The organism is Flavobacterium piscis, assembly GCF_001686925.1.
In the GTDB taxonomy this organism is placed as follows: domain Bacteria; phylum Bacteroidota; class Bacteroidia; order Flavobacteriales; family Flavobacteriaceae; genus Flavobacterium; species Flavobacterium piscis.
On the sequence record NZ_LVEN01000005.1, the window covers coordinates 1 to 115343 of the forward strand.

Below are 115343 nucleotides of genomic sequence, written 5' to 3' on the forward strand. Positions count from 1 at the left end.
TAGAATATAGAAAATAGAATAAAGAGAATAGAATAAAGAGAATAGAGGATAGAAAGTAGAGGATAGAATCTAAAATCTGAATTCTAAAATCTAAAATTATAATAATAAGGTTGAATTAATTCAAAATAAAAAGCACTCTGGGTAAAGAACTTAGAGTGCTTTTTTTATGCTGTAAGTCCACAATTGGAAATTTACATTCTTTGACTAAGATCTAAAATCTATTCTCTATCTTCTATTCTCTTTATTCTATTTTCTATCCTCTATAATCTAAAATCTAACAAAAGCAAAAAGCACTCTAAGTGAGACTCAGAGTGCTTTTTTAATTTTGGTTTAGTTTGGTTTTGGTTTGTTTTTTATAAAAATTCTCCGTGTTGAGAGATATCTAATCCTAATTCCTCTTTTTCTTCAGTAACTCTTAGTGGTGTAATTTTATTTACAACAAAGAATAAGATATAAGAACCTACAAAAGCGAAGATCGAAACGATTACTAAGGCAGTTAATTGGTTGATGAATAAAGTTGGAGTTCCGAAAATCAAACCTTGATTGTCTCCAACAGCAGGGTTAATTGCTTTAGAAGCAAAAACTCCTGTTAACAGCATTCCTACCATACCACCAACACCGTGACAAGCAAAAACGTCTAATGCATCATCAATTTTACCTTTAGGGAATTTGCTTACTACAAGGTTACTAACAATTGCAGAGAAAGCTCCGATGAAAATAGCATGAGGAATACTAACGAAACCTGCGGCAGGTGTAATAGCAACAAGGCCTACCACAGCTCCGATACATGCACCAAGTGCAGATAATTTGTGTCCTATGATTTTGTCAAGGAAAACCCAGGCCATAGCAGCTGCAGCAGCTGCAACAGTTGTAGTTCCTAAAGCCTGAACAGCTAAACCGTTTGCTCCAAGTGCAGAACCTGCGTTGAAACCAAACCATCCGAACCAAAGTAAACCTGTACCTAATAATACATAAGTAATTCTGGCAGGATTTACTTTTTGAATTTTTCTTTTTCCTAAGAAGATTGCTCCGGCCAATGCAGCCCAACCAGCACTCATATGCACAACTGTTCCTCCGGCGAAGTCTAATACTCCCATTTTAAAGAAAACTCCATCAGGATGCCACGTCATGTGTGCTAAAGGAGCATATATAAGTAATATAAATAAGACCATGAATAATAAGTATGCCCAGAAACGTACACGCTCAGCAAATGCACCAGTGATTAGTGCAGGTGTAATGATGGCAAATTTTGCCTGAAACAATGCGAATAACATAAACGGAATAGTTGGGGCAAGACTCCATGCAGTGTTAGTACCAACACCCTCAAAGAATAAATTAGTAGATGGATTTCCGATGATTCCTCCAATAGTAGGACCAAAAGCCAATCCAAAAGCAACAACAACCCATAAAATAGTAACAATTACCATTGCCATGAAACTTTGAAGCATTGTACTGATAACGTTTTTCTTACCTACCATTCCTCCGTAGAAAAATCCTAGTCCTGGTGTCATAAGCAATACAAATGCAGTTGCTACGATCATCCAAGCTGTATCTCCTGTGTCAAACTTTACAGCCTCTGCCGGAATAGGATTATCAGACAGGATAAAGTTGGATATAAAGGTTAGTACCAAAATAGTGATAAGGATCACACTTAAAATAATTTTTCGCATAGTTATTTAGTTTTAAATTTTTTATAAAAGTATAAAATCAATCGACACCCCTATGAAAAATAGAGTCAGATGTTTAATTTTTGTTAATTTTAGAATTTAACCCCCTGTATTTTGCGTGTATTTGTTAAAATCAACTTAAAATTTATAATTTATTAATGAGAAACATCAAAATTTCCCTCTGAGAAGCATTTGTTAACAGAAAAATGAAAGAATAATTTTAATTTTAAGAGTAATTATGTTCAACTATTTAAAGATTTAATCATAACGATGATAATTTTAAATAAAAAAGGCATCAAATGAATTGCTCATATGATGCCTTTTTTAATAGAAAAGAATTTACTTATTTCTGGTTGTACTTTGCTTTGAATTTATCATTTAATTTGGTTTGAAAAGTTTCTAAATTAATTGATCTTCCCTGAATAAAAGCTGTTGTTAATTTGTTGGTTCTCATATCAAGTGCATCACCTTCAGAGATAAATAACGTTGCGTCTTTGCCGTTTTCTAATGTACCGCAAGTCGCATCGATACCTAATAATTTTGCTGTATTTAAAGTAATAAGCTGTAATGCTGTTTCTTTGTCAAGACCAAAAGCAGCGCAGGTTCCTGCAAGGAAGGGAAGGTTTCTTGCGTTCATACGTTCGTTATCGCCGCTGTTTTCAAGGCCCACTACAATACCTTTATCAGTAAGTATTTTAGCCATTTTGTACGGAAGATTTACATCTTGATCAACACTTGTTGGCATACCGTGAACTCGTCTCAGGAAAACACCCACATTGTATTTTTGCAATACATCAGCTGATTTGTACGCTTCGAATCCTCCAACAATAACAATTTTTTTGATCTTATTGTCAACTGCTAATTGTATGGCATCTACGATTTGTTTTTCTTCGTCGGCATTGATATAAAGCGTTTGAGTTCCGTCAAAAAGCCCTTTTGTAGCTTCAAGAACTACATTTCTTTCTTTCGAAGGCGCTTGGTTGTATGCTCTTGAGTTAATTAAAAATGCAGCGATTTCTTCAACCTGTTTAGGGTAATCTTTGTTGGCCTCTATTATTCCCGGTTCAAACCACGATCCTGATTTTTTAAAGTTGGACGGAAAATTAAGATGAATTCCGTCATTCTCTTTTAAAATAGCATCTTGCCAGCTCCAGGCATCTAATTGTACTACAGAAGAAGTCCCGGAAATCCTGCCTCCACGAGGTGTAATCTGAGCCATTAAAATACCATTTGGACGCACAGTTTCTACTACTTTCGATTCTGAGTTATAAGCAATAATACTTCTCACATTCGGATTAAAACTACCAATTTCTTCCTGATCGTCTGATGATTTTACAGCATCAATTTCTACTAAACCCAGTGTTGCATTCGGAACAATAAACCCAGGGTAAACGTGTTTTCCTGCGGCATCAATAGTTGTATCATAAGCATTCGCAGCAAGTCTTATGGTTGTAGCATCGGCTACTAAGGTAATTTTACCGTCTTTAAAACCAATCGCACTATTTTGAATAACGGTTCCGTTACCTAAATGTGCAGTGGCATTTAAAATTAAAACCGATTTAGTTTGCTTTGGTGCCGGTATTTGTTGTGCTTTTATTTGTACCGAAGCACAAACTGCGAGCAGCATTATATATAAGTTTTTATGTATCATATTGTCTTTTATTAATCTTTTCGAATTTTCTAACACCTTAATTATTGTTCTAAAGTATCACAGTGATATTCTGTTTTTTCTTTCTTTGTAGGTTGCTGTGTGCTCATTCCTTTGTTTTTTTCTTGCAGCATTTGCCCAATCAACAAGCTTCTTTCTTTGGTAATGGCCAATTGTTTTTCGGCATCTTTTTCAATGTCAAAATAAACAATACCTTCAATAATTGTTTTTTCGGCTTTAGCATAAATCGATAAAGGATTGTCGCTCCACAATACAATATCGGCATCTTTACCTACTTTAAGGCTTCCCACTTTATCATCAATATGTAATAATTTGGCAGGATTCAGCGTTACAAATTTCCAGGCATCTTCCTCAGAAATGTTTCCGTATTTTACTGCTTTTGCAGCTTCCTGATTCAATCTTCTGGACATTTCGGCATCATCAGAGTTATAGGCGACAACCAATCCTTCGTTGTGCATAATAGGTCCGTTGAAAGGAATTGCATCATTTACTTCAAATTTATAGGCCCACCAGTCAGAGAAAGTCGAAGCACCAACGCCATGTTCTTTCATTTTATCTGCTACTTTATAACCTTCAAGAATATGCGTGAAAGTGTTTACCCTGAAATTGAATTTCTCTGTAACATTCATCAACATTAAAATCTCAGATTCTACATAAGAGTGACAGGTAATAAAACGTTCTTTATTGATAATTTCCGCAATAGTCTGTAATTCTAAATCAACTCTTGGCGCTTTTCCTTTTTTCGAACCAGCGTAGAATTTTTTCCAGCTTTCATCATATTCTTTTGCACGCTGAAAATAATCGGTAAAAACTTGTTCAACACCCATTCTGGTTTGCGGAAAACGAGTAGGATTATCAATACCCCAATTGGCTTGTTTCACGTTTTCTCCCAAAGCAAATTTGATAAACTTAGGTTGGTTTTTGTATAACATATCATCTGGTGCAGCTCCCCATTTCCATTTTACAATTGCAGAACGCCCGCCAATAGGATTTGCAGATCCGTGTAATAACTGAGAGATGGTGACACCTCCGGCAAGATCTCTGTAAATATTAATGTCTTCAGAATTCACAACATCCTGAATCGTAACTTCGGCAGTAGAGTTGTGCCCCATTTCGTTTACACCTTTAGAAATCGCGATATGGGAGTGTTCATCGATAATTCCGCTGGTGATATGTTTGCCTTTAGCATCAATAACAGTAGCAGCTGCATCTGAAAGATTTTTACCAACAGCAGCAATTTTTCCGTTTTTAATTAAAACATCAGCTTCTGTTAGAATACCTTCTTTTTCATTTGTCCAAACCGTAGCATTTTTAAATAATAAAGTTTGAGCCGTTAGTTTTTTAGTATCACCAAAAGCCACGTTAGGATAAGTTGTAGGTAGAACAGGATTTGGTTTTTCTGCTTTTACAGTATCTTGTACAGCAACAAATGCACTTGTTTTTAAAGCCGTCCAAACCAATTCATCTCCGTTTGCAAAAACCGCTTTTCCGGATAAACTTTCCGGTTTTTCTATAAATCCTGTTAAGCGCGTAAAGTTAGATTTGATCGTATCTGCAGATTTTATTAAAAGGGAAATCCAATTTTTAGAAACCGCAAAAGTGCTGTTTACTTTTTTATCATCAGTTGTTGTTATTTCAGATTTTGGGGCATTAGGAGTTCCTTCAATTTTCCATTTGTAGGTATCTTTTCCAACCGTTAGATTGTAGTTTCCGCGAATGTCTTTTGAGTTAATATCGTTTACGACATATTTAGTTCCCTGAACCCAATTTTCATATAAAACTGTTTTTTCGTCGAATATTTCACCTGAAGTAATCACAAAATTGGCATAACTTCCGGTTTTTAAACTTCCAATTTCGTTGCTTTTTCCAAGAATTGCAGCTGGAATTGTCGTCAGTGCTTCTAAAGCTTTTGTTTTATCAAAACCATATTTAATGGCTTTTAATAAATTAGGTTTAAAGTCTTCGGTCTTTTTTAATTTGTCTGTCGTCAGGGCAAAAACAACACCATTATCAGATAATACTTTTAAGTTTGATGGTGCCTGATTCCAGAAACGCATATCGGTCAATTCGATTTGGTTTGACAAATACGGATTTGAAACATCATAGGCTTCCGGAAAACTTACCGGGATGATAAATCTAGCATTCGTATTTTTGATTTCGTCGATGCGTTCAAACTCATTTCCGCTTCCTTTTAGAATATAGTTTAAACCAAACTCCTTAGCAATTTTAGCCGCTCTCAAACTGTTTAATTTATCTTCTGTCGTAAAAATCTGAACTAGTTTTTCATTATTTGCCAAAGCTTCTAATGATAAATCTTTAGTATCAGAATTTCCTTTTTTGTACCAATCAAGATCCAAATACATCTGGCGCAACAAAGCCATCATACCCATTAATGAACTTGGATAAGCCTGATTTGTTAGAGCGCTTCTCGAAAAAGCAAGGTGATTGGTAATCTTATTAGCAATAATTTGTTTACTGTTTTCAGTATTATTCAGGGCAACCAAAATTCCGGTTCCCTGAGCAATTCCGTCAGGAATATGAGTTCCAACGACTCCAAAACCAGCTTTTAATAATTCTTCTGCTTTAGGCTGATCATATTTAAAAGTTTCATAAGTGTTTATTTCTGGTCTAACGCTTTCGTTCCAGTAATAACCCACTCTCTTTGTATCGTACATAGGATCGCGGTAACGGCCTAAATTGCTTTTTGGTTTTTCAATTCCAAAACTCGTGTAGATATCAATAAACGAAGGGTAAATTGTTTTTCCTTCAAGATCAATCGTAATACTGTTTTTAGGAATGGTAACACTATTGCCAACTGCAACAACTTTACCATCCTGAACAAGTAAAGTTCCTTTTTCGATTTTTTGAGTTGGAGTAACATAAATAGTGGCATTTTTAAAAACAGTGTAATTTTTGTTTTTGTTTTGCACACTTTCATTAATAGGGAAATAATCCTGAGCATATGTTTTTGTTAAAAATACGCTCAAAAAGAGTAGGAGTAGGGCTTTTTTCATAGGTAATTTGCAAATTTGTTGCTAAAAATATGAAATATATGTTATGTAAAATTTATTTTTATAAATGTTTTTTCTTTATTTAGATGATAATTTAATTAAACCATTGATAAGTAGCGCTTATAGAATAATATGAAAAATGACAATAAAATAAAGTGGGGAATCATTGGCTTAGGTAATATTGCAAATCAGTTCGCGGTCGATTTATTATTATTGCCAGATGCAGAATTATTTGCAGTGGCTTCCAGAGACCATAATAAAGCAGTGGAGTTTGCCAAAAAGTACAATTGCTCAAAAACATACGATTCTTACGACGCTCTTTTTCAGGACGATGAGGTTGATATTATTTACATTGCGACCCCACATGATTCTCATGCCGAATTATCTATAAAAGCATTAGAAAATGGTAAACATGTTTTATGCGAAAAACCACTTGCGCTGTCTTATAAAGATGCCGAACGAATGATCGAAGCATCAAAAAAGCATAATAAATTTTTTATGGAAGCTTTCTGGACGCGTTTTATACCATCTGTCAAAGAAATTCTCGAAAAAGTAAATCAGGGGATAATTGGTGACATAAAATATGTAAAAGCCGATTTTGCTTTTTATGCCAATGATGCTGAAGGAGGACGATTGTTTGATAAAAAACTGGGAGGAGGTGCGTTATTCGACATTGGCGTATATCCCTTATTTCTTTCTTATATAGTTCTTGGAATTCCAAAAGAAATAATAGCAAAATCTATTTATCATAAAAACGGAATCGATTTACAAACTTCAATGATTTTGCAGTATGAAAACGCTCAGTCAGTTTTGAATGCTTCAATAATTTCAGAATCTGATATGAAAGCAACGATAAGTGGAACTCAGGGACATATTCAGCTCAATTCTCCATGGTATATTGCTGATGGATATTCTGTTTTTAAAGAACAAAAAGAAACCGTTTTTAGTTTGCCAAATTTAGGAATAGGCTATACGCATGAAGCAATCGAATGTCATAATTGTATTAGAAACAACCAAATCGAAAGTAAGCTTTGGTCGCATCAGAATAGTTTGGATTTGAGTAAGATTGTGCAGGATATTAAAAATCAAATTGGGTTGAATTTTTCTTAATCCGCTTGTATTCAAAAAAGAATGAATTTCTCCAGAATAATAAACAATACATTTACAAGTAAACTTTAAATAGAAATAAATGGGTGTTACAATTCTAAAAATTGCTGATTTAAGTATTGCTGATTTAAAAGCTGCTTATGATTTTAATGAGATGAAAATAAAAAGTTTCAAGAAATCACGTAAAGCGAATGGTACAGCCGATTATAAAAAAGCAAAGGTTATCACGACTTATTAGTATATAAAGAAAATCTTTATAAAGAATTATAAGAGAGAGTTAACAGTATTGAAGTAATATGGTAATTATTTTTTAGTGTAAAATCTTAATTTATTAAAATATTAAGTAATAAATTATTTACAAATAAGTTATTTTTTCTACTTAATTAAATACTTTTACATTTTGATAAAGATTAATTATGTTAGTAAAAGTTTACGGAAGCGCTGTTTTTGGAGTAGAAGCCACAACCATTACGATGGAAGTGCATATGGATAAAGGTATTGGTTATCATTTAGTTGGATTGCCGGACAGTGCCATAAAAGAAAGCAGTTTTCGAATTGCGGCTGCCTTAAAAAACAACGGATTAAGCTTGCCGGGAAAAAGAATTACCATCAATATGGCGCCCGCCGATCTTCGAAAAGAAGGTTCTGCATACGATTTACCGCTTGCAATGGGAATTTTAGTGGGTTCAGATCAAATAAAAGCACCCGGAATCGAAGAATATATTATCATGGGCGAACTTTCACTAGATGGGAGTTTACAACCCATTCGCGGCGCTTTGCCCATTGCCATAAAAGCAAAAGAAGAAGGGTATAAAGGCTTTTTTCTTCCCATTCAAAATGTAAAAGAAGCCGCAATTGTTGCCGGACTTGATGTCTACGGAGTTTCGAATTTGCAGGAAGTACTTGACTTCTTTGCAGGAAAAGGCACGCTTCAGCCAACAGTAATCGATACAAGAGCCGAGTTTTATAAGACTTTAGATTTTCCTGAACATGATTTCTCAGACGTCCGTGGGCAGGAAAGTATAAAACGCTGTATGGAAATCGCTGCAGCCGGAGGACATAATATTATTTTAATAGGTCCGCCCGGAGCAGGAAAGACAATGCTTGCCAAGCGCGTTCCCAGTATTTTACCGCCAATGACTTTGCGCGAAGCTCTGGAAACTACTAAAATTCATAGCGTTGCCGGAAAATTAAAAGAAGTAGGATTAATGAACCAACGGCCGTTTCGCAGTCCGCATCACACCATTTCAAATGTAGCACTTGTTGGCGGCGGAAGCTACCCACAACCGGGCGAAATCTCGATGGCACATAATGGCGTTTTGTTTCTTGACGAATTGCCGGAATTCAAGCGGGATGTTTTAGAAGTAATGCGCCAGCCGCTTGAAGATCGCGAAGTCACCATTTCACGTGCCAAATTTACGGTGACCTATCCGTCATCTTTTATGTTAGTGGCGAGTATGAACCCAAGTCCGAGTGGCTTTTTTAATGATCCTAGCCAGCCCAATACCTCATCGCCACACGAAATGCAGCGATATCTAAGCAAGATTTCCGGGCCTTTATTAGATCGAATCGACATTCACATAGAAGTTACTCCCGTTCCTTTCGAGAAATTAGCCGATGATCGAAAAGCCGAAAGCAGCGTCGAAATTAGAAAAAGAGTAACAGCCGCGCGCGAAATTCAAACCAAGCGATTTGAAGCATTGGAAAACATACATTATAATGCACAAATGAGCAGTAAACTAATTCGCGAACATTGCGCACTCGACGACCAGTCAAAAGAATTACTCAAAACCGCTATGGAACGTTTGAATCTTTCTGCGCGAGCATACGACAGAATCCTAAAAGTGGCCCGCACCATAGCCGACTTAGATAACGCACCAACTGTAGTTTCGCAGCACATCTCCGAAGCTATTCAATATAGAAGCCTGGATAGAGAAGGGTGGCTTGGTTAGTTTTAGATTTTTGGATTTGGAACTTCAAAAATTTTGGAATTTAATTTTTCAGGAGCAAAAAAATCAATTTTCATAAGAACCTCCAGTCCCGCTGTCCACTTTATCTTTTATGGCAAACCCTGCCATAAAAGGATATCGCTTCCATCGGGGCTAGGCCAGAGGTTTATCATTTATAAGAGAACCAGTCAAACCTTTATGTAAATAAAAAGTACAATAATGTATTCTTCCATAGCTTGGTGAGCTTCGTGTTTGCATGTATAATCTATTATAAAAAACTTGCGCACTTTTTGGTAAAAATATCACTCAAATTTTAAATTCGCATTTCTCGACATCAAATACGAAGTTAACTTCTTAATTTTTCCTTTTTCCATTTCAAAAACATCACAAAAAACAGCGTCCAATATATTTCCGTTTTTCATATTACCCTGTACGGCACCTTCTGCAATAACAATATCATTTTCCTCTATCACTTTTATAATCTGAATAGTGGGACTTCTAACAAAATTATCATTCTCAATTTCCTTATCAAACGCTTCTTTACCAATGTGTTGGTAGATGCCAGGCATTTCCCAAATAACATCTTCAGTAAGACATGCAAGTATTCTTTCATGATCACTTACTCTAAAAGCGGCCATATATTCGTTTACGGTTTGTTTATTAGCTGTCATTCTCTAAAAAATTGTGATTATGTATTCTATTTCAGTTCCTATAAATTTAAAAATATTTCTAATTATAAAATAGTAAAGAAAATCCTTTTAGATTTTTTTGCGAAAAAATTAACACCTTCATTCTTCTTTTAATTTATTCACTGTAATGATTTTATATTTCTTAATATCATGTGTTTAAGTGTTTAGGTGTGAATTTGACAATCTCAATACTAAAAAACAAATTGATGCACAATAACAGACAATTCATTTTGTGTTTTTTTTAACACAAACCTCATTATCTGATAAATGTCATTTCATTGTAGGAATTACACCTGTAATTTTGATTGTAAAATTAAGGAAAAATATTATGATAAAGATTTTAAATTATTTATTGCCTCCACGTAAATGGGTACCCTTTGTTATAGTGGCAGTTGGAATAGGAACGGGATTATTTGCTTATTTATTATATGTATCCAATGCAGTTTCTTATCTGTCAGACGATCCTAAAACATGTGTCAACTGCCATGTAATGACTCCCTTTTATGCTACCTGGCAGCATAGCTCGCATGGACGTGTAACTACTTGTAATGATTGTCACGTGCCCCATAACAATGTTTTTAATAAATATTTTTTTAAAGCAAAAGACGGTATTTATCACGCAACCGTATTTACCTGGCGTGCAGAGCCTCAGGTAATTCATATTAAGGAAGCAGGAACAGACGTGGTTCAAAAAAACTGTCAGCGCTGTCACGGAGATCTTAATGCAAATGTAAAAACAACAGGAGTTACGCTTGAGAGTAAAAGTCATGGCGAAGGAAAACTATGCTGGGATTGTCATCGCGAAGTCCCACACGGCAAAGTAAATAGCCTGTCATCTGTACCTAATGCACGAGTTCCTTTACTAGAATCTCCAATTCCGGAATGGCTGCAAAAACAAACTGATAGTACAGCAACTCAAAAAAAGAAAGAAACAAAACAAACTAAATAAAAAAACTAAAAATTAATTAAATACAGATATAATTATGGCACCACTAAAAGAAACTATAAAACGCAAACCGTGGTTAGGATGGGTAATGTTTGGCGTTACAATGCTAGTTGTATTTATGCTGGGATTACTGGTAAATAGTGTAATGGAACGCCGCACAGAAGCTTTATTTGTAAATAGAGTGTTAGCTCCTGTTGGTCAGTTCGAATCTAAAAATGAAGTTTGGGGAGCAAATTATCCTCGAGAGTTTCAAACCTATTATGAAACGGCAGATACTACTTTTTCAAGTAAATACGGAGGCGGAAAAATGAAAGACATGTTACATGAGGATCCTCGTATGGTGGTACTTTGGGCAGGATATGCTTTTTCTAAAGATTATAATCAGGGAAGAGGACATTTTTATGCACTGGAAGACATTTACAATACTTTAAGAACAGGAGCTCCAAAAGGACCTCAGGACGGGCCACAACCTGCCAGCTGTTGGGTATGTAAGTCACCAGATGTGCCACGTATGATGGATAAATTGGGTATCGATGAGTTCTACAAACAAACATGGGCTGCTTTAGGGCCAGAAATTGTAAACCCTATTGGATGTGCAGATTGCCATGATTCTAAAACAATGAATTTAAAAATTACACGCCCGGCATTAATCGAAGCTTTTAAAGAGCAGGGAAAAGATATTGCAAAAGCGACTCATAACGAAATGCGTTCATTAGTTTGTGCACAATGTCATGTTGAGTATTACTTTGATAAAAAATCTGTAGAAGGTGCTGCAAAAGTAAAATTCCCTTGGAAAAATGGTATGACGGTAGAGGATATGGAAAAATACTATGATGGTATTGAGTTTTCAGATTTTACACATGCATTGAGTAAAGCACCAATCCTTAAAGCGCAGCACCCTGATTACGAAATTCATCAAATGGGTATTCACGGACAAAGAGGTGTTTCTTGTGCAGATTGTCATATGCCCTATAAAAGTGAAGGCGGGCAGAAATTTACAGATCATAAAATACAATCGCCTCTTAATAACGTAGCAAATTCTTGTCAGGTTTGTCACCGTGAAGAAGAAAAAACATTGATAGCAAACGTAAACGAACGTCAGGATAAAATTTATCAAATACGTATTGAGCTTGAAGATCAATTGGTAAAAGCACATATAGAAGCAAAATTAGCATGGGATAAAGGAGCAACAGAAGCTCAGATGAAAAATATTCTGCAGTTAATTCGTCAGTCACAATGGCGTTGGGATTTTACTGCAGCATCGCACGGAGGATCATTCCATGCTCCATTAGAAACTGCCAGAGTAATTACAAATGGTTTGAATAAAGCAGCTGAGGCAAGAATTGCTTTAGGTAAAGTATTAGCTTCTTTAGGACAAACAGGACCAGTACAATATCCGGACATTTCAACCAAAGCAAAAGCACAGCAGTTTATTGGTCTGGATATGGCTAAAGAAAGAGCGAATAAAGCCGAATTCAAAAAAACTCTTTTACCGCAATGGCTGGAACAGGCAAAGAAAAAATAATTGCTATAGTCAGCTAATAAATATAAAAACACTTTGGAGAGGGTTCGTACAAATTTTGATAATTTGTATGAAACCCTTTTCAGGTTAAATGTTTCAAATTCAAAATAAGAATGAGAATAGTTAATTTAGAAAATCAGAAAATTGCTAAAAAGAAACTTTGGCAATTTCCGTGGGATTATAAAGAATCTTTTATAATTGCCGCTGGATTGCTGATAACCGGATACCTTTTACAAATTACTACAAGAACAAGTATAAAAGCTGTAAGTGCTCCTGTAAATTATATAATTGGAGCCTTGTTTATAGCAATGCTGCTCTTGCTGCATTTTACGAGTAGAACGCATCCGTGGGTAAAATGGCTAAGATCTGTTCCTGCATCTGTAAGTGCTATTGTTTTAGTTTTGATACAGGCAATTATTATGGGAACGCTTCCTCAACAAAATTTTGTTGAGGGCGTAAAACCAGATGTATTTGGTTTTTCTTTTGTACTAACAAGCTGGCCGTTTATTATAGCCCAATTGTATTTTCTTACTACGCTGGGTCTTGCAACTCTTAATAGAATGACACCATGGCAATGGAAAAATTGGGGTTTTATACTAAATCACTTAGGACTTTTTATAGCAATGACTGCCGGTATTCTGGGAAGTGGCGATTTACAGCGGTACACGATGAAATTGTACGAAAATCAATTGGTGTGGGGAGCCGAAAATGAAGAAGGTGTAATGGTACCAATGCCAATTGCTTTTGAACTTACCAGTTTTGATATGGAAACCTTTACTCCAAAATTGGCTTTAGCTGATATTACAAACAACAGTATTGAGACAAAAGGAGTCAATGCGCTACGAATGATTAGCAAAGGAGATAGCTACGATTACAAAGGTTATAAAATTAAGATTGTTAATTATATTGAAGACAGCAAGTTTACAGGAAACGGTTATTTTCCCGTTAATGAAGAAGGTGCAACGCCGGCAGCTCTGGTCGAAGTAAAATCTGCAACGATAGACACTACTGCATGGATCAGTTGCGGTAGTTTTGCAACCGAATATTCTTATTTGCAATTGAATGATAAAGAGGCCATTGTAATGTTGCAGCCAGAGGCCAAAAAATACAGTTCGCATGTAAATGTATATGTAAAAGATGGTAAAAACGACAAAACTGTAATCGAAGTCAACAAACCTTATAAAGTTGGAGGATGGAAAGTATACCAGTTAAGTTATGACGAAAAGTTTGGAAAATGGTCTAGATTAAGTGTCGTAGAATTGGTACGTGATCCTTGGTTGCCCGTTGTCTATTCCGGTATTTTTATGATGATTATTGGGGCGGCTTATTTGATATTTAAAGGAAGAGGAACTGTGATTTAGCTCGATTATGAGTATGAATTGATGTTTGAATTATATATAAATAAAGATTTTTTAAATGAATTACTGGATCTATTTTTCTCATTATGCTTTTATCGCCATTATTTGCTGGCTAATTTGCATGCTGCTTCAGGTTATAAAACTGAAGCGCAATAAAATGTTACTTATTCTACTTTTCGCAGTATTGGGAGGTTTGTCTATGGTGGTGTTTACGTATAACCTATGGCAAAATTTAGGACGTCCGCCCATGCGTACTCTGGGCGAAACAAGACTTTGGTATGCTGTCTTTTTACCTGTTATTGGAATAATAACTTATATCAGGTGGCAATATAAATGGCTGCTCAATTATAGCTTAGTAATGGCAACCGTATTTCTAACCATCAATTACTTTAATCCGGATACGTATAACAAAGCCTTAATGCCGGCTTTGCAAAGTGTTTGGTTTGTGCCTCATGTTTTAGTGTACATATTTTCGTATGCCTTACTCGCGGCATCATCAATTGTGGCGTGTTACGGATTATTCGAATTTTATAGGGGCAAGTATAAAAGCAATATTCTTCATTTGGCCAATAATTTAGTTTATGTAGGTTTTGGTTTTCTTTCGTTAGGTTTATTGTTTGGAGCTTTATGGGCAAAAGAAGCCTGGGGACATTACTGGACCTGGGACCCAAAAGAAACATGGGCAATGCTTACCTGGTTAGGCTATTTAATTTACATACACATGCATTACCGTTATCCGGATAGTGTTAAACCAGTTTTGATAACCTTGGCGCTGGCGTTTGTGGTATTGTTGCTTTGCTGGTTTGGGGTGAATTATATGCCATCTTCGGCACAAAGTGTTCACACTTACACAAATGGGTAAAATAAAAAAAGGAGCAGAAAATTTATTGTAGAAATTTCTGCTCCTTTTTATTAATTCTATCTCTCTATTGATTTTTAGAGATATTCCAAAAACTCATTTTCCTTCTTGTTACAAAACCTAACTTTTCATATAGCCCAATTGCTCCAATATTACTTTCGACTACGTGTAAATACGGAATTTTATTTTCGCTGAAAATGTTATTCACGCAATGAGCAATTAATTGTTTTGCGTAGCCTTTTCCAATATGGTCAGGATGGGTAATAATAGCGCTGACTTCTGTAAAATCATTCATTTTCATTCGCTCGCCTGTAATAGCAACCAATTGATCTTCCTTAAAAATTCCGTAATAATTACCTAATGAAGCTGTTTTGTTTTTAAAATATCCCGGTTGCACTAAGTTCACCAAATGCACCAATTTGTCATTATGTTCTTCGGTAAGTTTTACAATGTCTTCAGTTATTGATACTTCTATTTTATTGTAAATAATCATTTGCAGGCAAACTAATTCTTTTACAATTTTTAATGATTTCGATATTTCAGGTTTTTCTCCAACAATAAAGAAATTTTCTGCTAATGTCGAATATTGATCTGATGCATCTAAAGTACTTTCGGGATTTATAAAACCTCCAAAAGGACAATAATCAGGATTGTAAAATTTGGTGTTTCCGTAATCCAAAACAGAACCTCCATGAGTTTCTGAAAGTGAATTCCAAACTGGATTGTCTAGTTTGTTTTCTTGTATAATTTTCATTCTTATAAATTTTATCTTTTGATAAATCTTAAAAATACTTTTTACTCTTTGTCTTTTATTGGATAAAAGAATTTGAAAGAATTTGAAACTGCGGGATGCAAAATAGTGCCATGATTTTCGAGAGGGAAATAATCAAAATAAACTTTTATATTTTTACTTTTTGATGCCTTAATTTTTTCACTTATTAAGTTAGCATCTACTTCCATCACTCGTGGAATTTCGGTAGGGGTAAGGCCCTCTTTGCCTACCGCGATATAAATTTCAGTGTTTTGATTGAAATTTTCCTGAAAAATAACACTATCCTGATTCAAAATAGACCCATTATTCCACCAAATACTTGGGCTAACAATAACGTACTTATTAAAAAGTGTCGGCTTCTTTAATAAAATTTCGGTTTCCAATAATCCCCCTAAAGATTGTCCTATGATAGTTTTAGAATCGTTTGTTTTGTATTTTTTATCTATAAAAGGCTGTAATTCTTTTTCGATAAAAGCAATGAACTTATCAGAATGTCCGGAAGTTGCAAAACGTTTTTGATCTTTTTCTATAGCGGTTGGAAAGGTGAAATCTCTCCTTCTGTCAACCGTTGCAATTCCCACCACAATTGATTTCGGAACCTGATTGACCCATTCGAAACTATTAAATTGTACCAAACCAGCAATATGAATAAAATCTTCATCGGCCGAGCCATCTAATAAATAAATTACAGGATATTTAGTTGAATCATCAGCTTTATAACCTTCAGGAAGATAAATGTTCAGGATTCTTTTTTCTCCAAGTTCTTTCGATTCTATCTCATCTATAACACCTAATACAAAAGGCTTACTGGTATCTGTTGCTTTAGATTTATTGGTTTGACTAAATGATATTGTTGAGGAAAAAAGGAGAAAAGTAATGGCAATAATTTTATTCATTTTATGGTGTTTTACAGCTAACATGATTTCTCATAATAGACTTAAAATATTGTTTAAGCAGTGGTGACAGCTCCTATTTCTTTATTTATTGATTGTCTAATTTTAGTTATGAGAGCTAACGCAGTATTCTAAATAATCGACAATTTTTTCCTGAAGTCTTTTTTCTAAAAAATCGTTACTGCCTTTTAAAGCATCACCTATCTGAATCGCTTCTTTTTGATATTCACTAATTTTTTCTATGCTCCAAAGTTGTGGTGGAGTTTGTAGATTTGTTATTCTGTCCGCCAGTTTTACAGCCCAAACTTCTTTTGTTAGTTGTTTGATACGATGTAGACTATCGCTCATTCTGTCTTCTTTTGGAATTGTGGTATTCTTTGTCAATGCTAAAACAGCCTGAGCAATTTCTGGACTAAATTCTTGAGAAAGTTCATCAAATGTGACATTGGTATCTTCTAAAATATCATGAAGTAATGCCACCTGAACAGCAAATTCAGTATTAAACTCTTTTGTGTTTTGTGAAGCAATCAAAATTTCCATAGCTACATTGCTTAAATGAACAACATATGGTAAGTTAGTTCCCGGAATTAATTGATTGATATCTGCGTGTCTTTTTGCTGCAAATTTTATTGCTTTTTGATAAAGCGTTTGTATGTTGATCATATTATTTTTTCAAAGGGTAAATATTTTGCAGTTTGCGAGCCTCGCAGTTTGATAGAATATTTCTGTTACACGAAAATACAAATTAAATTTAGGATTATCTAAAATGATTGATTTTACTGAGTTTTAATCAGAATACAACTTTAATAGCCTGAATAAAAAATCCCGTTTCAATCGAAAAGGGATTTCATAAATACAAAATAAAGATTAAGCTTTCGAAGCAAAAATTTTGTCCAAACCTTCCATGGCAATAGTGAAGCCTTCTTTGAACCCCATTTCGATAATCTTCTCTAAATCGGATAAGTTTTCGTGTTGAATAGCGATGTCTACAATTGTTGAATTGCCTTGTTCTGAAAAATTTACATCCCAGGCAGAGCGTGGAAAATCTGTATTTAAATTTCCTTCATTGTCACTAAAAGCATCCAAATATTTAAAATTTGTTTTTGGAGTTATCGAAGTAAAATCAGCCAAAGCCCAATGTTCTTCGCCTTTAGGGCCAATCATTGCGTAAAGCCTTTGTCCGCCTTCTTTAAATTCCATTCTTTTTGTTTTTGATTTCCATGGAGCAGGAGCCCACCATTGATCTAAAATTTCAGGTTCTGTCCAAGCCGACCAAACGTTGGCAAGTGATGCATTGAACTCACGTTTTACATTTACCGTACTGGTTTCTTTGTTTACAGTAAAATTCATTAATAAGTTAGATTTCATTTTCTTAAGATTTTAAATTCATTACTATTTTACCTGGCTTATTGCACTGTTTACTTTTGTGCTTCAAGGATTTTATCCAAAGTTTCCAAAGTGCTTGTAAAGCCTTCTTTAAAGCCCATTTCGATTATTTTTTCTAAATCAGATAAGCTATCTCGTTTGATTTCAATATCAACAATTACGGAATCTCCTTGCTCAGAGAAATTGACACTCCAATAAGAACTTCCAAAAATTGAATCCGGATTGCCTTCAGCATCACAAAAGGTAGAAGCGTATTTAAAATTGGTTTTTGGAGAAATCGAAGTATAATCTAGAATACCCCATCGTTCCTGATTTTCTGGCCCAACCATGGCGTACAATCTATGTCCGCCTTCTGTAAAATCCATACGTTTTGTTTTAGATGTAAATGGGGCAGGAGCCCACCATTGATCTAAAATTTCAGCTTCTGTCCATGCCGACCAAACATTGGCAAGCGATGCATTGAACTCCCGTTTTATATTTACCGTGATAGTCTCTTTATTCACGGAAAAATTCATTAAAAGATTAGATTTCATTTTCTTTAGATTTTAAATTCATTAATACCTGATCGAGCTGACTGAAACGATTTTCCCAAATTGCTTTAAACTGTTCGAGCCATTTGTCAACTTCTTTCATTTTGTCAATTTTGAGTTGATAATATATCTCACGGCCTATTTTTTTCTCGGCTAATAAGTCGCATTCATTAAGGATTTTGATGTGTTTAGAAACGGCCTGTCTTGTGGTATTAAATTGCTCTGCAATCGCGTTGGGTGTTAGTGCATTTGTAGCCACCAATACTAAAATAGCCCTGCGGGTTGGGTCAGCAATAGCCTGAAAAATATCTCGTTTCATTTTTTGATGTGTTTTAATTAGCAACCAATCAGTTGCAAATATACATAATATATTGATTTTGAGTGATATTTTTTTGTTTTTTTTGAAATAGATTGGTCGAAACAAAAAAAAGACGCAATGCTGCGTCTTTAATAGTATTTGAAATTTTAAAATAATCGAATGAAAAAGCGAGTAGCGATTCGGATTTTGTGTGTCAGGACTTACCCAATATATTTTAGTTATCCCATTTTTCCATGAGATTTTCTTTCCACAAATTTTGAGCATATTCTTTGAATACTTTCGGGCCATTTTTAAAGTTGACATCCAATTTATATTCACCGCCAATAAAGGATGACTTATCGTGTACATCACTACCAACCTGAACTTTGTTTTCTCCGCGCATGGCATATTTATTATTTCCTTCGTACATGATTATTTTCATGTTAGACGGACTCACATCACCATGGCAAACGGTTTTATACATGAGCCATACTTCAGCAATGCCGTTTTTATTTAAGTCCGTGATTTTAAAAGTATTTTTAACAAAAGAAGCAGTAATGTCAACCGGACAATCGGCAATAAAATCCTTCACTCTCCAAGTTTGCGTTGCTTTATCATTTGATAGTATAAAATGATAGGCATATAATTCAGCATCACTGCTATCTTCAAATTCATGTTTCAGTTTTTCATTTCTGTAGATTCCGGTTTCGGTTGTAATTACAATATTATCACCGGATTTATCTTTCCATCTAACAGCATTTTTAATAAAACCTTCGTATTTTATAGAAGCCGGAAACTGAGTAGAATCAATTTTGTTGACTACTAAAGAATAATCTTTAACTTCTTCTTTTAATGATGAGGTTTCAGCTTCTTTTAAAGGCTCTTTTTGATCTGATTTACAGCTGGAAAAAGAAATAAGTAAGAGGCATAAAAAGACAATATTTTTCATAGAAAAGTTTTTTAAAAATGATTTATTCCTGCTGAATCCATTCGTATTTCCCGTCTTTCATATAAATCACGCCGCCTCCGCAGCTTTCTTCGGCATGAATAAATATTCCGTCATTCGGGAGTTTTATTTTATCTTCTTCCTTGATTTCTTCGTCGCCCATTATTTCGCCATCGTCACTTACGTTATTCCAATAAACCTCAATTTTAGGCGCTTTTTCGAATATTCCTGCCCAGTCAATTTCATCAAAACCCTGTTGCAGAACATTATTTCCTAATCCTAAATAATCGGTTTTTTTACTGTTACCAAATGTTATTCTTAAACCGCTTTTTCTGCTATTTGTACTTCGTACAATTTCGACAGTTTCATTGATATTATCTCCGTCAAGATCACAGGTAATTTTATTTACTTTATGCTTTGTCGAAATAACAATGGTGTCAGTATTATTTACACTTTCAGCGGGCTTTTTTATACTATCCGTTTTTACAGTTTTTATTGCTGTTTGTTGTTTCTCTTCTTTTTTGCAGGAAATGAAAAGAACCGCAATAAAGATCAAAATTCTAAATTTCATGATTTGTTTCTTTTTTGAATGGAATAGTATTTTTAAAGAAGGGAATCTAAAGAAAAACTTATTTCAGCAGTCTAACAATCTCTGTAAATTTCATTTTTGTTGCAATTTGAATTGGTTTTTCTCCGTACGAAATGTCATCTCCGGCATCAAAAGTTTCAGGTTTGTTTTTATCTGCACCTTTTTTCAAAAGGTATTTCAACATTTCCAGATTATTCTTTTTTACAGCAATTATCATTGCCGTTTCTCCGTCGTAATTATGATAATCTATATCGCCTTTATTGAATTTTAAAGCATTCAAAACCTCATAATCAGACCTTCTTACAGCTTCTTCAAATACATGAAATTTTCCTCGAATACCTCCTTTTTCCTGATTGGCACCTTTTAATAAAAGCAGTTTTGCACAGTCGTAAAAATTACCAAAACCGGCCGTGTTAAAAGCATCAGAGTTGCTTAGATTTCCTCCTTTTTGTATTAGGTATTTCAAGATTTCCAAAGTTCCTTTATCAGCCGCAGTTTCAACATACGATTCGTCGCTTTTAGGTTTGTTAATAACCGCTCCGCCTTCTACAAGAGCCTTAACCACCGCGAGATTATTTTGCCAGATGGCTGCCTGAAGAGGTGCTATTTTATTCTTTGGTTCATAGTTGGCAGGGAATTTTGCACCAATCATTTTTAGTGCTTTTTGAGTATTATTTGCAAAAACAGCATCATAAAATTCATCCACAACTTCTGGTGAAGGAACAACTTGTTTTGGTTTTGATTCTGAAAAACAACTACTCAAAGAAAAGACCAGGAGGGATAGCGCAATCAGTTTTATTTTTTTCATAACTAAGCTTATATTTTTATTTTTTAGCATGCCGAAAATATTCTAAAATTCATATCGAAATTTCGGATAATGATTTTATCCCCTAAATTTATTACTGACAATAATATTTTTAAGTCTCGCTTTTAAATCTTCTCCCGTATCAAAAACCATTTGCTCATTGTTTGGGAATGGCACCGCGCGTTTATTAAAATATGACATATAATTCTCCTCGCAAGCACTTCTGTCTCCTTTGTAAGTCGAATAAATATTCTCAAAAATAAATTCGCTCGTCACCGGAAAAGATTCTAGTAACTGATTTGTTTTCACATCTATATAGTCTACTTGTGCCATTATCTGACAAGATTTAAATTGTCTAAACTCATACACATTCGCACGAAGCATTCTGTAGTTATCTACTTTTATTTCTTTGCCCAAACTATCTTTTACAGGTCTTCCTCTGCTGTCTAATAGTGTTTTTACCCCATCTTTTACCTGTCTTTCTTTTATGAATTCCTTTTCCTTAATTTGTTCCGGCGAAATATTAATTTGTCTGAAATTGATCACAAGGCTATAATCATACGTAACGTTTTTTTGTCTTAAGTTGTGGTAAACCGTCCATTTATCATTTAATCCGTAGGTTTTAAAATCCAGTAAATCATCCTGAAGCACTTTCGGAATCACCATATTGGTCTCGTTTTTGGCGTAAACATCCACAAAATCAGTTCCTTTAAACTGTGCATCCTCCATCAATTTTCTGGTGTTTTTATAATTTGGACTCAGGCTTTCCAAATACAAAAAATCATCATATGCTTTTCTAAAATCCAGTTTGTTTTTTGATTTTAAAAGCGCCGAAGCACTTTCGTACAAATATTTCGTAAGCGCAATTTTGCTGCTCACAATCTTATCTGAATAATTATCAAATACAAACGAAGCACTTTTTCCCTGTTTTAGTAAAGGCAAAGGTAGTAACGGTCTAATTTTTTCCTGACGATTATTCAATTGCAAATAAGTATTGTAAACTCGTTCTGCGTTAGCTGGAGTAGCTTCTTTTATCATCAAATCAAGATTGCGCAAATCCCGGTCCTTTGCTTTTGCAAAAGCTTCTTCGAGCAAAAACACATAATCTTGTTTTCCTTTCGAGTCCTTTTTGGTTTTTAGGGCATCAACTGCGCGATCTATTGCAGCATCATAATTTCCGTCGCTTAATAAGGACTGAGTAGTTTTTACACCACATGACGAAAGTGCTAAAAATAATATAGAAAGCAGTAAAGTAATTTTTTGCATAGTATTTTTTTGAAGGTGTAAATATATCTTTTTTAACATTCAACAACTATGCCTTTTTTTGATTAATTTTCAGGAGCATAATTTTCAGTTTTCATAAAAACCACCCGTCCCGCTTTCGCCTTTATCTCTTATCCCGATAGCCATCGGGATGCGAGGATACCGGCTCTATCGGGGCTAGATTAAACGTTTAGTTTTCATTAGTCGAAAACCTTTTCAGAAAAAACCAATGATAAATTTTTTTCTATCTCATTATAAAAGCTATCGAATTCCATATTATGCGTACGTAAATAATAGATACCTAAACAGAGGAAAAATAAACCAATAAAAAAGAATAAAAATTTCACTAAAAAATCTTTTTTAGGCAAATAATATTCAGTTTCAGGTTTTGTTGGATTGTAGTAAATCGGCGTTGTTTCGCACATCGTGCAAATAGAGTTGCTTTTTCCTTTTATATTTATCTGTTTATTTGAGCTATCATAAAATATAAAAAGTGGTATTTTGAGAGATGTTTCATTTTCTGATAAAGACTTTTCAGTGCTAAAACCGATAACTGTTGCTGTTGTTTTTATGCCGTTTTTTATAATTTTATCTTCTTTTAGTAAAGTTCTAAAAGCGATAAATAATAATACTAATCCTATAATAATGAGTAAAATATCCCAAGTTGATTTCCATAGCAATGATGCAGTTTCCATTATTTATATACGATCAGCAATTGATAAATTTCCGTTTGTACTTAAAATAATCACTTTTTTACTTTCAGTATTGATGATAATAGTGGCCTCATCTTCATATAAAAACGAAATCCAGTATTTGCAAATTAAGCGCCATTTAGTTTCTATTCCCGAAGATTTATTCCAAAAGAAGATAATTGAATCATCTTCTTTCCAGTCCATAAGATTTTTTACGTTTTTGTCGAATGCGTCAATATGAGATTCATTCCAATCGTTTTGCCAATTGTATTCTTTTTTAACCTCATTTTTTATTTTCCATTCTTCCGGATGATTGATAAGCATCAAATGTTTTTTATTTTCCGAAACATATTCAGTCCAAAGCGTAGCACAATAATCATCACTCAAAGCCTTTATCTCAGGTTTGTCAATAGGGGTTAATTGAGGTTCGCAATATTCATTTTTAAAATAATGGAATTTTTCCAGAGCCTCATATTTATTTATATTCTTTTCCATTAAAAATTAATTTTGATGTCTCCTTCTTAGTGGTTTCCTTAGAGACACAATCATCAATTGTAGGAGTGCTTATACTTTTTACAATGGTAGTTTTTACCACAATAGTATTATAATTATGGATTTGCGCTTTGCTTATATCAAAAACCGAATTGCGATCTTCAAATTCTCCTGCGCAATTGGTATCCCATTCTCCGCCAGATCGCGAAATAGAATAATTTTTAAGTACCGGTTTCAAAGAATTTTTGTCTATAATGTATAATGATAAGTGAGTTTCACTAAAAGGATTAGGCCTGCTGCTGCCGTTATAAGATACTCTAATACCAAACGCTCTGGTAGTTGTATTAAGATGATATAATCCGGTATCTATCGAAATACTGCTTAACACTAATGCATCAGATGTCCATGCATTGGGTTCAATAAATTGAGAGATTATTTTTCCTGTCGCATTATCGATCACAATGATATAAGCATCCAACACAAAATAATCATGACCTTCATTATCCTGCTCGTTTATATTATACTTAGGAATCACTAAGACGCTTTTGCTTTTATCATACGGCAAGATTTTTTGAGTAAAAAGTTCCTGATGCATTTCGCTTTTTTTAATTTTAAGCTGTTTCAAAACAGTATTTAAGTGATCTGTACTTTGTGAAAACGAAAATTGAGAACAAAGTATAAAGGCAAATAGATATTTTTTCATGGATACATATTCTGTTTTTATTTAAAGAAGGCTTTGTGATTTACTGTGGCCAATACAAAACATTAAATTTATGCCCATCCGGATCAGCAAAACCAAAGAAATATCCTTTTTCAAAACTTTGAGGTTCAGCAAATATTCTTCCACCGGCATTTTTAACAGCCAACAGCCATTGATGTACTTCGTCTACACTTTCGGCCGAGAGAGAAAATATAATTTCACTTCCTAGTTTCAAATCGGCTACCTCATCATTGACCGCCCATTTAAATCGCTCTTTGATAAAAAAATGAATGATAAAATCATCCTCGCCAAACATAAAACTGGTTAGTTCTGTATTTGTTCCGTTGGGTTTAAAACCTAATTCGCTATAAAATTTTGTTGTTCGTTGCAGATCTTCTACGCCTAAATTGGCCCATATTTTATTAGTTTTCATAAGATTCATTTTAGAGTAAAACTATATAAATTTATGAAATTTAAAATTAAGAGAGGCTCGGGGATGTGCTGTAGTACATTTTTATAGATTGAAATTGACAATGTAATGATAAATTATACGCCAATTTTAATCGTAGACACACACAGCAGTGCGTCTAACATTTGGTATGTCTTATGATTTTCTACTTTTTACCTGATAAACAATTTCCCAAAATAATATTGATAAAACAGCATTGGTAAATATTGCTGTCTTTACCAAATACGGATCGTATTTTGCCAGCAAATGTAAATTGGCAAATTGTACCGCTAAAAATAAAGATGCTGCTGCAATTGCGATAGAACAAATGATATTCAATAAATGTGTCCACTTGAGAGCGAAGAAAGTGTAAATGAGATTTAAAACGGCAAAACCACAGCCTAAAGTAATGTAGGGATCTGTTTTTAATAATTCTCCTAGCGAAAGTAAAGGTGAAGTTGTAGAAAGGTATAAAAAAAATAGGATCGAATAAATTAGAATTCTTATTTGTGGTTTCATTTGAAATTTATTTTGCTTTGGCGAAATTACGAATTAAAAATGAAGCTGTAATTAAGGTAGATTTAAAAAACGTTTTTTGTGTATTGTGTTGCTGCGAAGTTTAAATAAAGCGCTTATAAAATTGCTGACTATCTGTTGAATCGATTACAATTGTTTTTGCCCACAAATCTCCAAGTCTTTGATTATATTTTGTGTTTTTTATCAATAATATTCCCAGTAGTCCAAAAAACCAGATGTCTAATAAATCTACCAAATGTCTTTTAAAGGATTGTCCAACAGTTAAACTTGAAGTACTGTTATCCCGTATCGAAACAACTTGTAAATCAAACACAAGATTACCAAGAGTACCTCCAAATTTTAATTCAAATCCAATCATATAAAAACACCAAATTAGTGACGTTGTTAATGCCGGAAATCCCTCTAGTTTGTATCCCGTTGAAGTTTCTTCTCCAAAATAGATAAACATAACCACAGACATTCCAAACATTAAAGAATAGTCAATTAATCCTGCAAATATTCTTTTTCTAAGATTTGGTTTTGTAGCAATTTTTTCTTGTTCCATTTGCTGTGTCATATTTGCTTACTTTAAAATTCCTTCTATCTTAGTTTCAGATTTTTCCTTTAAAGTGCTGTCTGGACGAAAACTCCAAATAATTAAAAACTTCCCTTTTGCTAAATATTCTTCCGGATGTTCATCTGTTGGCTGACCCTCTTTTCCCCAAAGTAATCCTTGCAGAAATCTATCGCCTTTGAAAGTGTGTTCGAATTCAAAGTACATGATAGATCCACGATCTGTTTTATTTTTAAAACTTTGAATCGATTTACTTTTTAAGGTTCCAACAAGGTTGCTGTAAGTTTCGATATCATTATAGAAAGTGCAGGCTTGAGGTGTAATACAAATATTACCATCATTTAAGGTATAACCTTTGGGAATTTCTTTTTGTTTTAGTTTTAAATCAGCAATAGTTTGGCTGAATATATTGGTAGTAAGTAAAAGGAATAATAGCGATAGGGGAATCGTAATTTTCATTGGTTTTTGAGGTTAGGTTTGTCGAGCTAAAATAGTTTTTTTATTTGAGTTTGGATTTTTTGTTGAGAAAAAAATATTAGCATGCTACCGCGAGCGTCTCGCTATAAGTGCTCAAACCTTGTTGCTCTGAAAGAGCCTTAGCAATAGCATGGTGCGAAGCACTATGAGGGAAAAACGATTATAATTTTAAGCCCTGTAAGGGCGAAAGCATAATTTCAAAAAGCACGTTTACCATATTTTGCATGATATTCTCTAAAAAAAAACTCTTTTTCTTTAAATCTTTATTCTAACTTTCTTTTGCCCTTTCAGGGCAATTCCCACTTTTAATTTAATTCATAGTGCGCTGCACTACGCTATTGCTTTTTAGGGCTTTCAGCCCATTTTTAAAAGTTTCGCACACTCATGCGTCTAGCCTATAACTGCAAGTTGTTTAATTTTATTATTTGACAGGATTATGTTCACGAGCGACGTTTTCGTTCATAAAAAATGCACAAAGTTGAAAACTTGTACTTTTGTAAAATTTATATTTCAAGTCTCAGTATCCATAATTTTGTTGTTTTATGAGAAAGTCTGTGGTTACTTTGGGTGAATTCTTATTAAACCAATTTTGCATCAGGGATAGAGGCGGTATCCTTTTGTGAAGTGAAACGGAACAAAAGATATAGCCGAAAGCCCGGCCCGAAGGGAGATGCCCAAAAAATGAAATTCCAAAGTCCAGTCTTTGTGGAGTTACTTGTGGAGATTCTTCGTTCCTCAGAATGACAAACAGTAAGGCTATTTTGCGTGGGCTTCGACTTCGCTCAGACAACAGGGTTCAAAATCTAAAATCTGCAATCTAAAATCTACAATAAAAAAATCCCGCCTCAATTAAGAAACGGGATTCAATAGATATTCTCTTTTTTTTTATTTTAAACTGTTGCTGCAATTTCTTGTGGCAACGGAATTTGATTTTTAAGCAAATCTTCGAAAGTTTCGTGTTGACGAATTAAGATTCCTTTTCCGTCTTTCCATAAAACTTCTGCTGGTTTGTATCTTGAATTGTAGTTTGAAGACATGGAGAAACAGTAAGCTCCGGCGTTTCTGAAAGCTAAAATATCACCTTCAGTAATTTCCGAAATTCTGCGGTTATTAGCAAAAGTATCGGTTTCGCAAATGTATCCTACCACAGAGTAAAAACGCTCTTTTCCTTTAGGGTTTGAGATGTTTTCGATATGGTGTGAAGATCCGTACAACATTGGACGAATTAAGTGGTTGAAACCACTGTCAACTCCGGCAAAAACTGTTGAAGTTGTTTGTTTTACTACGTTTACTTTTACTAAGAAATGACCTGCTTCGCTCACCAAAAATTTTCCTGGTTCGAAAATCAAAGTTAAATCTCTGCCATATTCTGCACAGAAAGCATTGAATCTTTTTGATAATTTTTTACCTAATTCTTCAATATCAGTTTCGATATCGTCTTTTTTGTAAGGCACTTTAAATCCGCTTCCGAAATCTAAAAATTCAAGATCTTTGAAGTGTTTTGCCGTATCAAACAAGATTTCGGCAGCATACAAGAATACTTCGATATCTAAAATATCAGATCCTGTGTGCATGTGAATTCCCACGATGCTCATTTTTGTATTTTCTACAATTCGCAAAATGTGCGGTATTTGATGTACCGAGATTCCGAATTTACTATCGATATGTCCTACCGAAATATTAGCATTTCCTCCCGCCATTACGTGCGGATTGATACGAATACATACCGGAATTTGTGGATATTTTGTTCCGAATTGCTCCAGAATAGATAAGTTGTCAATATTGATTTGTACACCCATTGCGGCAACCTCTTCGATTTCTTCAAGAGAAACTCCGTTTGGTGTAAAGAAAATTTTGTCAGGATCATAGCCAGCATGAAGTCCTAATAAAACTTCCTGAATAGATACAGTATCTAAGCCAGACCCCATGTTCTTTAATAACTGAAGAATCGCAACGTTTGACAATGCCTTCATGGCGTAATTAACTCTCAAGTTTTCTACCTTAGAGAAAGCTTTAGTTAACCTGTTGTACTGTGATTGGATTTTTTCGGCATCATAAACATATAATGGACTTCCAAATTGGTCTGCTAACTGCAGTAAATCTTTTGCTTGCATTTTTATAAACTATTTTGGGCAAAGTTATTACACTTTTGAGTAACGACAAATTTTTTGCAGAAAAATAACAAATTGTAACAAATTGTTTGTTTTTGAACAAAAAGTGCTTTATTTCGAATTTTTATAAATTCTTTTAAGGTTCTAAGGAGCTAAGATTCTAAGGTAGTAAGTTTTTGCCACAGATTAAAGGATTAGCGCAGATTTTTTTATTTTTTCTTGCACGAATTTGCTTCGCCTGTCGCTATCGCTCAAGTCACGAATTTTCACGAATTTTTATTTTGGATTTCCGCTAAATGCATAAAACATAGCCCGTGGTTTCAATCACGGGGAGACGTTGTGATTAGACGTAACCATATATTTTGTTTCCGTGGTTGAAACCTCGCTATGTCTGAAAATTGGATTTTTTAATTTTGGATTTTTAGCAAAAGGCTCAAAACATAGCAGGTGATTTCAATTACGGCAAACGTTGGTAATTGCGTAATCATCTATTGTGTCTCCGTGATTGAAACCACGGGCTATGTTTAATTTTAGAAACGAGCAAAAAAAGAAATTAGTGGAAATTAGTGTATTTAGCGGCAAACAAAAAATCCTTTTAATCTGTGAAATCTGTGGCAAAAAAAAGCCTCTGAATTATTCAGAGGCTTTTGTTAGTTGTGTGTTATAAGGTTTAAAGACTTGGTAAATCTCCGTTTCCTTTGGTTGGCAAGTTGGTAGAGCCCATTAAGAACAAATCTACTTCTCTTGCTGCTTCGCGACCTTCTGAAATAGCCCATACAATTAACGACTGTCCTCTGCGCATATCACCAGCAGTGAAAATGTGCGGTACATTCGTTTGATAATTTTTTGCTTTATAGTTACTTCTCATATCCACTTCAAGACCTAATTGCTCGCTTAAAGTTTTCTCAGGACCTGTAAATCCTAAAGCCAATAAAGCCAAATCGCAAGGCCAGATTTTCTCTGAACCTTCTTTTTCGATCAATTCAGGACGCTGACCCGGAGTCATTTTCCATTGTACTTCAACTGTTTTTAATCCGGTTAATTCTCCGTTGCTATTAGAAATAAATTCTTTAGTATTAATCAGCCAGTTTCTGTCGCAACCTTCTTCGTGAGAAGATGACGTTTTCAACTGCAACGGCCAGAAAGGCCAAGGCGTTGATTCGCTTCTTCCAACCGGAGGTTTTGGTAAAATCTCAAAGTTAGTTACTGATTTTGCACCGTGTCTGTTTGATGTTCCAACGCAGTCAGAACCTGTATCACCACCACCAATTACGATTACATCTTTTCCTGTAGCTTTCACCTGATCCGGAATTGACTCTCCGTATAAAACTTTAGTTTGCTGAGTCAAGAAATCCATTGCCTGAACAACGCCTTTGCTTTCTATTCCTTTCGTTGGCAAACTTCTTCTTTCCGTTGCTCCTCCGCATAATACGATAGAATCAAAAGCATTTAGTTCTTCAACGCTAAAGTTCACTCCAACATTTACGTTCGTTTTGAAAGTGATTCCTTCCGCTTCAAGGATTAATACACGTCTGTCGATAATTCCTTTTTCTAATTTGAAATTCGGAATTCCGTAACGTAATAAACCTCCAATAGCATTGTCTCTTTCAAAAACAGTAACAGTATGACCTGCTCTGTTTAATTGTTGAGCCGCTGCTAAACCTGCAGGACCTGAACCGATAACGGCAACCGTTTTTCCTGTTCTTGTTTTTGGTGGCTGTGGTTTGATCCATCCTTCATCAAAACCTCTTTCGATGATATTTTTCTCGATGTTTTCGATCGCAACCGGTTCTTTGATGATTCCTAATACACATGATTTCTCACATGGAGCAGGACATAAGCGGCCTGTAAATTCCGGAAAGTTATTAGTAGATTGTAAAATCTCCAATGCACCTTGCCATTCTTCCTGATGCACCATGTCGTTGAAGTCAGGAATTAAATTTCCTAACGGACAAGCACTGTGGCAAAAAGGAATACCACAATCCATACATCTTGAACCTTGTTCTTTTTTCTTTTCTTCAGATAACGGAATAGTAAATTCGTTGTAGTTCGAAACACGTTCTGCAACTGCTAAATTACTTTCGTCGGCTCTGTTATATTCTTTAAATCCGCCTATTTTACCCATGATATTTTAATTAAAATTCCAATTTCTTTAAATTCCAAATTCCAATTGTTATTGACGTTGTATTTTGTCATTGCCATTGAAATTTGATTTTTGAAATTGATTTTTATTAAGCTATTAATTCTTCTATTTTTTTCTCTTCTGCAATTCGTTGTAATGCTTTTTTGTAATCAGTTGGCATTACTTTTACGAAATTGTTTTGTTCATTTTCCCAGTCTGCTAAAATTCTTTTTGCTAATGGACTGTTGGTGTACAAAGAGTGATTTTTGATTAGTTTTCTCAATTTCGTCACATCTTCTTGTTCGATAGGATCAAAAGCAACCATTTCCATGTTGCATAATGTTGCATCAAATTGTTGTTTAGGATCATAAACATAAGCAACACCACCGCTCATACCAGCTGCAAAGTTTCTTCCTGTTTTTCCTAAAACAATTACAGTACCACCGGTCATGTACTCGCATCCGTGATCTCCAATTCCTTCAACAACCGCAGTTGCTCCAGAGTTTCTCACACAAAAACGCTCTCCGGCCATTCCATTAATATAAGCCTCTCCGGTAATAGCTCCGTAAAGGGCAACGTTTCCAATAATGATATTGTCTTCAGGTTTGAAAGTTGCAGTAGGAGGTACTTTTACAATTAGTTTTCCTCCAGAAAGACCTTTTCCTAAGTAATCATTACAGTTTCCGTGAATTTTAAACGACAATCCGTTTGTTGCAAAAGCACCAAAACTTTGTCCGGCAGAACCTTCAAAATCAACTAAAATAGTGTCTTCAGGTAAACCTTGTGCGCCATAGATTTTTGAGATTTCATTACTCAAAATAGCACCTACAGAACGGTCTGTATTTTTAATTTTAAATGTAACTCTAGTTTTTTCTTTTCTATAAATAGACGGAATCGCTTCTTTAATGATATCAAAATCCAATACATTTTCAAGTTGGTGATCCTGCGTAGTTGTATTGTGATTTGGTTCTGTTTTCGCTTTTTCCGGTTTGTATAGAATTGATGACAAGTCTAATCCATTTGCTTTATAATGTTTGATCGCTTTGTTCACATTTAATTTTTGTGACTGACCTACCATTTCTTTCAAGGTTCTAAAACCTAATTGCGCCATGATTTCTCTTAATTCTTCAGCAATAAAATACATGAAGTTGATGACATGCTCTGGAGTTCCTTTGAAATTTTTTCTCAATTCAGGATCCTGAGTGGCAATACCAACCGGACAAGTATTCAAGTGACAAGCTCTCATCATAATACATCCGGAAGCCACAAGCGGAGCAGTAGCGAAACCAAATTCTTCAGCTCCTAACAATGCAGCGATTGCTACGTCACGACCTGTTTTCAATTGTCCGTCACATTCTAAAACGACACGGCTTCTTAAATCATTTAAGATCAAAGTTTGTTGAGCTTCAGCTAAACCAAGTTCCCACGGAATTCCAGTGTGTTGTAATGAAGTTAATGGTGCAGCACCAGTTCCTCCGTCATAACCTGAAATAAGGATAACGTCCGCTTTTGCTTTGGCAACACCTGCAGCAATAGTTCCAACTCCCACTTCAGAAACTAATTTTACGTTTACACGTGCTTCACGATTCGCGTTTTTTAAGTCGAAAATCAACTGAGATAAATCCTCAATAGAGTAAATATCGTGGTGAGGCGGAGGCGAAATCAAACCTACGTAAGGTGTAGAGTTTCTTGTTTCAGCGATCCAAGGCACTACTTTTTCTCCTGGTAATTGTCCACCTTCTCCAGGTTTTGCACCCTGAGCCATTTTAATCTGAATCTCTTTAGCATTTGTCAAATAGTTGATCGAAACACCAAAACGTCCCGAAGCAACTTGTTTGATCGCACTGTTTCTTGAATCTCCGTTAATTTCTTTCTGGAAGCGTTTTGGATCTTCTCCACCTTCTCCAGAATTACTTTTTCCGCCAATTCTGTTCATGGCAATCGCTAAATTCTCATGCGCTTCTCTACTGATAGATCCGTAAGACATCGCACCCGTTTTGAATTTCTTTACAATTTCTGTCCATGGCTCTACTTCATCAATAGAAATAGGATCTAAATTGTTGAATTCGAATAAACCTCTAATAGTCATTAAGTTTGAGCTTTGCTCATTGACCATATTAGAGTATTCTTTATAGCTTTCAGGACTATTTAAACGAACAGCCTGTTGTAATTTTGCAATAGTAGTTGGATTAAACATGTGTTTTTCTCCACCGCGTCTCCATCTGTAAATACCTCCAATTTCTAAAGATAATAAACTTGCAATTTTAGAATTTGGAAATGCTTTTTGAAAACGTTTCTTCACTTCTTTTTCTACTTCCATCAAACCAATTCCTTCGATTCTTGAAGGTGTGAATGGGAAATATTTATTAGTGAAAGTTTTGTTTAAACCTAAAATCTCGAAAATTTGAGCCGCTCTGTAAGAATGCAAAGTAGAGATTCCAATTTTGTTCATGATTTTAAGGATACCTTTTGCAATCGCTTTGTTGTAATTTACAATAGCATAATCAGCTTTTACTCCTGTAATGAATCCCTGGTTTACCTGATCGTGGATGATCTCGTTTACCATGTAAGGGTTGATGGCACTTGCACCATATCCAAATAATAAAGCAAAATGATGCGGTTCACGAGGTTCAGCAGATTCAATTATGATTCCGAATTTAGAACGAACCTGTAAAATGTTCAATGAGTGGTGAATGTAAGAACAAGCCAATAACATTGGTATTGGAGCCAATTCTTCGCTTACGCCTCTGTCTGATAAAATGATGATATTGCATCCTTCAGAAACCGCTTTAAAAGTAGCCTGAACACATTTTTCTAATGCTCTTTCTAAACCGTTAACTCCTTTTTCTATTTTATATAAAGTAGAAATAGTAGCCGATTTGAAATCTGCGTGATCAATGTTTCTTATTTTATCCAAATCCTCATTAGAAATAACAGGATTCTGGATTTTTAATTTTTTACATTGTTTAGATTCAATTTCGAAAATATTAAAATCGCCACCAATTGCTAAACTAATATCGGTAATGATTTCTTCACGAATACCATCCAAAGGCGGGTTGGTAACCTGAGCAAATAATTGTTTGAAATAGTTGTACAACAATTGTGGTTGCTCTGATAATACAGCCAATGGTGTATCGTTACCCATAGAGCTAATGGCTTCAGCGCCCTGAGCTCCCATAGGGTTAATGATTGTTTTTAAATCTTCGATAGTGTAACCAAATAATTTTTGTCTTGTTAAAAAATCAAGTTTTTCAACAGGAGTAGGATTATTGGTATAAGGTATTTGGGATAATTGTAACAAGTTAGCATCGATCCATTCCTGATAAGGACGTTTGGTTACAATTGCTTTTTTAATTTCATCATCTTCAATAATACGACCTTCGTTCATATCAACAAGGAACATTTTTCCTGGTTCTAAACGACCGTGTTGTACTACATCTTCCGGCTCAACATCAAGTACACCAATTTCTGATGACATGATTACGAAACCGCTTTTGGTTAAAGTATAACGGGAAGGACGTAATCCGTTACGGTCTAGTAAGGCACCAATTACGTTACCATCTGTAAACGGAATAGAAGCAGGACCATCCCAAGGCTCCATGATACAAGAGTTGAATTCGTAGAATGCTCTTTTTTCAGGAGACATTGTCTGGTGTTTTTCCCAAGCTTCAGGAACCACCATCATCATCGCTTCCGGCAATGAACGACCTGTCATTAATAAAAGTTCAACCACCATATCCATAGAAGCAGAATCTGATTTTCCTTCTAAAATAATAGGGAATAATTTTTTGATATCATTACCAAAAACTTTGCTTTCCATCAATTCTTCACGAGCACGCATACGGCTTACGTTTCCACGTAATGTATTGATTTCACCATTATGACACATGTATCTAAATGGCTGCGCTAACTCCCATGAAGGGAAAGTATTAGTAGAGAAACGCTGGTGCACTAACGCCAAACGAGTCACTAAATCTGGATCTTTTAAGTCAACATAATAACGGCTGATGTCTTCCGGCATCAATAGACCTTTATATATTATGGTAGTTGTCGATAAACTAGAGAAATAAAACATATGGCTTTCAGAGGTTTTAGATCCTCTTACGGCATGTTCTGCAATTTTTCTAGCTGCAAAAAGTTTTGCATTAAATTCGTTTTCAGTTAAATCCTGACCGTTTTTGCTAACAAAAACCTGTTTAACTGTTGGTTCTTTTTCTGCGGCAATCTGCCCTAAATTTTCTACTTCAACAGGTACATCTCTCCAACCCAGGATCTTTAAGTTTTGATCCTTAATAGTCGATTCGAAAGCGTTGATACAAAAAGAAACCTGGTTTTTGCTTTTTGGTAAAAAAACCATTCCTACTGCATACTCACGTGTTTCAGGGATTTCAAAGTCACATACTTTTTTAAAAAAATCATGCGGGATATCGAATAAAATTCCAGCCCCGTCTCCAGTTCTTCCATCAGAACTAACGGCACCACGATGTTCCAATTTTATTAAGATATCCAATGCTTTGTGAATAATATCGTTTGATTTAATACCATTCAAATTACAAATAAATCCTGCACCACAATTGTCGTGTTCAAATTCAGGCAAATAAAGCCCTTGTTCTTTAACTTTCATTCTTGATATTTTTTCTACAAAAATAAAGATTTCGTTAAATATAATGTATCGGAATTGTAATTTGGCTTACATTTTTATTGTAATATTAGAAAAACGCTTCTTAATTGATAATAATATTATATTAGCCATTGCGAATTGATAAAATGATAACGGCTCTTAAAATATATTAAGAAAAATCACCTTAAGGCTAGTAAATACAGTGAAGTTTTTGTTAAATATCAAACGTTTTAGTGGTTTTGAGTTAATATTAACAAATTGTTTAGTTAACTATTTCTTTGCATTGAAAAATAATAAACGTTTTATAAATATCTCACACATTTTTTAATTGAAAAAGATTTTACTATTCAGTTGAATTTTGCTACTTTTGTCGCACTTTTATTCTGAAATAAATTCAGAACCAGACAAATTCTATATTATGAACATACACGAATATCAAGGAAAAGAAATTTTAGCAAGTTACGGAGTACGCATTCAACGCGGAATTGTGGCTAACAATGCAGTCGAAGCTGTGGCTGCTGCAAAACAATTAACTGCCGAGACTGGTACAGGATGGCACGTAATAAAAGCACAAATTCACGCAGGTGGTCGTGGAAAAGGTGGTGGAGTTAAGTTGGCAAAAAACTTGCAACAAGTGGAAGAAATTGCTGGACAAATCATCGGAATGCAATTGATTACACCTCAAACTTCTGCAGAAGGTAAAAAAGTAAACAAAATATTAGTTGCAGAAGATGTTTACTATCCTGGTGAAAGTGAAACTTCTGAATTTTATGTTTCTGTTTTATTGAATAGAGCTACTGGTCGTAACATGATTATGTATTCTACTGAAGGTGGAATGGATATTGAAGAAGTTGCTGAGCACACTCCTCATTTAATTTTTACTGAAGAAGTTGATCCTTCTGTTGGATTACAAGGTTTTCAAGCAAGAAGAATTGCTTTTAACTTAGGTCTTTCTGGAAATGCTTTCAAAGAAATGGTGAAATTCATCGATTCTTTATACAATGCTTACATTGGTTCTGATGCTTCTATGTTTGAAATCAACCCGGTTTTGAAAACTTCAGATAATAAAATTATGGCTGTTGATGCTAAAGTAAATATCGATGATAATGCTTTATACAGACAGCCAAAATATGCTGAGATGAGAGATATCCGTGAGGAGAATCCAATAGAAGTTGAAGCTAAAGAAGTAGGTTTGAACTATGTAGATCTTGACGGTACTGTAGGATGTATGGTAAACGGAGCAGGTCTTGCAATGGCAACTATGGATTTAATTAAATACGCTGGTTTTGAGCCTGCTAACTTCTTAGATGTTGGTGGAACTGCTGATGCAAAACGTGTTGAAACTGCTTTTAGAATTATCTTAAAAGATCCTAACGTAAAAGCTATTTTAATTAATATTTTTGGTGGAATCGTTCGTTGTGACCGTGTGGCGCAAGGAGTTGTTGACGCTTACAAAAATATGGGTGATGCTATCAATGTGCCAATTATCGTTCGTTTGCAAGGAACAAATGCTGAAATTGCAAAAGAATTAATTGACAATTCAGGTATGCCAATCTTATCAGCTACTCAGTTTCAAGAAGCTGCTGACCAAGTTAAAGCTGCACTTTCTTAATCAAATAAGAAATCAATTATATAGAAAATCCTTCCGGTTATCGGAAGGATTTTTTTTTGGAGTGTATTTAACCGCAAAGAGCGCAAGATTTTATTTTTGTAGTATGTTTACAAACGTAAAAGTTCGCAAAGCTTTATCAATAAAACTTTGCGAACTTTGCGTAAATCTTAGCGTTCTCCTATGTTTGCAAAGTTAATTTAGAAGTTTTTACTTTTTTAAATTTGCATTATTAAAGTGAAAAAGAATGAGAGTGCATTCGCGTCTAAATAGTTCGTAGAAACATATTCTCGCAAAGAAATTACCTCATTCTTTTTTATCTTTTAGAGTCTGAACAGAATGTAAGGAATTAAGCAGTGCTTAATATCCAGAATATCCAATCAGGAGAAAAGACGAAGGAAGATTCATCACTTTATATATTAAATTTAAGACAAGTAAATGATGGGTAAAATTGTAAAACAAGTAGCAGGAATTGATGTAGCTCAAAAAGAATTGGTAGTGACTTTAGGACATCTTTTAGATGATTTTTCGATAGAATTATTTGCCTATAAAGTTTTCAAAAACAGTGATTCTGGTTTTAAATCATTGGTTGAATGGGCAAATAAATTAACAGACAATCAAGTTGATGTTCTGTATGTTATGGAAGCTACGGGTGTATATCATCAAAAGTTTGCTTATTTCTTAACTGACAATAATTATAAGTTAAGCATTGTACTGCCTAATAAAATCAGTAATTACATGCGAACTTTGGAATTAAAAACCATTACAGACAAAAGCTGTTCTCAGGCAATTGCCCAATTTGGTTTAGAGCGAAAATTGGATAAGTGGTCCAAACCAAAACCTACTTATAAGGAATTGCAGCAGTTAACCAGAGAAAGAGATCAGATTGTTCAGGAAAGAAGCATTATTAAAAATCAAATACATGCTGAAATCACAGAAGCTGAACCAAATCAGAGAAGCATGGAGAGAATGCAGGCAAGAATACGTTTTTTGAATTCACAGGAGAAAGAAATTAAAGAGGATATTGAGTGGATCGTAAAAGAAAATCCGGATATAAGACAAATTATAGACAGGATAACAACCATACCGGGAGTTGGGGAACTGACAGCTGTAATTGTTCTGGCAGAAACAAATGGTTTTGAGCTAATCAGGAATAAATCTCAATTATCCAGTTATGCAGGAATGGATGTAAAAGAAAAGCAGTCGGGCACATCAGTAAAAGGAAAGCCCAGAATATCTAAAAAAGGAAATAGAGCCTTAAGAAAATCAATGCATCTGCCAGCTCTTACTGCGGTAAAATGGGATGACAATTTTAGGGAGACATATGCAAGATTGGTATCTAAACACGGAATTAAAATGAAAGCCTTGGTGGCTATTCAAAGAAAAATATTGCAATTGATATATGTCTTATTCAAAAATGAAACAATTTATGACAAAGATTATTCGATAAAAAAAATAGCGTGAAAACACATAAGGTTTAACACGCTATAGAGACTAGCTCAATGACTGTCTTGAAAAACAAAATTAAGAAAAATTAAGATTTAAAATTGGAAATCAACACAGAATCTTTGCGGTTAAATTCGTCGCGGTTAGAAAATTACTTAAGCACAGTACCCAATTCAACAATTTCAAATTCAGGATTATGCTCAACGAATTCTCTAATCATTGCCGTATGGCCGGCGCCTAATAAAACCATTATTTTGTCATCTTTACTTTCGGTTAGTTTTTGAAGTAAAGCATACATATAAAGATTTCTTCTGTACCATTCTGAAACTAAAAAAGCACCCACAAAATTATCAGTTTTGCCACCTTTGATGGCAGTTTGAAGATACCACTGGAGATTGTCACCATTTGATGTTTTTGTATTAATGTCTAAAAGAAGTTCTGTTAAAGAATACTTTGTAATTTTTGTATTGAAATCTGTTTCATACTGCTTCATAGTCTCTTCATTCCTTTTGATTAAATCAAGCTGACCAGCTTCCTTCATTCCTTTTACCAAACTATCATATGGAAAATCAGCACCATTATAATCAATTCCGTATAGCTTTTTATGGCCTAATTTTTTAGCAGATCTTAAAGCTATTTGTACTATTTCATCTGAATCGCTCTTAAGTAAACTATCAGTGTTCTTAGCGTAAAATTTATCTAATTTGGCTTGCTTTTGATAATTCCATTCAATGAAGATTTTATCGGGACCAAACTTTTTAATTTTATCGGTGATGTTTTCAAGCTCTTTCTGGCTTTTGTCTGACATGACATTAAACGTATTTACTTTAGCAACGTCAAGTCCCGGATTCTCAAAATGGAAACTTCCGAATAATAATATTTGTTTCTTTTTTGTTTGAGCAGAACCTGCATTAAATGCCATTGTAAAAACGAGTAATAAAGCGATTTTTTTCATGATGATTTGTTTTTAAATTCAAGGCAAATGTATCGTAGCTTTTCCCATGATATTTTAGTTTTTGATGAACATCAGATTTCAAATTACAAACACTAAAAATAAGCTGTCAAAAAATTTCGTGTATCCTTTTTGATAGTTCGTCACAGAAAATAGCTATTTTATATAAACATAGTATTCATGTAGTTGCATAGTTGTATTTTTGAAATAACAACAACATTATTATGAAGCTGAAAATTCCTTTTTATTACCATATTCTTCTTTTCTTAGGATTATTTATAACCTTTTATCTTTGGGATATTGGCGTGAGTAATCGAAAATTGGAGTCTGTTTTCAGTATTATGTATTTCTTTTTTAATTCAGGTTTTTTACTTTCTATTTTCATTGTTTATCTTCTTAATTTTTATACATTTTGCGACTGGTTTTTAAATAAAAAAAGGATGTTATGGTACTTTTTAAGTATTCCGGTTTCATTATTAATTTTTGCAGGAGTCCGTTATTTTTTGCAGGAAGTAGTTGTGTTCGAAATTACCGGAATTCACAATTACGGAGAGGAAACACGTAAAATAGGATATTATATTCGGGATAATTTTTTCTTCGGATTACCGTCTGTAATTTTAAGTGCTCTGAATTATTTGTTTTGGCAATTTCAGGATGCCAACAAGCAAAACCAGGAATTGTTATTAGAAAATAAAAAAGCGCAGCTTCAAATGCTTAAATCGCAGGTTAGTCCGCATTTTTTGTTTAATACGCTTAATTCGTTTTATAGTCAGTTGATTTTGAAAGATGATAAAATGGCATCAGATATTTTAGTCTTATCAGATTTGTTGCGCTACGTGATTACAGAAACAGAGAAAGATGAGGTGTTACTTTCTAATGAAATTCAGTTTGTGCAAAACTACATTCATTTGCAGCAAAAACGATTTGAGGATCAGCTTTGTCTGGACTTTGAAATTGAAGGAAATTATGCAACCGAAAAAATCCTTTCATCGGCTTTAATTCATTTTATAGAAAATGTTTTTAAACACGCCAAACTCAATAATCCGGATGAAAAAGCAATTATTTCGATCAAAATAAAAGGAGACTTTTTAGAGCTATCAACCTTTAATTATAATGTAGGAGGAGAGAATTATTCCTCGACCGGAATTGGTTTCGAAAATCTGACAAAACGTTTAGAGTACACGTATAAAGATCAATTTGTGCTTGAAAAAATCGCAGAAAATAATACCTTTAAAACCTATTTAAAAATACCACTAAAAAAATAATTCCATGAATTTTAAATGTATCATTGTTGATGATGAACCGCCAGCAACGCGCATACTCGAAAATTATATCGAAAAAGTATCTTTTCTCGAAAAAGTAGGCGTTTTTAATGATTCATTAAAAGCATTAGAATTTCTGAATACACAAAGTGTCGATGTTATTTTTTTGGATATCCAGATGCCGCAACTCACAGGTTTGCAGATCTCCAGGATAATTTCAAAAGATATAAAAGTCATTTTTACAACAGCATATCCTGATTTTGCATTAGAAGGATTTGAACTTAATGCGATTGATTATCTATTGAAACCAATTGCTTTTGAACGTTTTTATCAGGCCGTTTCTAAACTAAATGCGGAGACAAAAGCAGAAGTTGTAACAAATATTTCATCTGACTTTATTTTTGTGAAAACAGATGGTAAAAATAAATTCCAGAAATTGTTTTTAGAGGAAATTTTATATGTCGAAAGTCTTCAGAATTATGTTTGCATTCACACTCAAAAACAGCAGTTAATTACGCATTCTTCTTTAAAAAACGTCCTTGAATCATTACCTGAAAAAGATTTTATCCAAATACATAAATCCTTTGTAATTGCATTAAAACAAATAGAATCTACAGATAGTTTTTCGGTTTTTATTCATAGCAAAGAATTGCCAATAGGAGCAACTTATAAAGATGCTTTTTTTGAACGAATTGATCAGAATAAAATCTAGGTTTGGTGGTGATTTAACCGCAAAGCGCGCAAAGATTTTTACTAAATCTGTGACATTATAAACGCAAAGTTCGCAAAGCTTTATCTATACAGCTTTGCGAACTTTTCGGGTTTAAAATAATAGCCACGAATTCACGAATTTTTATTTTCAAAGATTATGAAAAATAATTCGTGAATTCGTGGCTAAAAAAACTTTGCGAACTCTGCGTAAATCTTAGCGTCCTTTGGGTTAAAAAGCTTATTTCTTATTCTTCCCGTTTTTGTATACTACTTTTTCTACAACCTGTACTTTAGGAGCAGTTTTAGTATTATTTTTCTTGAAAGGCTTTTTAGCAGCAGGTCCTGATTTAGATGGAGCTTTATCGCCTCTTCCTTTTTCAGCATCTTTTGCACTGGCTTTAAATTCAGGTCTTTCTTTGGTGCTGTCTTTTTTAGGAATTTCAGCTTTATGTTTCGCTAAAACGTCATTCGGGTTTTTAGGATTTTCTTTTGTACCTCTTAAATGAATTACCAATCCGTTTAAGAAATTACGCAAAACCTGATCACCACATTCCATATAGTTTTCGTGATCTTCGGCTCTGAAAAAAGCTCCCAATTCTGATTTTGTAATTCTAAAATCTACTAACTCTAAAATTTCAACTATTTGGTCGTCACGGAGCATCAAAGCCACGCGAAGTTTTTTTAAGATATCGTTGTTTGTCATCGTTTAATTTTTTACAAAGGTACGTTTTAAAAGTAATTTGATTACAATTTTAGTTTAAGAACTAGAAGTGCTTTTACTGTTTTTTCGCCACGAATTCACGAATTTTTACTAATAGTATCAATTTTAAAATTTAATTCGTGAATTCGTTGCTAACTTTTTTATCTTAATTTAGAGAATTGTAATCGTTTAAGATATTTACTAATTTATCTAAATCTTCACGAAGATGATTAGCTGTAATTACAATTCGATTGAGATTACTGGCATTTTCCTGATATTTAAAATTGGCAATAATGATCTTATTTGCTTTTAATACGTCGATCAGATTTTCGTTTTCTAAATAAATAAGAGGATAAGTTTTGTCAAATTTGATGTGTTGATTTTTGATTAACTTTCGATCAATATAGTCCAGATTATCTAATAACTTGTGATGCTGAATTTTATACAGATTTGCTGCATCCGCCAAAGTCTGAACAAATGCAGGATTCATTCCCGCAGCAGAAATAAAAATATCCAGATTTTTTATCTGATGGATGAAAGAAGCATCACTTGCAATAACACCACCGTTTAAACCAAATGCTTTTCCTAAAGACGAAATCATGATTTTTCGTTTGACCGGAAGATCAATTTCAGAATAAATTCCACAGCCACCTTCGCCTAAAATTCCTAACGAATGCGATTCATCAATAACCAAAGTAATCTCTTTATGATCCGGAATTGCTGCCAAAACAGATAAATCAATTGACTTGGTCTGAAATCCGGAAACGCTATCGGTTAAAATCGTGATTTTTTCTGGTTTGGAATCCAGTAAACGTGAATTTAGTTCTCCATTTAAGAAGATGGGCAAACTGTCCTTAAAATGAATCGCAGGATGATGGTTGGTAAAATGAAAAAAAGAATCTGTTTGTTTTTGCAACAAATCGAGGACTAATTTTCCCGCCAGCATTCCGGAAGAAACCGTAACAGCACTGTCTGCTTTGATATGATGGGCTAAAAAATTTTCCCCATTTTCGTACGCCGTAAGTTGTATGTTGGCACTTCTGGAACTTCCGTAAGTTGTTCCCCAATTCCGGATATTATTAATCACCAATTCCTGAAACTCTTTATTGGTGGCTAATCCCAAATAAGCCGTTCCTCCAAAATACAAATACTGTTCCTGGTCGATCTCGATAATTCTATCCGGAAATTGATTGACATTCATAGCTTTTATAGTAAAGTAACTCCGGTTCCGTTAAGATCAGAATAGTGAATTACGCCATTTTTTATCGTTACTCCGGTTGCAATGTCTTGTGCCAAAAGTAATGCTCCGTCCATATCTACATAATCCAATTGAGGCAATAAATGTGCAATTGCCGAAATTCCCACAGTAGATTCGGTCATACAGCCTACCATAGTTTTTAAACCCAGTTTTTTTGCTTCTTCGATCATGCGTTTTCCAGGGGTTAATCCACCGCATTTTACCAATTTTACATTTACACCATGAAAATGGTTGAAACATTTGGCAACATCTTCTTCTATAATACAGCTTTCATCGGCAATTACAGGCAGAACAGAATGTTTAAAAACTTCTTTATGCGCTTCCCAATTATCAGCTTTCATAGGCTGCTCCAGAAATTCTACGCCTATTTTTTTGAGCTCAACAGCATTGTTTATCGTTTCGTCAACGCCCCAACCGCAATTGGCATCAATTCTAAAAATGGCATTCGTATGTTTTCTGAGTTCCTTTACAATTGCAATATCCTCTTTGGTACCTAATTTTATTTTATAAATTGGCCACGGAAGTTCCTGCATCTTTGAAACCATTTTTTCTATCGAAGCAATTCCAATGGTATAATCTGTAAGCGGATTTTTTTCGATTGAATAATTCCACAGTTCATACAATTTCTTTCCTTTCTTGCGTGCGTACAAGTCGTTATACGCCAAGTCTAAAGCGCACAAAGCAAACATATCACCTTTTAAATACGGATAGATTTTTGCCCAAAATACTTCAGGAGTTTCATTTTCAGTTGTTTCAATAATACCTCTGATTTTTTCTAAATCCTGCATCATTATCGGAACCGTAGTTTTGTAGTACGGATTTGAAGTAGCTTCTCCAAAACCCGAGAAACCATCACTTTTGAGTTCGACAATTAACGACGGCTGAAAATCAATTGATTCTCTTGATATGGTGAAAGTATGTTTTAGTTTTAGATTGTATTCTCTTAAAATTAATTCCATAATATTTTTTGATTGTTTTTTATTAATAACCTAGCCACAGCACTGCTTTTACGAATCCATCCCGCCAGAGTTTCTCGTTATGTTCGCCGCCTTTTACAATTTTAGACTTAGTAAGATGTAAGCAATAGCAACGTTTTGTATCTAACAAACGTTCCATTTTGGTCATATCTTTTACCATATCATCGCTTTCTTTATCTCCACACAAAAAATAAATTTTAGTTTTGATTTTGGGAGCTTTTTCTGTTAAAGTATAAATGTCATTCGAAAACCAAAAGGAAGGTGAGAAAACACCTGCTTTGCCAAATGTTTCAGGATATTTTAGAATGGCATAATAAGAAACCAATCCACCAAGAGAACTTCCCATAATAATAGTGTTTTTGGCTTTTGGTTTGGTTCTGTAATTTTTGTCGATATATGGTTTTAATGTTTTCACAATAAAATCAAGATAATTATCGGCATTTCCGCCACCATATTTTTCATTTTTAAATGGTGTTAATTCATCGATGCGTTTATCATTTCCGTGTTCGATTCCTATCACAATTACGGGAGCTTTCAGACTATCCAGTTTTTCATCGACATTCCATTCTCCGGAATAAGCGGTTTTAGAATTGAATAGATTTTGGGCATCGTGCATATAAATCACGCTGTATTTTTTGGCTGTAGCCGAATAATCTTCAGGAAGGTAAATCCAGATTTTTTTAGTGGTTTTCAGTTGAGGCGCTTCGATCGTAAAAGTAGATACGTTTTTTGAAGCAGAACTTTCTTGCGCGCTTGTGACAGAGGTTATCCAAAGCATTATAAAAAAGAAAAATCCTCTAATCATGAGTTCTTTGCATTTTAGATTTAAAAACAATATTTTAGCTAAAAATAATAAATTGATGAATACCGAAACAGAAAAGAGAAGTTTACTTTTAGAAATGATTGCTTTTTCTACTGTTGATGGGCATTTGCACAAAAGAGAGTATGATTTTTTGTGGCTTGTTGCTCAGGAATTAAGCATTGATTTAGCTGTTTTTCATGACTTATTTCATCAGGAAAATAACAGTTCGATTATAAAATCAGAATTTCAGCGCATTCAGCAATTCTACAGACTGGCTTTGATTATGTACTGCGATGGTATTTTACACGAAAAAGAAGCCAAAGCCATTCAGCAAATTGCAATCGAAATGGGTTTGAACCCCAATGCCACCAAACGTGTTTTGGATTTGATGAAAAACGCGCCAAATGCTATTATTGATCCTAATGTATTATTGAAAGTTTTTCAGGAACAACACAATTAAGCCAATTGTTCCTGTAGTTTTTTGATATCATCACGCAACTTCGCTGCTTGCAAAAAGTCTAATTCTTTGGCTGCTTTCTCCATAGATTTACGTTTCTCACGGATCATTTTTTCTAATTCTGTTTTCGATAAATACGCCGTCTCAGGTTCTGCAGCAGCAGATAATGTATGACCCAATTCGTATTCTACCAAAGGATTTTTGGTAAAAGCACTTTCGATTTTTTTATTTAAAGCCTGTGGCGTAATGCCGTGTTCTGTATTATAATTAATCTGTTTGGTTCTGCGATATTCTGTTTCATCGATTGTTCGCTGCATACTTGCCGTAATTTTATCGGCATACAAAATTGCCTTTCCGTTCAGGTTTCTTGCCGCACGACCAATAGTTTGCGTTAAAGATCTGTGATTACGAAGAAAACCTTCCTTATCAGCATCTAAAATCGCAACTAACGAAACCTCTGGTAAATCAAGACCTTCACGAAGTAAGTTTACTCCAATCAAAACATCAAAGATACCTTTTCGTAAATCCTGCATAATTTCGATACGCTCCAACGTATCCACTTCAGAATGTATATAACGACAGCGAATATTTACTTTGGTTAAGTATTTTGCCAGTTCTTCGGCCATTCTTTTTGTCAGCGTGGTTACTAAAACTCTTTCGTCTAATTCGCAGCGCACCTGAATTTCTTCGATCAGATCATCAATTTGATTCAAACTCGGCCTTACTTCGATAACTGGATCTAATAATCCCGTTGGGCGAATAATTTGTTCTACATAAACACCATCTGTTTTTTGTAATTCGTAATCCGCTGGTGTTGCAGATACATAAATTACCTGATTTTGTATGGCTTCAAACTCTTCAAATTTCAAAGGTCTGTTGTCCATTGCGGCAGGTAAACGAAAACCGTATTCCACCAGATTTTCTTTACGGCTTCTGTCGCCTCCATACATGGCGTGAACCTGAGAAACGGTTACGTGACTTTCATCTACAATCATCAGATAATCACTCGGGAAATAATCCAATAAACAGAACGGTCTTGTTCCGGCTTGTCTTCCGTCAAGGTATCTTGAATAATTTTCGATTCCCGAACAATAACCTAATTCCCGAATCATTTCTAAGTCAAAATTGGTACGTTCTTCCAAACGTTTGGCTTCGAGATGTTTTCCTATTTCTTTAAAATAATCGACTTGTTTTACCAAATCCTGCTGAATTTCCCAAATGGCACCTTGCAGTACATCCGGAGAAGTCACAAACATATTAGCGGGATAAATAGTAAGTCTTTTAAATTTTTCTATCACTTGTGAAGTCTTCACATCAAAGGATTCTATTTCTTCGATTTCGTCACCAAAAAAGTGAATTCTAAATGCGTCATCGGCATAACTTGGATATACTTCGACCGTATCGCCTTTAATTCTAAAAGTTCCCGGATTAAAATCGGCTTCAGTTCTGGCATATAAACTCTGAACCAGGCTATGAAGTAATTTAGTTCTCGAAATAACCTGATCTCTGGTTATTTCAATTACATTTTTTTTAAATTCAACCGGATTCCCAATACCATATAAACACGAAACAGAAGCGACAACCAAAACATCCCGACGCCCTGAAAGGAGCGAGGAAGTGGTGCTTAAACGCATCTTTTCAAGCTCTTCGTTGATAGATAAATCTTTTTCGATAAAAACCCCTGTTACCGGCATAAAAGCTTCGGGTTGGTAATAATCGTAGTAAGAAACGAAATATTCTACCGCATTATTAGGGAAGAATTGTTTGAATTCAGAATATAATTGCGCTGCCAACGTTTTATTGTGGGCCAAAACCAAAGTAGGTCTTTGCACTTCCTGAATAACATTCGCCACTGTAAATGTTTTTCCGGATCCTGTAACGCCTAATAATGTCTGGTACTTTTCGCCATCGATTACACCTTGCGAAAGTTTTTCGATCGCTTGTGGCTGATCACCTTTTGGACTATACTCTGAGGATACTTGAAAATTCATTTTTGAAGGATGAAAAAATTAGTTTTGTAAAGATACAAAGTTTGAATTCTATATAAAAGGGTTGCCACGAATTACACGAATTGTCCGAATTTTTGCTCTAAAAAGTAGAATACGAACAAGTTTGTTACGACAGAATTTTCAAAATTAACTTTCAAATAATTCGTGGGAATTCGTGTAATTTGTGGCAAAAAAACTATTCTAAAAAATCAATCATCGCATCATTTACAATTTTTGACTGATCGATGGATAAAAAATGTCCTGCGTCTTTTATGATTTGTGTTTTGGCTTTTATTAAATATTTATTGGCTCTTTCCAGACTTTCTTCGGAATTAATGACATCATGATCGCCAATTAAAACCAAAACCGGATTGGTAATCGACTTTAATTCATCATCAGAAAAAGGATGCATTTTGAGCATACTCGAATTTGATTTTGCATATTTATTGGCCAGATAAAATTGTCGTTTATAAACAGGGCTAATTTTTTCAGGATGAGTAGAAAACGTATTTAAGGTTTTGCCGAATTTTTTCTCGCTAGGAAAAAGTTTTAGCATTAATGCCGAAGTTGTTTTGCCCACCTTATCGATAAATTTAAAGGTTTGTGCCGGACTTAACAAGACTATTTTATCAATCTTATTTCCTTTTTGAGTAGCTAATAAAGTAGCAATCCAGCCACCTCGCGAAGCGCCCACAATATCGAATTTCTTTAATTTATAATGATCGAAAATTTCGTTGTACAAAATCATGATTTCTTCTGAAGAAAGTGGTTTTGAATTTAATGTAGATTTTCCGGGTTCCATCATAAAATCGATAGCGTATATGCGATGATTTTTGGTTAAAGATTTAATATTTGGATACCACATTGTAGAACTGGCGTCCATTCCGTGAAGTAAAACCAGATCTTTTCCGTTTTTAGGACCCGCCATTATAACGTGGGCAGTTCCGTAAGTGGTTTTGATATTTTCTTCAGAATAAGGAATATTCCAAAGTTTTAAAGCTTTGTCGTAAGAACTGATATAAGCTTGTTTTTCGCTTTTGGTTTTGAAAATATAATCGTCAAATTTTGCTTTTTTAGTCGAAGAACAACCGGTAATTAGAACTAATAACAGTATTCTAAAGTATATTTTTGGCATAGTAATAAAATTCAATTTACTACTAAAGGTAAGGAAATTGCGTATCGAAAAAGTATCAGAATTTTATTTTAAAGTATTATAATTATAATGTTTAGTTTTTTCTGGTAAGATGATATACTTGTACTAATGCTAAAATGGCATTTGGAATAATAACAGGTAAAAGCCATTGATTAAGATCTTTATAATCTTTAAAAAAGATACCGTAAACTACGAAACAAATACATCCAAACATATTAATGAATCGGATTGTTTTGAGGTCTTTGAGTAAAAAACCTCCAACAATAAAAAATGATGCGAGATAGCCAATATATTCTGCCATGATTTTGTGTGAATTGCTTTACGGTAAATTTACCAAAAAACAAATAATAAAATCATTACTTTATATTGAAAGTCCGTATTTTAAAATTTCCACGCTTTTTGCTGGCTTTCACTTAAAAAAGTCCAGGCTACAATACGGCTTGTTTTTTGGCCTTGAGCCATATCAATAGTTTTGATTGAAGAGGCATTTACTTTATTTAGTGTTTTGTAAATGCTCGAAAGATTTTCTCTTTTCGAAACCAAAGTTGTGAACCACAAAGTTTGCATCGCAAATTTTGCACTTTCATAAATCATTTGCGTTACAAAACCAATTTCTCCGCCATCGCACCATAATTCGGCATTGTGGCCTCCGAAGTTTAAAACCGGATTTGTTTTTTTTCTTTCTTTGGTTAAATTCGAAACTTTACGAACGGTACTTTGATTTGCATCTTCGGCAGAAGAATGAAAAGGCGGATTGCACATCGTGAAGGTAAAACGATCTTCGGGTGTGATGATATTTTTGAAAATAAAACGGGATTCGGTTTGTTGCTGTAAACTTATAGCGTCAATCAATTTAGGATTTGCCTCGATGATTTTGCTGCAATTTTCGATTGCTTTTTCGTCGATATCAGTTCCTACAAAACTCCAGTCGTAAATAGCATTTCCTAAAATAGGGTAGATGCAATTGGCTCCGGTTCCTATATCTAAACCTAAAACTGAAGATCCTTGCGGAATGATTCCGTTATTGGTTTCGGCCAGTAAATCAGCTAAATAATGAATGTAGTCGGTTCTTCCCGGAATGGGTGGGCAAAGATAATTTTTAGGAATATCCCAGTTTTGTATGTCGTAATAAGTTTGGAGTAATGCTTTGTTAAGCGCTTTTACAGCCAATGGATTACTGAAATCGATTGTTTCAATTCCGTGGATGTTGACCGCAACGTATGCTTTTAGTTCAGGACAATTCGCGATAAGAAGTTCGAAATCATAACGGGAACGATGAAGATTTCGAGGATGTAAATTGTTTTTTTCGGAATTGTCTATTTCTTTCATTTTTCTGAATTTCCGTGCAAAGATAGTCATTCCTTTCTTAGTGTCTGTGTGTTTAAAATTCCAATTTTTGAAATTCCAAATTCCAATTAACAAAGCCCAAATTCCAAATTGAATTTAAACACATAGAAACATAGATTTTCTGTTGTTATTTTTTAGGATACAAAAAAAGCTCGCTTTCTCTCATAGCTTGCTATTGTGAATTAAAGTTAGAGTGAAACGACTTTTTTATAGATTTTAAACTATGTTTCTATGTGTTTAAATGAAATTTTTGAGGCTTTTATTCGAATGAAATAATTAATCCATACACTCCATTAACAACAAATCACCATCGGTATGGGTGATGCTGATCAAACCATCGTGAAGAACAGAATTGCTGCTGCCGGTTCGATAACCAATTGTTAAGGTATCGTTTTTTAGAGGATATAATAAATTGGTCGAATTAATTCCGTTTACAACTCCAATTGGGATCAATGAAATAGGCGTTTTTGCCGTATACCATTTCTCGAATTTACTAGGCAATAAGAATATTTTTGAATGATCGTCGAGTATCACAATTTTAAGCAAATTGCGGTAACGAACAATATTGGTAAGGTTTGTAATGGTGTGATCGGCACGTTTTCCGGTAGCCCAAACTACGTTTACAGCAGGAATTTTTCTGGCGATCAGGTAATCAAATGCTTTTTCTAAATCGGTTTTATCCTGATCCGGAGTATGCACAATTTCGATAGGATATTGTGATGTTTTATAGATTTCGGGATCAAAACCATGATCGAAATCACCCAAAAGCACATCGACTTTTATGCCTAAATCAATCACTCTTTCTATGGCAGAATCGAGCACGATAACCAGTGGCGACCATTCGAGCAATTGCCCTAATAATTCAGGATTGCATGCTGCTCCGTTGGCAATAATTAAGGCAGGTTCCTGGTCGTCGCGTACGATATGGTGTGAAGACATTTAGTTTTTGATTTGAAATGTGGTGCAAATGTACGAAAGGAAAGGATTTTAGAGGTTAGATTTTAGATTTTAGATTTTTTTATCGTTGTTATGTTTTGTTTTACCATTAAGATATTAAGAAAGTTAAGTTGGCGGGCTGAATATTTTAATGGTTAATTTTTTTTGCCACAGATTATTAAGATTAAAAAGATTTAGATGTTTTTTACCATTAAGATATTAAGAAAGTTAAGTTTTACCTTCTTAATCTAACTTAATGCCTTAATGGTTAATTTTTTTTGCATTTAAGGTATTTTAGCTTAATTGTCTTAATATCTTAATGGTGAAAAAAAATTACTTTGCCTTAAAAGCGATAGCATCAACTTCGATTAGCATCCCGTCTATAGCTAGTTTGGGAACGGGAATTAGGGTACTTGCCGGAAAGGGCTTGTTTTTCCAGACTTTTCTAATCTCTTCGTTCCATATTTTTAATTTTTCGGGTGAATGATCTACGATTAGAATGGTAATTTTCATGATGTTCTCCGGTTTTAGATTATAGCTGTCTAGAACGGATACTATATTCTTTAAGGCAACCTGAGTTTGCTCTCTAAAATCCTTGCTTAAGGTGTGTTCTTTTCCTAAACCTCCGCTTTGCCCGGAAATATAAACAAATTCTCCAGGTGTTGAAACGGATGATGCGTGACTGAAGCCATAAGGAGTTGGGTCGAATAACGGTTCAGGATTTTTGAAAGTTTGTGCTTTTGTGGTAATTGCACCAAGAAAAAATAGTGTAAACAGTAAATGTTTCATGTTTTTGAAATTTTGAATTAATTATTTGCAAATTTTGCTTAATTCTAATTTCTAAACCTTTACATATGTTGAGGGGTTTTTAGTTTTCAGTCTCAGTCTCAGTATTCAGTTACAGTTTACAGTCTCAAACTGCGACTGAATACTGTAAACTAAAGCAACCTTCTGTGATAATTAATTTGTCCTAAATGATAAGCCAAGTGTGTAGAGAGATGAACCAAAAAGAAACCTGTTGTCATTTCTTTCTCGAATACAATTTGCGGATAAATGGCTTCGAGATCTTCTTCGGTCAAAGTATTGAAAGCATTATTTACTACTATAATAGTATCTTCTATTTTGGTTATAAGTTCTGATTTAGGAATGTTTTTTAAAGAAAACTCGAGAGGACGATTTCTGACATAAGCTGTTTTGCCAATTTCAGCTCCGATATAAGTATTGATGTTTCCGATAAGATGTAAACAGAGATTTCCTGCTGAATTGGAAATGTTTTTGTCAATTGCCCAAATCTGATTTTCGTTTTGATAGGATTCAATTTCAACTTTTAATTTGTTGAGATCACGATTGAAAAGGGATTTTAGGGTTTCAATTAACATGACTTTGAATTTTAGATGTTATCGGAATCCAGATTTCTTCTTCAGAATCCGGATCTTCTTTTTTGTATTGGTCGCCCATTACGGCAAAATGAGGCCTTTCGTCTACTGTATATTCTGAATTTGGAAGCCACTCTACAAAAATAGAGTGATAGGTTTTATGTCCTTCGCTTTGCGGGCCTTTATGTACAAAAACAGCGTACAATCCGGATGGAATTATTAAGGTTTCCATTTCTGAAGGAATTGTCTCAAAATCCGAAACTTCAACTGCTGCCCATTTCTGAAAGCTATTATTAGGATCGAAATTATCAAAATGACCATTAGGAAAAACTTCAAGCGAATATAAATTGGAATCAATTGAGTTCTTGATTTCTTTTCGTTTTGGCATGAAGGAACTCCATAATTGAAACGTTTTATTTTCGATAAACGACATGTCAATGTGTTTACCAATTAGTTTTTTCTCGGATAAAATTTCAATTCTGGCTTCCATTTTATTAATTATTGAATTTTATATTTTTTTATGTCGATTTCGCTAAGCGAAAAATAGCCCAACGGATAATTGGCTTTATCCGTACTATTGATGATGTTTCCTTTTACGGTTGCGGGTGGTGTCTGAAAAGGTCCGCCAACATTACTTCCGGCAATGCTTACCAAAATACTCATATAGTTATAATATTGTTTTGAAATTCCGTAATGAGTCATTTCGATTTCATCTCCTGCTTTTAAATCTTCGTCATCTGATGAACTGAAAAATTCATTTCCCTGAAAAAACTTGTCCTCACTAACATAATAAGTCGATGTAACTTTGTTCGAATATACATATTTAAACAAATAAAAATTATCTGCATCGGCGGGATCATTAAAGAAAGCTTTGGTTTCGATATCTTTTCCTGTAAAACCACCTTCATTATTTTGTTCTATTCTGGTAATGGGCGCAACTGATTTCATTGTTTCGGTCGCTGTATAAGTCGTGCCGTTACTGATTACGGTTAAAGTATAATTCTCGTTGATTACCGGAATAAAGTTTGTGCACACATATCTGCCTGTTTTATTGACTTCATAAAAGTTGAACAGGTCGTTTTTGCTATTCTTGATAAAAATTGTTGCTCCGGAAACTGTTGGAATTACGTTTTCGAAATAGCCGGTTGTGGTTGATAATTTTACCGTTTGCTGTCTTCCTGTTGTTCCTTTTTGCCAGTTGATGGCCGCTTCGATTACTAATTTTGGAGGGGCAGTATCGAGATCAACATCAACAACTTCCTCGCAACTTGCGAAGAAAATCGAAATAAAAAGTGCTAGTAATAAGGTTGCTTTTTTCATGATATATCTTTTCTTTTCCTTTTACAGAAAATGGTTTTTAAAATTTAAAATTATAACTAACAGCAGGAACAATCCCAAAAATAGAGGTTTGTACGGCTTCATTAGCTCCGGTATCTACATTTTGGCGAAAGTTGATAGAGGCTGCATTATGACGATTGTATAGATTATAAATGCTAAAAACCCATTCGCCTTTCCAGTTTCGGTCTTTGTTTTTTCTTGGTGTCAAAGTTGCCGAAATATCTAAATGGTGGTAAGCGGGCAAACGATTTTCATTTCTTTGTCCATAATTAGGAATCGTAATTCCTAAATATTCGTATTGACCGTTTGGATACGAAACTGGCTGACCGGATTGCAAAGCAAAGTTAGCGCCAAATGACCATTTTTCGTTTAATGTATAAGCCGATGTCACTGCTAAATTGTGTGTTTTGTCGTAAGCAGAATTGTACCATTGTCCATTGTTGATTCCGGTTTCTTCAGGAGTTCTTCCCGGAGTTTGTTGTTGCGATTTTGATAGCGTATAGGAAATCCAGCCATTTAGTTTGCCTTCGTTTTTCTTTACCATAAATTCTACTCCATAAGAGCGCATTCTTCCGTTAAGGATTACTTGTTCGATGGCATCATTGGCAATCAAATCGGCACCATCGATATAATCCAGTCTGTTTTGAATTTTCTTGTAATAGGTTTCAACTTCTAAAGAATAGGCACCATCATTTATATTTCTAAAATAACCCAACGCAATCTGATCTGCAATTTGTGGTTTGATGTAATTATCACTTGGCATCCAGACATCAAGCGGAGTAGGCGATGAGGTATTCGAGATCAATTGAAGATATTGCGCCATTCTGTTGTAACTTGCTTTTATGGATTGGTCATCGTTTAATTGATACGATGCCGAGAATCGCGGTTCTAAATTGTTGTAATTCTGAATTTGCTTGTTTTTGCCAAAATACTGAGTGGATGTTGGTGTCGCTTTTTCATAAATCTGCATATTAGTATTGAAAATAACGGGTTCATTATTATCGTAATAATTGATTGTCGAAGCCCCTAAACGATAAAACAGACTATAGCGTAATCCGTAAGAAATTGTAATTTTTTTCGAAAGCTGATTTTCTGCTTCAATATAAACAGAGGGTTCAAAAGCATATTTTTTATCTAACTGATCCGGATTAATTCCTGAAGCATCATTACTCGGTTTAATTGTTCCTGGATTGAATTCATAGTAAATTCCGTTTACACCATAGTTTAGTTTGAATTTATCAGAGATGTAATTCTTGAAATCGTATTTAATATTATAATTTTTAATTCCCGAATCCCATTTAAAACCTACAAAATCCAAATCAAGACCATAATAGTAATCGCTGTAAATCAAAGATAAATTCGCAAATAATTTATCCGAATATAAATGATTCCAGCGCAGGTTTAAAGTGGCGTTTCCGTACGTATTGGTAAAACTTTTATTCAGGCTAAAAACGTCACGGCCAAAATAACCGGATAAATATAAACTGTTATTATCGTTTAATTTATAACTCAATTTTGTGTTTAAATCATAAAAATAAGCCGAGTTGTCTTTTTGATCTTCGGATAATTTTAAAAATAAATGCGCATACGAAGCTCTTCCGCCAATTAAAAAAGATCCTTTGTCTTTTACAATGGGACCTTCTGCCAAAATTCTACTCGAAATTAAACCGATTCCTCCATTTACATGAAATTCCTTGCTGTTTCCGTCCTTTTGATAAATATCCAGAACAGAAGAAGCTCTTCCGCCATAGCGCGCAGGGATTCCGCCTTTATATAGCTTTAAATCTTTGATGGCATCAGGATTAAAAACAGAGAAAAACCCGAACACGTGAGAAGAGTTAAAAATTGTAGCCTCGTCTAATAAAATCAAATTCTGATCAGCGCCGCCACCGCGTACATTAAATCCCGAAGCACCTTCGCCAGCATTGGTAACACCCGGCAGCAGTAAAATCGATTTTAGAACATCGACTTCACCCATTACAACAGGCATTTTTTTTATAGTGGCAATAGAAAGTTTATTGGCACTCATTTCTGGCGTTTTGATATTGATTTTACCTCTGTTGTCTTTTATTACGACTTCCTGAAGTTCTTCGCCACTTTCATGAACCGCAAAATTATTTTTAGTATTTTGATTTAAAGTAATTGTTTTTTGAATGGTTTGATAGCCAACGTAACTAATCTCGATTTCATGTTCGCCTTTTGGAACAGTAAGCGAATAGAAACCATATTCATTAGTTGTAGTTCCAATTTTTAAAACAGGGATATAAACATTTACTCCAATTAAAGTTTCGTTATTTTTAAAATCAGTGATCGTTCCGCTTAAAGTAAATTTTTCCTGAGAAAATGAAGTAAAAGTCGTTATAAGGAGGATAAAAATAAGGCCAATTTTTTTTGAAATCATTGTCTTGTGTTTGAAGCACATAGTTAATAATTCTTACTAAATATTGGGGTACAACTTTTGTTAAACATTAGTTAAGAATATTTCTTTTTGCAGGTTTTCAACGCTTTATTGTTTTTCAATATAAAAAACACTTTGCAGTCGATTTTAGCAAAAATAAGATGGAAGTTGAAAAATATTCATATGCTTGGCAATTATTCAAAAAAAAAAAAGACAACCGTTTAAAGTTGTCTTTTTTCCTATTTATAAAAGAGATGCACTATTGTACTCTCATTTTGTATTCTATTATTTTATTTCTGCAATAATTGCATTGAATGTTGCACTAGGTCGCATTGCTTTGCTCACTAACTCAGGAGTTGGCTGGTAGTAACCGCCAAGAGTTTGAGGTTTTCCTTGTGCACCAATTAATTCAGCATCAATTTTAGCTTCGTTAGCTTCAAATTGAGCAGCAATTGGAGTAAAGATTGCTTTTAATTCAGCATCTTTATTTTGAGCTGCTAATGCTTGTGCCCAATAATAAGCAAGGTAAAAATGAGAACCACGGTTGTCAATTTGTCCTACTTTACGAGCTGGAGATTTATCATTGGCTAAGAATTTGTCGTTAGCTTCGTCTAAAGTTTCAGATAAAACAATTGCTTTAGAATTGTCTAAAGTTTGTCCTAAATGCTCTAAAGATGCACCAAGAGCTAAAAATTCTCCTAATGAATCCCAACGTAAGTAACCTTCTTCTGTAAATTGCTCAACGTGTTTAGGAGCAGAACCTCCGGCACCAGTTTCGAACAATCCACCACCATTCATTAAAGGAACGATAGATAACATTTTAGCTGAAGTTCCTAATTCTAAAATTGGGAATAAATCAGTTAAATAATCACGTAAAACGTTTCCTGTTACAGATATGGTATCTAATCCTTTGATGATTCTGTCTAAAGTAAATTCAGTAGCAGCAACTGGGTTAAGGATACGGATATCTAAGTTTACAGTATTGTGATCTTTTAAATATTTTTGAACTTTTGCAATCAATTCTCTGTCATGCGCTCTGTTTTCGTCTAACCAGAAAACAGCAGGAGTATCAGATAAACGAGCTCTGTTTACAGCTAGTTTAACCCAGTCCTGAATAGGAGCGTCTTTTGCCTGACACATTCTGAAAATGTCATTAGCTTCAACGTTTTGCTCCATTAAAACAGTTCCTTTATTGTCTACTACTCGAACAACGCCGTCTCCTTTTATTTGGAAAGTTTTGTCGTGAGATCCGTATTCTTCCGCTTTTTGAGCCATTAAACCTACGTTAGGAACGCTTCCCATTGTTTTAGGATCAAAAGCACCGTGTTTTTTACAGAAATCGATAGTTGCAGTATAAATTCCGGAATAAGCGCGATCTGGAATAACAGCAAGCGTATCTTGTTGTTTTCCTTCTTTATTGTACATCTGTCCCGAAGTACGAATCATTGCCGGCATAGAAGCATCAACAATAACATCAGACGGAACGTGTAAGTTTGTAATTCCTTTATCAGAATTTACCATTGCAAGAGCTGGTCCGTTTTCGATAGCTTTAGTAATATCAGCTTCTACTTCGGCTTGTTCAGGTCTTCCTGCAATTTTTGCGTAGATGTCACCTAAACCATTTCTTGTGTCAATGTTTAATTCAGCAAATAAAGTTTCATATTTTTTGAAAAGATCAGCAAAATATACTTCAACGATAGCGCCAAAGATAATTGGATCTGAAACTTTCATCATAGTAGCTTTTAAGTGCACAGAAAGTAAGATACCTTCTTTTTTTGCATCTGCAATCGCATCTGCAACAAAGCTTTTTAAAGCTTTTAAGTGCAATACAGAACTGTCGATTATTTCGCCTGCTTTAAGAGGTGTACTTGCTTTAAGGACAGTTGTTGTACCGTCTTTTGCAACAAATTCGATTTTTACATCATTGGCTTCTGCAACAGTAAGTGATTTTTCACTTCCGTAGAAATCACCATCAGGCATAGAAGCAACTTTGGTTTTTGAATCAGCAGACCAAGCACCCATTGAGTGTGGATTTGCTTTTGCAAAATTCTTAACTGCTCTTGGAGCTCTACGATCAGAGTTACCTTCACGTAAAACAGGATTTACAGCAGAACCTAAAACTTTAGCATATTTAGCTTTAATTTCTTTTTCAGCATCATTTTGAGGATCTTCCGGAAAATCAGGGATTTTATAACCGTGAGATTGTAATTCAGCAATTGCCGCTTTTAATTGAGGTACTGATGCAGAAATGTTTGGTAATTTGATGATGTTAGCTTCAGGTTGTGTCGCTAGCTGACCCAATTCTGCCAAAGCATCTCCGGTTTTTTGAGCATCTGTTAAAACTTCAGGAAAATTAGATAAAATTCTACCTGCCAAAGAGATGTCTCTTGTTTCAATTGCGATACCAGCAGTAGCAGTAAATGCTTGAACAATAGGTAAAAAAGAATAAGTCGCTAACAATGGCGCCTCATCAGTCAAGGTGTAATAAATTTTTGAATTCTGTGTCATTTTTTTTTTTTTTTATAATCGTATCGCCAAGGGGAGCGATGTAAAAGGTATATTCGGCTCAGAATGAGCGGAGCAAATATAATAAAAACAGTCCGAAAACGGTGTAGTTTTCCTGAGAAATACCGAAATTATCAGATTGTTATTTCGAGGTCGTTAAATTGTCAAATCGATTATTTTGCTATTAAAAAATTACAGTTTTGACATTGTAGAAAATTAGGCACAAAAAAAACTCGTTTCAAATGATATGAAACGAGTTTTTTATAACAAATAGATAAATGATTATCTTCTTTTATCTTTAATCTTAGCTTTTTTACCAGTAAGTTCTCTGAAGTAGAAAATTCTAGCTCTACGAACAGCTCCTTTTTTGTTGATTTCAATTTTCTGTAAAGCTGGTAAGTTTACCGGGAAGATACGCTCAACTCCAATAGCTCCAGACATTTTACGGATAGTAAAAGTTTCTGTGTTACCAGAACCTCTTCTTTGAATAACAACTCCTTTAAAAAACTGAGTTCTTGTTTTTTCACCCTCTTTAATTTCGTAGTAAACTGTGATAGTATCTCCAGCTCCGAAAACAGGGAAATCTTTTTTAGCAACTAATTCGGTTTGAACGAATTTCATTAAATCTGCCATGATATCTTGTAATTATGGTTTTTTATATAGAGCAACATTCACGGATCTCGCCAGAGGTTAGTCTAATTCGGGTGCAAATGTAGAAAATAATTATGAATTATAAATTATGAATTGTAAATTATTTTAACTTGCTGGTAAAAAGAATGTTAGTCGCACTTTTCAGTCGCAGTCTCAGTATTAGCTGCAATCAAATTCACTGAAAACTGAGACTGCGACTGAAAACTATTCCTGAAGCAAATCCGGTCTTCTGTTCTTCGTATGTTCGTACGCCATATCTTCACGCCATTTGTCAATTTTGGCAAAATGACCGCTGGTTAAAACCTCAGGAACTTTCCATCCTTTATAATCTGCCGGTCTTGTATAAATAGGTCCTGAAAGTAAATTATCCTGAAAACTATCTGTCAATGCCGAAGTTTCATCGCTTAAAACACCAGGAATTAATCTTATTAAAGCATCAGATAAAACCAGGGCACCTAATTCTCCACCAGATAAAACGTAATCACCAATCGAAATTTCTTTGGTAATAAAATGATCACGTACACGCTGATCTACACCTTTATAATGTCCGCATAAAATGATAATGTTTTCATACATAGACATCGTATTGGCCATTTTCTGGTTCAGCGTTTCACCGTCAGGTGACATATATATGATTTCGTCGTATTCACGTTCGCTTTTTAAATGTGTAATGCAGGCATCAATTGGCTGAACTGTCATTACCATTCCGGCGCCTCCTCCAAACGGATAATCATCGACACTTTTTTGTTTGTTCGTAGTATAGTCACGCAAATTATGAAAGTGTACTTCGACCAAACCTTTGTCTATGGCACGTTTCATAATCGAAGCCTCAAACGGACTTCTTAATAATTCAGGCAAAATCGTTATAATATCAATTCGCATTTTTTTTCTTCAAATAGTTCTAGGCGGCAAAGATACAAAGTTAATTTTTGGGAATTTTAAAGATTTGAAAAATGAGATTTCTGCAAACGCGACAGAAAAAGGTAAATCTATTTTAAAAATAGTGTAAAATATGGCTTAACAATTTGTTAAACAGTTAAATGTATAGTGATTATGTAAGAAGAAAGTTTTTTTGTGTAATTTTAGCATGCCTCTTTTCGTCTAATATTATACTGTAAATCATTTACCTAAAAATAATTATTATGATACGAAAGCTACTTCTGTTACTTACAATTTTAATTTTGCATTCCTGTTCGTCCTCAAAAAACGCGAATGACAAGTGGGTTGGCCAATCTAAAAAAAATCTGATAAAAAGTTGGGGAACGCCAATTAGGAGCATAGATAATGCTGAACAGGGAGAAATCCTTATTTACGGAGAACAAGTTTATGCGAACGTTAATAATCAGGAAGGTTCAAGAATAGCAGGTCCAAATCATTGGAATTACACTTATGTGTATGTAAATAAGGAAGGAAAAATTTATTCTTATAAAAAGGATAAACAACAACATACGCCTCAGGAAATAGCTGTGAAATAATCACGTATAATTTTATTTATTTTAGAGATTGCAGTTTTATTAATGCAATCTCTATTTTTTTTATCTATATTTAAATCATTATAAGTTGATTTGTATTGATTTAAGAAAAAGTACGTGATGAAAAAAGTAATAATCCTTATTGTAGTTTTTATAATTATTTCCTGCAATAATAAAAACCAATCAAAACCAATGGATACTTCAAAAAACGAGAAATTAGTCAAACAGTATTTTGAGTATTTTAATAATCATGACTGGAAAAAGATGGCAGAAATGTATTCCGAAACTGCTGATTTTAAAGATCCTTCTTTAGGGCAGGGAATTGTAAAACAAACACGCCAGGAAATACAAAGTAAATATGCAGAATTGAATAAAGTGTTTCCTGATTTGCATGATAAAGTCGTTCAAATTTATCCATCGGGAGAAAATCATATTATTGTAGAGTTTATTTCGACGGGAACGGCGCCTGATAATTCAAAATTCGAATTGCCTATTTGTACCATATTTACAATTGAAAACGGATTAATTACCAAAGATTTTACTTATTTCGATAATTTTGAGGAAGGTGAGGAGTAGATTAGAATTGTAATGTTGTATAGTTCCTAATGTCATTAAGTTAAGCTTTTTTAACGCAATCTTGTCAGGCTGAGCGAAGTCGAAGCCCATAAGTAACTCGACAAAGAAAATTTTACCGCAAAGTTCACAAAGAATTACGCAAAGTACGCAAAGTTTTGTGAATTACGCTTTGCTCTAAGATCACAAAGGGATTGTGTTTAAGGTATAATTTATTTTGAGTGGCAGGAAGGTTATGGAGCTTTTTCATATAGCAAATCACAATTAAATGCTGTAATCAATTATATAGAAAATCAGGAAGTACAGCATAAAAAGAAAACTTTTAGAGAAGAATATCTTGACTTTCTGGAAAAATTTGAAGTGGATTATGAGGAAAAGTTTATTTTTAAAGAATTAATTTAAAATTGGTTTTTAAAAAATAAACGCACCAAACATAAATGAAAAAACTAATCCTCTTCCTTCTTATATCATTATGTTCCTGTAATAAAGAAAAAGTAAAAGAAACTAGAAAAGAGATCCCAAAAGAAATTCCAAAAGAAGCGTCTTATTTTAAACAAATCAAAAGTAATGACGTTAAGTTGGGAGAACCGGTTTATGGCGATTGGTTGTATTCCCGCAAAGAAAAAGGACAAACTTTTGAGCAATATTTCAGATCTAAACATATTGTTCCAACAAAAGAGGCGAATATTATTTACATACGGCCTATCGGGAATTTTAATTCTTTACAAAAGAAACAGATTCAGTTGCTCAACGAATATTTGGAAATTTACTTTCAATTAAGGGCAAAAACGTTAGACCCAATTTCGAATGATATAGTGCCAAATTCTGCCAGGAGAACAGTTTATGGTCATGAACAGTTATTGGCTGGTTACCTTTTAAATGATGTTTTAAAAGAAGAAAAACCTTTGAACAGGATTGCTTTAATGGGGCTTTCAGAACTGGATTTGTACCCTAAACCAGAATGGAATTATGTTTTTGGTTTGGCATCTTATCATGATAAAGTAGGTGTGAGCTCCATTTACAGACTGCAGGATGGCGAATTAACTGCTGAAAATTTTAATCTTTGTTTATCGAGATTGCTTAAAATAAGTTCCCACGAAATAGGGCATATGTTTGGTCTTCATCATTGTATAAATGCCAACTGTGTCATGAATGGTACCAATAGTATGGAAGAAACCGACAGGCATTCGATCAGGTTATGCTCTGTTTGCCAAAGAAAACTGAATTCCTGTATAGCATATGATAATGAAAAGAGATTAACTGATTTAGAAAAATATTTTAAAAAGAATAACTTAACAGACGAATTTGGTTTAATGAAAAAAGATCTTGAAGTTATTCGATAAATTAGAAATGAAAAAGATAAAAATAGTTGCGATAACAGGCAGCACCCGAAATAACTCAAGCAATTACAAAATTTTGAAGTTCATTTCAGAACAAATTAAAGATTTATTTGAGGTTGAAATATTCGAAAATATAGATAAACTTCCTCATTTTAATCCCGATTTAGATTCCGAAACTCCTCCGCAGGAAGTTATTTCTTTTAGAAATAAAATAGATAACGCTGATGGAGTTATCATTTGTACTCCGGAATATGTTTTCAGTTTGCCGGGAAGTTTAAAAAATGCTTTAGAATGGTGTGTTTCTACTACTCTGTTTTCAAATAAAAGAACAGGTTTAATTACCGCTTCGGCTTCCGGAGAAATGGGACACGAGCAACTGATTTTAATAATGAAAACGCTGGAAGCTAATTTAAAAGAGGAGACACAATTATTAATATCTGGCGTTCGGGGAAAAATTAATGAAAAGGGAGAAATTACAAATGTAGAAACCAGAGCGGCGCTGCAAAATTTTATCCATCATTACGAAAAACAATTTTCAGTATCTTAACAATCAATTAATTGATTAGTTTTACTTTTCATCTTTTTAAACAAAATGATCACAAGAAGAAACTTTATAATAAACACAAGTCTGGCTGCAGCAACAGTTTTGGCCTTACCATCATTAGCCTTTACTATGGATAAAAAAGAAATAGGTTTGCAATTATATACCCTGCGTGATGAACTTCCAAAAGATGTAAAATCAACTTTAGAGAAAGTCGCAAAAGCGGGATATAAAACAGTCGAAACGTATGGTTTTTCTATAAAAGATCAATTTTGGGGATTATCTCCAATTGAGGTTAAAAAAATCTTAGATGCAAATAATTTGAAAGCTCCAAGCGGACATTATAATTTAGGAAGCTTTTTGTATGATGGAAATTTAGAAGAAGTTAAAGCTGCGATTGAAGCGGCTCAAATTTTAAAAAACGAATATTTAACCGTTCCCTGGGTTGATGAACCTTTTAGGAATGATTTTCATAAGATTGCTGTTCGTTTAAATGAAGCCGGAAAAATGTGCGCAGCTGCAGGTTTAAAATTAGCGTACCATAATCATGATTTTGAATTTAAGAAACACAACGGAATTACGGGGTATGAAATTTTATTGAAGGAAACAGATCGTAATTTAGTTTATTTTGAATTGGATTTATATTGGGTGGTTCGCTCAGGAAATGATCCCATTAAATTATTCAGAGAAAATCCGGGGCGTTTTAAATTATGGCATGTAAAAGATATGGATAAAGTAAATCCTGATTTAAATACAGAAATAGGTTCAGGATCTATTGACTTTAAAACTATTTTTAAAGAGGTAAAACAATCCGGAATGAAACATTTTTTTGTAGAACAAGAGAATAATTATAAGCCAAATGCTTTTGAAGCGATTAAAACCAGCTGTGATTTTATTTTAAAAGAATTGATTTAGGTTGAAATAATTTAAAAATGTATTTTTGTAGGAATAAAATTAGAAAGACATGCAAAGTTTTGGAACAAGTAAAGAGTTTATAAAAGGAGATGAAATAGAGTGGGAAGTAGTGGGCGAAGGAATAAAACGTAAAATCCTGGCCTATGATGACAGAGTAATGCTGGTAAATGTTCATTTCGAAAAAGGAGGAATTGGTACTTTACACGAACATTATCATACACAAGTTACTTATGTTTCAAGCGGAAAATTTGATGTAACAATCAATGGAGTTACGCAAACCTTAAAAGAAGGTGATAGTTTTTATATTCCGCCTCATGCAATTCATGGAGTAGTTTGTTTGGAAAGCGGACTTTTAACAGATGTTTTTAGTCCAATTCGTGAAGATTTTATGCAGTCATAAGGTTTTAAAAATCAATATTTTCTCGGGAATAATCTTCTGATTTATTTCAAGGTTTGAAAAATTTATAGATTTTTTAAAGTTTTGATAAAGATTAGATTGGTATTTTTGCAAAATGAATTTATCCAAAACGAATGTCTTATTTATGGCAGCTTGCACTGGACTTATAGTTGCAAATCTGTATTACTGCCAACCTTTAATTGTATTAATTGCCAACGAATTTAAAATTCCTGAAGCCAGTGCAGGAACAATAACATATCTTACTCAGGCCGGTTATGCTATCGGATTGTTTTTTATGGTTCCGCTGGGAGATAAACTGGAGCGAAAAAAACAAATTCTAATTACCACTTTTGCTTCTGTAATTGCTTTAATTCTTGCTGCTACGGCAAAAAGTTTCTTTCTTTTACAAGTAGCTTCTTTATTAATCGGAATCACTTCGATCGTACCACAACTTATTTTGCCTTTGGCTGCATCATTAAGTGCGCCCGAACAACGAGGCAAAGTCGTAGGAACCATCATGAGCGGATTACTTGTAGGGATTTTATTGTCGAGAACTTTAAGCGGATTTATTGGTCAGGTTTTGGGGTGGAGATCGATGTTTTATATCGCATCAGGAATTTGTCTTTTGATCTTTTTTGTAATTCAGAATAAATTTCCCGTTAATAAACCTCAGTTTCAGGGAACTTACGGTCAATTAATTAAATCTCTTTTTACACTTATAAAAACAGAGCCTGTTTTGCGTGAAGCCACGATGATTAATGTTTTTAGCTTTGCTCAGTTTGGAGCTTTCTGGACTACAATGGTTTTATTGCTTTCGGGAGAACCTTTTGGTTTTAATAGTGCTACAATTGGTTTATTCGGAATTGTAGGTGCTTCAGGAGCTTTAGCAGCACCTTTAGTAGGGAAAATGGGAGATAAAGGAGGTTCGAGAGTAGCTGTAGGTTACGGTTGTTTATTGATTTTAATTAGCTTTTTGATTTTTTATTTTTCAATAGAAAGTGTTATCGGAATCGCGATTGGAATCGTTTTTATCGACATAGGAATCCAGGGAGTTCACATTTCAAACCAAACCAGAGTGTATTCATTGCTTCCCGAAGCCAGAAACAGATTAAACACTGTTTTTATGTCGTTTAGCTTTTTAGGAACAGCAGCCGGATCAGCTTACGGATTATTATTATGGAAATTGGGCGGATGGCATGCCGTAACTATTGGGTGTGTTGGTTTATCAGCTTTGGCATTTACAGTTTACGGTCTTACTTATAAATCAAAGTCTAAAAGATAGAAAGCACAAATTGATATAAAATTAATTTGTAAATTTGCATTTAAATTAAAAATAACAACATGGAAAACGGAATATACGCTAAATTCAACACTAGTAAAGGTTCGATTTTAGTAAAACTAACTCACGATTTAACACCGGGAACTGTAGGGAATTTTGTAGCTCTTGCAGAAGGAAATATGGAAAATAAAGTAAAACTTCAAGGGCAAAAGTTCTATGACGGATTAACTTTTCACAGAGTAATTCCTGATTTTATGATTCAGGGTGGTTGCCCAAAAGGAACTGGAACTGGTGATCCTGGATATAAATTTGATGATGAATTTCACCCAAGTTTAAAACACGATCGTCCTGGAGTTTTGGCAATGGCAAATTCAGGACCTGCAAGTAATGGTTCTCAATTTTACATCACTCACGTTCCAACTTCTTGGTTAGACGGAAAACATACTGTTTTTGGTCATGTTATCGAAGGACAGGATATCGTTGATGCTGTAGCTCAAGGTGATGCATTAGAAAGTGTTGAAATCATCAGAGTTGGAGAAGAAGCTGAAAAATTTAATGCTATTGAAGCTTTTGTAGGTTTAAAAGGTGCTCGTCTAAAAAGAGATGCAGCTTTAAAAGCAGAATCTGAAGCAAAAATGGAGCAATTGGCTGCCGGATTTGATAAAACAGATAGCGGTTTACGTTATAAAATGATTAATAAAGGTGAAGGTAAAAAAGCTGAAGCAGGAAAAACTGTTGCAGTTCATTACGAAGGATCTTTAGAAAACGGAAAAGTTTTTGATTCATCTTATCCACGTAAAAAACCAATCGAATTTAGATTAGGTCAGGGTCAGGTTATCGAAGGATGGGACGAAGGTATCGCTTTACTACAAGTTGGTGATAAAGCTCGTTTTGTAATCCCGTCTGATTTAGCTTACGGTGCTGCAGGTGCAGGAGGAGTTATTCCACCAAACGCTACTTTAATTTTTGACGTTGAATTAATGGACGTAAAATAAGAAAACAACATACAATTTAGTATTGTTTTAAATAATTATCCCATAGGCTTCGGCGTATGGGATTTTTTTATATTTACTTAAAAATATAGATAAACAATGAAATTAAAAATCTTAATCCTTGCAGCTGTAACGTTACTTTTAGCTTCATGCGGAACTCAGAAGACAGCTCCAGTTGCAACGACAGAACCTGCGCTGGTATTTGATACTACAAAAGCCGTAGCATTAACTCCAGAATTAGAAGCAGGCAAAAACCTGTACGAGAATAGTTGTGCAAGATGTCATAAATTATATGACGCAAAGCAATTTAGTAAAGAAGAGTGGAAACCTATTTTGACAAGGATGCAGAAAAAAGCGAAGTTAGATGATACTCAGATAGCTTCGATTTCAAATTATATAAGCTCTCAATTGTAAGAAGTTTATAATTGTAGATTAATAAAACTCAGTAAATTATTTATTGGATAGTTTTTTTATTTAAGATAGAACATAAAAAAAACACCTTCACGAGTGAGGTGTTTAAAAAAATTAAGCGTTTTCTTCGGCGATATTATTAACTGCAACTATTTTTAATGTTTTTATTCCAGCCGGCAATTCCCAATCAACTTCGTCATTTTCTTTAAATCCAATAATAGCAACACTTAAAGGTGCGAGTATCGAAATTTTACTTTGTTTTAAATCTGCATATGAGGGCAAAACGATCTGAATTTTCATTTGTTTATTTGCTTTTACATCTTCGATAGTGACATAAGAATTGATTCTTACAATCGAGTTGTCCAGTTCGCTTTCTTTGCTAATTACCGCTCGGTCTAATTCTTGCGAAAGCTGATTCGCTTCTTTAGCATTTGTTGAATTTTTACTTTTTGAGATCAATTCTCTTAAAAAGTGATAATCTGTTTTGCAGAAAGTGGGTGTTGGTTTCATAACTATGTTTTATTTTATTATTATTATTAATTTATTTTGAATTTCAGAGTTTTGTTTAATTTCTTCTGCAGGCTTATAAATGCATAATTTTTATTTCAAAATGCGTAATGCAAATCGAAATTTTAAAAGAATGATGTTTTGGAAATTTTTGATTGAAAGAACCAAAAAATTACTTGAGAGAGTATTTACTCTTTCAAATAAAATAAATGATTAAATCGTGGTATAAATCCTCCGCCTGAAAGAAGAAATTTGAAATAGACGGAGGCCTAATTAATAAAGGCCTTACTATGACTAATAAATACAGCAGCAAGCGGTTTTCTCCTTAAAGAAAACAGCAATGTTAAGGCCGTAAATATATTTATAGTGCTCACAATGAGAATAATTAATTTTGATCTGTAAAGATAGGGAAACTTTTTGAAATAGCTATAATTGTTTTATTTCCATTTAATATTGCATCCAATACTTGGCTTTTGTGGTTCTTTTAAGCTTCTGTTATAAATGAGAGCATCAACAGCGCTTCGAAGGTCAGTTCCGCTTAACGGGATTCCGTTTCCGGGTCTTGAATCATCCAGCTGGCCACGGTAAAACAATTTGTTCTGATCGTCGAATAAATAGAAATCAGGAGTGCATGCAGCATCAAAAGCTTTAGCAACTTCTTGACTTTCATCATATAAATAAGGAAAATCTATTTTATTCTGAAAAGCAAACTCAGTCATTAATTCAGGCGAATCCTGAGGATATTTTTCAACATCGTTACTGGAAATAGCTACAACACCAAGTCCTTGTACGCGATAATCATTGGCAATCATCACGATTTCGTTGATGACATGAAGTACAAACGGACAGTGGTTACAAATAAAAATGACTAATGTTCCCTTTGATCCTTTTAAATCTTCAAATGAATATTGATTATTAGAATTAGTATCTTTTAATATAAATCCCGGAGCAATGGTGCCTAGTGGTAACATATTCGAAGGAGTTCGTGCCATTTTATACAAAAATTAGTTATTCAAAAATAACCTTAATATTCTGTAAAAGAAAGAGCATGGAAACAAAAAAAAATATCCAAAGAAGATTTTATAAAAGTTCTTTGGATATTCTTTGACTATCAATGCTGATTTACGAATTCAAAAAGTTCAGTAAATCATTATTTAATTTATCTTTATCTGTGTAAAATAATCCGTGTGGTGCGCCTTCATAAACAATATAAGTGTTTTCACGAATGGCTTTGGCTGCTTTTTTTGATGTTAGCTCAATTGGAACAATTTTGTCATCATCACCGTGAATAATTAAAGTTGGAACTTTAATAAAATCCAATTCTTCTCTAAAATCAGTATACGAAAAAGATTCAGCACATTTTAGAGTGGCACGAGGAGAAGCAAAGGAACACAATGTTCTGTAGTATTCTAATAATGGTGTGCTTAAAGGTTTGTTGATAATGTTGATTCCAAAGAAAGTTTTTCCAAAATTATCTACAAAACCAATTCTGTCTTCTTTGATGGCACTTGCTGTAGTTTCGCTTTTTTCTTTTGGATGCCCATCAGGATTATCACTTGTTTGTAATAAAAACGGAACTACCGAAGAGATTAAAGCTGCTTTTGTAACTCCTTTTCCGCCATAACGGCTAAAATAACGAACTACTTCACCTCCGCCCATTGAGAAACCTATAAGAGTTGCATTTTCTAATTTAAGCTGCTCGATAATTTCTTTTAAATCATCAGTTAACGTATCGTAATCATAACCATCATAAGGTTGAGATGATTTACCAAATCCTCTGCGATCATAAGCAATAACTCTGTAATTGTTCTGAACTAAAAAATCAATCTGATATTCCCACATTTCATTAGAAAGTGGCCAGCCGTGAATTAAAATTACAGGTTTTCCTTTTCCATAATCCTTTACATATAAACGTACATTTTTAGCAGTTTCAATGTATTTGTCTGTATTTAGTTCCTGAATATCAAAATCAAAATCTCTTAGAGATTGGTCGGCGTTAAGGAGGGTTTTTTCCATCATATATTTTTTTAGTTTGAGCTTAATAAGTGTTAAGTGAAATTAGCAGTAGTACTAAAAAAAACGGTTATAGAATTAGTAGTAATAATTACAAAATTAATAGGTTTGTAATACTGTATACTCAAAAATATAAAAATGGATTTAACCTGGAGTGAATTTGAAAGAACCGATATGCGTGTCGGAACAATTATAGAAGTAAATGATTTTCCTGAAGCAAGAAAACCGGCTTATCAGCTCACAATCGATTTTGGTGCTGAAATTGGTATTCGAAAATCATCAGCACAAATTACCAAACGCTACCAAAAAGAAGATTTAGTCAACCGACAGATTGTAGCTGTTGTAAACTTCCCAAGAAAACAAATTGGGAAATTTATGAGCGAATGTTTGGTTCTTGGTGCTGTAGGAGAGGAGGGAGATGTAATTTTACTGGCTCCTGATTTTAAAATACAAAATGGGCTTAGGATTGGGTAGATTGGTTTACAGTCTCAGTTTACAGTCTGAACCGGAATTAACCGCAAAGTTCGCAAAGGTTTTACGCAAGGTTCGCAAAGTTTTATACAAAGCTTTGCGAACTTTTGAGTTTTTATAAAATGCTTTATGATAAAAAACCTTGCGAACTTTGCGGTTAAATTCTGCTCAAACTGAGACTGAAAACTGAGACTGAAAACTAAATTTTATCTATTAACTTTTGCAATATCAACTGACCTTCTTCCCAATATTTTAAATCAGACTCAGAATTGATGTGCCCTTTTTGTCCAACGTTTACAAATTCACTTCCCCACTTTTCAGCAAAATATTGTTTTCTTTCGAAAGAAGCATAAGGATCATTTTCACTTGCCACAAGAATAGAAGGAAAAGGCAATTTATAAATAGGCATTGGTGAAAAATTACGAATAATGTCAGGAGTGTGCTGAGGTGAATCAACATCCGCAGGAGCCACTAAAAAAGCCCCAACAATATTAGAATTGCTATTTTCTTTTGCCCAATGTAAAACTAAAGAAACAGCTAAACTATGCGCTACTAAAACAGTTGGTTTATCTAGTTTTGAAACTTCTTCGTTTAATCTTTCGAGCCATTCTTCTCGAATAGGTTCGTCCCAATTGTCCTGAACTAAGCGTATAGAATTTTCAAATTTTTTATGCCAAAAAGTCTGCCAGTGTTTTTCGCCGGAATTTCCGAGTCCGGGTAATATTAATAATTGCGTTTCCATTGCCGTGGATTTATTTAGTGATTATTTTTTCTTTTCTTTTATAATTCGGTTGATTTCATTAATAAGTAATGGAAATGCAGGTTCTGTCATTCCGTGTCCGTAACCGTCGAGTTCATAAAGTTTAGTTTGTTTGTGGCCAACCAGTTTCATCATTCTGGCCATATAAGCGTTTTCTTCATATCGGCCCAACATCTCTAATTCGCGATCTCCGGTAATTAATAAAAGCGGCGGAGCATCAGCACGCACAAAGAATAAAGGTGCATAAGTATCTATAGTAGGAGTGGTTTCCGGAATTCCATTTTCTCTCCTAATTTCAAAATGGGTAATACATTGCCCGCTAAACGGAATTAATCCTGCAATCTTATTGGCATCGATTCCTTCCTTCTTTAAATATTCTTTGTTTAAACCAATCATCGAAGCTAAATAACCTCCTGCAGAATGTCCTGAAACAAAAATCAAAGAAGTATCTCCGCCATAACTGGCAATATTATTAAATGCCCAAGCGACAGCTGCCGCGGCATCATCTATAGCTTTTGCTGCTTTTGCCTTTGGTGATAGTCTATAGTTTACTCCAATAATGGCGAAACCTTTATTTTTTAAGGCTTCCGGAATCTCTTTGCTTCCGCCGGTTAATCCTCCACCATGAAACCAGACAATTGTTGCGAAATTTTTTGTGTTTTTAGGATAATAAATATCCAGGACGCATCTTTCATTTATATAACTATCAGATTTATTGACAGCTGCATTATAATATTGAATGTTTGATTTCGTTTCGTATTCTAATTTCTGTGAGAAAGAAGTCGTATAGATAAAGAAGAAAGTAAGTAAAAGGATTAATTTTTTCATTTTAAAAATATTGAATTGTTGTTGAGTTTTTAATCAGTTTGAAAGTCTAAAATCTAAAAATCTAAACTTTAAAATAATAAATTAATATATAAAAAAAGTCCAAAATGCAGAACATATTGGACTCGTACTTTTTAAAAAGTTATTTTCGACTAAATATCGTCAAAATCAATATCGGTAAAACTGGTTCTTTGTCCTTCAGGTTTATCAGAACCATATTCTTTTTTAAAATCTTTTTGGTGTCTCTCAGAAATTACTTCTTCGCCTTTGTGGTTCAAGACATATGAAGTCATTTCTTCTAGTATTTCAGCGAAAGCACTAAAATCTTCTTTGTACAAGTAAATTTTGTGTTTTTTAAAATGAAAAGAGCCATCTTCTTCGGTAAATTTTTTGCTTTCTGTAATAGTGATATAATAATCATCAGCTTTAGTAGCTCTCACATCAAAGAAATAAGTTCTTCTTCCTGCTCGTAATACTTTAGAAAAAATCTCTTCTTTTTCTAACATGTCATTTTCTCTCATAATACGTTCTATCATTTTTGGAATTAATAGTACTCAAAAATCATAAAAAATTATCTATTACGCAACATTTAAAGTAATTCTTTTTCCGAAAGTTGTTTTAAATATAACGATGCATAATATCCTTCCTGATTTATTAATTGATTATGAGAGCCTTGTTGGATGATCCTTCCGTCTTCTAAAATGATTATCTTATCTGCATTCTTTGCAGAGGATACTCTGTGGCTTACAATTATTGTAGTTTTATCTTTACAGATTTCGAATAAATTATTCAAAATTGTTTCTTCGGTTTCGGTGTCCACTGCCGATAAACAATCGTCAAAAAGGAGTATTGCCGGGTTTTTAATAATAGCACGTGCTATAGATACACGCTGCTTTTGTCCGCCCGAAAGTGTGATACCTCTTTCTCCTAAAATAGTGTCGTATTGTTTGTTGAAAGCGGCAATATTATCGTGAACTACAGCATTTTTGGCAGCTTCAATTACTTCTTCGTCTGTAGCGTTTTGATTACCAAATTTGATATTGTTCTTAATAGTATCAGAGAACAGAAATGCATCCTGAGGCACAATTCCGATATTGTTTCTTAAATCATTTAGGTTTAAAGTGCTTATTTCTTGCTGATCAATGGTAATTTTTCCATCGGTAACATCATATAAACGCGAAATCAGGGATAAAATAGTCGATTTTCCGGAACCAGTTTTTCCTAAAATAGCCAGTGTTTCTCCTTTTTTTACTGTAAATGTTACATTTTTCAAAGCTTCGATATTGGTATCTTCATAAGTGTAATTTACATCTTCAAAAGAGATAGAGCCTTGAATGTCAGAATGGTTTTCGTTTTTATTTTTAATTTCCGGTTCAAGTTTCAAAAACTCATTCAAACGTTTCTGAGAAGCTTCTGCTTCCTGAACCATTGATGAAACCCATCCTAACGAAGCAACGGGCCAGGTCAGCATATTTACATATAAAATAAACTCAGCGATCGTACCAATGTTAGGGATCGTTCCGTTGATGTACATAACACCTCCAAAATAAATCACCACCAGATTACTAATCCCGATTAAGGCAATCATTAAAGGCCCAAATAGTGATTGCACTTTAGCTAAATCTAAACTCTTTTTTTTGCTTTCATCGGCAAGAGCCACCATATTATTCTGATGCTGATTTTCTAATGAGTTTGCTTTAATAACTCTAATTCCGGAAAAAATTTCCTGAGAGAAACTCGATACTTTCGATAAATATTGCTGAAAAGTCGTGCTTCGTTTATTGATTTCAGAACTTAATTTAAAAATACAGTAAGAAAGAATCGGTAAAGGCAAAATAGTATATAAGGTCAATAATGGCGAAACATTATACATATATATAATAACAATGGCAAAACGTATAAAGGTATTGATGGTGTACATTACGGCCGGACCAACGTACATACGCACTTTTGAAACATCTTCGCTAATACGATTCATTAAATCTCCCGTACGGTTTTGTTTGTAAAAGTTCTGCGAAAGATTCTCGTACTGTCTGAAAACCTCATTTTTTAAATCAAACTCAATATGACGTGACATTACGATCAAAGTCTGGCGCATTAAAAAAGTTAAAAAACCCGCAACAATCGTAGTGGCGATGATTAGCAGTACGTTATGAATTAATCCATCGCGATAGGAGTCAATAATTACTTGCGATGTCTGATCAGTTTCTGGCAGCTTATCAAACTTTTCGATAGCGTTTAAAGATTTACTAATAAGCTTAGGAGTAAATAAAGAGAATATTTGTGCGATTATGGTGATTAAAATTCCTAAAGAGAAACTATATTTATATTTTATGAAATATTTGTTTAAATAGCTTAATTCTTTCATTTTTTTAAGAGATTCAATGTTGAATTGTGTTGATTTTATAAAATTTTATGAATTAAAATTAACGGAAAGTATAATTTAATCAAAACAAAACGATTGTTATATTGTTATTTTAAAGATAAAAAATTAGCACAATTGTATTTTTTATATAAATTTGAGAAGTCTTTTTGACAAATTCATAATTTAATCTAATAAATACTAGCGCTATGGATGCAACTTTCGCAACTGGAAAGGAACTTCAAAAAATGGATCCTGTTTTTGGTCAACTGTCTTTTGATGATCACGAACAAATTGTTTTTTGCAATGACAAAGATACAGGTTTAAAAGCAATTATTGGTATTCATAATTCAGTTATGGGGCCAGCTTTAGGAGGAACCAGAATGTGGAACTATAATACTGAATGGGAAGCATTAAACGATGTTTTGCGTCTTTCAAGAGGTATGACATATAAATCTGCCATCACAGGATTAAACATTGGTGGAGGTAAAGCAGTAATTATTGGTGATGCTAAAACGCAAAAAACACCAGAATTAATGCGCAAGTTTGGAGAGTTTGTACACTCTTTGGGCGGAAGATATATTACAGCAGAAGATGTTGGAATGGAAACTAAGGATATGGACACTGTAAGAGATGTAACGCCTTATGTTACAGGTATCTCTGAAGAAAGAGGTGGTTCAGGAAATCCTTCTCCAATAACTGCTTATGGTGTTTATTTAGGAATGAAAGCTGCTGCTAAAAGTCAGTTTGGTACTGATGTTTTAGAAGGGAAAAAAGTTTTGGTTCAGGGAATTGGTCACGTTGGTGAAGCTTTAGTAGAATATTTAACTAAAGAAGGAGCAATCGTTACTATTACTGATATCAATGAAGAAAAATTATTTCAGGTAGCTGCAAAATATAACGCAACAGTTTACACTGGTGAAGATTTATATACTGCAGATGTTGATATTTATGCGCCATGTGCAATGGGAGCCATCATTAATGATGATACAGTAAATAAAATTAAAGCTAAAGTAATTGCTGGTGCTGCCAACAATCAATTAGCAGATGAAAATATTCACGGAGCAAGATTACAGGAAAGAGGTATTTTATATGCTCCTGATTTTCTGATCAATGCCGGTGGAATTATCAATGTGTATGCTGAATTAGAGCACTATGGTAAAGCCGAAATCATGACAAAAACCGAAAATATCTACAATACTACTTTAGAAATTATCGATTATGCTGTGAAAAACGGAATGACAACACATAAAGCTGCACTAACAATTGCTCAAAATCGTATTGATTTAAGAAAAATTGAAAACGCCGCTAAGAAGTAATTTTTAGTTTAAAGTTTACAGTCTCAGTATTCCGTCTCAGTTTTGCAATGTAAACTGTGACTGAATACTGAGACTTTTTTTATTCTGTAAACTGCGACTTTTCAACACATTTTGAATAATAGTGAAAACTGCGACCGAAAACTGTGACTTTTTTACGAATTAATTTTAATATCAGGTCTTAAATACTTATTTTTGCAGACTAATTTTTAAATGTTCTTACAAGGTGGTAAATAGAAGACACATACGCGTTAAAGTAATGCAATCCATTTATGCAATGCATCAAAGCGGTTCTGATAATCTGGAAAAAGAGGAAAAATTTCTTTTTTACAGCATTGATAACATTCAGGACTTATATCTTATAATGCTTTCTTCATTGATTGAAATTTGCAAAAAAGAATCTGTTTTCTTGCATTTATCAAGTAAAAAACATCTTGCAACTGCTGCAGAACGTAATCCGAACGAAAAGTTCATCAACAACAAAATTTTCCAACTTCTTGCCGAAAGTAATTCTTTGAGTATTGCTTTAGAAAATCGTAAAATCAACAACTGGTCGTTGAATGATGATTATATCATTTTGCTGTTAAATGATATTAAAGCCAGCGAATTGTATGCAAAATACATGAGCACTACAGTTAATACATTTGAAGAAGACAGACAATTTGTAATCGATTTATTTGCAGATGTAATAGTTCCTAACGAAAAATTATATGAGTATTTAGAAGATGATAAATTAACCTGGGTTGATGATATTCCGGTTGTAAATACACATATCGTTAAGCAATTAAAAGCAATTAAAACTCAGGATCCTGATGATTTTAGAGTGCCAAAATTGTATAAAGATGTTGAAGATAAAGATTTTGCTAAAGATTTATTCAGAAGAACAGTTTTAAACGAATCAATCTTAGCCAAAGAATATGATGATAAAACTCCAAACTGGGACAGTGAAAGAATAGCTGAAATTGATACTATTATTTTGAAAATGGCAATTTGCGAATTTTTGAAATTTCCATCTATTCCGGTAAAAGTAACTCTTAACGAATATTTAGAAATTGCGAAAGAGTATTCTACACCAAAAAGTAGTATTTTTATCAACGGAATTTTAGATAACCTTGTTAAAGAGCTTACGGCTAATAAAAAGATGATTAAAGTAGGTAGAGGTTTGATGTAAGATTGAAAGAAATTCCAATCTGATAAAATTCCAAATTCCAATTGAGATGTCACTCTGAGCGTAGTCAAAGAGCCAAATTTCAAAGAAAACATAAATATTAATAACAAAAATAAAAACTGAATACTATGCAAGATTTAATGAAATTTGCTCCTTATTTACTAATGTTTGTAGTGTTATATTTCTTCATGATCAGACCACAACAAAAAAGAGCAAAAAACGAAAAAGAATTTGAAAGCAGCCTAAAAGTAGGTGATAAAATAATTACAAAAAGTGGTTTTCACGGTAAAATCGTTGAGCTTGCTGAAACAAGTGCAATAATCGAAACAATGTCTGGAAAATTAAAAATCGAGCGTTCAGCAATTTCTATGGAAATGAGTGCTGCTTTGAAAAAAGCTTAATAATTTTTAGAAATTCCAATAAAATTAAAATCCCAAATTCCAATTATGGAGTTTGGGATTTTTTTTTGTTTGAAGTTAAGCGCATTGTGTGTCTTTGCGAGGAACGAAGCAAGTAACTCGACAAAAGTTTGTACTGAGTTTGTTCTTCCAATTTTGTAATCCCGAGGAACGAGGGATCTTCGTAATAAACTCTACACAGTAACTCTCCAATCTTTGTCGAGCTACTTGCGAAGATCCCTCGTTCCTCGGGATGACAAGATTGAGGTTAAGCTCTGTAAATATGCTAATTGTGATTGCTTTGTTCCTCGTAAAGACTGTAGTTTGCGCATAAAAAAACCTTTGTCAAAGTTTAAAATTTTGACAAAGGTTTATGCTTACAATTGGAATTTGGAATTTTAAAATATTGGAATTTTTAAGCCTTATCGATATTTATCATTCAACCCAATATTCTCTAATATCATCGGAATCACTTTCTCGATTCTCGATAACTTAGTTTTTTCCTGTTTAGCAGTTTCAATATATTCTAAAAACTCATACTGTTTGTAAGGACTGAATTTTTGAAATGCTTCTGCTAAAACCTTATTCTGACTCATTTCTTTTTCAAGAAGCTCCGAAACAATAGTTTCTTTTTTTGAAGGTTTTATAATTTTTCCCTGTTTTTCGTTTTCTATCGCTTCTAAGATATATGCTAAAACTTCTGTTTCATTGACTTCTTCTTTTGAAGTAAATCGCCATTGACGTAAAGATTTTGTCTTGTCTTCCTGAGCATTAATGAGTTTCTTTTTCTCATCTTTTAGAAAAATGCCATTAAAAAACCAAATTGTAAAATATTCTTTAAAACCTCCAATTCCGACAACATTTTTTTTATTGAAAACATAAACCGGCCCGCCCCATTTTATGGTTTCAACCAGTTCGGTTTTGTCAATAATTGATTTAAGAAAAAGTAATTCTTCTTCCCATTTATTGACTTTGTCCCAAACGTGTTTTTTGTCGGAAGTTGGTTCCAATTTATCTCTTTCTTTTGGTTTTTTCAGTTACATCAAAAGCACTGGGAATTGCAGTTAATTCTGCAATCTTCACAATCACATCAGTTGCTTTCTGAATACTTTCTGCAGGAACATATTCGTATTTTCCATGAAAGTTATGTCCACCCGCAAATATATTTGGGCAAGGTAATCCCATAAATGATAATTGCGATCCGTCAGTTCCTCCTCGAATAGGTTTGATGATGGGTTTGATGCCTAATTCTCTCATTGCTTTTTCGGCAATGTCAACAATGTGTTTTACCGGAAGTACTTTTTCTTTCATATTGTAGTACTGATCTTTAACTTCGGCAGTTACAATATCTTCGCCAAATTGTTTAGCAAATTTCTTGTTGATTTTCTTGGCAATTTTTCCAATTAAATCTTTTCTTTTTTCGAATTTCAACTTGTTGTGATCACGAATAATCAATTCTAAAACTGTTTCTTCGATACTTCCTGTTATGTGGTGAACGTGAAAGAATCCTTCGTAACCTTTTGTTTCCTGTGGCGTTTCTCCTTTTGGCAGTTCGTTGATGAAATCATTTGCAATCAACATCGAATTGATCATTTTTCCTTTGGCATAACCAGGGTGAACGCTTTTTCCTTTAAAAGTAATTTTAGCACCGGCAGCATTAAAATTTTCATATTCTAATTCACCAATCTGACTTCCATCCATGGTATAAGCCCATTGTGCGCCGAATTTTTCGACATCAAAATGGTGAGCGCCACGACCAATTTCTTCGTCAGGTGTAAAGCCAATTCTGATTTTTCCGTGTTTAATTTCGGGATGCTGTATTAGATATTCCATTGCCGAAACAATCTCGGTAATTCCGGCTTTATCATCGGCGCCTAATAGAGTAGTTCCGTCAGTAGTGATGATTGTTTGTCCTTTATATTGTAATAAATCTTTAAAGTAATTTGGAGATAAAACAATGTTTTTCTCAGCGTTTAAGATGATATCTTTTCCGTCGTAGTTCTCTATAATTTGAGGTTTTACATTAGCTCCGCTAAAATCAGGAGAAGTATCAAAATGCGAAACAAATCCAATCGTAGGTACTTCATGATCTACATTACTTGGTAAAGTTGCCATGATATAAGCTTTGTCATCTATGGTAACATCTGCAAGACCAATTGATTTTAGTTCTTCAACTAGTTTATTGGCAAGATTCCATTGTTTTTCTGTACTTGGAGTGGTATTTGAATTTGGGTCTGACTCAGTATCAATAGTTATGTAACTGATAAAACGATCTATAATATGTTGCATTTCTTTAATTTTTAGCAAATATAAGCAAATAATCAGGGGTTGTGAAGCTGTAAATTATGAAAAATGAAAAAACGGATTGGAAAAAGTTAGCAACGAATTCACGAATTTTTGCTAATGGGTATCTCTTCATGCAAAAATATAAAATCCGATTTCACGAATTACAATTCATGAAATCGGATTTTATATTTAAATTAATTCGTGAAGATTCGTGAAATTGCTTCGCCTGTTCCCTTCGGTCGGGTCGGGACAAAAAAAAATTATTGTACACATCTAAAACCAATATGATTTGCCGGTGATTTATAGTCGCCTTTTCCTCTGGTGCCTACCATATAACGGGTACAATATTGGTCTGTACATAAAAATGATCCTCCTCGTTGTACTTTTTTAGGTAAATTAGGTTCTCCCGGATCGTAAGATGATTCGGGGCCTTGCGGATTTTTAGCCACTTTACCACTTTGTTTTAAAATATCATAATAATCTGCGGTATACCAATCGTTTGTCCATTCCCATACATTTCCTCCAATATCGTAAAGTCCATACGAATTTGGTTCAAATTGAGCAGTTGGAGCGATGCCAATATAGCCATCTTCACCCGTATCGCCTTTTTCTATTGGGAAATGGCCTTGATAGATATTGGCTTGAAATTTTCCTTTTGGTTTTAAAGTATTTCCCCAAGCGTACAATTGTCCTGATTTTCCACCGCGAGCTGCAAATTCCCATTCGGCTTCAGTAGGTAATCTTTTGCCTGCCCATTTGGCGTATGCTGCCGCATCATCATATGAAATTTGAACAACAGGATAGTTGCCTCTTCCTTTGATAGAGCTTCCGGCTCCTTCAGGATGCCTCCAGTCTGCTCCCTTAGCGTAGCTCCACCATTGCATATAATTGTTTAAATCTACTGTAGCAGGAGTAGGAGTAAAAACTGCTGATCCGGCTACTAAATTTTCCAGTGGTGCATCAGGATATTCTTCATGAGTTGGTTTTATTTCGGCTAGTGTTACATAACCTGTAGCTTTTACAAAAGCTTCAAATTGGTCGTTGGTCACTTCGGTTTGATCCATATAAAAACCATCTACATAAACCTGATGTATAGGTGCTGCATCTTTTGTAACCCCTTTTATACTGCATAAACTTTCGTCTTCGACATTGCTTCCCATAGAAAATTCTCCGCCTGGAATCCAAACCATTCCTTTAGGTGCTTTATTTAGAGGTGGTTTGTTCTTATTCTCGATTGTAGGTTTAAACAAAGATGCATCCGAAACAGGGGTTTCGGCACAATCCATCGCAGCTGATTTTTGTTTTGGAACAAGAATTTTATTGTAGCCATAAGCAATCGAAATGATAGAAATTGTGAGAATTGCTAAAATCCAATAAGTTTTGTTTTTCATTCTGGTTTGATTTTGTAGTGATCAGTATAATAGAGGATAAAGTTAAAAAATAACTTTTAATTATAGTTATCCTATAGAATTAATTATTCTTTTTCAACATCTACAACTTCATATTTGTTTTTACCATCAACCTGAACGGGTTGGTAATAGGTTTCTCCAAATTTGACATATTTTACCTCTCCAATTGTAACTTCTTCACCACCTTCAGGTAAGTTGTCTACAACTGTTCCTGCTGTTGGTGGGACAACTTTATAATTGCTGCCCTCTTTTTCATAATACGTTCCTCCATAGTAATAATTATTGACGGTTCCGGTATTGACTGTTTCAGCACCGCTGGGTATATTATTAACCGTTCCTCCTACAGGGGCTGGAACGGCTGTATAGCCTCCGCTAGTTGGAGTGTACCAAACACCCTGATCATAGTGATATTGAGTGCTTTCAACACTTACCACAATTGCTGTAACAGCCAAAGTAGCTACAAAAAATCCCCAAGGGTGCCAAACTGGACCCCAATAAAAGGGAGTATAAGGATGAAAATAATAAGGATGGTAAGCACGATATCGATAACCGCCATATACATACGGCGGACGGACATAAGGTCTGACACCGGGTCTTACTACTGTGTTACGATTGTTGCGAACATGAACACTGTTGTTGACATTGATGTTTACATTATTTCTGTTTCTGTTGACGGTATTACCGCTAATATTGGTGTTTCTATTTCTATTATTAGTAACGTTATTGCCTCTATTAGTGGCATTATTACCTCCAATTTTAGAATTTGAGTTAGTAGGTCTTGTGATTTTGGTTCCAGAATTGTTTGCTCCTGGTCTTGTGGTATTAGCAGGTCTTTTTACGGTTGGCCTCGGCTGATTTGCAGGTCTAGCCTGAGCTGCTGTTCCGCCTCTGTGTGCACCACCCCCGCCATGACGTTGCGCAATACTATCAATTGAAATCAAAAAAAATGATCCCAGTAAGCATATAGTTGCTGTATTTCGAAGTGATTTTTTTATGTTTTTCATTTTCAGCGTTTTAGATTAGTTAAAGTTATTAAAAATAATAATTGCTATACGAAAATAGAGACGAAATTTTATGTGATATAATTTATAATGAAATATCCCATTGAATTCTGAAACGCCATCCTTGTTCAAGAGGCAGACTTTTATCCTGAAAACTAAAATAACTAAACTCAGATGTAAGTTTGTTTTTGTGTCCTTTAAAAAACCAGTTGAAAGCAATTGTTGTTTCATCTTGCAAGTTCTGTCTTATGGTGTTATCAGGTCTGAAGGCAGCATGTCTTGCAGCCATTTCCAGGTGTTGTGGCCACCATTTAAAAGCATTATGAAAAAAATATCCTGCCTGCACATAATACCCTTTTAGAGTTGTTGTGTCATCATCATTTAGTTTATCGATGATTTTTTTGGTGTGCCATTCGCTTTGCCAGGAAAAACCACGATACATAAAGGCAGTTTCAACATTCCACTGATTCACACGATACTCACCGGGAAGTCCGTTTTCGTAACCATCCAAAGAGCCTCCGCCTGATTGCGAAAATCGTGTATACGGACTCCGATTTGTTAGTCCTGAAAAGGCAATAATTGGAGTTGGCTTTTCATGAAATTCCAGATCGCTTCCTTCAAAATCAAGAAATCTTCCTAAAAAATTCCATTGAGCCCTGCCAAAATACATTAAATTATTGTCGTCATTAGCAGTATTTCCACGCCCTGTTCCTGTTAGCGCCGCAGCCCAATAATTAAAATCAGCAATACCACGACCTTTTAAATGCCCGTAAACTTCAACTCCCATTTGTCTGTCTACAGTAAATTCCCTGTTGATGAAGGAACGATCTACAGTTTGTTGCTCACCACTACTTATAAAGCGTTCGCGCGTATATTCAACTTTCCACTGACCGACCTTAAAACTCATCCATTTCCATTTTTCGATCATGATTCTAAAATCCAGTAAATTAGACTGGCTCAATTCATACTCCCAATAATATTGTAACCAGGGTTCAAATGCGTGGCCGCCAACTTTTAATCTGGCACGATTAATTTTGAAAGTCGTTTGTTTGTCCTGGCTATAATCATCATAAGTAAGCGGATCCTGATCGTTAGGAGTTGAAAATCGAAACTGTAAACGGCTTTGTAACTGAAAAAGAAATTTATTGTCTTTGGTACGTAATTCAATTCCTTTATCTCCATATCTAAAAGTAATAATCTTGCTTGTGTCTTTTTCGAACTGTGCCTGAACAGAAATGCTTAGAAAAAATAATAGGATTAAGAGCAATTTTTTTTGGAGATATATTATTTTATCTGGATGATACATAAGCATGATTTGGTTACACAATTTGATACTGATTTATATTAGTTAGTTCGTCTAGAATTCTTTGCAATTCCTGATTCTATTCCCCAGCTATCATAAAAATTCCATTTAATATCATAGCTAAAAGTTCCAAAAATTCCCAACCTTTTAGGATTTCATAACCGTATTCTGTTCCGGCACGAGTTAAGGGATAATCTTCTTCTTTGTCAAATTCGCTCCATATTCCTAATAAAAAACTCCGGTGTTCGTTGAGTTTATAAACTCCCATAAGTGCAGCAGCAATAGGATAACTTCTTTCTACAGTTTATTTGTCTTCGCCGCTTTCGAGATTTTTTTCGACTTTAAATTTTTCGATTATAAAATCAGTATGTAAACCAATAGCCCATTTTTTGCTTATATAATAAGTATAAGCAACCCTGTTTCCTTCGTCATCTCTTCCTTCAAAAATATGAACATGATTTATTGGTATTCCAATTGATGATGTGGCGTAAAAGGTGCTGTAATTTCGCTTTCCTGCGCATAGCTTATTTCATAGCAAAACAGCACAAGAATGAATACTAAATTTTTTGTAAGTATTATATTTAAATAAAAAGAACTACTTATTTATAAAAAAGAGCATTTATAAAAAAAAATAAAATTGAAAGTAAAGGATTCACATTGTACTAATAATTTGAGCAAAACATGAATTTTATATTTGTAACTATTTGTAATAAAGGCTTGTAGTACGAAGTTAGTAAAATTCTGTTAATGATTTTATTTTTCGTGTAAAAAATAATTAGCGCTTTTCTTTCAAATTTAATTCCTGAAAAATGAAAGAATGCAAACAGATTGATATAAATCATATTCACATTCAAGTATTATAATTAAATTTGCAATCGAAAAACACACACACAACACTCTTATGTATAAATTGATAATTCGCCCGATACTTTTTTGGTTTGATCCGGAAGAAGTACATTATTTTACTTTTTCATTTGTTAAATTTATTTCAAAAATCCCAGGAGTTTCATCAATTATAAAATCAATATATGAAGTAAAAGATACTCGTTTAGAACGTGAAGTTTTCGGAATTAAATTCAAAAATCCGGTAGGTCTTGCAGCAGGATTCGACAAAGATGCCAAGCTATACAAAGAGTTTTCTGATTTTGGATTTGGATTTATAGAAATAGGAACTGTAACACCGGTTGGTCAGGAAGGAAATCCTAAAAAACGTTTGTTTAGATTGAAAGCAGATCAGGCGATTATTAACCGAATGGGTTTTAATAACGGAGGTGTTCTAGAAGCCGTAGAACGTTTAAAAAAGAATTCAGGAGTTTTGATAGGAGGAAACATCGGAAAAAATAAAGTTACTCCAAACGAAAATGCCGTAGACGATTATATCATTTGTTTTGATGCACTGTTTGATCATGTAGACTATTTTGTTGTGAATGTAAGTTCTCCAAACACTCCAAATTTAAGAGCTTTACAAGATAAAGAACCGTTAACGGCTTTGTTACAAACGCTGCAAAACAGAAATGTAGAAAAGCAAAAAACAAGTACTCAAAAAATAAAACCAATACTTTTAAAAATTGCTCCGGATCTTACAGACGAACAATTATTAGATATTATTGATATTGTAAAAACTACTCAAATTGCGGGTGTAATTGCTATCAATACTACGATTTCAAGAGAAGGTTTGCAATCTGAAAATCAAACTGAAATGGGAGGTTTATCCGGAAAACCATTAGCGAAACGTTCTACCGAAGTAATTCGTTTTTTATCTGAAAAAAGTAATAAAGCGTTTCCAATTATCGGGGTAGGAGGAATACATTCTGCAGATGATGCCATCGAGAAACTAAACGCAGGAGCAAGTCTGGTACAATTGTACACTGGATTTATTTACGAAGGCCCGGCTTTGGTAAAAGCGATCAATAAAAAGGTTTTAGAGCAATTGTAAAAGCAACGACTGAACAATTAATCCGGTAAGAATAGCGGCTCCAAAACTAATCAAAGTACCAATTAAAACATATTCGGTAAGTTTTCTGTCTTTGGCTTCTTTTAAATCACCAAATCTAAAAATAGACTTTGCGGCCAATAAAAATCCAATGGCTTCAAAATGTCCGGTTAAGATAAAACAGAATACAAATAAACGCTCTAATATACCAATGTAGTTTCCTGCTTTGGCGAGTGAATTGTCATGCTGGCTATTTTCGCTTTCCGGATTCCAGATCGAAATAATCGTTTTAATGATAATTGAAGTTGGTTTTGTAATAAATAAAACTCCCGTAATAAGTATCCAAAACTGATTATTAAACCAGAGAAAATTAATTGTTTCGCCTTTATAAAGAAGTACAACGGCAAGTAAAACTAAAATATGAGCAATTTGGTCTAAAACAAACCAGCTGCGTTTTGTTTTCTTTTTTTGGAAATTAAGTTTGGTCAGATCAATAATTCCGTGAGTGACAGCAATTAAAATCGCATAAGGTAGGAATCGAATTTCCCCAACCAAAATTGCAGCAAGTATGCAGTGTAAAAGAACATGAAGATATAAGTAAATACTTTTATGTTTTTTAGCTTCTTTATCGGCTACCCATGAGTTGGGCTGCCATATAAAATCGCCTAATAAATGTGCTAAAAGTAGTTTTATAAATAAAATCATGGCGTTGTAAGTTGTTTTATCTGTATTCTAAAATAACGATCTAATTGTAATACCAAATCAAACTGAGCGCGCTTTTGCCTTCTGCTTACTGCAGCCTGATTAATACCTAATTTTTGGCCTAGCTCTTCTTGCAACAACGTGGGATTTTCTATTGCGGCGGCTACAAATTCAGCTTGCTGTGCAAGCCAGTGGTCCATAAAGGTCAAAGCCAGCTGAATCATGAGGTTTATCTTTTCATCAAAAACCATATCACCTGTGCGCATGGCTAAAGTTACTTTTTGTTTTTTTAAAGTTTCAAAAAGTTCTCCCGAATGTATAAAGGCGCTACCATTACTTTCGGATATTTTTTCGGCATTATGCGTTTTATCTCCAAAACCGATACTCATTCTGGCATCTAATTTTATAGCCTTTAAATGCGCTTTGATTAAAATAGCAGAAAACAATGCTTCTTCGGGATTTTTGATCTCGATCTGGAACTCGTCACCCCGGTAAACTTCCCATTGGCTTGGTGTTGCTCCAAACCGGGACAGGATTGTTTTCAAATCCTCTACCCAATGTTTAGAGTTTTGTTGCCTTGAACCGATAATATCTCCAGTAATTACGCTTGTCATAATTCAAATATAATTAAAAATAAATAAATTTTAATATTACAAATATATGTAATAAAATAATTTATTACATATTTATGTAATAAATGTAAATATCGCTTTTTAAAGTAATACTAAACATTATTACAATTTTAAAGAGTACTATATGATAATTTAAGCCTATATGATTTTATTTCAAGGATTCATGTGTCACAGCTAAATGAACTTATGTAACTTATTATGGTAAAAAAATAACACCGACAGTTTTTTTTATTTCTTTAAAAAAGAAACTAACTTAGCCTTCACTAAAGAATAAGCTTTGAATAAAGAAATCAAGATTATCGAATGTCCGCGTGATGCTATGCAAGGTATCAAAACTTTTATACCTACTAAAAACAAGGTTTCTTATATACAAGCTCTACTTCGTGTAGGCTTTGATACAATTGACTTTGGGAGTTTTGTGTCGCCAAAAGCGATTCCGCAAATGCAGGACACGGCCGAGGTTTTAGCACAACTTGATTTATCGCAAACGACAAGCAAATTGCTGGCTATAATTGCCAATACGCAAGGAGCGGCATCGGCGGCAGAACATGAACCTATTCAATACTTAGGATTTCCTTTTTCGATTTCTGAAAACTTTCAGATGCGAAATACCCATAAAACCATTGCTGAATCTTTAGTAACATTAGAAGAAATTCTTGAAATCGCCGATAAAAAAAATAAAGAAGTAGTAACCTATCTTTCAATGGGTTTTGGAAATCCGTACGGAGATCCTTGGAATATTGAAATCGTTGGTGAATGGACAGAAAAGCTAGCCGGAATGGGTGTGAAAATTTTATCACTTTCAGATACTGTTGGAAGTTCTACACCAGAAGTAATTACCTATCTTTTTTCGAACCTGATTCCAAAATATCCTGAAATAGAATTTGGGGCACATTTGCATACCACTCCAACTACTTGGTTCGAAAAAATCGATGCAGCATCAAAAGCAGGCTGTACCCGTTTTGACGGCGCGATTCAGGGTTTTGGCGGATGCCCCATGGCTACAGATAAACTAACAGGAAATATGCCTACAGAAAAACTGATCTCTTATTTTACATCTAATAAAAAAAATACGGGTTTAAATTCTTTAAGTTTTGAAAGTGCTTATAACGAAGCTTCTAAATTATTTGGCAAATTTCATTAAGAAATTTAGTATATTTACTTATAGCAGATAATAAGTAATAACATTCTGTGTTATTTAGAAATATAACCTACACATGAAAGCAACATTTATAAAGAGAATCTCGAGGATATTATTTTTATCATGCTTGTTTTTATCATGCTCAAGCGATTTAGATTTTGACCAGGCCAAAGATTTAAAACTAGAACCTGTTTTTGTCACAAATCTGGCTTATTTTGATGTTCCTGCCACTCAGCTTATAAACGATGGAAGTTTAGCGTTGTATCCTGATGTAACTGCATTTGGTGCTTTTAAAGATGAATATTTTACAGATCATCTGGTAAAAACAGAACTTAATTTTGAAATTGAAAATACCATAATTAGAGCGTTTAGAATTGATCTCATCCTTCTCGATGCCAGTAATCAGGTGCTTGAAACGAATTCCTATAATGTTCCGGCATTTTCAGGAACCTCAAATGTTATTAAATTTCCAACTGAAGTATTTGAAGGTCAGAGATTAGAACTCTTAAAAAGAACTGCTAAATTGGGTTTCCTCGTGACAATGGCGCCCGGACCTCCATTAGATCAAAATAGTATAGGTAATCTTAAATTCAGATCAGGCGCAACCGTTTATATGAAAGTCGAATGAGAAAAATTTATCTGATTTTAATCGTCATTTTTCAACTTTCAGGTTTTGCTCAAAACAAAGAAGTGTTGTATAATTTTACCTCTATTCCGCAGGCATCACTCGTAAATCCAGGAGCCGATGTTTCGTATAAATTTTACTTTGGTATTCCGGTTTTGTCCGGCGTTTCGGCCAATTTGGGTTCCAGTAGTTTTTCGGCTTATGATTTATTCGCTAATAACGGAGTTGATTTTAATGACAAAGTTCGAAATGTAATCAATAATTCTTCCAGTAAAGATAAAACCCATGTCAACCAGCAACTCGAATTATTTTCAGGAGGATTTAGAGTAGGAGGAAGAGATAGTCAGTCCTATATTTCATTTGGAGCCTATCAGGAATTTGATTTCTTAATGTATGTGCCTAAAGATCTTGCGATATTGGCTATAGACGGAAATCGCGACTATATTGGCAAATCATTCAATCTGGCCGACTTAAATGTAAGGGCCGAAGTGCTTTCTGTATTTCATGTAGGATTTCACAAAAAGCTAAGTGAGAAACTGGTTTTAGGAGGTCGTGCAAAATTGTATTCAAGTGGAGCAAATGCAACTTCAACTAAAAATTCCGGATTTATTTATACAGGGCAAAGTGTGGGAACACCAAATATTTACGAACAGGTAATAGCTTCACATTTAGAACTTAAAACCTCTGGTATTGCTACTTTTACAAAAGATGAATACGAAGGAAATATTCCGGAAGATATTGCTCATAATACCTTCTTTAACGGAAGTTTGGGCTTTGGTATCGATGCCGGAATGACCTATTATTTTAAAGAGAACCTTCAGTTCACCGCAAGTGTTGTCGATCTTGGTTTTATAAATCACACTAAAGATATCGAAACATTAAGTTATAAGGGAACTTACAATTATAAAGGGGCAAACCCTAGTTTTGATCCTGCAAACAAACCCAAAGATATTTTTGATGAATTTGATAAAGCAATACCACGTGATACGCTTTATAATAAGTACACCACTTGGCGTCCGACCAAATTTTACTCATCAATTCAATATTCATTTGGCGAATCACGCTCTAATGAAGATTGTAATTGCAAAGGAAAAACAACCACAAATTATGCGAACGCTGTAGGGGGGCAATTGTTTATCATGTCAATGCCAGTCGAACCTTTTGTAGCGCTAACCGCTTTTTATAAACGCAATATTTTCGAGAAACTAGATGTCAAAGCCACATATACCTTCGATCCTTATTCCAACAAAAACATTGGTTTAGGAATTTCGGGAACATTGGGAAAACTCAATATGTATCTTCTCGTCGATAATGTTTTGGAATATAAAGATGTCTCGAAGGCCAATAGCATTGCATTTCAGTTCGGTTTCAATTTTGTTTTCCAAAACTCTGAGGATTAATTTTTTGATCCTATAAATCAATTTAATCCTATTGTCAGTTCGAGCGTCCCGAGACTGCGGGAGCCTTGGACGATATAATTGCTCTTATTACTAATCGTATTTAAAATTAAAATAAGAAGCTATTCCTGCTGTTCATTACAAGCACTCGGGCAAAATAACTTTTTTTCAAGGCCTTAAAAGAGCTTCCGCTGGTCGCTTTTTAAGACCAGAAAAAAATGTTATTTTGCTCCTCGTGGCTTTCCATTTCCATCAGGGCTAAGACTCTCGTATTTGTAAGACCTTTCGTGTAAAGTTAAATTTATGAATAAGTTAGTAATCAAGTTTCCAATTTATTCACTATATTTGCACGCAATTCAACTAGAAATTGCAACATGATAGCACACAACTCCAAGATTATCGGCGAAGGTTTAACTTACGACGATGTATTATTAGTACCTAACTACTCGAATGTGCTTCCTCGCGAAGTGAGTATCAAATCAAAATTTTCACGAAATATTACACTAAACGTTCCAATAGTATCAGCTGCTATGGATACCGTTACCGAGAGTTCTATGGCAATTGCTATGGCGCAAGAAGGCGGAATAGGTGTTTTGCATAAAAACATGACAATCGAGCAACAAGCTGCGAAGGTTAGAAGAGTAAAACGTGCTGAGTCAGGAATGATTATCGATCCGGTAACTTTACCTACCAATTCGACCATTGCAGATGCAAAAAATGCCATGAAGGAATACGGAATTGGCGGAATCCCAATCGTTGACGAAAACAAAATCCTTAAAGGAATCGTTACCAACCGTGATTTACGTTTCGAAAAAAACGGAGCAAGACCAATCGCTGAGGTAATGACCAGTACCAACTTAGTTACTGTAGCCGAAGGAACTTCACTAGAACAAGCCGAAGTAGTTTTACAAGGACATAAAATTGAAAAATTACCAGTAGTAAACGCTAACTATGAACTAGTTGGTTTAATTACTTTTAGAGATATTACAAAACTGACTCAAAAACCAATCGCTAACAAAGATGTTTTTGGTCGTTTAAGAGTTGCTGCTGCCATTGGTGTTACCGGTGACGCAGTGCAAAGAGCAGAAGCTTTAGTTGCTGCCGGAGTAGACGCTATTATTATTGATACCGCTCACGGACATACTGAAGGTGTTGTAAATACATTGAAAGAAATAAAATCAAAATTCCCAAATATCGACGTAATTGTAGGGAACATTGCAACTCCAGAAGCGGCTAAGTATTTAGTAGCAAACGGAGCAGACGGTGTAAAAGTAGGAATTGGACCTGGTTCTATCTGTACAACCCGTATCGTTGCAGGTGTTGGTTTTCCTCAATTTTCAGCAGTTCTTGAAGTAGCTGCAGCTATCAAAGGAACTGGAGTTCCGGTTATTGCAGATGGTGGAATTCGTTATACAGGTGATATCCCGAAAGCAATCGCTGCCGGTGCCGACTGTGTAATGTTAGGATCTTTATTAGCAGGAACAAAAGAATCTCCTGGAGAAACCATTATCTTCGAAGGAAGAAAGTTCAAATCGTACCGCGGAATGGGTTCTGTTGAAGCGATGCAAACGGGTTCGAAAGACCGTTACTTTCAGGATGTTGAAGACGATGTTAAAAAACTAGTTCCCGAAGGAATTGTTGGTCGCGTTCCTTACAAAGGAGAATTAAACGAAAGTATGCTTCAGTTTGTTGGAGGTCTTCGTGCGGGAATGGGATACTGTGGTTCAAAAGATATTCCTACGTTGCAGGAAACTGGACGTTTTGTTAGAATCACGTCAAGCGGAATTACAGAAAGTCATCCACATAACGTTACTATTACTAAAGAAGCTCCAAATTATTCAAGATAATTTTTAGTTTTCATTATAAAACAAAAGGCATAAGAGTTTGATTCTTATGCCTTTTTTTTTGTTTTAATTTTTTAAAATTTGAACCGTTTGATAAAATCCACTTTTTGTTTTTGCTTGAAGACTAAATGTTTCTTGTTTCATGTCAAATACCATTTCAGTATCTAAATCGTATTTTGTTGGAAAATGATTTACCATATCATAATTCATCTTTCCTGTTCCCGTACCAGATCCCTGTATATTATATTTTTCAACAGAAATTTTCATAGTGTATAGAACAGAAATATCAAAATTAGCAGTTTTATTTACGATGTTTACTAATTTGTAAGTTGTGGTTAAAACCATTTCTAAGGATATACCTGCAATAGGAATGTTGAAAGGTGTTTCCTGAGAAAATGATTCACCAACTTTTATTGTTTTTGCTGGTAAATCGAGTTGAGAAAAAGTACTTTGTACCGTTTCTAAAAGATTTTTCTTGAAAGTTTCGTCAAGATCTTTTGCAACAATCGAATCTAATGTCGGCATTTTCGAAACTGTTCCTCTTCCATAAATTAAAGTTCCATTCGGAATAATAGTCTTATTTTCAGAATCTATAGAATTTAAAAATTCTAGAGAAATAGGAAAAGTGCCGTCACTCTGCAATTTTCCTGATTTAAAAACGGATTCAATAGTATTTATATTTGTTGTAACAGTGGGGTTTTGAACCCCTTTTTCTTTTAATTTTTCTAATATATCGTCTGAAGCAGTATATTGAAGTGTGTTTTCAATGCTTTGCTTTACTTTTTGTAGGTATTTTGTCTGTGGTGTATATTTAATTTTAAAATCTACAGATTGTCCAAAAAATAGAAATGGAATGAACGCAAAAATTATTAAGTATATATTTTTCATATCAGAAATACAGAAGCATTTTTTTTCTTGCTTCTGAGAACGAAAATAGAAAAATTAAATATCTTTTATAAACTTTGAGTGTTATTTAATGTAAGATCTTTCTTTTTTATTTCTTTAAAAATTATAAAATTAATGAGTTTTAAAACATTAAACACCACCGCGGCTATTCAATATTTTCTCAGTCGTAACATCAGAATGTAATAATTCCTCCATTTGATAGGTGGTGCGTTGCGCTTCGAGAGCATAACTAAACATTTTTTGCTCATAGTCATCAATTGCATCCTGAAGAGATGAGAATTCTCCGTTAGTTAAATTCTCTGTTAACTGATAAGCGTCCATTAACCCCATATTTACACCTTCTCCGGCAAATGGTGGCATCAAGTGTGCCGCATCACCAACAAGTGTAATATTTGAATGTTTTTTCCAGGATTCTTCTAAGGAGAACAAACGTAATGGCAATCCCCAAAAATCCGTAGAAGCGTTAAAGAACTTTTTATAATCTTCATTCCAGTTCTCGAATTTTTTATTCAGAAAAGCAATTACGGAAGCATTGTCTTCAAAGTCAATTCCGTTATTTAAAACCCAATTTTCATCTGCTTTAAAAGAAACTCCAAAATGTATAGAACCATCGCGTAAAGTGTGGGTATAAAACATTTTTTTCTCTCCCATTGCCATTACATTTCCGTCACCGTATTTAGGTTTGAATTCAGGATAATCGCGATCCGGATTTTCAATTTCTCCCTGAATAATATAAGTTCCGGAAAGTTGAGGCTCTTTATCCGTAACAAATTTTCGGGCATTCGATCTTCCGCCATTCGCCACAATAACAAAATCAGCAGTTATTTTAGTACCGTTTTTAAATTCTAAATGATATTGTTCGTCAATTTTTTGAATTTCCGTTAGCTGACTGTCCCAAATTACGGTATTTTCCTGTAGATTTTCCAGCATGATTTTTCTCAAATCATTTCTGTCGATTTCCGGTCTTGAATAAGCATTCTCTTCAGTAGGCATTTCTTCCGAAGTAATATTTCCATTCATATCCGCCATTTTTTCTCCAGTTGGTCTTGCGTAGCGATAAAACTCCTCCATCAAGTCTGCTTTTATGATCGCTTTTTGACCTGAATCTGAGTGGATGTCAAGAGTTCCGCCCGAAGTTCTCGCCTGAGCATTTAGATCTCTTTCGTAAACCGTTACATCAGCACCATTAATTTGTAAAATTCTCGCTGTTGTCAATCCAACAGGTCCGCCGCCAATTATGGCAATTTTTTTGTTTTTTATAAGTGAAGTATTCATTTGATTTTTTATTTAATTGATATTGTATTAATTGAATTTTTTTGGTTTGAATTTGATACTGTTATTGAGATTAACATTGCAATTGATATTAATTTTTGAAATTGAAATTGATTTTTGACATTGCAATTGAAATTGATATTGAAATTGATTTTTTAATCACGGAGTCAAAGCTTTAATAACCAAATTAAAAGCTTCATTCCTAATTTCCTCAGTAAATACAAAAGCTTTCCCTGACATTGATTTACCTTCTCTGTGAAGTTCTAATAGTGAATAAAGCGATCCATAAGCAATACTCCAGAAAACTTCAAATGTGATAGGAAGAAGCTCTTTTTTTTCAATAGCTTTTGTGATAAATTTTGTCATTTGTTCTTTAAAGTCTGTTGTTATTTCTGCTAAAATTGCGTCGCCATAAGTAGAATGTTTTAGGAGTTCAAGACAAGTAGTCTGCAAAGAAAAGTTAATAGCAAACTTAGAACGGTTGTCCCATTGTTGACGTAAACCATCAAAAAAAGACATTTCAGGTGAAAATCCGACTAACATTTCTTCAAAGAAATTTTTACCAATTTCAATTCCAATTTTTCTGATAAGATCTTCCTTATCCGAATAATAAATATAAAGTGTTGCCACAGAAACTCCACATTCTTTCGCTAGTCGATTCATTCCAAAACCTTCAACACCTTGTGAAACCAGCATTTCGATGGCTTTTTGCTTGACAATTTCTTCTTTATTTGTATCTCTGGTTCTCATAATTTTAATTCATTATGGTACAAAGATATTAATAATAAATGAACGTTCGCTTATTTAAGGTGAAAAAGTTTCAAAGGATCAAAGGGACAGAGGTCCAAAGGGACAGAGGTCCAAAGGCTTGGTAGAGACGCGCAGCAATGCGTCTATTGAGGTTTTAATTGAATAGCCTCCAGCTTTAGCTGGGGGATGAAAGAGGGTGAGAAAAATAGGCTTTAGCCGAATTTAATTGATGATAATAAATGTTTTAAAAAAAAACTTTGTGTCTTCGTGCCTTCGCGGCATAAAAAAAAGCATAAAAAAACTGCTACCATAATTCGTTAAAATTACAATAGCAGCTTTCCCTTGGATAACATATTTTTTATGGAGTAGCGGTTTGTTCTGCTTCTCTAACTTTTTGATTTTCTAAAATCTTTTGAATAAACGGTTTTGTCTGAGTTTCTATTTCTGCTTCAGAAATATCCAATGCTTTTGGATCTTTTACTAATGCAAGCCATGGTTTAGGTTCCCCAAAAGGATAACTTCCAAAAACAATTACCGGCGTTCCTTTTACTTTTACGTTTTCCTTATCTTTTAGGATCCATTCATCGGCAAATTTGTAAAGGAATTTAGCATCAGTTTCTTGTAATCGTAAACAAGAGTGCGATGCCGGATAACCAGGTAATTCATATTCGTGAAAACCAACGCCCAATTTATTTTCGATATTAAAGTTCCATTTCAAATCCCATTCGTCATTAAACGTACTGGTTGTTTTTTCAGCTTTCCAATTGGTAAAAAATAATCCTGTTGGAGTAGGATCTTTTTTTCTCCCCATATTAGTTGGACCTGTATATACTAATTCGCCATTCTCGTAAGCTGCAAATGCCTGAGCCGGATAAGAGAAAATGATTACTTTCGAAACTTCTTCTAAAGCTGCAACATGTAAAGGAAACGGAAGATAATACACAAGATCACCTGTGAAATCTGCAGGAATCACAACTGAATCCATTTTTGCAAAATTGGCTTTATCAGTTCTGTTTAAGGCATATGCAATATGAAGTTTTGTACTGTCAGAACCATTTGTTTTTAACCATTCTTTCGTTTTTTCGAAATGATAAGAAGTGGTTTTTGGTTTTGTATGCTCAATTGTTTTTTTAGGTTTTGCTTTTTCCTTAGTTTCAGTTGATTCGCTTTTTTTGCATGAACCTAATAAAACTAATACTAATACAAGTAGGATATTGGATGTGTAATATAACTTTTTCATAAACTGGTTTTTATTTATGTAAAGTTATTTTAATCATCGCGAAAATGGCTTACACAATTTTTTGAATTGTTTGCTTGATTTTCATTTTACTGTATTAATTCCAATGCAGACATTTCATCTAATAAGATTTTAAACAGTTCCAGTAGTGAATTTAAGGTTTCAAGATTATCTATTTCTCCATCTATATAATAAGATAATTCGAATTCATTTTCAGGAAGTTTTTGTTCCCATATTCCTTTCTGATCACTAATATGGATGTTTACTTCTTTTTGTATCGCAATGCGATTTCTTAGTTCTTTATTGCGAAGTAAGGTCTTTATCTTAAACTCATTATTACTTTTAATTGTAAAAGCTTTGTCAAAATCAGGGTAGCCAATTTCTATATCTTGCGCTCCAAATAGTTTTTCAATTTTTCGAGTAAATCCTTCGTTGTAAATTTCAAATTTAAAATGATCTTTTAAAGTAATAGGAGCAATAACTCGCGTCATTTGAGTACTATATTTTCCAGACCAAAGCCTATAATTATCAAAGACAATTTTCCAGTTTTTATATTCAATTTCTGTTGAATCTGATTGCCAGGAATAACCTTCTTTAAAAGTGCCTTTGGTTTGTTTTGCAAATTCTCGCCATGTATTCATTTTACTTTTTCTCAATTAATTTCAAAACATATTCCATCTGAGCATCTCTATTCTTTATAAAATCATCAAAAGTTTGACTCACTTTATAATCAGGAATTACACCTCTGCCAAACATCTGATTTGGTTTCTTAGGAACATCCTGTTCTAAATTTACGATAGAAAATTGTGTTTTTATTTTTGTGTTAGGTAATTCGTATTCGATAGGAGTATGGCCATTATGACCGTAATAACCACCCATGGTTTCTTCGCCAATAACAATGGCACTGGTTTTTCCTGCAACTAATGATGCAAAAAGCGATCCTGCCGAAGCTATTCTCGGGCTTATCAGCAAATAAATTTGACCTTTGAAAGTATTTTTATCCGGCTGTAATACGTGATTAAATTTTGGATCCTGGGGAAATATTTTGCCTTTTAGGATTGGATATTCTTCCTTTAACTCCGCTTCAAAATCATTCTTTTCTTCCAGTTTTTTTTCAGCCTCAGTTTCTTCATAAACGAAATAAGAAAGAAATGGGATTTTCTGAAAATTGATAAAGGCACTTTTGTTTTCGCGATACGTTTTTTGCGTTAAGTATGAAAATGTTACCAAATCATTAGGATCTGAACCTCCGCCATTATTTCTGACATCTACAATTAAATTTTTTATTTCAGGATGCACAGCAAGCATTTGAAAACAGCTGTCAAGATATTTTTTATAAACTAAATGTTCTTTGGCTTGAGCGTTTCCTCCAATTGCAAAAGAATGTACCGCAAGTAAGGCGGTATTTTGTGAAATAATCTTAAACGAATATTTGTCTTTAATTTTGTTATAGAACAAGCTGTCAGAAGGAAAAGAATGGCGCTTTTTGAAGTTCTCTTTTCTTTCTTCGTTAGAAATACCGGCAATAGTTTTAGATAGTTTTTTAGTTTGGTTTGGAAGTGAGTATTCAACTAGAAAATTTTCTTTTGGGCCATATTCCATTTCAAAATATCTTGAAAAAGCAGCGTTAATTCCAATTGATTTTCCGGATATATTAAAGCCGTCCGTGGTGTAATACTTGTAAAAGGAGCGTATTATTTTATTTATTTCAATTCCGTTAATAATATGAATTTCTGAGCCTAACGGAATTTCATCGTTTTTAAAATTGATGATTGTTTTGTTCGCGATCAATTTTATCGGAAAAGGGAAAAAAACTTTTTCTGATGTATATCTGTTTTTAAATACATCAGGAAGAGTTGTATTATTATGTACACTGCCTTCGAAGTCAGTTATTTGTAGAATAATTTTGTAAAAATCCAGTAATTCCAGCGGACTTTTTAATTGTAAAAATGCCCAATTGTAAATACTGTCAATTTGCTTTTTAGTCCGATACTTGTAAATGCCTGAATTTGCTTTTTCTCTGATTTCTCTAAAAGTAGTAAGATCTTGTTTGAGTTTTTCTGAAGTGAATTTATCATTTTGAGAGCATACTATAAGTGGAAAAATCAGAAAAAAAGCTATTTTAAATTTGAGCATCAGATTGGTTTTGTTTAGAACCTAAAAATACTCAAAAAAATTAAATCAAATTTTTAATTTTAGCATGTTGTAATAACATAATTGTTTTAGCATCAGTAATCTCACCGGATTCGATCATGTTGTAAGCTTCTTCAAAAGTATATTCCAGTACTTCAATGTTTTCTTGTTCGGCATCTAGTCCGCCACCATCATTTACTTTCATGGTTTCATCATATTCTCCAACAAAAAGATATAAAATCTCTGTAACAGAACCTGGTGACATATAAGTTTCAATAACTTTCTGAACTTTATTTAGACGATAGCCAGTTTCTTCTTCGGTTTCGCGAATTACAGCTTGTTCAGCATTATCCTGATCAAGAAGTCCGGCACAAACCTCGATCATCATTCCGTTTTTATTTCCGTTAAGATAAGTAGGCAAACGAAACTGACGCGTTAAGATCACTGTCTTTTTAGATGAATTGTACAATAAAATAGCGGCTCCGTTTCCACGATCATACACTTCACGAATATGTGATTCTACTTTACCGTCTTTCTTTTGGTAATCAAAAGTTACTTTGTTTAGTATGTACCAATTGTCTGATAGTAACTTAGTTTCGGTAACTTTAATTTCTGGATTTTTCATAATAAGAAATCTTTTGTATAAAAAAACGCTCTGGTTATCAGAGCGTTTAGATGTATTATTTTGTTATTGTTTGCTTTCTGTCAGGTCCAACAGATACAATTTTAATTGGCACTCCAACTTCTTCTTCAATAAACTCAATATATTCTTTTAGCTCAATTGGTAATTGATCGTAAGTCGTCAATCCTGTTAAGTCAGCTTTCCATCCTTTAAATTGTTTATAAACAGGAGTTACGTTTTCCGGCTCGATGTTGTAAGGAAAGTGAGAAATGTTTTGTCCTTTATAGTTGTATTCTGTACAAACTTTCAAAGTTTCGAATCCTGAAAGAACATCGCCTTTCATCATCATTAACTGAGTAACTCCGTTTACCTGAACAGCATATTTTAAAGCTACAAGGTCTAACCATCCGCAACGTCTTTGTCTTCCTGTAACAGATCCAAATTCGTTACCCACTTTTGCCATAGTAGCACCAACTTCGTCAAAAAGTTCCGTTGGGAAAGGTCCGCTACCAACACGTGTTACGTAAGCTTTAAAAATTCCGTATACTTCTTTGATTTTGTTAGGTGCAATTCCTAAACCAGTACAAGCTCCTGCAGCAGTAGTATTTGATGAAGTTACGAAAGGATAAGTTCCAAAATCAACATCTAATAAAGATCCCTGAGCTCCTTCGCATAAAATAGATTTACCTGCTTTTTGAGCCTGGTAGATATATTCTTCACTGTCGATAAAATCTAATTTTTTTAATTCTTCGATAGCTTCAAAAAACTCTTTTTCAAGTTCAGCTAAGTTGTATTGAATTGCTACATCATAAAAAGCAATCATTGCTTCATGCTTGTCAGCCAATGCTCTGTAACGTTCTTTAAAATCTTCTAATTCAATATCTCCAACACGTAATCCGTTTCTTCCGGTTTTGTCCATGTAAGTTGGTCCAATTCCTTTAAGAGTAGAACCAATTTTAGCTTTTCCTTTAGACGCTTCAGAAGCTGCATCAAGCAAACGGTGCGTTGGTAAAATTAAATGTGCTTTTCTTGAAATGATCAATTTGTTTTTGATGTCAAGGTTGAATTTCTCCAAACCTTCAATTTCTTTTTGAAAAACTACCGGATCTATTACAACACCATTACCAATGATGTTTATTGAATTTTTATGAAAAATTCCAGAAGGAATGGTTCTTAATACATGTTTAATTCCGTCAAATTCTAATGTATGTCCTGCATTTGGTCCTCCCTGAAAACGTGCAATAATATCATAATTTGAGGTAAGAACGTCAACAATTTTCCCTTTACCTTCATCTCCCCATTGTAATCCTAGTAATAAATCTACGGTCATTCTGTTTTAATTTGCGTTGAGGCAATTTGAGTTGCCCTACTGATTAATGTAGTTAATTTTCTTTTTTTTTATTTTTTAAAATAATGCGTTTCCGGACTATTGTTTTTGCTTTTTGTTTCCGTAGAAATACAATGAATGATTCGTAATTTCGATATCAAATATTTCTTCGATTGTTTTTTTGATGGTTTGAATTCTTGGATCGCAAAATTCGATTACCTCACCAGAATCAGTCATGATAATATGGTCATGCTGTTTATCAAAATATGATTTTTCATAGTAAGCCTGATTTTGCCCAAATTGATGTTTTCTAACCAAAGCGCAGTCTAACAATAACTCGATCGTGTTGTATAATGTAGCTCTACTCACACGATAGTTCTTGTTTTTCATCTTGATATATAAGTTTTCTATATCAAAATGCTCTTCGCTATCGTAAATTTCCTGAAGTATAGCATAACGCTCAGGAGTTTTGCGATGCCCTTTTTGCTCAAGATACATTGTAAATACATTTTTTACAATTTCTTGATTCTTAGTGTTGTCAGTTGAAATGAGTGTCATATCCGGCAAAGATAATTTTTTATTTTTAATGAATAAAAGTTTCGGGTTTAAAGTTTAGTTATAAAACCCTTATAGATAGGTTAAAAAAGTTTAAGTTCTGTACTCTCTCGTCACTTTATCAACCCCATCAATTTTTTTAATCGCATTAATCATTTTCTTCAAAATGGTATTGTTTTGAACAATTACAGCAATCTGACCATGAAAAATTCCGGCATCTGTGCTTAACGAAATGCTCTGGATATTCACGCTCATATTGTTCGATATCACTCTGGTTAACTGATTGGTAAGCCCTAAAACATCCATTCCCGTAATATTAATAATAGCCTTGAATTCTTCTTGAGATGAATCAATCCATTTGGCACTCATGATTCGATAAGCATAATTAGACTGCATGCCAATCGCATTAGGGCAGTCTTTTTTGTGTACTTTAATTCCTTCGTTTATCGTTACAAATCCAAAAACATCATCCCCCGGAATTGGGTTACAGCATGGCGAAAGTTTATAATCGAGTTTGTCATGCTCAGTACCAAAAACCAGCATATCATAATTACTGCTGATAACTTGTTTATGAATATCATCGGCAGCAGTTGTATCTTTATTTCTTTTAATTTTATTTTTGAAGAAATTGATAAACGTATTGCTTTTTTGGGCGGCATAATCTTTTAATTGCTGATTCTCGATTGCTCCAATTCCAACTCTGTAAAATAAATCTAAACTCGTTTTGAGTTTAAAAAAGTTCACCAGTTCATTAATAACCTGCTCGTTGATCGTTATCTTTAAATGTCTTAGTTTTCGAGTAAGTAATTCTTTTCCTTCTTCAGCAATTTTTTTAGTGTTCTCGTTAAGAACGTTTTTTATTTTCGTTTTGGCTCTTGATGTGGTTACATATTCTAACCAGTTTACAGTTGGTTTTTGGTTGGCAGAAGTAATCACTTCGACCTGATCACCACTTTTTAACTCGTGATTTAACGGAACTAAACGTCCATTTACACGGGTTCCTCTGGTTTTTATTCCAATTTCTGAGTGAATGCTAAACGCAAAATCCAGCGAAGTAGCACCTTTTGGCAGTGATTTAATTTCTCCTTTTGGCGTAAAGACAAAGATTTCTTTCGAATATAAATTCATTTTAAAATCTTCAACAAAATCAACCGCATTCGTTTCCTGATTTTCCAGCGCTTCGCGTAGCAAATTCAACCAAACATCAAGACCGCTTTCTTCTGTAGCGCCGTTTTTATATTTGTAATGCGCTGCATAACCTTTCTCTGCAATTTCATCCATACGCTCGCTTCGAACCTGCACTTCGACCCAACGGCCTTTTGGTCCCATTACGGTAATGTGCAAAGCCTCGTAACCAGTTGATTTTGGAGATGAAATCCAGTCACGCAAACGACTCGGGCTTGGTCTGTAGTGATCTGTTACGATGGAGTAGATTTTCCAGGCCACAAATTTTTCGTCGTGCTGATCTGATTTATAGACAATTCTAAGAGCAAATTTGTCGTACACTTCATCAAAACTTACATTTTGAGCCCGCATTTTACGACGGATCGAATAAATAGATTTCGGACGTCCCTTGATTACATAATCGATACTTTCATTGTCGAGAGATTTCTTTAAAACATCCGAAATATCTTTGATATAAGCGTCCTGTTCTTCTTTTGTCTCCCTTATTTTGCTTACAATATCATTGTAAACAGCCGGTTCTGTATATTTTAAACCTAAATCTTCCAATTTGGTTTTTATATTATAAAGTCCTAAACGATGGGCGAGAGGCGCATAAATATAAAGCGTTTCCGAAGCAATTTTGGTTTGCTTGTATTCTGCCATTGAATCCATAGTTTGCATATTATGCAAACGATCGGCGAGTTTTATCAAAATTACACGAACGTCATCGTTCAGTGTAAGGATCATTTTTCTGAAATTTTCTGCCTGCATCGAGGCATTCAGATCTTTTTGAACTAACGAAATTTTGGTTAAACCTTCGACAAGTTGAGCCACTTTTGGGTTAAATAAACGCTCAATATCCTCGACTGTCATAGGAGTATCTTCGACAACATCGTGCAATAAAGCCGCAGCAATAGAGGTCGCTCCTAAACCAATTTCAGAAGCAACAATTTTCGCAACTGCAATAGGATGAAAGATATACGCTTCGCCAGATTTACGTCTTTGTTCTTTATGTGCATCTACTGCGACATCAAATGCTTTTCGAATTAATTTTTTGTCGGTTGGACTTAAAGTCTGATAACTGATTCGAAGTAATTCTTTATACTCTTGGGCAATTGCTTTATTTTCTTTCTCAATATCTATTTCTATCATAACGGCATAGTTCAAGTACTAAAAATAAGAATAAGTTTGAATATACGCAAGGGAATGAAGGGTTGATTTCTGAATTTAGATTTATGATTTCAGAGGGTAGATTTTGGCTTGTCAAATCGAGCGGAGTCGAGATTTTTTTGTAGTAAAAAGGACTTCGACTTTGCTCAGTCTGACAATAGAATATGTCATTTGTGATGTTAAAATAAAAATTGATTTATCAATTTTTATTTTAACAAATCTAAAATCTAAAATCTAAAATCTAAAATCTAAAATCTAAAATCTAAAATCTAAAATCTAAAATCTAAAATCTAAAACTACTCTTTCATAAAATCCAAATCCTGAAAATCATAACTAAAATCAGTTAGTTCAGAGATGGGAAGCATTTTTAAGTTGATGACTTTTCCGGTTTCATCGTATTTGAAAAGTAGATGTGCATCGGCGTGAAAAAAGGCGTTGTTCCATTTTACGACATAATTTCCATCTTTATAAAAGAAAACTTCACCAACCAGTTGTGGCGAACGTTTTGATGCAAAATAGGCTTTTCCTTTTTTCTCTGTTATGGTAACTTCTCCAAACCAATTGTCTTTGTAGGTCCCGGTTATTTTAGAGAAATCAATTTTTAGTTTGTCCTTTTTATTTTTTGCAACGGTTGCCCAAACTTCATCAGTCACTTTATCTGCCGATGCTTCGCTGGCTTTCACACGGTTGCTGTAAGTGGTTACATAATCTTCGGGTTTAATTCCCAAATAACGGTCCTTTATGGTATTTGTTATGGCAGTAAATGCCGCTCCGGATTGTTGATTGGTCAGGACAATAATTCCTAAACCTATCTCCGGAATCAAGGTAGTTTGTGTCACATTTCCTTCTAATCCGCCGGTATGCGAAACTTGTTTGTATCCTTTTACATCACTCAAAAACCAACCTAAACCATATCCTGAAAAATGAGTATTGTAAGGTAGTTTTGTTTTTGCCGGAATAATGGTTTGCAATTGCCACATTTCGTCGTGTTCTTTCTCTGAAAATAATTGCTTATTGTCTCCGTATTTCCCATTGTTGATTTGTAAAATCGCCCATTTACTCAAATCATTTACGCTTGAATAAATTCCGGCAGCTCCGTCAAAAAGCTGATTTTCATAACGTTTTATCGTTTTCAGTTTTCCGTCAACAGGAACATGCGGCGTAATAACATTTGTAGTGTCTTTTAAACGTTTTACAGAAGCTACACTATTGTTCATTTCGAGAGGTTTCATGATGCGTTCCTCAACAAAATCTGCCCAGGTTTTTCCGCTCACAACATGTACAATTTCTCCTGCTATGATGTACATCAAATTGTCATAATCATATTTGGTTCTAAAACTCGAAACCGGTTTTAAGTATCTTAAATTATGAACGATATCCTGCGCTTTAAAATCGCTTCCGTCAGGCCAGATCATCAAATCTCCCGCTCCAAGTCCGAGGCCGCTTCTGTGTGTTAAAAGATCACGAATTGTAAATTCGCGGGTTACATAATCATCGTACATTTTAAAATCCGGAAGATATTTCAGGACTTTATCATCCCATTTTATTTTACCCTCATCTACCAGCATAGCAAGTGCTGCCGTTGTAAATGCTTTACTATTTGAGGCAATCCCAAAAAGAGTATTGGCATCTACTTTTTGTTGTGTCAAAACCGATTTTACTCCATATCCTTTTGCCAATACTACTTTTCCGTCTTTTACAATTGCAACCGCAATTCCGGGAACATCAAAAGCTTTTATGGTACGATTCACCAATTCATCTACTTCCTGATTCGTAATTTGAGCCGAAACTGAAAAAGAAAATAATAACGCTAAAAGTGATAATTTATAACTCATAATTTTAAATGTAAAATTAATTAAATCCTCTTTGGCGTTTGGCTTCAAAAATTAAAATAGCCGCTGCGACAGAGACATTCATACTGTCGATTTCGCCCTGCATCGGAATAATAATATTCTGAGTTGCGGCATCACGCCAATCCTGTGTTAATCCTGTGGCTTCCGTACCCACAACCAAAGCGGTTGGAGTAGTAAAATCCTGTGTATGATAAGAGGTTGAATTTTGTAGTGTAGCGCAGTAAAAATCGATCTTTTTTTCTTTCAAAAAAGCAATAATTTCGGCTGTTGTTCCTGTGGCAATCTGGTTGGTAAACAAACACCCAACGCTTGAACGAACAATATTTGGGTTGTACAAATCGCTTTTTGGGTTGGCAATCAAAACGGCATCCAGATTTGCAGCATCGGCAGTACGTAAAAGTGCGCCAATATTCCCTGGTTTTTCAGGTGCTTCAGCGACAATTATCAACGGATTATCAGATAATTTTAAATCAGATAATGACATCGATTTGGTTTTGGCTATAGCCAAAATTCCTTCGGTAGTATCGCGATAGGCTAATTTCTGATATACTTCTTTATTGATTTCGATTAATGAAACTGGTGTATTTACCAATTTATTAATCTCACTTTCAGTTACCAATTCCGGTAAAAATAAAACCGTTTCTATTTCGTAACCGCCTTTTATGGCAAGTGAAATTTCGCGTAATCCTTCAATCAAAAATGTTCCGCTTTGTTTTCGGGCTTTTGCCTTTTCTTGTAATAAAACGAGCGATTTTATAAACGGATTTTGTATTGAAGTAATTTGTTTCATTTTTTTTAAAGGTACTTAGGTTGTGAGGCGCTAAGGTACTGAGATTTTTTTGAAAAGTTGCAAAGGTTCAGAGTTGCAAAGCTTCAGAGGTTTTAATGAAGTAAAAAAAGCTAGCCACAGATTAAAGGATTAAAATGATTCATATTAGGTAGGTTTGCAATCATTTTAATCCTTTAATCTGTGGCTAATAAATTCGTGAAATTCGTGGCGAAAATATTATTCCTCAGTAGAATTATTTTCTTCTAATAATGCAATCTCTTCTTCTTTTGGTTTTGATACCACCTGATCTTTTTTGCCGAAAAGAAATTTCTTAAGGCCCGCAAATGCTGCAATAATTCCGATCACGATGATTTTTCCAAATTTAGCCAAAATAGCAAAAAAGCCCACTTTTGCTAAAACTTTCCCGGCAACTAAACCACCAATTGTCCATGCGGCAACGGTATCTGTGTCGGCATCAAAATCAAGATATTTATGTCCCTGATTGAATTCTACACTTTTTAAGATTCCAGGAATACTTGCTTTTACTTCTGCAAGTTCGCTCATACCAGCAACGGCCGAAATATTGTACATTCCTTTTCTGCCTAAAATTCGTAAATCATAATTTAAAGTATTAGTTTGGTCCTGACCAAATTTTAATTCTTTTGCCCAATGCAACACTTTTAAATTACTGTCATAATAGGGTTTTGATGCCCAGCCTATTAATTCTATTTCAGGATAACCACCTTTTTTTCTTTCTTCATTTTCTGCGAGAAAATCTTCTTTCATGGTTTTTAGCAAATCATCGTAATCAATGTCATTTGCATCGTCGTCTTTTACAAAACCATCTCCCTGATAATTAATAACAAACATCCAGCTATCACTGTGTGTTACGCCTTTTCCGTCAGGAACTAGAGACCCTAAGACTGTTTTGTCTTCAGGATTTCCCCATAAATTGGTCAAAATACCCTGAGTTTGTTCTGCATTTAGAAATTTAAATCCTTTCGGCACATTTAATGTTCCGTCACCTTCAGATAAAACGATTTTCCCTGATTGGTAATTTAAAGTTTTTTCAAAAAGTTCATCATTATTTTTAGGTTCCTGAGCAAAAATTTTGGGGATAAAAAAAGCAACTAAAAAAAGAAATACTAAAGTTTTTTTCATTTTGGTAAATTGGTTTTGGTTGGTTGTTATTTTTGGTTTAATTTATTATTCGTGAAATATTTCTTTAATTTCATCGGCCACAGGATGCGAAGTTGTAAAAGTGTATCCCATAACTTTGGCGATGGTTTGTGCGGTTTGTTTTTGATAAAATTGAGATTGGGTTTTAACTTCGCCTTTTGGTGCGATTTCTGGTCCCATTGCAGCAAACCAAATCTCAGATGCTCCTGCAACGTCAGATCCGTGATCTGTCCATTCTTTCTTCTTTTTATCACCACGGCCATGATCGACAGTGATTAGTAAAGTGGTTTTGTTTTTGTACTGAGGATCATTTTGTACAAATTCCCAGATTTCCTTAATCCATTTATCAACCTGATTGGCAGCGTCAAGATACGATCTGTATTGCCCCGAATGCGCCCACTCATCAGTTTCGCCGTAAGCAATATAAAGTACTTTTGGTTTCTTTGTTTTAAGTTCGTCCATAGCCTGATAATGGGTAAAAACATCCAGACATTCATCTTCATGAAAAGGCTTAAACGAATTATCTCTCATTGCATTGAGCAATTTTTGAGTTTCGGTTGGATTATTTCCTCCAATGCTGTCAAAGGCAGAAATTACAGGAAAGCCACTTCTTTTTTCGTTCAAGATTCGATCAAAGGCATTCCATGCTCCAAAAGCTTTTACTTTACCGTTTAGATTAGGCTGTTGGTTTAAAAACTCCAGCACATTTACATTTGGATTGTCTTTATAGTGATTAGAATTCACTGCATTGTCTGCGTTTCCGGTCATCATTTCGCTATATCCGGGATAGCTAATCCAGTATTTATTGGTAACATCTACTTTATTACCCAAATCTCGATTGCCATAAATTTGCCCTTTCGAAGCAATTTCAGACCATAAAAAAGGCATTATTTTTTGGCGGGCTTCTGTAATATCAGCACTTCCGTATTTTTTGTAAATGTACTTTCTGTCTCCCTGATTGAATCTTTTATTATCGGCAATTTCTTTGTCCATTCCCTTAAAAACTTTCTGCCATCTAAAACCATCTGTGGTTATGATGATGATGTTTTCTGTTTTTTGTGCGTGGGATAAAAGGCTTGTGAAGGCAAATATAAATGCAGTTATTTTTTTCATATTTAGTTAATTTACATTAAAAAGGATTAATTAGAATTTATAAATCGATATCTCAAAACTAACTAATATTGCTGTAGCGATACATTTATTGTTAGTTCATATCTTAAATATAACCATAAATTAACAAACATCCTTCTACAAAATTCCTCTCGCCTTAATCTCTAAATATTTATTAATCGTATCCAAAGTCAGATTTTCAGGTTGTGTTAAAACCGAATGTATGCCGTATTTTTTCAGCTCGTTTGCGATTAATCGTTTTTCGAACATGAATTTTTCAGCAATTACTTTATCGTAAACTTCCTGAATAGTGTCGGTTTTTTTATTGATGATGGAATTCAGTTCTGTATTGCTAAAAAAGACAACAACTAATAAATGGCTTTTTGCAATTCCTTTTAAATATGGTAACTGGCGATTTAAACCGTCCATGGTTTCAAAATTCGTATACAAAATAATCAAACTTCGCTGATTGATGTTTTTCTTGATGTCGACATACAAACGGCTGTAATCACTTTCGAAAAAGTCAGTTTTGATGTTGTATAAAGTTTCGAGGATTTTCTGCATTTGCGAAGCTCTTTTCTCGGCAAATACTCGGTTTTCTACTTTTTTAGAAAAGGCAAAAATCCCGGCTTTATCCTGTTTTTTCAGAATTACATTGGCTAAAACCAAAGTCGAATTAATAGCATAATCCAATAAACTCAATCCGTCAAAAGGCATTTGCATGACGCGGCCTTTATCGATCGCCATATAAACCGATTGTGATTTTTCGTCCTGAAACTGGTTGACCATTAACGAATTTTTCTTTGCTGTAGCTTTCCAGTTTAGCGTTCTTAAATCGTCGCCCTGAACATATTCCTTGATTTGTTCGAATTCCATTGTATGACCAATTCGGCGTATTTTTTTGATTCCGTATTGATATAAATTATTCGAAAAAGCGAGTAAATCATATTTTCTTAACTGAATGTAAGACGGATATGTAGGCACCATTTTATCTTTATCGAAAGAAAATCTTCTGGAAACTAATTGTAAAGGAGAAGAAACATAGATGTTTAAATATCCAAAGAAATATTCCCCACGTTCAGTTGGGCGCAGATCGTAACCAAATTCTTTATGTTCCGAAGCTTTAATTGTTTTTACAATTTTGAAATCACGTACCTGAAACTGAAACGGAATTTCGTCTATAATCTTAACGGAAATCTTAAAAGTATAACGGTTTTTGATACTGACAGTTACAGGATTTAAATCACCGTTCGAAAGTTTTTCTGGTGTTATTCTTTCGGCTTCGATTCCTGTTTTGGGGATGTACAAAATTAAAATATCAAGGCCTAAAAAAGTGACTAAAACCAAAACCACAAACCAAACAGCATTGTATAAGTTTGGAAAAATAAAAGCGCAAACAAATAATCCAATAATGCCCAAAAGCATATAAAAGAAGAAGTTATTGAGGTAAAGGCTTTTTATGAATTTCAATTTTTATAAAATTAGGGTTAAAGATCTTTGTACTATATTTTAGTAAAGCTTTTATAATCAAAACCATCTAAAACGGCTATTTTCCAGATTCCATTTTCTTTTACTGCAGTTACTTTATATTTAGGAGTTTCTTTCCATTCTGTCCAGGTCCAGTAAAAAGTAGCTTTATTATTCTGAATCTTTAAATCGTTTACTTTTAGTGTTTTCCAGTACGATTCAGGATTGTCCTGACAATCGCACCATGGATTACTATCAGAGCCGTATGGAGGTAATTCTCCAACAAAATATTCGATCTTATTGGTTTTAAGATTCTCACCAATTTTCAATGCAATTTTGTTATAATTATCAATAAATTGTTGGGCAAAAAAATTAGAGTTTTTAAGTTCTGTCAATATTTTATTGTGTGTTTTTGTATTTAGTGCAACATATTTATCTCCTTTTTTATTTTCGACAACATCAAAATCAGCCTGCGTTTTTTTGGTTTCGATCCATTCATAGGTTTTCCTGATCAATGTTTCGAGTTGTTGTTTATCACTAGCAAAATAAATTGAGGTAGTTGTATGCTTCGCTTGTTTCGTATCCATTGGTGTAAAACTCACCAACGAAATACAAATAAGAGACAGAAAAAGTAATGTAGAAAATTTCATTAAAAAAGGTTTATTATTAGCATAACGACTGAAAAACTGAAAACTGCTACTGCGACTGAAAACTATCTCGGAATCTCAACAGTTTCGATAATTTGTTTTATAATTTCAGAGCTTGTAATACCTTCCATTTCGCGTTCAGGCGCTACAATTACACGATGTTGTAAAACAGGAATTGTGGCTTCTTTAATATCTTCAGGAGTTACAAAATCACGTCCGCGAATGGCTGCGAAACCTTTTGCAGCGTTTAGAATCGCGATCGAAGCACGAGGCGAAGCTCCCAGATATAAAAAGGCATTTTCGCGGGTGTTTACTACAATTCTTGCAATATATTCCAGCAGGTTTTGTTCTACTCTTATTTGTTTTACTAAAGCCTGGTATTCTTTTATTTCAGCGGCAGAAAGTATCGTTTTTATAGCTTCGAGTTTTCCGTGATCCTGCAATAAATGTTCTCTTTGGATGATCAGGATTTCTTCGTTTAATTTTGGATAATCAATCGTGATTTTAAACAAGAAACGGTCTAATTGCGCTTCCGGCAAACGATAGGTTCCTTCCTGCTCGATTGGGTTTTGAGTTGCAATAACCAAAAAAGGCGTTTCAAGCTGATAAGCAGATCCGTCAATGGTAATTTGGCGTTCTTCCATAACTTCAAAAAGTGCCGCTTGTGTTTTGGCCGGCGCACGATTGATCTCATCAATTAAAATTAAATTAGAGAAAATAGGGCCTTTTTTAAACTCAAATTCGGAAGTTTTTAAATTAAAAATAGAAGTTCCTAAAATATCAGACGGCATTAAATCCGGCGTAAACTGAATTCGGCTAAAGCCAATATTCAACGTTTTCGATAATAATTTGGCTGTGATGGTTTTAGCAACTCCGGGAACACCTTCTAGCAAAACGTGACCGTTTGATAAAATCGCCACCAAAAGCTGATCGATCATTTTGTGTTGTCCTACAATGACGGTTTCAAGCTCTTTTTTGATGCTGTTTACGTGATCTAAAAGCGGCGTTAGATTTATTCTGGTTTCAAAATTCACATTTTCGTTTGTGATTTCATTTTCTGTTGTATTGATATCGTCCATGTTGGTCTGTTTTCTGGTTGTTTTTTTTTGCCACAGATTAAAGGATTAAAATGATTTTTATTAAAATTTATTAATTTTTTCTAATTTGTGTAATTCTTTAATCTGTGGTAAATATTTTTATTTAATTCTCTAGTAATTATGTTTTTTTGCCACAGATTAGAATGATTCTCACAGATTTAAATATCATTTTAATCTTTTAATCTGTGGCAAATATTTTTTTATCTAATGTATAATCTTTTCTATTGCATTATTTATTCTAATTAAATCTTCCTCAAGACTTCCGTGATAGCTATTTCGATGTTCGTTGATCAAAAATACAAGTTCCTGAATATCTGTTTCACTTTTTCCTGTTTTATGATGCAGTTTTTGAATAAAAGTATCGTCCAGTTTTGTGGTATCGATTAAATAGTCGGTTCGCACTTTTTCTAAAAAGTAAATAATCTTTTTATCGATGATATTACGGTGATCGCCTTCCTGGTAATATAAATTCCCTATGGTTTTGGTAAAATCAACTGTTGAATTGGCCAAAGGTTTAAGGATAGGCACCACGCGTTGTTTGCGTTTGGCATTAAAAATAATAAAAATCAACATTCCGAATAAAAAGAAATACCATGCCCATTTTAGTCCGGGCTGAGCCAGAATATAACGCAACGGCGATTGAGAAATGTTTTCATTATGCTGCCCTTTGGTATACCAGAAAATATCGCCTTTTGGTAAGTAAGATAAAACACTTTCGGCGTATTGATAATTATCTGCTTTTAATAAATTAAAATTTGTAAAAGCAACAGGTTGAGTGTGTAAATAAAAATAACCTTGTCTGTACGGTATTTTTATAAAATTGATGTGTTTTTTAGGGCTTGATTGACTGCCTTGGTATCCAAGAACGGTAGTATTTAAAGTATCAATTTTAGAAAAATAATCTTCCAGTTGTTGTGCAAAAATATATTTTTTAGGTTTGACCTTTTTGTTCGCCAGCCATAACTGAGTTTTATTGGCATTCAAGAAATCCGAATTGACTTCCAGTTTCAGCGTGTCCAACAAATATTTTGGAAAACTTTTCATGCTTAAAAAAGCATTGTTTCCGTGCGAAACAAAATAAAAAATCTCCTTAATCGATTGTTCATCAATTGTATTGGATTCTGATATATTGATGAAGGTTCCTTTTATTTTATAATTTTCTACCAGCGTGTCTTCATCATATTTAGAATCTAAAAATTCGTAAGGCGTTACATTTGGGATTCTTTCTACTTTATGATTTTTAAAAAAGCTATTAATTTCCTTGTCAAAAACATATAATCCGTAAGGGATTTTGTCATTGACAGCATACGTTGGTCTCCAATCAATAGGCTTGGGCTGGTCACGATCTATTATTAGAATCACGGCTAAAATAAAAACCAGAACAGCAATGTAAATTTTGATGCTTTTATCCATTACTAAAGGTTTTTATGGCGTTCTTAAATCGGTTTTCGGCTTTTATAAACGAGGCTTCATCAATGGCAAATTCGCCATACCAGATATAATTATACAAGTACGACAAATACGTAAATTCTTCTTTGTGCGCAGGTCGCTGCAGTTCGTATAAATAATCAGAATTGGTTTTTTCGATATCCCATTCGATATAATGATTTTGCGCCATTATCTTTAACAGCCATAAATAATAATAACGAATCGCAATTCTTTTCTCTCCGGTCAAAAGACTTTCTTTTATTAATTTTTCGAAATCCAGAAGATGAATATTCTTTTCGATATCAGAGTAATAAACATTTCTTTTATTCGAGTTTTTACCAAATATCCATTGACCTTCTTTATTGATTACGGCTTTTGCTATTAAGTAAATCACAAAAATAATAAGTAAGACTGCCATTGTTCTTAAAAAGATCGTTACAAAATTGACAGAAGATTGAGTATCTGACTCGCTAAAAATGCTACGGTATATTCGGGCAAGCCATTCAATAAAGCTTTGCCATAAACCTTTTTCAGGGGCTTTTTGTTCGTATACGAAATCAGGATCTGTATATTTTTTTTTGAAGTTTTTAGTGAAAGTTTTAGCTTCTACAGTACTGGTGTCAACTTGAATATCTTTCTCTGTATATTTTACAGTATTAATTTTTGGAGGTTCGGCTGTAGCCAAAGAATCCTGGGCATGCGAAATACCTGAAAAAAAGAGAAAAGAAAAAAGGAGAATTATTTTATTCATTATGGCTTCCAATTGATTCAATTTCAGTAGCCGAAAATCTATCTTCTGCTCCCAAACTATAATAAATAATTCCCTGATTGACCACCAAAACATTATTAAAGATATTACTCAATGCCATTATTAAAACAAATGCTATAGTGATCAGGATTAAAAAAAATGGTGAAGGTTCAAAAGGCATTTTCTCAAAGTCAGGATTGGCTATTGCAAAGAAAATAAACGCAAATATTCCAACAAAATAAAAAAACATAGTTATTGAAGCCTGCACCATCTGAATCATAATCATGGCAATAAAACTCGCGCCAATTGTAGACCAAAAATCTTCTTTTAGCAATAGATGTGCATGATTTAAAGATTCAAAAAAACTTTTATCCTCTGTTAGATATGTATAAAAGCTCAAATGTACCCAGGTAAATAAAGTAGGTATTGCAATGATCAATAATGGTATACCCACTAAGACAAAACAAAGAAAAAACAATACAATGATGATAATGCATAAAACAGGAAATATAATGAATACAGCCCCAAGGCCAAACTTAATTATTTTCCAAAGGCTTTTTCTAAAAGCTGTTAATATGTCTTGAGTGGTAAAATTATTAGTACTTTTTTCTGCTATCAATTTTAAATACAAAATGGGATAGGAAGCGTTAAAAAGGGACAAAAGTAGTATTACTATAGAAAAAATTATTACAAAACCTGTGATTACCGGATCACGGTCAAAGTAATTTAAAAGTTCATTAGGTGTCGTTTTTTCTAAACTATTATCGACCAAAGATGTAAAGTTAAATTTTAAAAACCAATACATTAATGCACCGGAAATCAATAGCAGACCAGCATTTATGGCGAAAAAAATCTTAAAAAATTGTTTTCCAAAATTTTTAAAAAAGGTAAACGAATCTACTATATAGTCGCCAAGTTGTCGTTTTTTGTAAAGTTCAAACATTATAATGAAGTTGTTTTTTTGTGAACAATGAAAGGATAAACCAAATAGTAAAATGAAATTATTCCTAATGTAAATAAGATGATAAAACTACTCAGCCAATTGGGCATATCGATAGAATATCGTGTTATAAAACCTTCAAGAAATCCTGCACTTATGGTAAAAGGAAAGGTACTGAGAAATATTTTGAAACTGTTTTTGAAACCTATTTTAAGCGAATTTAATCTCGAGAAAGTTTTCGGAAACAGGATTGAAGCTCCCAGAATGAATCCGGCTGCACTTTCGATGACAATGGCAAAAATTTCCATCGAACCATGAATCCAGATACCTCGGACACTTTTCCAGAAAACGCCCTGATCGTAGAAAAAGTACTGAAATGACCCTAACATCAATGAGTTTTGAAGAAAAATATAAAAAGTTCCCAAGCCGCCAAATATACCGTAAATGTAACATCTTGCGCCTACATAAAGGTTGTTCATGGTAATGCCTATAAAACTTCCCCAGTTGCTTCCGGAGCCGTAAACCGCCATTGGATTTCCTTTTTTGATGTTGTCCAGCGTCATGTTGACATAATTATCGCCCAATATTAAACGAACAAAATTTTGATCGTATCGGGCCGAAACCACTCCCATTGCCACCGTAACAAAGAACAAAATAAACGCATAGAGTAAATATCTACGGTATTCGTAAAGCAGTAAAGGAACCTCGGTTTTAAAGAATTCAAGAAATCTGTTTTTTTCGGTTCTTTTGGTTTTATAAATCTTTTGATAAATCTGCGATGCAAGATGGTTTAAATACACAACTGTCTTACTTTTTGGGTAATACGTTTGGGCATACGATAAGTCATTCATCATTTGAATGTACAAATTAGCTAACTCATCAGGATTTTTTTTAGCTTTACCAAAAATAGCGAGCTCAAACTCCAGCCATTTTTCTTTATTTTGTTTTATGAAGGCAACTTCTCTCATTGTAGGCTAAAATATAAAATATGTCAGAATTATCTATTAATACAACCCAAAATGTTAAAATAAATTTTATTGCCGCTTCACCAGGCGAGCGAATAGGTTCTTATTTCATTGATCTGGCCATTAAAATGGCCTATGTAACCGTGATTTCGCTTGTGTTTTTTTATTGGTTAAATCTCGGTAAATTATTCGACAGATTAGACAATTGGTCCAAAATTTCGATTGTTTTAATACTATATTTTCCGTTTTTTATTTATTCGCTAACCTTAGAAAGCATTTTTGAAGGTCAAACCATTGGCAAAAAACTGGTAAAAATCAAAGTGGTTAAAATAGATGGTTATCAGGCTGGATTTGGAGATTACTTAATGCGCTGGTTTTTTAGACTGGTAGATATTACCCTGCTATACGGAATTGTCGCAATTGTAAGTGTGGTTTCGAGTAAAAAAGCGCAACGATTGGGCGATATGGTAGCCGGAACAGCCGTAATCACGTTGAAAAATAAAATCGATATTAGTCACACCATTCTTGAGGAAATAGGTGAGGCTTATGTTCCTACATATCCGTTGGTCATTAAGTTGTCTGATAATGATATGCGTATTATTAAAGAAACTTTTAAAAATGCCGAAGCCAGAAATGATCATGAAGTCATTTATAAATTAATAGCAAAGATTGAAAGTGTGACGGGAATTAAAAACCAATCCGGTAACAGCAGTGATTTTTTGAGAGTTATTTTGAAAGACTACAATTTTTACACCCAAAATATGTAAAGTGTATTTGCGGGAGAAATATTCTTTTTTTTGAATGTTTCTTAGAATAACTATTACCTAACCCCGATAGTAGTGGAAATCCTTTTATGCCGGTCCCGATAGCTATCGGGAGGCATAAAAGATTGAAACGGATAGCGGGATTAGCTCCTTAAAAAAAATATTGATCTACAAATGAAATAAGATGAATTAGTGACTTTATTTTTAATTTAATTTTATAAATTTAACAAGCCTTTTTTTTATAAAAGAGCAACTGGAAAGTTTACGAGTAAGAAAATTAAATTAAATACCATGAATCATAAACAAATCATTACCGCAATATTGATGTTTATTACTGTTTTTTCTTATG

The 115343-nt window shown here is 34.1% G+C and carries 110 protein-coding genes and 1 pseudogene (1 of these 111 running past the window's edge); 33 read left to right on the plus strand and 78 right to left on the minus strand.

Features of this window, described 5'->3' with window-relative positions; genetic code table 11:
• Positions 1-353: 353 nt before the first annotated feature.
• The 3 genes from FLP_RS03435 to FLP_RS03445 all read right to left on the minus strand — a co-directional run bounded on the left by FLP_RS03435 (position 354) and on the right by FLP_RS03445 (position 6350).
• Positions 354-1670, minus strand: coding sequence for an ammonium transporter (locus tag FLP_RS03435; RefSeq protein WP_065448139.1), 1317 nt, complete (start codon positions 1668-1670; stop codon positions 354-356).
• 340 nt (positions 1671-2010) lie between these two features.
• A complete protein-coding gene (locus FLP_RS03440) occupies positions 2011-3318 on the minus strand; it encodes an amidohydrolase family protein (RefSeq protein WP_065448140.1) in 1308 nt (435 codons plus the stop codon).
• A gap of 41 nt (positions 3319-3359) precedes the next feature.
• A complete protein-coding gene (locus FLP_RS03445) occupies positions 3360-6350 on the minus strand; it encodes an amidohydrolase family protein (RefSeq protein ID WP_065448141.1) in 2991 nt (996 codons plus the stop codon).
• 129 nt (positions 6351-6479) lie between these two features.
• Between FLP_RS03445 and FLP_RS03450 the strand changes: the two genes are divergently transcribed.
• The 3 genes from FLP_RS03450 (at position 6480) to FLP_RS03455 (ending at position 9406) form a co-directional block, all read left to right on the plus strand.
• Complete coding sequence (locus tag FLP_RS03450) at positions 6480-7457, plus strand: Gfo/Idh/MocA family protein (protein ID WP_065448142.1); 978 nt, start codon at positions 6480-6482, stop codon at positions 7455-7457.
• Positions 7458-7536: 79 nt separating this feature from the next.
• Positions 7537-7692, plus strand: a complete 156-nt coding sequence (locus tag FLP_RS25400) for a hypothetical protein (protein ID WP_165606641.1) — start codon at positions 7537-7539, stop codon at positions 7690-7692.
• A 178-nt stretch (positions 7693-7870) separates the two neighbouring features.
• Positions 7871-9406: a YifB family Mg chelatase-like AAA ATPase gene (locus tag FLP_RS03455; RefSeq protein ID WP_065448143.1), complete on the plus strand. Its 1536-nt coding sequence runs from the start codon at positions 7871-7873 to the stop codon at positions 9404-9406.
• Between the two features lie 299 nt (positions 9407-9705).
• Here FLP_RS03455 and FLP_RS03460 read toward each other — a convergent pair whose 3' ends face one another.
• Positions 9706-10074 (minus strand): nuclear transport factor 2 family protein, encoded by a 369-nt coding sequence (locus tag FLP_RS03460; protein ID WP_065448144.1) that lies wholly within the window; start codon positions 10072-10074, stop codon positions 9706-9708.
• A 346-nt stretch (positions 10075-10420) separates the two neighbouring features.
• Between FLP_RS03460 and nrfH the strand changes: the two genes are divergently transcribed.
• The 4 genes from nrfH to ccsA all read left to right on the plus strand — a co-directional run bounded on the left by nrfH (position 10421) and on the right by ccsA (position 14780).
• Positions 10421-11041, plus strand: a complete 621-nt coding sequence (gene nrfH, locus FLP_RS03465; RefSeq protein WP_065448145.1) for a cytochrome c nitrite reductase small subunit — start codon at positions 10421-10423, stop codon at positions 11039-11041.
• A 55-nt stretch (positions 11042-11096) separates the two neighbouring features.
• Positions 11097-12563, plus strand: a complete 1467-nt coding sequence (gene nrfA / locus FLP_RS03470; protein ID WP_207797810.1) for an ammonia-forming cytochrome c nitrite reductase — start codon at positions 11097-11099, stop codon at positions 12561-12563.
• 110 nt (positions 12564-12673) lie between these two features.
• Positions 12674-13921: a cytochrome c biogenesis ResB family protein gene (locus FLP_RS03475; protein ID WP_065448147.1), complete on the plus strand. Its 1248-nt coding sequence runs from the start codon at positions 12674-12676 to the stop codon at positions 13919-13921.
• Positions 13922-13976: 55 nt separating this feature from the next.
• Positions 13977-14780 (plus strand): cytochrome c biogenesis protein CcsA, encoded by an 804-nt coding sequence (ccsA, locus tag FLP_RS03480; RefSeq protein WP_065448148.1) that lies wholly within the window; start codon positions 13977-13979, stop codon positions 14778-14780.
• A gap of 64 nt (positions 14781-14844) precedes the next feature.
• On the opposite strand, the gene FLP_RS03485 is transcribed toward ccsA, so the two are convergent.
• The 20 genes from FLP_RS03485 to gltB form a co-directional block, all read right to left on the minus strand.
• Positions 14845-15531: a GNAT family N-acetyltransferase gene (locus tag FLP_RS03485; protein ID WP_065448149.1), complete on the minus strand. Its 687-nt coding sequence runs from the start codon at positions 15529-15531 to the stop codon at positions 14845-14847.
• A 41-nt stretch (positions 15532-15572) separates the two neighbouring features.
• Positions 15573-16445: an alpha/beta hydrolase gene (locus tag FLP_RS03490; RefSeq protein ID WP_065448287.1), complete on the minus strand. Its 873-nt coding sequence runs from the start codon at positions 16443-16445 to the stop codon at positions 15573-15575.
• 102 nt (positions 16446-16547) lie between these two features.
• Positions 16548-17105, minus strand: coding sequence for an HD domain-containing protein (locus FLP_RS03495; RefSeq protein WP_065448150.1), 558 nt, complete (start codon positions 17103-17105; stop codon positions 16548-16550).
• 204 nt (positions 17106-17309) lie between these two features.
• Positions 17310-17810 (minus strand): SRPBCC family protein, encoded by a 501-nt coding sequence (locus FLP_RS03500; protein WP_065448151.1) that lies wholly within the window; start codon positions 17808-17810, stop codon positions 17310-17312.
• Positions 17811-17860: 50 nt separating this feature from the next.
• Positions 17861-18361 (minus strand): SRPBCC family protein, encoded by a 501-nt coding sequence (locus tag FLP_RS03505; RefSeq protein ID WP_065448152.1) that lies wholly within the window; start codon positions 18359-18361, stop codon positions 17861-17863.
• A complete protein-coding gene (locus FLP_RS03510) occupies positions 18351-18677 on the minus strand; it encodes an ArsR/SmtB family transcription factor (RefSeq protein WP_065448153.1) in 327 nt (108 codons plus the stop codon). The genes FLP_RS03505 and FLP_RS03510 overlap by 11 nt, the downstream gene beginning before the upstream one ends.
• Before the next feature lie 214 nt (positions 18678-18891).
• Entirely contained in the window at positions 18892-19605 is a 714-nt protein-coding gene (locus tag FLP_RS03515) for a M949_RS01915 family surface polysaccharide biosynthesis protein (RefSeq protein WP_065448154.1), read from the minus strand.
• A 22-nt stretch (positions 19606-19627) separates the two neighbouring features.
• Complete coding sequence (locus FLP_RS03520) at positions 19628-20173, minus strand: hypothetical protein (RefSeq protein ID WP_065448155.1); 546 nt, start codon at positions 20171-20173, stop codon at positions 19628-19630.
• A gap of 58 nt (positions 20174-20231) precedes the next feature.
• Positions 20232-20999: an ankyrin repeat domain-containing protein gene (locus tag FLP_RS03525; protein WP_065448156.1), complete on the minus strand. Its 768-nt coding sequence runs from the start codon at positions 20997-20999 to the stop codon at positions 20232-20234.
• A 75-nt stretch (positions 21000-21074) separates the two neighbouring features.
• Positions 21075-22262, minus strand: coding sequence for a hypothetical protein (locus FLP_RS03530; RefSeq protein ID WP_065448157.1), 1188 nt, complete (start codon positions 22260-22262; stop codon positions 21075-21077).
• Between the two features lie 197 nt (positions 22263-22459).
• The gene (locus FLP_RS03535; protein ID WP_065448158.1) at positions 22460-22954 is read right to left on the minus strand and encodes a DUF3592 domain-containing protein; all 495 of its coding nucleotides are present in this window, start codon (positions 22952-22954) and stop codon (positions 22460-22462) included.
• 3 nt (positions 22955-22957) lie between these two features.
• Positions 22958-23446 carry a DUF2947 family protein gene (locus FLP_RS03540; RefSeq protein WP_065448159.1) on the minus strand — a complete coding sequence of 163 codons (489 nt, stop codon included), beginning with the start codon at positions 23444-23446 and terminating at the stop codon, positions 22958-22960.
• Positions 23427-24146 (minus strand): PA3715 family protein, encoded by a 720-nt coding sequence (locus FLP_RS03545; RefSeq protein WP_089477415.1) that lies wholly within the window; start codon positions 24144-24146, stop codon positions 23427-23429. The genes FLP_RS03540 and FLP_RS03545 overlap by 20 nt, the downstream gene beginning before the upstream one ends.
• A 40-nt stretch (positions 24147-24186) precedes the next feature.
• Complete coding sequence (locus tag FLP_RS03550) at positions 24187-24576, minus strand: VOC family protein (protein WP_065448288.1); 390 nt, start codon at positions 24574-24576, stop codon at positions 24187-24189.
• 171 nt (positions 24577-24747) lie between these two features.
• Positions 24748-25110: a hypothetical protein gene (locus tag FLP_RS03555; RefSeq protein WP_065448161.1), complete on the minus strand. Its 363-nt coding sequence runs from the start codon at positions 25108-25110 to the stop codon at positions 24748-24750.
• A 100-nt stretch (positions 25111-25210) separates the two neighbouring features.
• Entirely contained in the window at positions 25211-25672 is a 462-nt protein-coding gene (locus FLP_RS03560; protein ID WP_165606642.1) for an RDD family protein, read from the minus strand.
• Positions 25673-25690: 18 nt separating this feature from the next.
• Entirely contained in the window at positions 25691-26140 is a 450-nt protein-coding gene (locus FLP_RS03565; protein ID WP_065448163.1) for a hypothetical protein, read from the minus strand.
• Positions 26141-27048: 908 nt separating this feature from the next.
• Positions 27049-28272 carry a diaminopimelate decarboxylase gene (gene lysA / locus FLP_RS03570; RefSeq protein WP_065448164.1) on the minus strand — a complete coding sequence of 408 codons (1224 nt, stop codon included), beginning with the start codon at positions 28270-28272 and terminating at the stop codon, positions 27049-27051.
• 667 nt (positions 28273-28939) lie between these two features.
• Positions 28940-30394 (minus strand): glutamate synthase subunit beta, encoded by a 1455-nt coding sequence (locus FLP_RS03575; protein WP_065448165.1) that lies wholly within the window; start codon positions 30392-30394, stop codon positions 28940-28942.
• A gap of 106 nt (positions 30395-30500) precedes the next feature.
• The gene (gene gltB, locus FLP_RS03580) at positions 30501-35015 is read right to left on the minus strand and encodes a glutamate synthase large subunit (RefSeq protein WP_065448166.1); all 4515 of its coding nucleotides are present in this window, start codon (positions 35013-35015) and stop codon (positions 30501-30503) included.
• 415 nt (positions 35016-35430) lie between these two features.
• Here gltB and sucC point away from each other — a divergent pair, with 415 nt between their 5' ends.
• Both sucC and FLP_RS03590 read left to right on the plus strand, forming a co-directional pair.
• Positions 35431-36624: an ADP-forming succinate--CoA ligase subunit beta gene (sucC, locus tag FLP_RS03585; protein WP_065448167.1), complete on the plus strand. Its 1194-nt coding sequence runs from the start codon at positions 35431-35433 to the stop codon at positions 36622-36624.
• 435 nt (positions 36625-37059) lie between these two features.
• Positions 37060-38085: an IS110 family RNA-guided transposase gene (locus FLP_RS03590; RefSeq protein WP_243397497.1), complete on the plus strand. Its 1026-nt coding sequence runs from the start codon at positions 37060-37062 to the stop codon at positions 38083-38085.
• A 133-nt stretch (positions 38086-38218) separates the two neighbouring features.
• On the opposite strand, the gene FLP_RS03595 is transcribed toward FLP_RS03590, so the two are convergent.
• On the minus strand, positions 38219-39022 hold the full coding sequence (locus tag FLP_RS03595) for a DUF5694 domain-containing protein (protein WP_065448169.1): 804 nt from the start codon (positions 39020-39022) through the stop codon (positions 38219-38221).
• Between the two features lie 221 nt (positions 39023-39243).
• Between FLP_RS03595 and FLP_RS03600 the strand changes: the two genes are divergently transcribed.
• Complete coding sequence (locus FLP_RS03600; protein WP_065448170.1) at positions 39244-40284, plus strand: sensor histidine kinase; 1041 nt, start codon at positions 39244-39246, stop codon at positions 40282-40284.
• A gap of 4 nt (positions 40285-40288) precedes the next feature.
• Entirely contained in the window at positions 40289-40993 is a 705-nt protein-coding gene (locus FLP_RS03605) for a LytR/AlgR family response regulator transcription factor (RefSeq protein ID WP_065448171.1), read from the plus strand.
• A gap of 237 nt (positions 40994-41230) precedes the next feature.
• Here FLP_RS03605 and FLP_RS03610 read toward each other — a convergent pair whose 3' ends face one another.
• From FLP_RS03610 to FLP_RS03625, 4 genes are all read right to left on the minus strand, one after another.
• The gene (locus FLP_RS03610; protein WP_065448172.1) at positions 41231-41695 is read right to left on the minus strand and encodes a DUF1456 family protein; all 465 of its coding nucleotides are present in this window, start codon (positions 41693-41695) and stop codon (positions 41231-41233) included.
• A 163-nt stretch (positions 41696-41858) separates the two neighbouring features.
• Entirely contained in the window at positions 41859-42893 is a 1035-nt protein-coding gene (locus FLP_RS03615; RefSeq protein ID WP_065448173.1) for an aminotransferase class I/II-fold pyridoxal phosphate-dependent enzyme, read from the minus strand.
• Between the two features lie 5 nt (positions 42894-42898).
• Entirely contained in the window at positions 42899-43909 is a 1011-nt protein-coding gene (locus FLP_RS03620; RefSeq protein ID WP_065448174.1) for a dipeptide epimerase, read from the minus strand.
• 22 nt (positions 43910-43931) lie between these two features.
• Positions 43932-44732: an alpha/beta hydrolase gene (locus FLP_RS03625; RefSeq protein ID WP_065448175.1), complete on the minus strand. Its 801-nt coding sequence runs from the start codon at positions 44730-44732 to the stop codon at positions 43932-43934.
• A gap of 55 nt (positions 44733-44787) precedes the next feature.
• Here FLP_RS03625 and FLP_RS03630 point away from each other — a divergent pair, with 55 nt between their 5' ends.
• On the plus strand, positions 44788-45189 hold the full coding sequence (locus FLP_RS03630) for an excinuclease ABC subunit B (protein ID WP_065448289.1): 402 nt from the start codon (positions 44788-44790) through the stop codon (positions 45187-45189).
• Here FLP_RS03630 and uvrB read toward each other — a convergent pair.
• The 13 genes from uvrB to trmD form a co-directional block, all read right to left on the minus strand.
• Positions 45186-47177: an excinuclease ABC subunit UvrB gene (gene uvrB, locus FLP_RS03635; protein WP_065448176.1), complete on the minus strand. Its 1992-nt coding sequence runs from the start codon at positions 47175-47177 to the stop codon at positions 45186-45188. The two genes, FLP_RS03630 and uvrB, sit on opposite strands and share 4 nt — an antisense overlap.
• Before the next feature lie 193 nt (positions 47178-47370).
• On the minus strand, positions 47371-48309 hold the full coding sequence (locus FLP_RS03640) for an alpha/beta fold hydrolase (protein WP_065448177.1): 939 nt from the start codon (positions 48307-48309) through the stop codon (positions 47371-47373).
• A 91-nt stretch (positions 48310-48400) separates the two neighbouring features.
• Positions 48401-48628 (minus strand): uroporphyrinogen decarboxylase, encoded by a 228-nt coding sequence (locus FLP_RS03645; protein ID WP_065448178.1) that lies wholly within the window; start codon positions 48626-48628, stop codon positions 48401-48403.
• A gap of 80 nt (positions 48629-48708) precedes the next feature.
• Positions 48709-49656: a 23S rRNA (adenine(1618)-N(6))-methyltransferase RlmF gene (gene rlmF, locus FLP_RS03650; protein ID WP_065448179.1), complete on the minus strand. Its 948-nt coding sequence runs from the start codon at positions 49654-49656 to the stop codon at positions 48709-48711.
• Positions 49657-49950: 294 nt separating this feature from the next.
• Positions 49951-50613 carry a thiamine diphosphokinase gene (locus tag FLP_RS03655; RefSeq protein ID WP_065448180.1) on the minus strand — a complete coding sequence of 221 codons (663 nt, stop codon included), beginning with the start codon at positions 50611-50613 and terminating at the stop codon, positions 49951-49953.
• Between the two features lie 330 nt (positions 50614-50943).
• Positions 50944-51399, minus strand: a complete 456-nt coding sequence (locus tag FLP_RS03660; RefSeq protein WP_083195782.1) for a RidA family protein — start codon at positions 51397-51399, stop codon at positions 50944-50946.
• Positions 51400-51548: 149 nt separating this feature from the next.
• On the minus strand, positions 51549-51989 hold the full coding sequence (locus FLP_RS03665; protein WP_065448181.1) for a DinB family protein: 441 nt from the start codon (positions 51987-51989) through the stop codon (positions 51549-51551).
• Positions 51979-52476, minus strand: coding sequence for a GyrI-like domain-containing protein (locus FLP_RS03670; RefSeq protein ID WP_065448182.1), 498 nt, complete (start codon positions 52474-52476; stop codon positions 51979-51981). The genes FLP_RS03665 and FLP_RS03670 overlap by 11 nt, the downstream gene beginning before the upstream one ends.
• 8 nt (positions 52477-52484) lie before the next feature.
• Positions 52485-53306 carry a DUF4249 domain-containing protein gene (locus tag FLP_RS03675; protein ID WP_065448183.1) on the minus strand — a complete coding sequence of 274 codons (822 nt, stop codon included), beginning with the start codon at positions 53304-53306 and terminating at the stop codon, positions 52485-52487.
• A gap of 37 nt (positions 53307-53343) precedes the next feature.
• Positions 53344-55725, minus strand: a complete 2382-nt coding sequence (locus tag FLP_RS03680; protein WP_065448184.1) for a TonB-dependent receptor — start codon at positions 55723-55725, stop codon at positions 53344-53346.
• 282 nt (positions 55726-56007) lie between these two features.
• Positions 56008-58230, minus strand: coding sequence for an NADP-dependent isocitrate dehydrogenase (locus FLP_RS03685; RefSeq protein ID WP_065448185.1), 2223 nt, complete (start codon positions 58228-58230; stop codon positions 56008-56010).
• 279 nt (positions 58231-58509) lie between these two features.
• On the minus strand, positions 58510-58860 hold the full coding sequence (gene rplS, locus FLP_RS03690) for a 50S ribosomal protein L19 (RefSeq protein WP_055098496.1): 351 nt from the start codon (positions 58858-58860) through the stop codon (positions 58510-58512).
• Between the two features lie 222 nt (positions 58861-59082).
• A complete protein-coding gene (gene trmD, locus FLP_RS03695) occupies positions 59083-59760 on the minus strand; it encodes a tRNA (guanosine(37)-N1)-methyltransferase TrmD (protein ID WP_065448186.1) in 678 nt (225 codons plus the stop codon).
• Positions 59761-60020: 260 nt separating this feature from the next.
• On the opposite strand from trmD, the gene FLP_RS03700 reads away from it, so the two are divergent.
• The 10 genes and pseudogenes from FLP_RS03700 (at position 60021) to FLP_RS03740 (ending at position 66801) form a co-directional block, all read left to right on the plus strand.
• On the plus strand, positions 60021-60353 hold the full coding sequence (locus FLP_RS03700; RefSeq protein ID WP_243397498.1) for a hypothetical protein: 333 nt from the start codon (positions 60021-60023) through the stop codon (positions 60351-60353).
• Positions 60354-60470: 117 nt separating this feature from the next.
• Entirely contained in the window at positions 60471-60926 is a 456-nt protein-coding gene (locus tag FLP_RS03705; protein WP_065448187.1) for a nuclear transport factor 2 family protein, read from the plus strand.
• A gap of 213 nt (positions 60927-61139) precedes the next feature.
• A pseudogene (locus FLP_RS25075) lies at positions 61140-61325 on the plus strand (IS200/IS605 family transposase); the annotation flags it as partial.
• 35 nt (positions 61326-61360) lie between these two features.
• Complete coding sequence (locus FLP_RS03710; RefSeq protein WP_065448188.1) at positions 61361-62266, plus strand: Zn-dependent protease; 906 nt, start codon at positions 61361-61363, stop codon at positions 62264-62266.
• A 7-nt stretch (positions 62267-62273) separates the two neighbouring features.
• The gene (locus FLP_RS03715; RefSeq protein ID WP_065448189.1) at positions 62274-62810 is read left to right on the plus strand and encodes an NADPH-dependent FMN reductase; all 537 of its coding nucleotides are present in this window, start codon (positions 62274-62276) and stop codon (positions 62808-62810) included.
• 45 nt (positions 62811-62855) lie between these two features.
• The gene (locus tag FLP_RS03720; protein WP_065448190.1) at positions 62856-63719 is read left to right on the plus strand and encodes a sugar phosphate isomerase/epimerase family protein; all 864 of its coding nucleotides are present in this window, start codon (positions 62856-62858) and stop codon (positions 63717-63719) included.
• A 49-nt stretch (positions 63720-63768) separates the two neighbouring features.
• The gene (locus tag FLP_RS03725; protein WP_065448191.1) at positions 63769-64119 is read left to right on the plus strand and encodes a cupin domain-containing protein; all 351 of its coding nucleotides are present in this window, start codon (positions 63769-63771) and stop codon (positions 64117-64119) included.
• 142 nt (positions 64120-64261) lie between these two features.
• Positions 64262-65398, plus strand: coding sequence for an MFS transporter (locus tag FLP_RS03730; RefSeq protein ID WP_243397499.1), 1137 nt, complete (start codon positions 64262-64264; stop codon positions 65396-65398).
• A gap of 59 nt (positions 65399-65457) precedes the next feature.
• The gene (locus tag FLP_RS03735) at positions 65458-66390 is read left to right on the plus strand and encodes a peptidylprolyl isomerase (RefSeq protein WP_065448193.1); all 933 of its coding nucleotides are present in this window, start codon (positions 65458-65460) and stop codon (positions 66388-66390) included.
• 96 nt (positions 66391-66486) lie between these two features.
• Positions 66487-66801, plus strand: coding sequence for a cytochrome C (locus FLP_RS03740; RefSeq protein WP_065448194.1), 315 nt, complete (start codon positions 66487-66489; stop codon positions 66799-66801).
• Between the two features lie 111 nt (positions 66802-66912).
• Here the strand turns inward: FLP_RS03740 and FLP_RS03745 are convergent, their stop codons facing one another.
• From FLP_RS03745 to FLP_RS03755, 3 genes are all read right to left on the minus strand, one after another.
• A complete protein-coding gene (locus FLP_RS03745) occupies positions 66913-67308 on the minus strand; it encodes a GreA/GreB family elongation factor (protein ID WP_065448195.1) in 396 nt (131 codons plus the stop codon).
• 434 nt (positions 67309-67742) lie between these two features.
• Positions 67743-68297: a thioredoxin family protein gene (locus FLP_RS03750; RefSeq protein ID WP_065448196.1), complete on the minus strand. Its 555-nt coding sequence runs from the start codon at positions 68295-68297 to the stop codon at positions 67743-67745.
• A 130-nt stretch (positions 68298-68427) separates the two neighbouring features.
• Positions 68428-69321 carry an alpha/beta fold hydrolase gene (locus tag FLP_RS03755; RefSeq protein WP_083195786.1) on the minus strand — a complete coding sequence of 298 codons (894 nt, stop codon included), beginning with the start codon at positions 69319-69321 and terminating at the stop codon, positions 68428-68430.
• Between the two features lie 135 nt (positions 69322-69456).
• Here FLP_RS03755 and FLP_RS03760 point away from each other — a divergent pair, with 135 nt between their 5' ends.
• Complete coding sequence (locus tag FLP_RS03760) at positions 69457-69792, plus strand: tRNA-binding protein (protein WP_065448197.1); 336 nt, start codon at positions 69457-69459, stop codon at positions 69790-69792.
• A gap of 196 nt (positions 69793-69988) precedes the next feature.
• Here FLP_RS03760 and FLP_RS03765 read toward each other — a convergent pair whose 3' ends face one another.
• The 4 genes from FLP_RS03765 to FLP_RS03780 form a co-directional block, all read right to left on the minus strand.
• Positions 69989-70531 (minus strand): RBBP9/YdeN family alpha/beta hydrolase, encoded by a 543-nt coding sequence (locus tag FLP_RS03765; protein ID WP_065448198.1) that lies wholly within the window; start codon positions 70529-70531, stop codon positions 69989-69991.
• Between the two features lie 21 nt (positions 70532-70552).
• Positions 70553-71377 carry an alpha/beta hydrolase gene (locus FLP_RS03770; RefSeq protein ID WP_065448199.1) on the minus strand — a complete coding sequence of 275 codons (825 nt, stop codon included), beginning with the start codon at positions 71375-71377 and terminating at the stop codon, positions 70553-70555.
• Between the two features lie 149 nt (positions 71378-71526).
• Entirely contained in the window at positions 71527-71895 is a 369-nt protein-coding gene (locus tag FLP_RS03775; RefSeq protein WP_017495419.1) for a PUR family DNA/RNA-binding protein, read from the minus strand.
• 68 nt (positions 71896-71963) lie between these two features.
• Positions 71964-73742, minus strand: coding sequence for an ABC transporter ATP-binding protein (locus tag FLP_RS03780; RefSeq protein ID WP_065448200.1), 1779 nt, complete (start codon positions 73740-73742; stop codon positions 71964-71966).
• Positions 73743-73945: 203 nt separating this feature from the next.
• Here FLP_RS03780 and FLP_RS03785 point away from each other — a divergent pair, with 203 nt between their 5' ends.
• From FLP_RS03785 to yajC, 3 genes are all read left to right on the plus strand, one after another.
• Entirely contained in the window at positions 73946-75055 is a 1110-nt protein-coding gene (locus tag FLP_RS03785) for a Glu/Leu/Phe/Val family dehydrogenase (RefSeq protein ID WP_065448201.1), read from the plus strand.
• A 256-nt stretch (positions 75056-75311) separates the two neighbouring features.
• The gene (gene nusB / locus FLP_RS03790) at positions 75312-76223 is read left to right on the plus strand and encodes a transcription antitermination factor NusB (RefSeq protein ID WP_065448293.1); all 912 of its coding nucleotides are present in this window, start codon (positions 75312-75314) and stop codon (positions 76221-76223) included.
• A gap of 125 nt (positions 76224-76348) precedes the next feature.
• Positions 76349-76621 (plus strand): preprotein translocase subunit YajC, encoded by a 273-nt coding sequence (gene yajC / locus FLP_RS03795; protein WP_065448202.1) that lies wholly within the window; start codon positions 76349-76351, stop codon positions 76619-76621.
• A gap of 419 nt (positions 76622-77040) precedes the next feature.
• Here the strand turns inward: yajC and FLP_RS03800 are convergent, their stop codons facing one another.
• The 6 genes from FLP_RS03800 to FLP_RS03825 form a co-directional block, all read right to left on the minus strand.
• Positions 77041-77628, minus strand: coding sequence for a YdeI/OmpD-associated family protein (locus tag FLP_RS03800; RefSeq protein ID WP_065448203.1), 588 nt, complete (start codon positions 77626-77628; stop codon positions 77041-77043).
• A 1-nt stretch (position 77629) separates the two neighbouring features.
• Positions 77630-78907, minus strand: a complete 1278-nt coding sequence (pepT, locus tag FLP_RS03805) for a peptidase T (RefSeq protein ID WP_065448204.1) — start codon at positions 78905-78907, stop codon at positions 77630-77632.
• 257 nt (positions 78908-79164) lie between these two features.
• Positions 79165-80295, minus strand: a complete 1131-nt coding sequence (locus FLP_RS03810; protein WP_065448205.1) for a formylglycine-generating enzyme family protein — start codon at positions 80293-80295, stop codon at positions 79165-79167.
• Between the two features lie 83 nt (positions 80296-80378).
• On the minus strand, positions 80379-81317 hold the full coding sequence (locus FLP_RS03815; RefSeq protein WP_065448206.1) for a DUF6515 family protein: 939 nt from the start codon (positions 81315-81317) through the stop codon (positions 80379-80381).
• Between the two features lie 82 nt (positions 81318-81399).
• Positions 81400-82581, minus strand: coding sequence for an OprO/OprP family phosphate-selective porin (locus FLP_RS03820; RefSeq protein ID WP_317044541.1), 1182 nt, complete (start codon positions 82579-82581; stop codon positions 81400-81402).
• A gap of 115 nt (positions 82582-82696) precedes the next feature.
• Positions 82697-82885, minus strand: a complete 189-nt coding sequence (locus tag FLP_RS03825; RefSeq protein ID WP_065448208.1) for a hypothetical protein — start codon at positions 82883-82885, stop codon at positions 82697-82699.
• A gap of 633 nt (positions 82886-83518) precedes the next feature.
• Here FLP_RS03825 and FLP_RS03830 point away from each other — a divergent pair.
• Positions 83519-84553: a quinone-dependent dihydroorotate dehydrogenase gene (locus tag FLP_RS03830; RefSeq protein ID WP_065448209.1), complete on the plus strand. Its 1035-nt coding sequence runs from the start codon at positions 83519-83521 to the stop codon at positions 84551-84553.
• Here FLP_RS03830 and FLP_RS03835 read toward each other — a convergent pair.
• Positions 84539-85255 carry a DUF3307 domain-containing protein gene (locus tag FLP_RS03835; RefSeq protein ID WP_065448210.1) on the minus strand — a complete coding sequence of 239 codons (717 nt, stop codon included), beginning with the start codon at positions 85253-85255 and terminating at the stop codon, positions 84539-84541. The two genes, FLP_RS03830 and FLP_RS03835, sit on opposite strands and share 15 nt — an antisense overlap.
• Positions 85252-85866, minus strand: a complete 615-nt coding sequence (locus FLP_RS03840) for a SatD family protein (RefSeq protein WP_065448211.1) — start codon at positions 85864-85866, stop codon at positions 85252-85254. Before FLP_RS03840 ends, FLP_RS03835 begins: the two co-directional genes overlap by 4 nt.
• A 295-nt stretch (positions 85867-86161) precedes the next feature.
• On the opposite strand from FLP_RS03840, the gene FLP_RS03845 reads away from it, so the two are divergent.
• From FLP_RS03845 to guaB, 4 genes are all read left to right on the plus strand, one after another.
• Complete coding sequence (locus FLP_RS03845; RefSeq protein ID WP_065448212.1) at positions 86162-87028, plus strand: hydroxymethylglutaryl-CoA lyase; 867 nt, start codon at positions 86162-86164, stop codon at positions 87026-87028.
• A 73-nt stretch (positions 87029-87101) separates the two neighbouring features.
• Positions 87102-87653, plus strand: a complete 552-nt coding sequence (locus FLP_RS03850) for a hypothetical protein (protein WP_065448213.1) — start codon at positions 87102-87104, stop codon at positions 87651-87653.
• Positions 87650-89050, plus strand: a complete 1401-nt coding sequence (locus FLP_RS03855; protein ID WP_065448214.1) for a DUF5723 family protein — start codon at positions 87650-87652, stop codon at positions 89048-89050. The genes FLP_RS03850 and FLP_RS03855 overlap by 4 nt, the downstream gene beginning before the upstream one ends.
• A 371-nt stretch (positions 89051-89421) precedes the next feature.
• On the plus strand, positions 89422-90894 hold the full coding sequence (gene guaB, locus FLP_RS03860; protein WP_065448215.1) for an IMP dehydrogenase: 1473 nt from the start codon (positions 89422-89424) through the stop codon (positions 90892-90894).
• Between the two features lie 63 nt (positions 90895-90957).
• On the opposite strand, the gene FLP_RS03865 is transcribed toward guaB, so the two are convergent.
• From FLP_RS03865 to FLP_RS03965, 21 genes are all read right to left on the minus strand, one after another.
• Positions 90958-91779 (minus strand): hypothetical protein, encoded by an 822-nt coding sequence (locus FLP_RS03865; protein ID WP_065448216.1) that lies wholly within the window; start codon positions 91777-91779, stop codon positions 90958-90960.
• 147 nt (positions 91780-91926) lie between these two features.
• The gene (locus FLP_RS03870; RefSeq protein ID WP_065448217.1) at positions 91927-93072 is read right to left on the minus strand and encodes an FAD-dependent oxidoreductase; all 1146 of its coding nucleotides are present in this window, start codon (positions 93070-93072) and stop codon (positions 91927-91929) included.
• Between the two features lie 156 nt (positions 93073-93228).
• Positions 93229-93819 carry a TetR/AcrR family transcriptional regulator gene (locus FLP_RS03875; RefSeq protein ID WP_065448218.1) on the minus strand — a complete coding sequence of 197 codons (591 nt, stop codon included), beginning with the start codon at positions 93817-93819 and terminating at the stop codon, positions 93229-93231.
• A 358-nt stretch (positions 93820-94177) separates the two neighbouring features.
• The gene (locus tag FLP_RS03880; RefSeq protein WP_065448219.1) at positions 94178-95059 is read right to left on the minus strand and encodes a L,D-transpeptidase; all 882 of its coding nucleotides are present in this window, start codon (positions 95057-95059) and stop codon (positions 94178-94180) included.
• An 86-nt stretch (positions 95060-95145) separates the two neighbouring features.
• Positions 95146-95697: a hypothetical protein gene (locus FLP_RS03885; protein ID WP_065448220.1), complete on the minus strand. Its 552-nt coding sequence runs from the start codon at positions 95695-95697 to the stop codon at positions 95146-95148.
• Between the two features lies 1 nt (position 95698).
• On the minus strand, positions 95699-97192 hold the full coding sequence (locus tag FLP_RS03890; protein WP_065448221.1) for a S41 family peptidase: 1494 nt from the start codon (positions 97190-97192) through the stop codon (positions 95699-95701).
• Between the two features lie 40 nt (positions 97193-97232).
• On the minus strand, positions 97233-97814 hold the full coding sequence (locus FLP_RS03895) for an NUDIX domain-containing protein (RefSeq protein ID WP_174548789.1): 582 nt from the start codon (positions 97812-97814) through the stop codon (positions 97233-97235).
• Between the two features lie 55 nt (positions 97815-97869).
• The gene (locus FLP_RS03900; RefSeq protein ID WP_065448223.1) at positions 97870-99141 is read right to left on the minus strand and encodes an adenylosuccinate synthase; all 1272 of its coding nucleotides are present in this window, start codon (positions 99139-99141) and stop codon (positions 97870-97872) included.
• A 96-nt stretch (positions 99142-99237) separates the two neighbouring features.
• Entirely contained in the window at positions 99238-99696 is a 459-nt protein-coding gene (locus FLP_RS03905; protein ID WP_026981862.1) for a Fur family transcriptional regulator, read from the minus strand.
• 90 nt (positions 99697-99786) lie between these two features.
• A complete protein-coding gene (locus tag FLP_RS03910; protein ID WP_065448224.1) occupies positions 99787-102009 on the minus strand; it encodes a RelA/SpoT family protein in 2223 nt (740 codons plus the stop codon).
• Between the two features lie 314 nt (positions 102010-102323).
• Positions 102324-103862, minus strand: coding sequence for a serine hydrolase (locus FLP_RS03915; protein WP_065448294.1), 1539 nt, complete (start codon positions 103860-103862; stop codon positions 102324-102326).
• 16 nt (positions 103863-103878) lie between these two features.
• Entirely contained in the window at positions 103879-104670 is a 792-nt protein-coding gene (locus FLP_RS03920) for a TrmH family RNA methyltransferase (RefSeq protein WP_065448225.1), read from the minus strand.
• Positions 104671-104886: 216 nt separating this feature from the next.
• A complete protein-coding gene (locus FLP_RS03925; protein ID WP_065448226.1) occupies positions 104887-105810 on the minus strand; it encodes a DUF2167 domain-containing protein in 924 nt (307 codons plus the stop codon).
• Positions 105811-105855: 45 nt separating this feature from the next.
• A complete protein-coding gene (locus FLP_RS03930) occupies positions 105856-106941 on the minus strand; it encodes a phosphoglyceromutase (protein ID WP_065448227.1) in 1086 nt (361 codons plus the stop codon).
• A 135-nt stretch (positions 106942-107076) separates the two neighbouring features.
• Positions 107077-108363 (minus strand): DUF58 domain-containing protein, encoded by a 1287-nt coding sequence (locus FLP_RS03935; protein ID WP_065448228.1) that lies wholly within the window; start codon positions 108361-108363, stop codon positions 107077-107079.
• Positions 108364-108440: 77 nt separating this feature from the next.
• Positions 108441-109055 (minus strand): hypothetical protein, encoded by a 615-nt coding sequence (locus FLP_RS03940; protein ID WP_065448229.1) that lies wholly within the window; start codon positions 109053-109055, stop codon positions 108441-108443.
• 62 nt (positions 109056-109117) lie between these two features.
• Positions 109118-110131, minus strand: a complete 1014-nt coding sequence (locus tag FLP_RS03945) for an AAA family ATPase (protein ID WP_065448230.1) — start codon at positions 110129-110131, stop codon at positions 109118-109120.
• 222 nt (positions 110132-110353) lie between these two features.
• On the minus strand, positions 110354-111562 hold the full coding sequence (locus FLP_RS03950) for a DUF4350 domain-containing protein (protein ID WP_065448231.1): 1209 nt from the start codon (positions 111560-111562) through the stop codon (positions 110354-110356).
• Positions 111555-112328, minus strand: a complete 774-nt coding sequence (locus FLP_RS03955; RefSeq protein ID WP_065448232.1) for a DUF4129 domain-containing protein — start codon at positions 112326-112328, stop codon at positions 111555-111557. The genes FLP_RS03950 and FLP_RS03955 overlap by 8 nt, the downstream gene beginning before the upstream one ends.
• A complete protein-coding gene (locus FLP_RS03960; RefSeq protein WP_243397613.1) occupies positions 112321-113130 on the minus strand; it encodes a hypothetical protein in 810 nt (269 codons plus the stop codon). The genes FLP_RS03955 and FLP_RS03960 overlap by 8 nt, the downstream gene beginning before the upstream one ends.
• Before the next feature lie 137 nt (positions 113131-113267).
• Positions 113268-114233, minus strand: a complete 966-nt coding sequence (locus FLP_RS03965; protein WP_065448234.1) for a stage II sporulation protein M — start codon at positions 114231-114233, stop codon at positions 113268-113270.
• A gap of 20 nt (positions 114234-114253) precedes the next feature.
• Between FLP_RS03965 and FLP_RS03970 the strand changes: the two genes are divergently transcribed.
• Together FLP_RS03970 and FLP_RS03975 are read left to right on the plus strand one after the other, a co-directional pair.
• Positions 114254-114997 carry an RDD family protein gene (locus FLP_RS03970; protein ID WP_065448235.1) on the plus strand — a complete coding sequence of 248 codons (744 nt, stop codon included), beginning with the start codon at positions 114254-114256 and terminating at the stop codon, positions 114995-114997.
• A gap of 288 nt (positions 114998-115285) precedes the next feature.
• Positions 115286-115343: the 5' end (the start) of a hypothetical protein gene (locus tag FLP_RS03975; RefSeq protein ID WP_065448236.1), read on the plus strand. 788 nt of this gene lie beyond the right edge of the window; only the first 58 of its 846 coding nucleotides appear in the window; the start codon lies at positions 115286-115288; its stop codon lies off the right edge, out of view.

What these genes read in the sequence shown, in the direction of transcription:
- FLP_RS03435 (WP_065448139.1), bottom strand. Translation starts at nt 1,670, where the DNA reads ATGCGAAAAATTATTTTAAGTGTGATCCTTATCACTATTTTGGTACTA.
- FLP_RS03440 (WP_065448140.1), bottom strand. Translation starts at nt 3,318, where the DNA reads ATGATACATAAAAACTTATATATAATGCTGCTCGCAGTTTGTGCTTCG.
- FLP_RS03445 (WP_065448141.1), bottom strand. Translation starts at nt 6,350, where the DNA reads ATGAAAAAAGCCCTACTCCTACTCTTTTTGAGCGTATTTTTAACAAAA.
- FLP_RS03450 (WP_065448142.1), top strand. Translation starts at nt 6,480, where the DNA reads ATGAAAAATGACAATAAAATAAAGTGGGGAATCATTGGCTTAGGTAAT.
- FLP_RS25400 (WP_165606641.1), top strand. Translation starts at nt 7,537, where the DNA reads ATGGGTGTTACAATTCTAAAAATTGCTGATTTAAGTATTGCTGATTTA.
- FLP_RS03455 (WP_065448143.1), top strand. Translation starts at nt 7,871, where the DNA reads ATGTTAGTAAAAGTTTACGGAAGCGCTGTTTTTGGAGTAGAAGCCACA.
- FLP_RS03460 (WP_065448144.1), bottom strand. Translation starts at nt 10,074, where the DNA reads ATGACAGCTAATAAACAAACCGTAAACGAATATATGGCCGCTTTTAGA.
- nrfH (WP_065448145.1), top strand. Translation starts at nt 10,421, where the DNA reads ATGATAAAGATTTTAAATTATTTATTGCCTCCACGTAAATGGGTACCC.
- FLP_RS03475 (WP_065448147.1), top strand. Translation starts at nt 12,674, where the DNA reads ATGAGAATAGTTAATTTAGAAAATCAGAAAATTGCTAAAAAGAAACTT.
- ccsA (WP_065448148.1), top strand. Translation starts at nt 13,977, where the DNA reads ATGAATTACTGGATCTATTTTTCTCATTATGCTTTTATCGCCATTATT.
- FLP_RS03485 (WP_065448149.1), bottom strand. Translation starts at nt 15,531, where the DNA reads ATGAAAATTATACAAGAAAACAAACTAGACAATCCAGTTTGGAATTCA.
- FLP_RS03490 (WP_065448287.1), bottom strand. Translation starts at nt 16,445, where the DNA reads ATGAATAAAATTATTGCCATTACTTTTCTCCTTTTTTCCTCAACAATA.
- FLP_RS03495 (WP_065448150.1), bottom strand. Translation starts at nt 17,105, where the DNA reads ATGATCAACATACAAACGCTTTATCAAAAAGCAATAAAATTTGCAGCA.
- FLP_RS03500 (WP_065448151.1), bottom strand. Translation starts at nt 17,810, where the DNA reads ATGAAATCTAACTTATTAATGAATTTTACTGTAAACAAAGAAACCAGT.
- FLP_RS03505 (WP_065448152.1), bottom strand. Translation starts at nt 18,361, where the DNA reads ATGAAATCTAATCTTTTAATGAATTTTTCCGTGAATAAAGAGACTATC.
- FLP_RS03510 (WP_065448153.1), bottom strand. Translation starts at nt 18,677, where the DNA reads ATGAAACGAGATATTTTTCAGGCTATTGCTGACCCAACCCGCAGGGCT.
- FLP_RS03515 (WP_065448154.1), bottom strand. Translation starts at nt 19,605, where the DNA reads ATGAAAAATATTGTCTTTTTATGCCTCTTACTTATTTCTTTTTCCAGC.
- FLP_RS03520 (WP_065448155.1), bottom strand. Translation starts at nt 20,173, where the DNA reads ATGAAATTTAGAATTTTGATCTTTATTGCGGTTCTTTTCATTTCCTGC.
- FLP_RS03525 (WP_065448156.1), bottom strand. Translation starts at nt 20,999, where the DNA reads ATGAAAAAAATAAAACTGATTGCGCTATCCCTCCTGGTCTTTTCTTTG.
- FLP_RS03530 (WP_065448157.1), bottom strand. Translation starts at nt 22,262, where the DNA reads ATGCAAAAAATTACTTTACTGCTTTCTATATTATTTTTAGCACTTTCG.
- FLP_RS03535 (WP_065448158.1), bottom strand. Translation starts at nt 22,954, where the DNA reads ATGGAAACTGCATCATTGCTATGGAAATCAACTTGGGATATTTTACTC.
- FLP_RS03540 (WP_065448159.1), bottom strand. Translation starts at nt 23,446, where the DNA reads ATGGAAAAGAATATAAATAAATATGAGGCTCTGGAAAAATTCCATTAT.
- FLP_RS03545 (WP_089477415.1), bottom strand. Translation starts at nt 24,146, where the DNA reads ATGAAAAAATATCTATTTGCCTTTATACTTTGTTCTCAATTTTCGTTT.
- FLP_RS03550 (WP_065448288.1), bottom strand. Translation starts at nt 24,576, where the DNA reads ATGAAAACTAATAAAATATGGGCCAATTTAGGCGTAGAAGATCTGCAA.
- FLP_RS03555 (WP_065448161.1), bottom strand. Translation starts at nt 25,110, where the DNA reads ATGAAACCACAAATAAGAATTCTAATTTATTCGATCCTATTTTTTTTA.
- FLP_RS03560 (WP_165606642.1), bottom strand. Translation starts at nt 25,672, where the DNA reads ATGGAACAAGAAAAAATTGCTACAAAACCAAATCTTAGAAAAAGAATA.
- FLP_RS03565 (WP_065448163.1), bottom strand. Translation starts at nt 26,140, where the DNA reads ATGAAAATTACGATTCCCCTATCGCTATTATTCCTTTTACTTACTACC.
- lysA (WP_065448164.1), bottom strand. Translation starts at nt 28,272, where the DNA reads ATGCAAGCAAAAGATTTACTGCAGTTAGCAGACCAATTTGGAAGTCCA.
- FLP_RS03575 (WP_065448165.1), bottom strand. Translation starts at nt 30,394, where the DNA reads ATGGGTAAAATAGGCGGATTTAAAGAATATAACAGAGCCGACGAAAGT.
- gltB (WP_065448166.1), bottom strand. Translation starts at nt 35,015, where the DNA reads ATGAAAGTTAAAGAACAAGGGCTTTATTTGCCTGAATTTGAACACGAC.
- sucC (WP_065448167.1), top strand. Translation starts at nt 35,431, where the DNA reads ATGAACATACACGAATATCAAGGAAAAGAAATTTTAGCAAGTTACGGA.
- FLP_RS03590 (WP_243397497.1), top strand. Translation starts at nt 37,060, where the DNA reads ATGATGGGTAAAATTGTAAAACAAGTAGCAGGAATTGATGTAGCTCAA.
- FLP_RS03595 (WP_065448169.1), bottom strand. Translation starts at nt 39,022, where the DNA reads ATGAAAAAAATCGCTTTATTACTCGTTTTTACAATGGCATTTAATGCA.
- FLP_RS03600 (WP_065448170.1), top strand. Translation starts at nt 39,244, where the DNA reads ATGAAGCTGAAAATTCCTTTTTATTACCATATTCTTCTTTTCTTAGGA.
- FLP_RS03605 (WP_065448171.1), top strand. Translation starts at nt 40,289, where the DNA reads ATGAATTTTAAATGTATCATTGTTGATGATGAACCGCCAGCAACGCGC.
- FLP_RS03610 (WP_065448172.1), bottom strand. Translation starts at nt 41,695, where the DNA reads ATGACAAACAACGATATCTTAAAAAAACTTCGCGTGGCTTTGATGCTC.
- FLP_RS03615 (WP_065448173.1), bottom strand. Translation starts at nt 42,893, where the DNA reads ATGAATGTCAATCAATTTCCGGATAGAATTATCGAGATCGACCAGGAA.
- FLP_RS03620 (WP_065448174.1), bottom strand. Translation starts at nt 43,909, where the DNA reads ATGGAATTAATTTTAAGAGAATACAATCTAAAACTAAAACATACTTTC.
- FLP_RS03625 (WP_065448175.1), bottom strand. Translation starts at nt 44,732, where the DNA reads ATGATTAGAGGATTTTTCTTTTTTATAATGCTTTGGATAACCTCTGTC.
- FLP_RS03630 (WP_065448289.1), top strand. Translation starts at nt 44,788, where the DNA reads ATGAATACCGAAACAGAAAAGAGAAGTTTACTTTTAGAAATGATTGCT.
- uvrB (WP_065448176.1), bottom strand. Translation starts at nt 47,177, where the DNA reads ATGAATTTTCAAGTATCCTCAGAGTATAGTCCAAAAGGTGATCAGCCA.
- FLP_RS03640 (WP_065448177.1), bottom strand. Translation starts at nt 48,309, where the DNA reads ATGCCAAAAATATACTTTAGAATACTGTTATTAGTTCTAATTACCGGT.
- FLP_RS03645 (WP_065448178.1), bottom strand. Translation starts at nt 48,628, where the DNA reads ATGGCAGAATATATTGGCTATCTCGCATCATTTTTTATTGTTGGAGGT.
- rlmF (WP_065448179.1), bottom strand. Translation starts at nt 49,656, where the DNA reads ATGAAAGAAATAGACAATTCCGAAAAAAACAATTTACATCCTCGAAAT.
- FLP_RS03655 (WP_065448180.1), bottom strand. Translation starts at nt 50,613, where the DNA reads ATGTCTTCACACCATATCGTACGCGACGACCAGGAACCTGCCTTAATT.
- FLP_RS03660 (WP_083195782.1), bottom strand. Translation starts at nt 51,399, where the DNA reads ATGAAACATTTACTGTTTACACTATTTTTTCTTGGTGCAATTACCACA.
- FLP_RS03665 (WP_065448181.1), bottom strand. Translation starts at nt 51,989, where the DNA reads ATGTTAATTGAAACCCTAAAATCCCTTTTCAATCGTGATCTCAACAAA.
- FLP_RS03670 (WP_065448182.1), bottom strand. Translation starts at nt 52,476, where the DNA reads ATGGAAGCCAGAATTGAAATTTTATCCGAGAAAAAACTAATTGGTAAA.
- FLP_RS03675 (WP_065448183.1), bottom strand. Translation starts at nt 53,306, where the DNA reads ATGAAAAAAGCAACCTTATTACTAGCACTTTTTATTTCGATTTTCTTC.
- FLP_RS03680 (WP_065448184.1), bottom strand. Translation starts at nt 55,725, where the DNA reads ATGATTTCAAAAAAAATTGGCCTTATTTTTATCCTCCTTATAACGACT.
- FLP_RS03685 (WP_065448185.1), bottom strand. Translation starts at nt 58,230, where the DNA reads ATGACACAGAATTCAAAAATTTATTACACCTTGACTGATGAGGCGCCA.
- rplS (WP_055098496.1), bottom strand. Translation starts at nt 58,860, where the DNA reads ATGGCAGATTTAATGAAATTCGTTCAAACCGAATTAGTTGCTAAAAAA.
- trmD (WP_065448186.1), bottom strand. Translation starts at nt 59,760, where the DNA reads ATGCGAATTGATATTATAACGATTTTGCCTGAATTATTAAGAAGTCCG.
- FLP_RS03700 (WP_243397498.1), top strand. Translation starts at nt 60,021, where the DNA reads ATGATACGAAAGCTACTTCTGTTACTTACAATTTTAATTTTGCATTCC.
- FLP_RS03705 (WP_065448187.1), top strand. Translation starts at nt 60,471, where the DNA reads ATGAAAAAAGTAATAATCCTTATTGTAGTTTTTATAATTATTTCCTGC.
- FLP_RS03710 (WP_065448188.1), top strand. Translation starts at nt 61,361, where the DNA reads ATGAAAAAACTAATCCTCTTCCTTCTTATATCATTATGTTCCTGTAAT.
- FLP_RS03715 (WP_065448189.1), top strand. Translation starts at nt 62,274, where the DNA reads ATGAAAAAGATAAAAATAGTTGCGATAACAGGCAGCACCCGAAATAAC.
- FLP_RS03720 (WP_065448190.1), top strand. Translation starts at nt 62,856, where the DNA reads ATGATCACAAGAAGAAACTTTATAATAAACACAAGTCTGGCTGCAGCA.
- FLP_RS03725 (WP_065448191.1), top strand. Translation starts at nt 63,769, where the DNA reads ATGCAAAGTTTTGGAACAAGTAAAGAGTTTATAAAAGGAGATGAAATA.
- FLP_RS03730 (WP_243397499.1), top strand. Translation starts at nt 64,262, where the DNA reads ATGGCAGCTTGCACTGGACTTATAGTTGCAAATCTGTATTACTGCCAA.
- FLP_RS03735 (WP_065448193.1), top strand. Translation starts at nt 65,458, where the DNA reads ATGGAAAACGGAATATACGCTAAATTCAACACTAGTAAAGGTTCGATT.
- FLP_RS03740 (WP_065448194.1), top strand. Translation starts at nt 66,487, where the DNA reads ATGAAATTAAAAATCTTAATCCTTGCAGCTGTAACGTTACTTTTAGCT.
- FLP_RS03745 (WP_065448195.1), bottom strand. Translation starts at nt 67,308, where the DNA reads ATGAAACCAACACCCACTTTCTGCAAAACAGATTATCACTTTTTAAGA.
- FLP_RS03750 (WP_065448196.1), bottom strand. Translation starts at nt 68,297, where the DNA reads ATGGCACGAACTCCTTCGAATATGTTACCACTAGGCACCATTGCTCCG.
- FLP_RS03755 (WP_083195786.1), bottom strand. Translation starts at nt 69,321, where the DNA reads ATGGAAAAAACCCTCCTTAACGCCGACCAATCTCTAAGAGATTTTGAT.
- FLP_RS03760 (WP_065448197.1), top strand. Translation starts at nt 69,457, where the DNA reads ATGGATTTAACCTGGAGTGAATTTGAAAGAACCGATATGCGTGTCGGA.
- FLP_RS03765 (WP_065448198.1), bottom strand. Translation starts at nt 70,531, where the DNA reads ATGGAAACGCAATTATTAATATTACCCGGACTCGGAAATTCCGGCGAA.
- FLP_RS03770 (WP_065448199.1), bottom strand. Translation starts at nt 71,377, where the DNA reads ATGAAAAAATTAATCCTTTTACTTACTTTCTTCTTTATCTATACGACT.
- FLP_RS03775 (WP_017495419.1), bottom strand. Translation starts at nt 71,895, where the DNA reads ATGAGAGAAAATGACATGTTAGAAAAAGAAGAGATTTTTTCTAAAGTA.
- FLP_RS03780 (WP_065448200.1), bottom strand. Translation starts at nt 73,742, where the DNA reads ATGAAAGAATTAAGCTATTTAAACAAATATTTCATAAAATATAAATAT.
- FLP_RS03785 (WP_065448201.1), top strand. Translation starts at nt 73,946, where the DNA reads ATGGATGCAACTTTCGCAACTGGAAAGGAACTTCAAAAAATGGATCCT.
- nusB (WP_065448293.1), top strand. Translation starts at nt 75,312, where the DNA reads ATGCAATCCATTTATGCAATGCATCAAAGCGGTTCTGATAATCTGGAA.
- yajC (WP_065448202.1), top strand. Translation starts at nt 76,349, where the DNA reads ATGCAAGATTTAATGAAATTTGCTCCTTATTTACTAATGTTTGTAGTG.
- pepT (WP_065448204.1), bottom strand. Translation starts at nt 78,907, where the DNA reads ATGCAACATATTATAGATCGTTTTATCAGTTACATAACTATTGATACT.
- FLP_RS03810 (WP_065448205.1), bottom strand. Translation starts at nt 80,295, where the DNA reads ATGAAAAACAAAACTTATTGGATTTTAGCAATTCTCACAATTTCTATC.
- FLP_RS03815 (WP_065448206.1), bottom strand. Translation starts at nt 81,317, where the DNA reads ATGAAAAACATAAAAAAATCACTTCGAAATACAGCAACTATATGCTTA.
- FLP_RS03825 (WP_065448208.1), bottom strand. Translation starts at nt 82,885, where the DNA reads ATGGGAGTTTATAAACTCAACGAACACCGGAGTTTTTTATTAGGAATA.
- FLP_RS03830 (WP_065448209.1), top strand. Translation starts at nt 83,519, where the DNA reads ATGTATAAATTGATAATTCGCCCGATACTTTTTTGGTTTGATCCGGAA.
- FLP_RS03835 (WP_065448210.1), bottom strand. Translation starts at nt 85,255, where the DNA reads ATGATTTTATTTATAAAACTACTTTTAGCACATTTATTAGGCGATTTT.
- FLP_RS03840 (WP_065448211.1), bottom strand. Translation starts at nt 85,866, where the DNA reads ATGACAAGCGTAATTACTGGAGATATTATCGGTTCAAGGCAACAAAAC.
- FLP_RS03850 (WP_065448213.1), top strand. Translation starts at nt 87,102, where the DNA reads ATGAAAGCAACATTTATAAAGAGAATCTCGAGGATATTATTTTTATCA.
- FLP_RS03855 (WP_065448214.1), top strand. Translation starts at nt 87,650, where the DNA reads ATGAGAAAAATTTATCTGATTTTAATCGTCATTTTTCAACTTTCAGGT.
- guaB (WP_065448215.1), top strand. Translation starts at nt 89,422, where the DNA reads ATGATAGCACACAACTCCAAGATTATCGGCGAAGGTTTAACTTACGAC.
- FLP_RS03865 (WP_065448216.1), bottom strand. Translation starts at nt 91,779, where the DNA reads ATGAAAAATATATACTTAATAATTTTTGCGTTCATTCCATTTCTATTT.
- FLP_RS03870 (WP_065448217.1), bottom strand. Translation starts at nt 93,072, where the DNA reads ATGAATACTTCACTTATAAAAAACAAAAAAATTGCCATAATTGGCGGC.
- FLP_RS03875 (WP_065448218.1), bottom strand. Translation starts at nt 93,819, where the DNA reads ATGAGAACCAGAGATACAAATAAAGAAGAAATTGTCAAGCAAAAAGCC.
- FLP_RS03880 (WP_065448219.1), bottom strand. Translation starts at nt 95,059, where the DNA reads ATGAAAAAGTTATATTACACATCCAATATCCTACTTGTATTAGTATTA.
- FLP_RS03885 (WP_065448220.1), bottom strand. Translation starts at nt 95,697, where the DNA reads ATGAATACATGGCGAGAATTTGCAAAACAAACCAAAGGCACTTTTAAA.
- FLP_RS03890 (WP_065448221.1), bottom strand. Translation starts at nt 97,192, where the DNA reads ATGCTCAAATTTAAAATAGCTTTTTTTCTGATTTTTCCACTTATAGTA.
- FLP_RS03895 (WP_174548789.1), bottom strand. Translation starts at nt 97,814, where the DNA reads ATGAAAAATCCAGAAATTAAAGTTACCGAAACTAAGTTACTATCAGAC.
- FLP_RS03900 (WP_065448223.1), bottom strand. Translation starts at nt 99,141, where the DNA reads ATGACCGTAGATTTATTACTAGGATTACAATGGGGAGATGAAGGTAAA.
- FLP_RS03905 (WP_026981862.1), bottom strand. Translation starts at nt 99,696, where the DNA reads ATGACACTCATTTCAACTGACAACACTAAGAATCAAGAAATTGTAAAA.
- FLP_RS03910 (WP_065448224.1), bottom strand. Translation starts at nt 102,009, where the DNA reads ATGATAGAAATAGATATTGAGAAAGAAAATAAAGCAATTGCCCAAGAG.
- FLP_RS03915 (WP_065448294.1), bottom strand. Translation starts at nt 103,862, where the DNA reads ATGAGTTATAAATTATCACTTTTAGCGTTATTATTTTCTTTTTCAGTT.
- FLP_RS03920 (WP_065448225.1), bottom strand. Translation starts at nt 104,670, where the DNA reads ATGAAACAAATTACTTCAATACAAAATCCGTTTATAAAATCGCTCGTT.
- FLP_RS03925 (WP_065448226.1), bottom strand. Translation starts at nt 105,810, where the DNA reads ATGAAAAAAACTTTAGTATTTCTTTTTTTAGTTGCTTTTTTTATCCCC.
- FLP_RS03930 (WP_065448227.1), bottom strand. Translation starts at nt 106,941, where the DNA reads ATGAAAAAAATAACTGCATTTATATTTGCCTTCACAAGCCTTTTATCC.
- FLP_RS03935 (WP_065448228.1), bottom strand. Translation starts at nt 108,363, where the DNA reads ATGCTTTTGGGCATTATTGGATTATTTGTTTGCGCTTTTATTTTTCCA.
- FLP_RS03940 (WP_065448229.1), bottom strand. Translation starts at nt 109,055, where the DNA reads ATGAAATTTTCTACATTACTTTTTCTGTCTCTTATTTGTATTTCGTTG.
- FLP_RS03945 (WP_065448230.1), bottom strand. Translation starts at nt 110,131, where the DNA reads ATGGACGATATCAATACAACAGAAAATGAAATCACAAACGAAAATGTG.
- FLP_RS03950 (WP_065448231.1), bottom strand. Translation starts at nt 111,562, where the DNA reads ATGGATAAAAGCATCAAAATTTACATTGCTGTTCTGGTTTTTATTTTA.
- FLP_RS03955 (WP_065448232.1), bottom strand. Translation starts at nt 112,328, where the DNA reads ATGAATAAAATAATTCTCCTTTTTTCTTTTCTCTTTTTTTCAGGTATT.
- FLP_RS03960 (WP_243397613.1), bottom strand. Translation starts at nt 113,130, where the DNA reads ATGTATTGGTTTTTAAAATTTAACTTTACATCTTTGGTCGATAATAGT.
- FLP_RS03965 (WP_065448234.1), bottom strand. Translation starts at nt 114,233, where the DNA reads ATGAGAGAAGTTGCCTTCATAAAACAAAATAAAGAAAAATGGCTGGAG.
- FLP_RS03970 (WP_065448235.1), top strand. Translation starts at nt 114,254, where the DNA reads ATGTCAGAATTATCTATTAATACAACCCAAAATGTTAAAATAAATTTT.